The 115,343-nt window shown below is 51.0% G+C and carries 104 protein-coding genes and 1 riboswitch; of the genes, 21 read left to right on the forward strand and 83 right to left on the reverse strand.

Annotated elements, in window-relative coordinates; all coding sequences use genetic code 11:
- Positions 1-473: 473 nt before the first annotated feature.
- Positions 474-1,352, reverse strand: coding sequence for a nucleotidyltransferase-like protein (locus tag OHJ21_RS30765; protein ID WP_100541524.1), 879 nt, complete (start codon positions 1,350-1,352; stop codon positions 474-476).
- Between the two features lie 187 nt (positions 1,353-1,539).
- Here OHJ21_RS30765 and OHJ21_RS30770 point away from each other — a divergent pair, with 187 nt between their 5' ends.
- Positions 1,540-1,905: a YgzB family protein gene (locus OHJ21_RS30770; RefSeq protein WP_076325456.1), complete on the forward strand. Its 366-nt coding sequence runs from the start codon at positions 1,540-1,542 to the stop codon at positions 1,903-1,905.
- 126 nt (positions 1,906-2,031) lie between these two features.
- Here OHJ21_RS30770 and OHJ21_RS30775 read toward each other — a convergent pair whose 3' ends face one another.
- The 20 genes from OHJ21_RS30775 to uptA form a co-directional block, all read right to left on the reverse strand.
- Positions 2,032-3,747 (reverse strand): glycosyl hydrolase family 18 protein, encoded by a 1,716-nt coding sequence (locus OHJ21_RS30775; protein ID WP_486022139.1) that lies wholly within the window; start codon positions 3,745-3,747, stop codon positions 2,032-2,034.
- Positions 3,748-3,863: 116 nt separating this feature from the next.
- Positions 3,864-4,283, reverse strand: a complete 420-nt coding sequence (perR, locus tag OHJ21_RS30780; protein WP_071219580.1) for a peroxide-responsive transcriptional repressor PerR — start codon at positions 4,281-4,283, stop codon at positions 3,864-3,866.
- Positions 4,284-4,369: 86 nt separating this feature from the next.
- Positions 4,370-5,689, reverse strand: coding sequence for a DUF4097 family beta strand repeat-containing protein (locus OHJ21_RS30785; protein WP_326116226.1), 1,320 nt, complete (start codon positions 5,687-5,689; stop codon positions 4,370-4,372).
- 57 nt (positions 5,690-5,746) lie between these two features.
- On the reverse strand, positions 5,747-6,358 hold the full coding sequence (locus tag OHJ21_RS30790; protein ID WP_326118170.1) for a hypothetical protein: 612 nt from the start codon (positions 6,356-6,358) through the stop codon (positions 5,747-5,749).
- Positions 6,359-6,553: 195 nt separating this feature from the next.
- Complete coding sequence (locus OHJ21_RS30795; RefSeq protein WP_326118171.1) at positions 6,554-7,267, reverse strand: MgtC/SapB family protein; 714 nt, start codon at positions 7,265-7,267, stop codon at positions 6,554-6,556.
- A 50-nt stretch (positions 7,268-7,317) separates the two neighbouring features.
- Complete coding sequence (locus tag OHJ21_RS30800) at positions 7,318-7,776, reverse strand: GNAT family N-acetyltransferase (protein WP_100541519.1); 459 nt, start codon at positions 7,774-7,776, stop codon at positions 7,318-7,320.
- 216 nt (positions 7,777-7,992) lie between these two features.
- Positions 7,993-9,432, reverse strand: a complete 1,440-nt coding sequence (gatB, locus tag OHJ21_RS30805) for an Asp-tRNA(Asn)/Glu-tRNA(Gln) amidotransferase subunit GatB (protein ID WP_100541518.1) — start codon at positions 9,430-9,432, stop codon at positions 7,993-7,995.
- A gap of 30 nt (positions 9,433-9,462) precedes the next feature.
- The gene (gene gatA, locus OHJ21_RS30810) at positions 9,463-10,920 is read right to left on the reverse strand and encodes an Asp-tRNA(Asn)/Glu-tRNA(Gln) amidotransferase subunit GatA (RefSeq protein ID WP_100541517.1); all 1,458 of its coding nucleotides are present in this window, start codon (positions 10,918-10,920) and stop codon (positions 9,463-9,465) included.
- A 20-nt stretch (positions 10,921-10,940) separates the two neighbouring features.
- A complete protein-coding gene (gatC, locus tag OHJ21_RS30815; RefSeq protein WP_071219587.1) occupies positions 10,941-11,228 on the reverse strand; it encodes an Asp-tRNA(Asn)/Glu-tRNA(Gln) amidotransferase subunit GatC in 288 nt (95 codons plus the stop codon).
- A 173-nt stretch (positions 11,229-11,401) separates the two neighbouring features.
- Positions 11,402-11,782 (reverse strand): ATPase, encoded by a 381-nt coding sequence (locus OHJ21_RS30820; RefSeq protein WP_071219588.1) that lies wholly within the window; start codon positions 11,780-11,782, stop codon positions 11,402-11,404.
- Between the two features lie 211 nt (positions 11,783-11,993).
- Positions 11,994-12,770, reverse strand: a complete 777-nt coding sequence (locus OHJ21_RS30825; protein ID WP_100541516.1) for an ABC transporter permease — start codon at positions 12,768-12,770, stop codon at positions 11,994-11,996.
- Positions 12,767-13,690 (reverse strand): ABC transporter ATP-binding protein, encoded by a 924-nt coding sequence (locus tag OHJ21_RS30830; protein WP_326116228.1) that lies wholly within the window; start codon positions 13,688-13,690, stop codon positions 12,767-12,769. Before OHJ21_RS30830 ends, OHJ21_RS30825 begins: the two co-directional genes overlap by 4 nt.
- Positions 13,687-13,881 (reverse strand): PLDc N-terminal domain-containing protein, encoded by a 195-nt coding sequence (locus OHJ21_RS30835; protein WP_100541514.1) that lies wholly within the window; start codon positions 13,879-13,881, stop codon positions 13,687-13,689. Before OHJ21_RS30835 ends, OHJ21_RS30830 begins: the two co-directional genes overlap by 4 nt.
- Before the next feature lie 35 nt (positions 13,882-13,916).
- Positions 13,917-14,126: a hypothetical protein gene (locus OHJ21_RS30840; protein ID WP_071219592.1), complete on the reverse strand. Its 210-nt coding sequence runs from the start codon at positions 14,124-14,126 to the stop codon at positions 13,917-13,919.
- Positions 14,126-14,461, reverse strand: coding sequence for a YxlC family protein (locus OHJ21_RS30845; protein WP_071219593.1), 336 nt, complete (start codon positions 14,459-14,461; stop codon positions 14,126-14,128). The genes OHJ21_RS30840 and OHJ21_RS30845 overlap by 1 nt, the downstream gene beginning before the upstream one ends.
- Positions 14,445-14,990: an RNA polymerase sigma factor SigY gene (gene sigY / locus OHJ21_RS30850; RefSeq protein ID WP_326118174.1), complete on the reverse strand. Its 546-nt coding sequence runs from the start codon at positions 14,988-14,990 to the stop codon at positions 14,445-14,447. The genes OHJ21_RS30845 and sigY overlap by 17 nt, the downstream gene beginning before the upstream one ends.
- Before the next feature lie 251 nt (positions 14,991-15,241).
- Positions 15,242-15,433, reverse strand: coding sequence for a hypothetical protein (locus OHJ21_RS30855; protein WP_100541512.1), 192 nt, complete (start codon positions 15,431-15,433; stop codon positions 15,242-15,244).
- A 179-nt stretch (positions 15,434-15,612) separates the two neighbouring features.
- The gene (locus OHJ21_RS30860) at positions 15,613-16,251 is read right to left on the reverse strand and encodes an MBL fold metallo-hydrolase (protein WP_100541511.1); all 639 of its coding nucleotides are present in this window, start codon (positions 16,249-16,251) and stop codon (positions 15,613-15,615) included.
- Between the two features lie 2 nt (positions 16,252-16,253).
- Positions 16,254-16,820 carry a thioredoxin family protein gene (locus OHJ21_RS30865; protein ID WP_100541510.1) on the reverse strand — a complete coding sequence of 189 codons (567 nt, stop codon included), beginning with the start codon at positions 16,818-16,820 and terminating at the stop codon, positions 16,254-16,256.
- A 3-nt stretch (positions 16,821-16,823) separates the two neighbouring features.
- Positions 16,824-17,435, reverse strand: coding sequence for an undecaprenyl phosphate transporter UptA (gene uptA, locus OHJ21_RS30870; RefSeq protein ID WP_100541509.1), 612 nt, complete (start codon positions 17,433-17,435; stop codon positions 16,824-16,826).
- Between the two features lie 151 nt (positions 17,436-17,586).
- On the opposite strand from uptA, the gene OHJ21_RS30875 reads away from it, so the two are divergent.
- The gene (locus OHJ21_RS30875) at positions 17,587-17,901 is read left to right on the forward strand and encodes a hypothetical protein (RefSeq protein WP_326116231.1); all 315 of its coding nucleotides are present in this window, start codon (positions 17,587-17,589) and stop codon (positions 17,899-17,901) included.
- Positions 17,902-18,134: 233 nt separating this feature from the next.
- Here the strand turns inward: OHJ21_RS30875 and OHJ21_RS30880 are convergent, their stop codons facing one another.
- From OHJ21_RS30880 to yyaC, 5 genes are all read right to left on the reverse strand, one after another.
- Positions 18,135-20,348: an O-antigen ligase family protein gene (locus OHJ21_RS30880; RefSeq protein ID WP_486022146.1), complete on the reverse strand. Its 2,214-nt coding sequence runs from the start codon at positions 20,346-20,348 to the stop codon at positions 18,135-18,137.
- Positions 20,349-20,726: 378 nt separating this feature from the next.
- The gene (locus OHJ21_RS30885; protein WP_100541507.1) at positions 20,727-21,902 is read right to left on the reverse strand and encodes a class I SAM-dependent methyltransferase; all 1,176 of its coding nucleotides are present in this window, start codon (positions 21,900-21,902) and stop codon (positions 20,727-20,729) included.
- Positions 21,903-21,938: 36 nt separating this feature from the next.
- Positions 21,939-22,619, reverse strand: a complete 681-nt coding sequence (locus OHJ21_RS30890; protein ID WP_100541506.1) for a DUF6483 family protein — start codon at positions 22,617-22,619, stop codon at positions 21,939-21,941.
- A 343-nt stretch (positions 22,620-22,962) separates the two neighbouring features.
- On the reverse strand, positions 22,963-23,754 hold the full coding sequence (locus OHJ21_RS30895; RefSeq protein ID WP_326115676.1) for an alpha/beta fold hydrolase: 792 nt from the start codon (positions 23,752-23,754) through the stop codon (positions 22,963-22,965).
- A 108-nt stretch (positions 23,755-23,862) separates the two neighbouring features.
- On the reverse strand, positions 23,863-24,402 hold the full coding sequence (yyaC, locus tag OHJ21_RS30900) for a spore protease YyaC (protein ID WP_100541504.1): 540 nt from the start codon (positions 24,400-24,402) through the stop codon (positions 23,863-23,865).
- 180 nt (positions 24,403-24,582) lie between these two features.
- Here yyaC and OHJ21_RS30905 point away from each other — a divergent pair, with 180 nt between their 5' ends.
- A complete protein-coding gene (locus OHJ21_RS30905; protein ID WP_100541503.1) occupies positions 24,583-24,810 on the forward strand; it encodes a DUF1128 domain-containing protein in 228 nt (75 codons plus the stop codon).
- Positions 24,811-24,919: 109 nt separating this feature from the next.
- Here OHJ21_RS30905 and OHJ21_RS30910 read toward each other — a convergent pair whose 3' ends face one another.
- On the reverse strand, positions 24,920-25,639 hold the full coding sequence (locus OHJ21_RS30910; RefSeq protein WP_100541502.1) for a pirin family protein: 720 nt from the start codon (positions 25,637-25,639) through the stop codon (positions 24,920-24,922).
- Between the two features lie 65 nt (positions 25,640-25,704).
- A complete protein-coding gene (locus OHJ21_RS30915; protein ID WP_100541501.1) occupies positions 25,705-26,709 on the reverse strand; it encodes an asparaginase in 1,005 nt (334 codons plus the stop codon).
- Between the two features lie 278 nt (positions 26,710-26,987).
- On the opposite strand from OHJ21_RS30915, the gene OHJ21_RS30920 reads away from it, so the two are divergent.
- The 3 genes from OHJ21_RS30920 to OHJ21_RS30930 all read left to right on the forward strand — a co-directional run bounded on the left by OHJ21_RS30920 (position 26,988) and on the right by OHJ21_RS30930 (position 28,270).
- Positions 26,988-27,245, forward strand: a complete 258-nt coding sequence (locus tag OHJ21_RS30920; protein WP_015737475.1) for a GlsB/YeaQ/YmgE family stress response membrane protein — start codon at positions 26,988-26,990, stop codon at positions 27,243-27,245.
- A 48-nt stretch (positions 27,246-27,293) separates the two neighbouring features.
- Positions 27,294-27,704, forward strand: a complete 411-nt coding sequence (locus tag OHJ21_RS30925) for a YtxH domain-containing protein (protein WP_100541500.1) — start codon at positions 27,294-27,296, stop codon at positions 27,702-27,704.
- A gap of 134 nt (positions 27,705-27,838) precedes the next feature.
- Entirely contained in the window at positions 27,839-28,270 is a 432-nt protein-coding gene (locus tag OHJ21_RS30930; RefSeq protein WP_486022149.1) for a DUF5665 domain-containing protein, read from the forward strand.
- Between the two features lie 89 nt (positions 28,271-28,359).
- Here the strand turns inward: OHJ21_RS30930 and OHJ21_RS30935 are convergent, their stop codons facing one another.
- The 11 genes from OHJ21_RS30935 to OHJ21_RS30985 form a co-directional block, all read right to left on the reverse strand.
- Positions 28,360-29,337, reverse strand: a complete 978-nt coding sequence (locus OHJ21_RS30935) for a magnesium transporter CorA family protein (protein WP_100541498.1) — start codon at positions 29,335-29,337, stop codon at positions 28,360-28,362.
- A gap of 121 nt (positions 29,338-29,458) precedes the next feature.
- Positions 29,459-30,229, reverse strand: a complete 771-nt coding sequence (locus OHJ21_RS30940) for a sigma-70 family RNA polymerase sigma factor (RefSeq protein WP_009594120.1) — start codon at positions 30,227-30,229, stop codon at positions 29,459-29,461.
- Complete coding sequence (gene rsbW, locus OHJ21_RS30945) at positions 30,226-30,675, reverse strand: anti-sigma B factor RsbW (protein WP_100541497.1); 450 nt, start codon at positions 30,673-30,675, stop codon at positions 30,226-30,228. The genes OHJ21_RS30940 and rsbW overlap by 4 nt, the downstream gene beginning before the upstream one ends.
- 32 nt (positions 30,676-30,707) lie before the next feature.
- Complete coding sequence (locus OHJ21_RS30950) at positions 30,708-31,031, reverse strand: STAS domain-containing protein (RefSeq protein WP_009594079.1); 324 nt, start codon at positions 31,029-31,031, stop codon at positions 30,708-30,710.
- A 113-nt stretch (positions 31,032-31,144) separates the two neighbouring features.
- Positions 31,145-32,824 carry a response regulator gene (locus OHJ21_RS30955; RefSeq protein WP_100541496.1) on the reverse strand — a complete coding sequence of 560 codons (1,680 nt, stop codon included), beginning with the start codon at positions 32,822-32,824 and terminating at the stop codon, positions 31,145-31,147.
- A 20-nt stretch (positions 32,825-32,844) separates the two neighbouring features.
- Positions 32,845-33,699: a CheR family methyltransferase gene (locus OHJ21_RS30960; RefSeq protein WP_394059587.1), complete on the reverse strand. Its 855-nt coding sequence runs from the start codon at positions 33,697-33,699 to the stop codon at positions 32,845-32,847.
- Between the two features lie 78 nt (positions 33,700-33,777).
- Positions 33,778-37,437 carry a response regulator gene (locus tag OHJ21_RS30965; RefSeq protein ID WP_100541494.1) on the reverse strand — a complete coding sequence of 1,220 codons (3,660 nt, stop codon included), beginning with the start codon at positions 37,435-37,437 and terminating at the stop codon, positions 33,778-33,780.
- Complete coding sequence (locus tag OHJ21_RS30970) at positions 37,434-38,609, reverse strand: PP2C family protein-serine/threonine phosphatase (protein ID WP_100541493.1); 1,176 nt, start codon at positions 38,607-38,609, stop codon at positions 37,434-37,436. Before OHJ21_RS30970 ends, OHJ21_RS30965 begins: the two co-directional genes overlap by 4 nt.
- A gap of 259 nt (positions 38,610-38,868) precedes the next feature.
- A complete protein-coding gene (locus OHJ21_RS30975; RefSeq protein WP_100541492.1) occupies positions 38,869-39,213 on the reverse strand; it encodes a YflT domain-containing protein in 345 nt (114 codons plus the stop codon).
- Positions 39,214-39,300: 87 nt separating this feature from the next.
- Positions 39,301-39,834 carry a hypothetical protein gene (locus OHJ21_RS30980; RefSeq protein ID WP_486022153.1) on the reverse strand — a complete coding sequence of 178 codons (534 nt, stop codon included), beginning with the start codon at positions 39,832-39,834 and terminating at the stop codon, positions 39,301-39,303.
- 57 nt (positions 39,835-39,891) lie between these two features.
- Positions 39,892-40,404: a DUF948 domain-containing protein gene (locus tag OHJ21_RS30985; protein ID WP_486022155.1), complete on the reverse strand. Its 513-nt coding sequence runs from the start codon at positions 40,402-40,404 to the stop codon at positions 39,892-39,894.
- Between the two features lie 276 nt (positions 40,405-40,680).
- Between OHJ21_RS30985 and OHJ21_RS30990 the strand changes: the two genes are divergently transcribed.
- Entirely contained in the window at positions 40,681-40,845 is a 165-nt protein-coding gene (locus tag OHJ21_RS30990) for a DUF1328 domain-containing protein (protein WP_082341766.1), read from the forward strand.
- 120 nt (positions 40,846-40,965) lie between these two features.
- Here OHJ21_RS30990 and OHJ21_RS30995 read toward each other — a convergent pair whose 3' ends face one another.
- From OHJ21_RS30995 to OHJ21_RS31005, 3 genes are all read right to left on the reverse strand, one after another.
- The gene (locus OHJ21_RS30995; RefSeq protein WP_100541489.1) at positions 40,966-42,471 is read right to left on the reverse strand and encodes a DHA2 family efflux MFS transporter permease subunit; all 1,506 of its coding nucleotides are present in this window, start codon (positions 42,469-42,471) and stop codon (positions 40,966-40,968) included.
- A gap of 52 nt (positions 42,472-42,523) precedes the next feature.
- Positions 42,524-42,973 carry a MarR family transcriptional regulator gene (locus OHJ21_RS31000; protein WP_100541488.1) on the reverse strand — a complete coding sequence of 150 codons (450 nt, stop codon included), beginning with the start codon at positions 42,971-42,973 and terminating at the stop codon, positions 42,524-42,526.
- 253 nt (positions 42,974-43,226) lie between these two features.
- Positions 43,227-43,805: a hypothetical protein gene (locus OHJ21_RS31005; protein WP_100541487.1), complete on the reverse strand. Its 579-nt coding sequence runs from the start codon at positions 43,803-43,805 to the stop codon at positions 43,227-43,229.
- 187 nt (positions 43,806-43,992) lie between these two features.
- Here OHJ21_RS31005 and OHJ21_RS31010 point away from each other — a divergent pair, with 187 nt between their 5' ends.
- Positions 43,993-44,337 (forward strand): hypothetical protein, encoded by a 345-nt coding sequence (locus OHJ21_RS31010; RefSeq protein ID WP_100541486.1) that lies wholly within the window; start codon positions 43,993-43,995, stop codon positions 44,335-44,337.
- 107 nt (positions 44,338-44,444) lie between these two features.
- Here OHJ21_RS31010 and OHJ21_RS31015 read toward each other — a convergent pair whose 3' ends face one another.
- Complete coding sequence (locus OHJ21_RS31015; RefSeq protein ID WP_100541485.1) at positions 44,445-45,317, reverse strand: cation diffusion facilitator family transporter; 873 nt, start codon at positions 45,315-45,317, stop codon at positions 44,445-44,447.
- Positions 45,318-45,542: 225 nt separating this feature from the next.
- Between OHJ21_RS31015 and OHJ21_RS31020 the strand changes: the two genes are divergently transcribed.
- Complete coding sequence (locus OHJ21_RS31020; RefSeq protein WP_100541484.1) at positions 45,543-45,731, forward strand: hypothetical protein; 189 nt, start codon at positions 45,543-45,545, stop codon at positions 45,729-45,731.
- Positions 45,732-45,852: 121 nt separating this feature from the next.
- On the opposite strand, the gene OHJ21_RS31025 is transcribed toward OHJ21_RS31020, so the two are convergent.
- The 5 genes from OHJ21_RS31025 to OHJ21_RS31045 all read right to left on the reverse strand — a co-directional run bounded on the left by OHJ21_RS31025 (position 45,853) and on the right by OHJ21_RS31045 (position 51,482).
- On the reverse strand, positions 45,853-47,478 hold the full coding sequence (locus tag OHJ21_RS31025) for an ABC-F family ATP-binding cassette domain-containing protein (RefSeq protein ID WP_100541483.1): 1,626 nt from the start codon (positions 47,476-47,478) through the stop codon (positions 45,853-45,855).
- 358 nt (positions 47,479-47,836) lie between these two features.
- Complete coding sequence (locus tag OHJ21_RS31030) at positions 47,837-48,868, reverse strand: MBL fold metallo-hydrolase (protein WP_100541482.1); 1,032 nt, start codon at positions 48,866-48,868, stop codon at positions 47,837-47,839.
- A gap of 126 nt (positions 48,869-48,994) precedes the next feature.
- The gene (cydS, locus tag OHJ21_RS31035) at positions 48,995-49,096 is read right to left on the reverse strand and encodes a cytochrome bd oxidase small subunit CydS family protein (RefSeq protein WP_015737491.1); all 102 of its coding nucleotides are present in this window, start codon (positions 49,094-49,096) and stop codon (positions 48,995-48,997) included.
- Between the two features lie 5 nt (positions 49,097-49,101).
- Positions 49,102-50,133 carry a cytochrome d ubiquinol oxidase subunit II gene (locus OHJ21_RS31040; protein WP_100541481.1) on the reverse strand — a complete coding sequence of 344 codons (1,032 nt, stop codon included), beginning with the start codon at positions 50,131-50,133 and terminating at the stop codon, positions 49,102-49,104.
- Entirely contained in the window at positions 50,130-51,482 is a 1,353-nt protein-coding gene (locus OHJ21_RS31045; RefSeq protein WP_100541480.1) for a cytochrome ubiquinol oxidase subunit I, read from the reverse strand. Before OHJ21_RS31045 ends, OHJ21_RS31040 begins: the two co-directional genes overlap by 4 nt.
- A gap of 358 nt (positions 51,483-51,840) precedes the next feature.
- Between OHJ21_RS31045 and OHJ21_RS31050 the strand changes: the two genes are divergently transcribed.
- Positions 51,841-52,971: a virulence factor gene (locus OHJ21_RS31050; protein WP_100541479.1), complete on the forward strand. Its 1,131-nt coding sequence runs from the start codon at positions 51,841-51,843 to the stop codon at positions 52,969-52,971.
- Between the two features lie 117 nt (positions 52,972-53,088).
- Positions 53,089-53,268, forward strand: a riboswitch (Lysine riboswitch).
- Positions 53,269-53,437: 169 nt separating this feature from the next.
- On the forward strand, positions 53,438-54,829 hold the full coding sequence (locus tag OHJ21_RS31055) for an amino acid permease (RefSeq protein WP_243391015.1): 1,392 nt from the start codon (positions 53,438-53,440) through the stop codon (positions 54,827-54,829).
- A 76-nt stretch (positions 54,830-54,905) separates the two neighbouring features.
- Here the strand turns inward: OHJ21_RS31055 and OHJ21_RS31060 are convergent, their stop codons facing one another.
- The 5 genes from OHJ21_RS31060 to xylA all read right to left on the reverse strand — a co-directional run bounded on the left by OHJ21_RS31060 (position 54,906) and on the right by xylA (position 62,663).
- Positions 54,906-56,048, reverse strand: coding sequence for a transglutaminase domain-containing protein (locus OHJ21_RS31060; RefSeq protein WP_100541477.1), 1,143 nt, complete (start codon positions 56,046-56,048; stop codon positions 54,906-54,908).
- 98 nt (positions 56,049-56,146) lie between these two features.
- A complete protein-coding gene (locus OHJ21_RS31065) occupies positions 56,147-58,498 on the reverse strand; it encodes a YcdB/YcdC domain-containing protein (protein WP_100541476.1) in 2,352 nt (783 codons plus the stop codon).
- Positions 58,499-58,741: 243 nt separating this feature from the next.
- Positions 58,742-59,371 carry a bifunctional 4-hydroxy-2-oxoglutarate aldolase/2-dehydro-3-deoxy-phosphogluconate aldolase gene (locus OHJ21_RS31070; RefSeq protein WP_326119761.1) on the reverse strand — a complete coding sequence of 210 codons (630 nt, stop codon included), beginning with the start codon at positions 59,369-59,371 and terminating at the stop codon, positions 58,742-58,744.
- 269 nt (positions 59,372-59,640) lie between these two features.
- Positions 59,641-61,137: a xylulokinase gene (gene xylB, locus OHJ21_RS31075; protein ID WP_100541474.1), complete on the reverse strand. Its 1,497-nt coding sequence runs from the start codon at positions 61,135-61,137 to the stop codon at positions 59,641-59,643.
- Between the two features lie 209 nt (positions 61,138-61,346).
- The gene (xylA, locus tag OHJ21_RS31080; RefSeq protein ID WP_100541473.1) at positions 61,347-62,663 is read right to left on the reverse strand and encodes a xylose isomerase; all 1,317 of its coding nucleotides are present in this window, start codon (positions 62,661-62,663) and stop codon (positions 61,347-61,349) included.
- 366 nt (positions 62,664-63,029) lie between these two features.
- On the opposite strand from xylA, the gene OHJ21_RS31085 reads away from it, so the two are divergent.
- Together OHJ21_RS31085 and OHJ21_RS31090 are read left to right on the forward strand one after the other, a co-directional pair.
- Complete coding sequence (locus tag OHJ21_RS31085) at positions 63,030-64,202, forward strand: ROK family protein (protein WP_100541472.1); 1,173 nt, start codon at positions 63,030-63,032, stop codon at positions 64,200-64,202.
- A 151-nt stretch (positions 64,203-64,353) separates the two neighbouring features.
- The gene (locus OHJ21_RS31090; RefSeq protein ID WP_100541471.1) at positions 64,354-64,557 is read left to right on the forward strand and encodes a hypothetical protein; all 204 of its coding nucleotides are present in this window, start codon (positions 64,354-64,356) and stop codon (positions 64,555-64,557) included.
- Positions 64,558-64,677: 120 nt separating this feature from the next.
- Here the strand turns inward: OHJ21_RS31090 and OHJ21_RS31095 are convergent, their stop codons facing one another.
- The 4 genes from OHJ21_RS31095 to OHJ21_RS31110 form a co-directional block, all read right to left on the reverse strand.
- Positions 64,678-64,914, reverse strand: coding sequence for a glutaredoxin family protein (locus tag OHJ21_RS31095; RefSeq protein ID WP_006212730.1), 237 nt, complete (start codon positions 64,912-64,914; stop codon positions 64,678-64,680).
- A gap of 67 nt (positions 64,915-64,981) precedes the next feature.
- Positions 64,982-65,923 (reverse strand): thioredoxin-disulfide reductase, encoded by a 942-nt coding sequence (gene trxB / locus OHJ21_RS31100; RefSeq protein ID WP_127593930.1) that lies wholly within the window; start codon positions 65,921-65,923, stop codon positions 64,982-64,984.
- Between the two features lie 472 nt (positions 65,924-66,395).
- Complete coding sequence (locus OHJ21_RS31105) at positions 66,396-68,417, reverse strand: heavy metal translocating P-type ATPase (protein ID WP_100541469.1); 2,022 nt, start codon at positions 68,415-68,417, stop codon at positions 66,396-66,398.
- Positions 68,418-68,754: 337 nt separating this feature from the next.
- Entirely contained in the window at positions 68,755-69,864 is a 1,110-nt protein-coding gene (locus OHJ21_RS31110; protein ID WP_486022164.1) for a PEP-utilizing enzyme, TIM barrel domain protein, read from the reverse strand.
- Between the two features lie 266 nt (positions 69,865-70,130).
- Between OHJ21_RS31110 and OHJ21_RS31115 the strand changes: the two genes are divergently transcribed.
- The gene (locus OHJ21_RS31115) at positions 70,131-70,748 is read left to right on the forward strand and encodes a nucleotidyltransferase domain-containing protein (protein WP_486022166.1); all 618 of its coding nucleotides are present in this window, start codon (positions 70,131-70,133) and stop codon (positions 70,746-70,748) included.
- Between the two features lie 72 nt (positions 70,749-70,820).
- On the opposite strand, the gene OHJ21_RS31120 is transcribed toward OHJ21_RS31115, so the two are convergent.
- Positions 70,821-72,113 (reverse strand): homocysteine synthase, encoded by a 1,293-nt coding sequence (locus OHJ21_RS31120; protein WP_326115698.1) that lies wholly within the window; start codon positions 72,111-72,113, stop codon positions 70,821-70,823.
- A gap of 150 nt (positions 72,114-72,263) precedes the next feature.
- Entirely contained in the window at positions 72,264-73,091 is an 828-nt protein-coding gene (locus OHJ21_RS31125; RefSeq protein WP_326115700.1) for an SDR family NAD(P)-dependent oxidoreductase, read from the reverse strand.
- 236 nt (positions 73,092-73,327) lie between these two features.
- Between OHJ21_RS31125 and OHJ21_RS31130 the strand changes: the two genes are divergently transcribed.
- Positions 73,328-73,585, forward strand: coding sequence for a DUF3949 domain-containing protein (locus OHJ21_RS31130; protein ID WP_326115702.1), 258 nt, complete (start codon positions 73,328-73,330; stop codon positions 73,583-73,585).
- A gap of 75 nt (positions 73,586-73,660) precedes the next feature.
- Here OHJ21_RS31130 and OHJ21_RS31135 read toward each other — a convergent pair whose 3' ends face one another.
- The 7 genes from OHJ21_RS31135 to OHJ21_RS31165 form a co-directional block, all read right to left on the reverse strand.
- Positions 73,661-74,518: an ATP-binding cassette domain-containing protein gene (locus tag OHJ21_RS31135; protein WP_486022169.1), complete on the reverse strand. Its 858-nt coding sequence runs from the start codon at positions 74,516-74,518 to the stop codon at positions 73,661-73,663.
- On the reverse strand, positions 74,511-75,353 hold the full coding sequence (locus OHJ21_RS31140; protein ID WP_100541462.1) for a hypothetical protein: 843 nt from the start codon (positions 75,351-75,353) through the stop codon (positions 74,511-74,513). The genes OHJ21_RS31135 and OHJ21_RS31140 overlap by 8 nt, the downstream gene beginning before the upstream one ends.
- On the reverse strand, positions 75,331-76,023 hold the full coding sequence (locus OHJ21_RS31145) for an RNA polymerase sigma factor (protein WP_486022171.1): 693 nt from the start codon (positions 76,021-76,023) through the stop codon (positions 75,331-75,333). Before OHJ21_RS31145 ends, OHJ21_RS31140 begins: the two co-directional genes overlap by 23 nt.
- Positions 76,024-76,112: 89 nt before the next feature.
- Complete coding sequence (locus OHJ21_RS31150) at positions 76,113-78,314, reverse strand: ABC transporter permease (RefSeq protein ID WP_486022173.1); 2,202 nt, start codon at positions 78,312-78,314, stop codon at positions 76,113-76,115.
- Positions 78,307-79,176 carry an ABC transporter ATP-binding protein gene (locus OHJ21_RS31155; RefSeq protein ID WP_100541459.1) on the reverse strand — a complete coding sequence of 290 codons (870 nt, stop codon included), beginning with the start codon at positions 79,174-79,176 and terminating at the stop codon, positions 78,307-78,309. The genes OHJ21_RS31150 and OHJ21_RS31155 overlap by 8 nt, the downstream gene beginning before the upstream one ends.
- 307 nt (positions 79,177-79,483) lie before the next feature.
- Complete coding sequence (locus OHJ21_RS31160) at positions 79,484-80,389, reverse strand: aldo/keto reductase (protein WP_486022175.1); 906 nt, start codon at positions 80,387-80,389, stop codon at positions 79,484-79,486.
- A 49-nt stretch (positions 80,390-80,438) separates the two neighbouring features.
- On the reverse strand, positions 80,439-81,233 hold the full coding sequence (locus OHJ21_RS31165) for a sulfite exporter TauE/SafE family protein (RefSeq protein WP_100541457.1): 795 nt from the start codon (positions 81,231-81,233) through the stop codon (positions 80,439-80,441).
- A 122-nt stretch (positions 81,234-81,355) separates the two neighbouring features.
- On the opposite strand from OHJ21_RS31165, the gene OHJ21_RS31170 reads away from it, so the two are divergent.
- Positions 81,356-81,535, forward strand: coding sequence for a hypothetical protein (locus OHJ21_RS31170; RefSeq protein WP_071219655.1), 180 nt, complete (start codon positions 81,356-81,358; stop codon positions 81,533-81,535).
- Positions 81,536-81,575: 40 nt separating this feature from the next.
- On the opposite strand, the gene OHJ21_RS31175 is transcribed toward OHJ21_RS31170, so the two are convergent.
- Both OHJ21_RS31175 and OHJ21_RS31180 read right to left on the reverse strand, forming a co-directional pair.
- Positions 81,576-82,136 (reverse strand): hypothetical protein, encoded by a 561-nt coding sequence (locus OHJ21_RS31175; protein ID WP_100541456.1) that lies wholly within the window; start codon positions 82,134-82,136, stop codon positions 81,576-81,578.
- Entirely contained in the window at positions 82,133-83,041 is a 909-nt protein-coding gene (locus tag OHJ21_RS31180; RefSeq protein WP_486022178.1) for a hypothetical protein, read from the reverse strand. Before OHJ21_RS31180 ends, OHJ21_RS31175 begins: the two co-directional genes overlap by 4 nt.
- A 145-nt stretch (positions 83,042-83,186) precedes the next feature.
- On the opposite strand from OHJ21_RS31180, the gene ymzB reads away from it, so the two are divergent.
- Positions 83,187-83,573, forward strand: a complete 387-nt coding sequence (gene ymzB, locus OHJ21_RS31185; RefSeq protein ID WP_394059606.1) for a protein YmzB — start codon at positions 83,187-83,189, stop codon at positions 83,571-83,573.
- Between the two features lie 144 nt (positions 83,574-83,717).
- Here the strand turns inward: ymzB and OHJ21_RS31190 are convergent, their stop codons facing one another.
- From OHJ21_RS31190 to OHJ21_RS31210, 5 genes are all read right to left on the reverse strand, one after another.
- On the reverse strand, positions 83,718-85,907 hold the full coding sequence (locus OHJ21_RS31190; RefSeq protein ID WP_486022180.1) for an alpha-galactosidase: 2,190 nt from the start codon (positions 85,905-85,907) through the stop codon (positions 83,718-83,720).
- Positions 85,908-85,955: 48 nt separating this feature from the next.
- The gene (locus OHJ21_RS31195; protein WP_100541453.1) at positions 85,956-87,998 is read right to left on the reverse strand and encodes a beta-galactosidase; all 2,043 of its coding nucleotides are present in this window, start codon (positions 87,996-87,998) and stop codon (positions 85,956-85,958) included.
- 149 nt (positions 87,999-88,147) lie between these two features.
- Positions 88,148-89,434, reverse strand: a complete 1,287-nt coding sequence (locus OHJ21_RS31200; protein WP_486022182.1) for an ABC transporter substrate-binding protein — start codon at positions 89,432-89,434, stop codon at positions 88,148-88,150.
- 69 nt (positions 89,435-89,503) lie between these two features.
- Positions 89,504-90,343, reverse strand: a complete 840-nt coding sequence (locus OHJ21_RS31205) for a carbohydrate ABC transporter permease (RefSeq protein ID WP_100541451.1) — start codon at positions 90,341-90,343, stop codon at positions 89,504-89,506.
- Positions 90,344-91,225: a carbohydrate ABC transporter permease gene (locus OHJ21_RS31210; RefSeq protein ID WP_100541450.1), complete on the reverse strand. Its 882-nt coding sequence runs from the start codon at positions 91,223-91,225 to the stop codon at positions 90,344-90,346.
- 124 nt (positions 91,226-91,349) lie between these two features.
- Between OHJ21_RS31210 and OHJ21_RS31215 the strand changes: the two genes are divergently transcribed.
- Together OHJ21_RS31215 and OHJ21_RS31220 are read left to right on the forward strand one after the other, a co-directional pair.
- Positions 91,350-93,194, forward strand: coding sequence for a cache domain-containing sensor histidine kinase (locus tag OHJ21_RS31215; protein WP_326115709.1), 1,845 nt, complete (start codon positions 91,350-91,352; stop codon positions 93,192-93,194).
- Positions 93,172-94,809: a response regulator transcription factor gene (locus tag OHJ21_RS31220; RefSeq protein ID WP_326119746.1), complete on the forward strand. Its 1,638-nt coding sequence runs from the start codon at positions 93,172-93,174 to the stop codon at positions 94,807-94,809. The genes OHJ21_RS31215 and OHJ21_RS31220 overlap by 23 nt, the downstream gene beginning before the upstream one ends.
- Before the next feature lie 156 nt (positions 94,810-94,965).
- Here the strand turns inward: OHJ21_RS31220 and OHJ21_RS31225 are convergent, their stop codons facing one another.
- The 8 genes from OHJ21_RS31225 to yicI all read right to left on the reverse strand — a co-directional run bounded on the left by OHJ21_RS31225 (position 94,966) and on the right by yicI (position 109,806).
- Positions 94,966-96,999: a beta-galactosidase gene (locus OHJ21_RS31225; RefSeq protein ID WP_486022186.1), complete on the reverse strand. Its 2,034-nt coding sequence runs from the start codon at positions 96,997-96,999 to the stop codon at positions 94,966-94,968.
- Positions 97,000-97,057: 58 nt separating this feature from the next.
- Positions 97,058-99,457, reverse strand: a complete 2,400-nt coding sequence (locus tag OHJ21_RS31230) for a glycoside hydrolase family 95 protein (protein ID WP_486022188.1) — start codon at positions 99,455-99,457, stop codon at positions 97,058-97,060.
- Positions 99,458-99,659: 202 nt separating this feature from the next.
- Positions 99,660-101,372: an ABC transporter substrate-binding protein gene (locus tag OHJ21_RS31235; RefSeq protein WP_486022190.1), complete on the reverse strand. Its 1,713-nt coding sequence runs from the start codon at positions 101,370-101,372 to the stop codon at positions 99,660-99,662.
- A 76-nt stretch (positions 101,373-101,448) separates the two neighbouring features.
- The gene (locus OHJ21_RS31240; RefSeq protein ID WP_100541445.1) at positions 101,449-102,357 is read right to left on the reverse strand and encodes a carbohydrate ABC transporter permease; all 909 of its coding nucleotides are present in this window, start codon (positions 102,355-102,357) and stop codon (positions 101,449-101,451) included.
- 15 nt (positions 102,358-102,372) lie between these two features.
- Positions 102,373-103,335: an ABC transporter permease gene (locus tag OHJ21_RS31245; RefSeq protein WP_486022192.1), complete on the reverse strand. Its 963-nt coding sequence runs from the start codon at positions 103,333-103,335 to the stop codon at positions 102,373-102,375.
- 586 nt (positions 103,336-103,921) lie between these two features.
- The gene (locus OHJ21_RS31250) at positions 103,922-105,478 is read right to left on the reverse strand and encodes a response regulator transcription factor (RefSeq protein WP_326119741.1); all 1,557 of its coding nucleotides are present in this window, start codon (positions 105,476-105,478) and stop codon (positions 103,922-103,924) included.
- Positions 105,453-107,261, reverse strand: a complete 1,809-nt coding sequence (locus tag OHJ21_RS31255) for a cache domain-containing sensor histidine kinase (RefSeq protein WP_326115720.1) — start codon at positions 107,259-107,261, stop codon at positions 105,453-105,455. Before OHJ21_RS31255 ends, OHJ21_RS31250 begins: the two co-directional genes overlap by 26 nt.
- Before the next feature lie 217 nt (positions 107,262-107,478).
- Entirely contained in the window at positions 107,479-109,806 is a 2,328-nt protein-coding gene (gene yicI, locus OHJ21_RS31260; RefSeq protein ID WP_486022194.1) for an alpha-xylosidase, read from the reverse strand.
- A gap of 172 nt (positions 109,807-109,978) precedes the next feature.
- On the opposite strand from yicI, the gene OHJ21_RS31265 reads away from it, so the two are divergent.
- Complete coding sequence (locus OHJ21_RS31265; RefSeq protein ID WP_100541440.1) at positions 109,979-110,857, forward strand: helix-turn-helix transcriptional regulator; 879 nt, start codon at positions 109,979-109,981, stop codon at positions 110,855-110,857.
- Here the strand turns inward: OHJ21_RS31265 and OHJ21_RS31270 are convergent.
- Together OHJ21_RS31270 and OHJ21_RS31275 are read right to left on the reverse strand one after the other, a co-directional pair.
- Positions 110,852-112,234, reverse strand: a complete 1,383-nt coding sequence (locus OHJ21_RS31270) for a glycosyl hydrolase family 18 protein (protein WP_486022196.1) — start codon at positions 112,232-112,234, stop codon at positions 110,852-110,854. The genes OHJ21_RS31265 and OHJ21_RS31270 overlap by 6 nt on opposite strands.
- A gap of 340 nt (positions 112,235-112,574) precedes the next feature.
- Positions 112,575-113,330 carry a YqcI/YcgG family protein gene (locus OHJ21_RS31275; protein ID WP_100541438.1) on the reverse strand — a complete coding sequence of 252 codons (756 nt, stop codon included), beginning with the start codon at positions 113,328-113,330 and terminating at the stop codon, positions 112,575-112,577.
- A gap of 184 nt (positions 113,331-113,514) precedes the next feature.
- Here OHJ21_RS31275 and rnjA point away from each other — a divergent pair, with 184 nt between their 5' ends.
- Positions 113,515-115,233, forward strand: coding sequence for a ribonuclease J1 (gene rnjA / locus OHJ21_RS31280; protein WP_100541437.1), 1,719 nt, complete (start codon positions 113,515-113,517; stop codon positions 115,231-115,233).
- The last annotated feature ends 110 nt before the right edge of the window (positions 115,234-115,343 follow it).

Raw genomic sequence — 115,343 nt, forward strand, 5'->3', positions numbered from 1 at the left:
AATAAAGTTTGACTTGCTCATTTCTTAACTGACGAGAATTTGTTCAATTCTCTATTTCAACGTCCCACCAAAGTGGTTCGTTTTACTCACTCGTTGTTCAGTTTTCAAAGATCAACTTCGTTGTCTTTCGCCGAAAACTCATTTTCAGCGGCGACCTTTATAATATATCATGGCGCCCATCGTTTCGTCAAGAACTTTTTTTGAAAACTTTTTAATTCGACATTTTCTTAACCGAATTATCAAAGTCCCTTTCGAAGGGGCGAGTTATAATTTATCACAGAAACAGGTGGCTCGTCAACATGATTCGTCAAATTATTTTTACGACTTCTTGTAACAAACGTTCTGACGCATCTCAGCATGCCTTAGGACATCTTTTTATCTACCCTAACGTTAGATACTGTCTCCTAAAGGCGCTGTTTTATAACCGTATATCAAATACTTCGACACAAAAAAAGAAGGACTCGCGTCCTTCTTTAATCGGTATAGTACCGGATGGCTTCCGATCCATAGGATCGAACTCCTCTCCAAATCGGAACTTCCTTCACAAGTGATTGATAGACCAGCTTGCGCATCACGATCGGCAGCTCCTTGCCTACAGGTGCCAGCTCAGGGTGAAGAATAAGCTCCTGTATCGTCCAGGGATTCCGTCGGCTTCTTAATATGCGGAGCAACAGCGCTGATGAGCTCTCCAGCTTGGATATCATGGAGAATTCATATGCCAGCAGGGCCAGCTCCACTCGTTGCCCGAGCGTTTCCGTACTGACCGTAAGCTCTTCATATAATTTGCGGACGGGTGTATTCAATCCTGTAATCTGCTCCCAAACAGCCGACTCCGGATGAATCCCCCGTTCGATCAGCTCAAGCTGCCCCCAATAATGCAGACCTTCTAATAGAGTATGGTAAGCATCCAGAACCCGCTCTTCCTTCAAGAGCATCTTGGCATCTATATACTTTTGTAGGAAGTGGGCAAAACCAATAAACAATTTTTGCTCCCGGAACGGTTCAGCAAACCTAAGGAAATCACGGCGCAGATTGGACAGACGATCTTGATCGTCTTTTATGATATCTCCTTCTAGGAAGCATTTGATCAATACTTTGTATGTGCCGCTCAGGAGTTCCCGATGCAAATCGTCCAGCCCGATACTTACCACCTGGCAGCGTTCCCCGCCCACGATAGAATGCTGGATGGGAGGCTCGTCAGGTGTTCCGTCATACACGACAACAATATTGACCTCAAAATCATAAACAAGCAATCCTTGCTGCCTTTTGTCCGAATTACGGTATGCTATCGCCCCTACAGCTTCCTCATCAACCGTATTTCCATAATAAAAAGAAAAGTTGGTTAATTCCACGTTTCCCTCCATACATTCCTTGGCGAATTTCAGCCATTTCAGTTATAATGTAATTCTACATGTCCATGTAAGTTCCTTCTTTTAGGAGATAAGATCTTATGAAGACGATAAACGAAAATACAAGATTTCATTTCTCGGTTCACGTTATTTCATAAACAACTATTTGAATGACAGGAGTTTTCGAGCCATGATCTTTAAGAACGCAAAAATCAACGCCTTCCGCACATGGGGATTGCTGCTGACGATGCTGGGTATGGGCCTTATGGTGCTTGGCACAGCCGGAATCGTATTTTTCGGCCAAGCTGGCAAAATATTTGCCGGAATCGGATTGGTGTTTGGCCTGATTATGATGCTGGGGAGTCTCGGCATTTACTTCTGGGCAGGTATGTTATCCACGAGTGCCGTCCAAATTCAGTGTCCGGAATGCAATAAATTGACCAAGATGTTGGGAAAAACGGACCGCTGCATGTTCTGCCATACCATTCTGACACTGGATCCAGGCCAAGCCAACATCACAGCAGAAGAGCTTGAAGCCCAGCAAACCAAATCCTAAAGGGGTTTGAAGAACTAGCCTATTCAATAGGATTCGCAACTCGTAAGACGATTAAACATAAAGAACCCGGTTATCCTCGCGATAACCGGGTTCTTTATTATGATGTGAGATAAGTTCTGTTAATCCTTAATCATGTATCGTCTTTAGAACATGCCAGGTTTCCGGAATGGCAAAGCTCCGGTTCCATGAAGCAATGCCGCCAAGCTTCAGCTTTTTAGCCATATTCACACGAGATTGCAGAGAAGTATCGTCCTCCATCCATATTTTCATAATGGATTCTCCCTCCGTGAATTGAACATAGTTCTGCCCTGTACTGGCATCCAGCGAGCCTTTCACTTTCTTTTCCTTAAGGAGAGTCTGCAGCTTCTCCATCCCAATCGCTTTGGAGGACACCTTCGCCTCTCCCGCTTCGCTTGTTTCCGTCCAGACCCGTGTATATAACGGTACGCCCAACACCAGCTTGGATGACGGTACCGCGTCCTCTTCCATGATTCGCCTTACCGACTGCTCGGCCCATGGCAGCGAGGATACGGATCCCGCTTTCGGACTCGTGGCCCAGTGCTCGTCATAAGCCATTACCATCATGTAATCAATCGTCTCTCCGAGCCGTTTCCGATCGAGAAAGAGCGACCACATCTCGCTGTTCGATTTTGGCGTCACATCGATGGAAACGATAAGCCCTCTGGCTTTGGCCAGCGGCTTCATTTCCCTCACGAACTGAACGACATGATCTTTATCTTTGGTGTGGACATTTTCAAAGTCAATATTGATTCCGTCAAGTTTATATTGTTTGGCATAAGCCAGCATCTGCTTGATAATATGCGATCTTCTATCGAAAGTAGACAACGCTTCGGTTGTCATGTCCGGATCGAAGCTGTTGTCCATCAGACCCCAAACCTCCATGTTCCTGTTATGGGCCCAGCTTACATACTGCTTAACCGCTTTGGATTTGACCGTGCCTTCACCATCCACAATGCTGAACCAGGTCGGGCTGACCACATTGACACCGGGCAGTTCGCCAATGCTATCCGTGCTGGGATTTTTGTTATAAACAGCTTCCCATGCCAGATTGACCGACTTATCCTTCCATTCAAACTCTGCCCGAGAAGGAGTCTGCGCAAGCGTCGGAATTTCCTTTACGTCCCCAAGTTTAACCTGCTCTTTAGGAACATATCCCGTATATCCGTTATCCGCCTGGACGAATAACCGCCCCTCTTCTTCACGCCATACGCGAAGGCGCTCACCGGCCGGCATATCCAGTACAATTGGAGACTTCTTCTCCCCGCTCTCACGCAGAGCCACGGTTTCCTCAGGATTACCGGGTGCTGCTTCGGCAAGCTGAATCGAATCCCCTGCACGCATCAGAATGATGGCGCCTGTCGTCGTGTCCTCGTGAACGGTCACGCCATAATGCTGTTTGAGCGGCTTAATCGGAACATAGGCAATGCCGTCAATCAGCTTAGGTGCGTAGGCAATGGTAACCGCCTTGCCGTTCAGCTCGCCCTTCGTGCTGTCCATCTTCATGCGGAATACGGATTCCGAAGTCGTTACAAGGACGGATTTTGTTTCCTGCTCATAACGGATGTTGGCATCCACGCTCTCCTGAATAATCGTTATCGGCAGCAGCAGCTCTTCACCGGAGCCCTGGGCAGGCTGTTCCTGCAGTTCCCCCTGAACAAAAATCGGCTTGTCCATTCCACGCCAGTCCGGCACCGTATAGGTCTGGTTGGGAAATAATGTGGTGACAACCCACCAGACCCCAGCCGCGATCAGCAGTAACCCCAGAAAGAAAGAGCTTCCTCTCGTACGCCTCTTCTTTCCCCGATATCTTCTTCTTGCCAAACTACTCCCCCATTTCACTCTCGCTCATTACTAACCCCTTATCGTTGAATAACGCCCTTAAAAATAAAAACGTGTGGAATGGTTCATTCCGCACGTTTATCTATAACAACCGGCGTCTATTGGCAGGACTTGCAGAGCCCATACAGCTCCATTCGTAGTCCCTTTACTTCAAATCCGGTGCTCTTCTCAGCCTGTATTCCAACATCTTCAAGGGACGGATAGCTGAAATCTTCGATTTTACCGCAACTCTGACATATGACATGATGATGATCCGATACGTTGGCGTCGAAACGACTCGAGTTGTCCCCGTACGTCAGCTCACGCACCATGCCGGCTTCAATAAACATTTTTAGATTGTTGTATACTGTGGCTACGCTCATACTAGGAAAATTAGGTTCCAGAGCCCGATAAATATCATCCGCTGTCGGATGGCCCATAGATTCCACCAGATACGTTAAAATCGCATGACGTTGCGGCGTGATACGGACACCGGTCGTTTTCAGTTGTTCCAGCGCATGCTGTACGGACGTTCCCATGGTTGCCCACCGCCTTTAAGTTAACTGGTTTTTACCAAACCTATAACGTTCTTAGAATTCATTGTACGGCGTTTCTTGGAATGTTGTCAATCCGGCAGAGGCGTCCAGCCCCCGTTGTTCCGGCCTTCCTCCTGTTCCGGATAGCTTCGGAAGATGTTCAGATTACTGTTTCCCTCAATACGAATGGAATGTTCGCCTGTACCGGATTCGCCGGAGATGGTTTTCTGTTCGATCAGAAGATTGGGCAGCGTCGTCAGAATTCTTCCGTAGCTAATCGTCCCTTCAAGCTTGTAATCGCCCTCGAGTGGAACGTGAAGATTCATCTCGCCGACCGCACTATATACATTCCAATCGCCACCAATGCGGGATGAACGTATAGCCACTCCGCCATTGAGAGATTCAGCGCTTAATTGCGACTCTGCCCCGCTGATCAGAATGTTGCCGTTTCTCGTCTGAACCCGGATATGATCAGTCGTTCGCTTTACCGTCATATTCCCCACTTGCGTGGTCAAATCCGTTTCGCCCGTAATATCGACCGCCAGCATATTCCCGCGGTTGGTGGACATTTTAATATTACCGGTAACGCCGCGCGCCGTAATTTCGCCATTTAAGGTCTTACCCGTCACATTTCCGTAAATCCGATCCATCGTAATCGGCCCGTTACCACTCTCCAGCAAAATATTCTCAATCGCTTCCACGCGGTTTAAGGTAATGGCTCCGTTCATCGTCCGTATCTCAAAATTGAATCGCCGATCATCCGGAACCGCGATGTTCACGTTCATACGGGGCTGCCGTTTACCCGATTCACCATAGGCCTTCCCCTTGGATCGAATCGTGATCGTCTTGCCTTCCCCCACTTCGATCGTCGACTGCTCGGCGATCGCTTCAGCCAAACCGGGCTGCTCATGATCCACCCATACTTCCGTCTCCACCTTGATATCATCTACATCCTGCCGTGTGATGGAGATATCCCCGTTTAAGTGATCGACGATGATTTTCTCGGTTTCAAGCTCCACCGGAATCTCCAATATCGGCTTCTGAAACCGGTTATCTTCAGCTTCGCTATAATCCACTCCCGCTGCCGTCAAGTTCAGGCTCACCCGGTTCCAGAGATGGAGAAAATGCTCCTGCTGGGAAATGACGAATACGGAGGCCGTAACAGCCACTGCCAGCAGAATCCCCCTCATATCGGGCCGAAACCGAAGTTCTTTGCGTCTGCCCAAGACACGCGACAGCGTGTACCTGACTAAATATTCAACGCCGAGCAGGATAAACAACAGCGGCCACCAACGCCGGAGCATAAATATATAATCCGTGCCTCTCCACTCGTCAAGGAGCAACAACACGCCTGTACAGACAAGCAGTAAGGCGGCTGTATACCGTCCCACTCTAATTTTATGTTTCATCCGTCTCCTCCCCTCGTCTTATGACGCGGCCATGACCACCGTGCCGCTGTACGTGTACTATAGGGATTTGCCCTTGTCTCTTCGGTGCCGGAGAGCTTCCCGGATTCCCGCCCATATCCCGATAACAATCAGCATGATGGCAGAGGCTTCCGCACCATAGTCGCGGATTCCTGCCTGCAGCCAAGGCGGCTTCTGGTGAAACAAAATGAGCAGGGTCCCGGTAACAACCAACATGATGCCAAAAGCGATTCCCCGCTCACCCCGGAACGGATGGTTCCATCCTCTTCCGTCCTTGGAAGCAGCAGCGGCTGCCTCACCGCGTCTTTTTCGAGAGATGATATATTCCGCTGCCTGCAGCACGTCATACACGTTATAAAAATAACCTACCGGAATCAGAAGACCCAAAACGACAAGCAGCGGTACATTGATCTGCATACCGATGGAAGAGAAGTATAAAAGCGCCGATATATCCAGCAGCAGCAGCATCACAAATGTTATCCCCTTGCGGTACATACCGAGGTACACATGACCCAGACCCGGAATGAGAGCGGCTAATAGAAGTGCATATAATTTCCGCTTTTTTCGCTGCAGCCCCGGGTGACGCTTAACCTGAATCGAAAGCCGTTTCTTCTTGCTGACTTCGGTTTGTGGTTCGGGTGTTGGATTCATAACCTTCTCGCCTCCTTCCAAACATCCTGGGACAGGCGTTGTTTTACGATGTTTTTCTTTGATAGTACCCCAACGAGGTGCCGAAGTAACTGGCAAAAAACTGGATAGGCCGTCCGCAGAAAGCCGGCGAACCTACAAAAAAACGGCACCGCTGGTGGTTCAGCAGTTGCCGTTTGTTATGGTTCATTCCATATCCTATTCAGCCGTTACCATGGTAACATGGCCGATTCCCCGCAACTGCCGGGTGATCTCCATCGGTTCGAATTTGCGATCGGTCAAGACTTGCAGCGAGATCTCGAGCCCTAATACCGCAGGCTGCAGCTCCCCGTATGCCGCACTGCTTCGTTCGTTAACGATAAGCTTCTTGATCACGAATTCCTGTTCCTCCAAAACAACGGATATGTCATCCAAAATATTCGGCGTATTCGCTGCATGGATGGTGATCAGATGCAATTTACTGCCGCGGATGTAACGCTGCTCCAGCTTATTGAAGACAACCAGATTAAGAAGAATGAGCACCGTCGATACAATCGAGGCAAAATAAAACCCGGCCCCAACAGCCAACCCCACAGCTCCCACAACCCAGATGGACGCGGCGGTGGTTAATCCGGTAATGGATTTACCGGTAAACAGAATGGTACCGGCACCCAAGAAACCGATCCCCGTAATGACGGCCGTGGCCAAGCGCGCAGGGTCAATCCGAACGTTAATCTCGTCTACAAAATCGGAGAAACCGTAAATGGATAACAGCATAATAAGGGTTGAACCCAAGCATACCAATATATGCGTGCGCAGTCCTGCAGCATGGTTGGAGCGTTCCCGTTCAAAACCGATCAAGCCGCCAAGCAGCATAGCCAGCAGCAATCTTAATAAAATGGATACATTATCTATCACCCAAGGATTATTCAAAAGAACGATACTCCCCTCACGTCGGCTTCAATCGCTTATGCTTATATCATTCAGTGTATATGAAGATGGAACTCGGTCAATTCCACGCCCGGAGCAACCTCAAAAGCGTGATTCTTTACAAACCCGAATTTCTCATACAACGTTACCGCAGGCGTATTACGCGTCCCTGTCGAGACTACGAACATGGGCGCCTCCTTGTAGCATTCCAACACATGTCGAATTAAAGTCCCCGCGATTCCTTTGCGAAAATGACCGGGATGGACCATCATCCGTGATATGGTGACCTGCTCCTGTTCCGGCTCTACCGCAATAGCTCCGATAAGATCGCCTTCTTCATTTATATAACCAAAAAAGGTTTCCCCGCTCGCGCGGATCGTATCGAAGGTATCCTGCAGCGGAGGGATTTCCGAGAATCCGATTAATTCAGCTTCCAAAGGGTACGCCATATGCTGCAGACTCCATATCTGCTGGACGGTATCCCTATCCTCCAAAGATAAAGCTCTTATCATGTATTCATCCCCTAACCTAGTTATTATAAGAAAAACGTCTACGGCGTACTCTCCAAGAAGACAGACCGGGTTTAGTGTAGTTTTTCTTGCGATATCAGGCAGCAGCCTCTCCGAAGTTCATACTTTCTGATATCTTTTAAAAAGGAACTTGCCCCTAATACGGGACAAGCTCCCATTATCTAAATACATTTCGGGAACATGACGGATGAACGTTGATTATCCGTTCAGCACCTCAACCAGCAGTTTGTTGGCCAGCGCAGGATTGGCCTTTCCCTTGCTCTCTTTCATCACTTGACCAACCAGGAAGCCGATCGCTTTCTGTTTACCTGCCTTGTAGTCCTCCACGGATTGCGGATTGTTTGCAACCACCTGCTCGACGATGCTCTTGATCGCACCTTCATCGCTGATTTGGACGAGGCCCTTCTCCTCAACGATTTGCGCAGGCAGCTTGCCGCTCTCCAGCATCTCTTTGAAGACGGTTTTGGCGATTTTGCTGCTGATGGTTCCCTTCTCGATCAATCCGATCATTTCTCCGAGGCCTTGGCCCGTGATTTTCACTTCAGACAGTTCCAGATTGTTCGAGTTCAAATAACCCAGCAAATCCCCCATGATCCAGTTCGATACGGATTTGGCATCCTTCGTATAGTTCAGGCTGTCCTCAAAGAAGTCGGCGAGCAGCTTGGACGACGTGATAACCGCAGCGTCATAGTCCGGCAAACCATACTCTGAAGCATAGCGGGCCTTACGGGCATCCGGAAGCTCCGGAATCGTTGCACGAACCGACTCCTTCCACTCCTCACTAATATGCACCGATACGAGGTCCGGGTCCGGGAAATAACGGTAGTCGTGCGCCTGCTCCTTCCCGCGCATGGAGAAGGTTTTCGCCTGCGCTTCGTCCCAGCGGCGGGTTTCCTGTACAATCACGCCGCCCTCATCGAGAATTTCCGTCTGCCGGTACTGCTCATATTCCAAACCGCGCTGTACGCCGCGGAAAGAGTTCATATTCTTCAGCTCGGCCTTCGTGCCGAGTTCCTTCTGTCCCCAAGGACGAAGACTGATGTTAGCGTCGCAGCGAAGCGAGCCCTCTTCCATCTTCACATCCGAAACGTCGCAGTATTGCATAATCGCACGCATTTTCTCCAGATAAGCCTTGGCTTCCTCCGGCGTTGAGATCTCAGGTTCGGACACGATCTCAACAAGAGGCGTGCCTACGCGGTTAAAGTCAACCAGCGATGCATATCCGCCATCCACGTGCGTGAGTTTACCGGCATCCTCCTCCAGATGAAGCCGGGTAATCCCGATTCGCTTCGTCTTTCCGTCCACCTCAATATCGATCCAGCCGTTTTCACCGATCGGCTGATCGTACTGGGAAATCTGGTAGGCTTTCGGAGAATCCGGGTAGAAGTAGTTCTTGCGGTCAAATTTGCTGACATCGCCAATGGTGCAGTTCAGCGCCATCGCAGCCTTCATAGCATATTCCACAGCCTGGCGGTTTAATACGGGCAGCACGCCGGGATGACCAAGACAGATGGGACATGTATGTGTGTTCGGCGGGGCTCCAAACGCAGTGGAGCAGCCGCAAAATATTTTGGAATTCGTATGCAGCTCTACGTGCACTTCCAATCCGATAACCGTTTCATATTTTGATGTAGACATCGATTGTTTCCCTCCTTCTCTGCCGCCGGTTTACAGTTCAGGGCGCCGTTTGTGGTGTTCAGTATTTTGCTCGTAGGCATGCGCGACGCGCAGCACGGTCGACTCATCAAAGGCTTTGCCGATAATTTGCATGCCAACGGGTAGTCCGTCCGCAAATCCGCAAGGAACACTCACTGCCGGCACACCTGCCAGGCTGACAGGAATCGTCAGGATATCATTCAAATACATCGTCAGCGGATCGTCCACCTGAGCTCCCAGCTTGAAAGCCGTAGTCGGAGCTGTCGGTCCGATGATGACATCATATTGCTCGAATACTTTATCGAAGTCCTGCTTGATGAGCGTGCGGGCTTTCTGCGCCTTCAAATAATAGGCGTCGTAATAACCCGAGCTAAGCGCATAGGTACCCAGCATGATGCGGCGTTTCACCTCATCGCCGAAGCCTTGGCTGCGGGACTCATGATACAAGTCAATCAGGCTGCCTGCATTGTCGGAACGAACGCCATAGCGCACGCCGTCAAAGCGGGCCAGGTTCGAAGAGGCCTCCGAAGAAGCAAGCAAATAATACGTTGCTACCGCATAGTCGGTATGCGGCAGGGAAACTTCATCCCAGGTAGCGCCCAGCGCTTCGAGCACCTTCAGTGCGTTCAGGACGGTTTCCTTTACTTCAGCGTCTACGCCCTCGCCCAGGTATTCCTTAGGCACAGCAATGCGAAGACCGGTAACGTCTCCGGATAACGCGCTCAGATAGTCGGGCACGTCCACTTTTGCAGATGTCGAATCCATTGGATCATAACCGGCAATGGCTTGCAGGACGTAAGCGGAATCTTCCACATTTTTTGTCAAAGGTCCGATCTGATCCAGCGATGAGGCAAAGGCAACAAGACCGAACCGGGATACGAGGCCATAGGTTGGTTTCAGTCCCACGACACCGCAATAAGAGGCAGGCTGCCTGATGGAACCGCCTGTATCCGACCCCAGTGCAAAGTAAGCTTCGCCTGCAGCTACGGCCGCAGCCGAGCCGCCGCTGGATCCACCGGGTACCCGATCTAAATCCCATGGGTTTCGCACAGGGTAGAAGCTGGAGTTCTCATTGGAGCCCCCCATTGCAAATTCATCCATGTTCAGCTTGCCGATCGTCACCGTATCCGCTGCACGCAATTTATCGACAACCGTCGCATCATAAACCGGCGTGAAATTGGACAAAAACTGACTTGCGCATGTGGTGCGAAGCCCTTCTGTCACGATATTATCCTTGATTCCGACAGGAAGCCCGAACAACAGTCCGCGCGTCCCCTCTGAAGCCAGCTTCTCATCCAAAGCCTTGGCGGATGAACGAGCACCCTCTTCGTCCAAAGTAATAAATGCCTTCACCCGATCCTCACGTTCGGAAATACGAGTAAAGGCTTGGTCAACCAGATCGGTTACGGAAAGCTCCTTATTCTGCAGCTTATTATGTATCTCCGTTAACTTGTAATCAAACAGACTCAAGTGTGTATCCTCCCTTCAGGCTATTCCAAAACAGCAGGTACTTTAATTTGATCGTCTTCTTCATCCGGTGCGTTAAGCAGCACCTTCTCGATAGGTAAGCTCTCTCGCACCTCGTCTTCTCTCATGACATTGCTGAGATGAAGCACGTGTGTAGTCGGCTCAACACCTTCTGTATCCAATTCATTTAACTTCTCGGCATATTGTAAAATCGCGTTCAGTTGGCCGGTAAACATCTGCTCTTCTTCAGGCGTCAAATTCAAACGGGCCAGCTTCGCTACATGCTGAACATCCTTATCGGTAATGCTCATGGCTTTACATCCTCCTTCATGCCCCTATCCAGTTAAAGGGGTAAAGTCTGTCACGACAACTTTTCTCATTATATTGTAGAAGCATGCAAGATTCAATCCAAACAGCTTGAAGCTTGCCGCTTCGGAGTTACTTTTCCATTCCATCAAAAAAGAGTCGGCCTCAGCCGACTCTTCTAAATCCAAGCACGAAGATTCACTTGTTTGATGAAATCCGCCTGGGATATTGCTTCCTTGGTTTCTTCTTCCTCTTCAACACTTTCCAACTCGCCGTTCATCACTTGATGAAACAGCTTCTCATTATATGTCGACAGGGCGAAATCGATGAGCGCTTCCCGCTCGACCCGCTCAGCTTCCTGCTTCAACACGATTGATTCCAGCTCTACATCATCTGCCGGAACAAAAAAATTACGGTTGAGGCTCGGAATCCGAATGACGTAATCGAACGCATTGTCCGGATTTCGGTCATAAGCGATGATATAACCGTATTGACCGATTGGAAGATTCTGCTCAAAGGCGTCCGCAACGATTGTAATCTTTTCCCCTAAACGCAGCATCGTCTACCTCCTGAGTTGTCTATCCTTTTTTAAGAGATAAGAAAATATAAACTTCAGAGGCTTATCATCCTTATCTCGCAAGAAAAACTTCCGCTAAATACGGTCTCTTCTGATAACGTACGTCGATGACGTTTTTCTTGTCTTCATAGTCTACTAAAAAAAGATAGAGATGTCCATGTGATTCAGATAAAACCTGAATCTCCCATGAAAACTAGGATTGCGGGGACAGCGGACTCCTTCTAAGCAGCCTCGCGGCAACGATAATTGATACCGCCATAATCAGCATGGCAACGAGTATCGGTGACCACGCGCTGCTCCCTGCGCCAAGAATTCGCTCAGCGGCCATGCTGCTTAAACGGCCCGGACTCCATAGAACGCGGGAGGGCAGCAAACCGGATAAGAGCGAAAGTAAGCCGGCAACTGCCAAGCTGATGAAGGCCGCAGCCGGTCCGCGAAGGACGGCACCGAGCGGCAGCACAAGCGTTACGATCCAGGCCAGCCATACAGCATATAGGCCCCCGCCGCTGGTAACCGATCCCCATTCCAAAGGACCGATGAGCTGATACGTGTAATAGGCAGCACCGCCAAGTCCAATCGCAAAAGAAACGACCAGCAACGTCATCAAGGCGGCCCATTTAGCAGACATCATGGGAATCGTGGATACCGAACGGGCGAGAACAAGCTCAGCCGTGCCGGTTGCCCGCTCCCCGGCTACCGTGTTCATTCCCGCCAGCACAAGCACCAGCAGGCCGATGGTGCTGAATTGGCTCAAGGTTGATGCCATAACATTCTCGGCGGACGGGACGGTAAATAATGCCGCCGCTTCCGGGGGCAATTCCCCGGCCATGGTCAGAATATCCGGCAAATAATAGGTGGAGACCGGCTGCATAATGCCAAGAAGCAGGAAGACTGCAGGAACCCAAATCCATTTATAGGTCCGGCTTGCCTCGAGCATTTCTTTTTGATAATAAATCCAGAACGACTTCATGAGCCCACCACCTTCATAAACATATCCTCGAGCGAAGACGTGCCTGCTTCAAAACGAAGCAGCTCGATTTCGTCATCGGCAAGCTCCTTGATTAAAGCAGCCCGCGCAACATCCATATCCGTCACCATCAGCTTGGCGCCGCGTTTGCCGAGCTCGATCTCATGCACATAAGGACGGTTCGCAAGACTGTCGAGCCAAGCAACCTCCCGCTCCCCCGGTTCCACCTCAATGGATAGAACCGGCTGGCGATATTTCGTGCGAAGTTCGTTAAGCGCGCCTTTCTCCGCAATTTCCCCGTCTACCATCAGTACCATGTCATCGCAGATTTCCTCCGCATCGTGAAGCACATGGGTTGAGAACAGAACGGTGACTTCCCCGCGCAAGCGACCCAAAAGGTCCATAACCTCACGACGTCCGATCGGATCAAGCGCCGATACCGGCTCGTCCAGCATGATCAGCTCAGGCTTATGCACAAGCGCCTGAGCAATGCCAAGCCGCTGCTTCATTCCGCCGGAGTAACCGGATATTCGGCGTTTGGCCGCCTGCTGCAGGCCAACCATTTCGATGACTTCCCGACTTCGCTTAGTAGCCTCTCGTCCGGATAATCCCGACAGCTTGGCGCTGAAAGACAAGTACTCCATGCCCGACATCCAGCTGTAAAACTTCGGGTACTGAGGCAAGTAACCGATCCGGTGACGCCAGCCATTCGTTTGCGTATCGGCTGATCCATATCGGATCTCACCCCGGGTTGGAGGTATTAATCCGGCCAGCATCCGCAGTGTAGTTGTTTTGCCGGCACCATTAGGACCAAGCAGGGCAGTACAGCTCCCTCGCTGCAATTCAAATGAAATGCCCTTAACCGGCGTGATGCTTCCTATGCTTTTCGTCAATTCATGAATGCTTAAAAGTTTTTCCGTCAAGCTTCTCGCCTCCCCGCAACGAAATAAGCAACGCTGCCAAGAAGGTTACCCAGCAGTATAATCAACACCCACATCCATCTCGGCCCACGTATGCTTGCTGGCTCTGCACGAAACAAAGATATCAGCCCCGTTACCGCGAGAATGGCTTGCAGTGCAAGAATCGGCCAGATCAATCCCCAGTTAATTTCCATAATAATCCCCCATCTTCCGTATATAATGAAGAAACTTAAGACTTGCGGTCATCTTTGTGGATGACGAATATCCAGTAAAAGAGCAGCGGCATTGGCATTGTCGTAGACCCCCATATCCCCCAGAACCAAGCCATTTTGCCAAGCCCCCGCTTCCTCGCATCCAAGAAAAGCCATGTCCCTTGAATCAGCACAAGCACAACGGCAAGGATGATCACTCCCAGCGGGCTCTCGTTAACTTCATTCATCAGATCCCCTTCTTTCCGGCAGATCTCAGACTCTTGGAAAATACAAGAACGGAAATCCCGGCAACCATGCCGAACCCGTGAATAAACAGCAGGATCTTCGGCGCCGCCAAGGCAGCCATCAATCCGCCACCAACGATAAAGAGTGAAATCAGAAGAAAAAGCAGCAATTCATATTTCATCCGTCGCCGCTTCCGCTCCAAGGTATGAACGGCCAGCGTATGCAATCCTTCCAGGGATGGGGATGGCGCATCCTCAAACAATTGATCCACCCGCTCCATTTCTTTGGTAAATCCTTCAATCCATATTTCGTCCTCATGCTCAGGTCCTTTGACCATCGTCACCCATCTCCTTTCGCAGCTGTTTGATACCGTAGGCTGTTCGTGATTTCACCGTTCCTTCGGGAATACCGAGCATCGTTCCGATTTCATCATAGCTATAGCCGTAATAATGCTTAAGCAGGATGGCAATCCGGTGATCCTCAGATAAGCGGGATAATCCATTCAGCATATCCGTCCACTCTTCTCCCCGCCGCTCCATCTGCCAGCGCATCCGCCTTGCCGACTGAACCGCTTCCTGCTCCAGCCATTTCTTCTCCCGCTTCTTGCGCCGGGTACTATCGATGAACAACCGGGTAGCAATGGTAATCATCCAGGAGGAGAAGGACGAAGTCCCGTTGTAGCGGGTCATATTCTCCATGCATCGAACAATGGTATCCTGTGCAGTATCCTCTGCAACCATCGGGTCCATCGTCACTTTTAGCAAATATTTATAAAGAAAGGAATAATGCTGCTTGAACAGCAGCGCCATAGCCGCCGCATCTCCTAATTTCGCTTGTTGTATCAAGCCCTCTTCATCTGGGATCATGAAAAAATCATCACCTTCTTTCGCATTCCACCCGTAATACGATTAACAACAGCCAATCGTTCAAACAGATATTTATTTTTATCGTGTACGGAATGATATCTTTTATATCATCCAAATAGGTTCGGAAGAAATTCATCGGTATTTATTTGTTAAAAAACTCAAAAAAAAGCAGCCGGCAAAAAACCGGCTGCCCTCTCCAATAGAAAAAACACATTCAGTTCATGATGAGGGTGTCATGTTCGTATGTCGATCTATTGATTAAATCGTATAACCTGCAGCCGATGATGCCATGGCTGCTGCGCTATCCCTTCATCCTTCACCAGCCTGTCCCAGACAACAGAAGATATTTCGGTCTGGGTCTGCCGGTGGAACTCCGGTTGTCGATCAATCGCTTCGCTCCTTGTAACACTCCCGTTCAACAGCGATAGATGATCTTTCCTCACTGGCGCTTCCCCCTCATCACGTCCATGCCAAAAAAACTCCCCATAAAATAAAAGAACGCAAACCGGGATGAATTCCACAGTCTGCGTGCTTCGCAAGGGTAACATTTAATTAACCGTATTGTATCAATGTTGTCTATGTTTGTCCAGACAAATATTCCCGATTTATGTCGGAAGCTATCTTATCGGCTGGCAGGGACGTAAGGATTCCGCTGTTTTTCATAGCCTATGGTTGTCCGAGGTCCATGGCCGGAGTACACAACGACCTCATCAGGGAAGGTATACAGCGTATTTTGAATGGAATCAATCAAATCACGTTCACGACCTCCAGGAAGGTCCGTTCGCCCAACGCCTAGACGGAACAGCACATCGCCGGAAAACAGATCATGTCCACACTTGAAGCTCACACTTCCCGGTGAATGGCCCGGTGTATGAAAGACGCTGAAGGTATGTCCAATCAGCTGCAGCTCAAGACCATCCGCCAAATCGTACTCAGCCGGCCCGGTAGACAGCGGTTCCGTTACCTGTGGCCACATCATCGATCCGTTAAGCTTCGGACTGGACAGCCATTCACTCTCCAAGGTGTGCAGGTAAACGGGACAGCCCTTCAGCTTGCGGATTTCCTCGACACCCCCCATATGATCAAAATGCGCATGGGTCAACAGGATCGCTTCAATCTCCAAATCGGCTATTCGCTTCAGCAGCGGCCCCGGGTTCATGCCGGGATCGATAATGACTGCTTTGCCTTCTACAGGCCCTGTCAGTAAATACGCATTCGTCTGAAGCGGCCCTAAATTAAAGGTCTCAATATGAAGTGTCATGATTAGAACCCTGACATAAGTTCACGCAATTCCTTAATGATGGCAGCGTGGAACTCATACCCTTCCCCGTAGGCTTGAATAATGCTTTGTCGTGTGGCGGCAAGGTTGTCCTGATAGTCCGATGCTTCACGATCCGGATTGTTCTGTTTAAACTCAATCATAAACTTCTGAACATGCGCCGGACGCGGCCCCCATGTACCGAGAACATGTCCTCCGGTATCCGAAATGATAACAACCGGAATGGAACGGGCGCCCATGGTCAGGAACTGATCCATGACGTCCAGATTCTCTTCCATAATCAGCACTTCCGTCTCAATCCCCGCAGTCTCCATCGCACGAAAAACGACAGGTATATTGCGTGCAACATCACCGCACCAGTCCGCTGCCAGAATGAGGACCCGCAGGTCATCCCGGAAATTCAGGCTTTCGAAGAACTCCTTATCCTCTTCATTCCCCCAGACAAACTGTTCATACCCTGCCTTGAACGTCTCCTGGTTCTTCTGCATGCCGTCCATAAATTGCTGTGGAGATATGCCTGTCCCCAAATGATTTGCCATATTCATACTCATTCGTTATTTCGACCTCGCCTTCGATGATTTTATCCATTTTATCAAAAAATAAAGAATCATGACGGCCAATGCGCCCAGCAGAATTTCCTGCACGTACGGCCCTGCCTTCTCGTCGATATGCTCCCATTGATCACCCAGAAGCAATCCGAGGTATAAGAATAATGCCGTCCATGGAATAACCGCAAGGGTGGTCAGCAGCGTAAACCTTCCCACATGCATCTTGGATATGCCGGCCGGGATGGAAATCGCATGCCGTACCACCGGTACAAACCGTGCCGTAAAAATAACGCCGGTACCGTACTTTCCGAACCATTCCTCGGCGTAATCGATGTGCTTCTTCTTAATCAGTATGTACTTCCCGTACTTCTCCAGGAAGGGCCTGCCTCCGTAACGGCCGATCCAATAAATAAACAATTGTGCGAGCACACCGCCAACGGTACCAAAAATCATGGCTCCGATAAAATGAACCTCACCCATGGAAACCAGATAACCGCCATAGGCAAGTACGATCTCGCTTGGGATGACCTCCACCATTAATCCGAGCATGATTCCGAAATAGCCCAGCTGCTGGATCCATTCAAACAGTCGGCCTACGGCCTCGTAAAAGAATTCCACGCTTGTCCCCCGCTTTCTTCCTGCGTTGATTTCTTATACTAGCCTATTCTAACACAGGCCGGGACATGCCTTCTACTGCGCCCAATTACGGGCGGCGCTGTGACTTTCGCCGGTTTCGGGACATATGGTGGAGCAAAGGAGTGAGTTACGCATGCATTCTCCCCATGCCAAACAACCGGGCAGCAAGCCCCCCTCCCCGCGGGGGATACGGCGGGCCTGCAGCAAAGAATTGTACCGTACGACCAAACGCCTCAAACTGTACCTTCCTCCGGAAACCTTGAAGCAAGGTGAAGAATTGTATTACCGGAAGGTTATCGGCAATTTGATCTGGATCCACGAAAACTACAGCAACAAGAAACTTTTGTGCGACTGGTGGGAAAAGGACGTCTGCGGCGAACTGGCCGAGCTGTGGCAGGTTCCGGAACGTCAGTTGGCCTCGGCCTTCCGGGATGCTTTCGGCGGATAACGCTGCTCTTCCTTGTTCCGTTCTCTGCTGTGGAATGGACAGTAAGCAAAAACTTCGATGGCATAAGCAGCAATCAAACGACAGCTCGGTGCTTCCATCACCGTTCGTATGGACAAACGAACCGCCGCGTGTCGTCAGAGCGTGGACTCCGCAACGATTGAAACAACCACATCCTGAAACACGCGCAGGCACGCGGTAAGCCGCTCTGGGTTACGATACAAGCACGATTCGCGTTAGCGCTGGGCGGGGATATCTGCTTTCATGGGCTGCCTTGCGGCATGCTTCCGTGTTCCCCCATTCAGTATTTTTTCCAAACGGTTGGCCTGCCGCGCTGCAAGCAAAGACAGATCGAATTCCCGGTCATTTCGATGATCATCCATCTCACGAAAATCGACCGCAAGGGCACGATAGCGCATCAGGATATCCATACCGGCCCGGGCCGCCTTAACCGATCTGGCGGGATCCCCTGCCGTCCGGTGCCAATCTGCAAGGGCGGCCAGTTTCAGCACGGCTCGGGTTTGTTTGACCTCATTGAACCGATCCCGATCGATGGCCGCTATATACCAGGCTGCCGCCTCTTCCGATTCGCCTCTTAGCGAGTAAGCCTCTGCCAGCTTCCAGCTTAGCCCCGGGTGATTCGGTGCATACACCAAACTTCGCTTCAGCAGCGGGATTCGCTGACTGGGGGAAAGCCAATCCGCCAGGTTCAGTGCCGCCTCCGTGTTGGCGGGGTTCCACTTTAACGAGGATTGGAGAAGCGCTATCTGCGGTCCGGACGGTTCCGAGGCGGCCCATCGCTCTTTGACCTCGCTGATGCCCAGCGCAGCAGCGAGAAGAAACCAGCCCCCAAGCAGAACGATCGCCGTAACCCTGAGCAGTGGCAGCGATAATAACGGCCGATATCCCCGGTTCCCTCCATAAACGGCTAGCAGCTTCGTCCCTATTTTGAAGGGTTTGCGTCTTTGTGCCGCGTTAGGTCCATCCTGCACTTCCGGACCAGATGAGGCCACAGCGAAGCCCATTACCGTAAGCCACAACAGTAGCAGCCATAACAGCCCAAAGCTCCAGTCAAAGTCCACGGCCGCGTGTCCGATCAGTACGAGGGCAGCGGGCATGAGTCGGGAGCCCACAGCAATGAGCCCCGCAGCCATAGAGCTAACCAGAACAAGGACAAGCAGCAGCCCGATCACTCCCGTATTCAGCAGGATATCCATATATCCGCTGTGCACCTCGGCACCTACGTAGGGCTGGGACTGAATGGCAAGGTAGGATTGCCGCCACGTCTCCCCGCCACGTCCCAGCCACAGCGACGACCGGGCAAGCTGCCACGCGTCGCTGTACATGAGGCGGCGCGCGCTCAGCGTAGCCGCGCCGCCCAGGGTCCGATCCTGCACCTGATGCAGGATCACCGCTCCGGCTGCCGCAGCCAGCAGCGCCGCAGCCCCCAGGGCCCCTGGCGCGGCAACCCGCCGCAACGGGCCCCCGCTGTGCCGCCAGCGGCACAGCAGCAGGCCGGCGAGGACGCCGCCGGCCCAAAGCCCGGCCAGCCATAGCAGGCCGGGCAGTACCGCCGGAGCCAGCTTGGCCTCCGCCAGCTGGCGGTACAGCAGCGCCGCGCTCGCCATTGGCGCGGCGGCCGCCACCAGGAGCGGCGTGAAGGCACGCCGCTCCTTGGCGAAGCCGGCCGCGCACGCGAGTGCGGCCGCGAGCCAAGCGCCGCGCGACTCCGTCAGGAGCAGCGCGGCGGTGTAGGGCAGCAGCGGCAGCAGGGCAGCCGCTGCGCGGAGCGGGCCCGTCCGGGTCCGCAGGACGGACGGTAGCGCGAACAGCCGCTCCAGCAGGAATGCGGCCATCACGGCCCCGAACGTGTTCGGGTACTGAAGCAGGCCGCCAAGCCTCGCGCCGGTCGCACTGATGTCCGCATCCGCCGTATGATAGATCCCATACGGCAGCTGCAAAAGCCCATATACGGCAAGCAAAGCGCTGCCACACAGCACAGCGCCCATCAGATGCCAACCCGCCTGCATCATAAGCAGGCCATCACTTGTACGGCATATGCGCCAGGCGACGGCTGCAAAGGAGCCGTAGGTCCCCCACAAGATAATCTCCTTCATCGTGCCTTCCAGAGTGAGAGCGCGCCCTATTCCCATCCCTATCCCTATCCCATGAAGCACATAAATGAGAATCATTCCGCAGATACAACCGAGAAGCACCCGTAATCCTCTATCCGCAGGAGCCGCGCCCGACAGCACGCCAACGCCATGTATCTTCCGGCTTTGGACGGCACCATTCCATTTGGCTCCCATCATCAGCAGCAGAAGCACACCGAAACCTGCCCCGACCCCATAGATATCTCCATCAAAAAACATCCCGCTCCGGATACCTGCCACAAAGACAAGTACCATCAGCAACATCCCGCAATGACGATGCAGGGTCTTCCATGCCATGAACCAACGCCCCCGTTCCAATGCATAACCATTTATCCCCGGCTGTTCCTTACACGGCATTCGTCTTTCGCAGCCAAACCATCTATTAGCCATTGTGGACAAGGACATACTTCGTTATTCTCGATGCGGCGTTGGTGATCGGCGGTGATCTTTCTAGTGCGCAATAAGGCGGCCTGATCTCTAGGGCAAACTTCGAATACAGATATAGAAAAAACGTCTCTCGACGAACATTCTCAGAAGAAAAACCGCGTTTAGATAGTAATTGTCTGGCAATATCCGGAAGGCCCAGCTTCATAGTTTATGCTTTCTGTTAACTAAAAAAGCGATGAAAGTGCGCGCTCGCACGTTCATCGCCAATCCGGTTCAACGCGATTCCATTTATTTATCCGGCAGCAAGTCCTTGCACGCCCGTTCAAGATATGGCGAGGCGCTTAAAAAATCACGGAACGCGGTATATTCCTGCCACAGCTTATCCCGATCTCCGGCAGAACCGCTAACCGCCCGGATCAATATATTCTTCGGGGTATGTTCCATATCAATAAACTCCAGCAGCTGCGTCTTGTAGCCCATCAGATCGAGGAGCTTGGCTCGAATGGCGTCCGTGGCAAGCGCCGAGAATCGTTCTTTCAGAATACCGTGGGACAGCAGCGGCTCCATAACAGGGCTTTGGACTTGGGAGAACAGCTCATGCTGGCAGCAAGGCACCGACAGAATAACCGAGGCCCCCCAACGGACCGCTTTTTCCAGCGCAGCGTCTGTTGCCGTATCGCATGCATGCAGCGTGACCACCATATCCACCTGCTCCAGTTCGTCATATTCCGCAATGTCACCAACAAGAAACTGCAATTGGGTGTAGTTCAGTTTTTTCGCCAGCATACTGCAGTGTTCGATGACATCTGCCTTGAGATCCAATCCGACAATATTCAGCTTTCTGCGCGCGGTTACCGCCAAATAGTGATATAAAGCGAAGGTCAGATAGGATTTGCCGCAGCCAAAATCAACGATGGTCAGCGGACGGTCCTCCGGCAGGTGGGGAAGCACATCCTCAACCATCTCCAAAAACCGGTTGATCTGTTTGAACTTATCGTACCGGCGAGCAAATACTTTGCCGTCCTCACTCATGATGCCGAGTTCCACCAGAAACGGAACGGGCTCCCCCTCTTCAAGGATATACGTCTTTTTCCGGTTATGGGACAAATCCGTCTTGGTCTTGGAGGCGGATTTGGTCAGAATCGAAACCTTGTATTTCTTCGAGATCAGCACCTGATAATCCGCTTCCGGCGTATACATCATCGCTTGCCGGAATACATTCTCGAACATGTCAACCAGCACCGCCTCGGCCTCATCCGCCGGCACGTTCTGATGGGTGACTTTGGTTCCGGAATAATACGCGAACTGGTAGTGCAGCTTGTTCTTGAGCTCTACAGGTTTAACCGTTACTTTGCTGTACGTCATGCCTTCCCGCTTGCGAAGCTGGCTTAGCGTAGCCGTGATTAACGATCCTTCTTCCATGATGTTATGAATCAATTTTCTTAATGCATCCAAAGGGTACATCTCGCTTTCTTTATGTTATAGACCGGTTAATCCCGCTTAGGTAAACGACTTGTCGCCATTCACCGCATGCGGAAAACGACGGTTAAGTTCATCCATTCCTTCGTGGACTTCCTCCAGCGGAAGACCGCCCTTCGCCAAATCCTCGGGCAGCTTCAGCTGCAATCTTTGATAGAACTGTACGGCTTCGGTATATTCCATCTTGCCGTTATCCAGCAGTTGGTAGAGGGTGTTCTCCGCTTCCGCGTACATCCCTTGCTGCTCCGTATACGCATAGTAATCCCGCATCGCCGTCTCTGGCAATGCGTATGCCCTTAATCGCTCTTTAACCATGCCGATCCGTTCCGTTAACCCGATCAGTTTCGGATCCGCCCCCTGCAGGGCCGACTTCAAATATAATTGTAAAACCTTGGTGTAGAGCATAACGGCCTCTTCTTCACGCTCCATCTCAAGCAGCAGCGATGCTTCTTCTTCCATAAGTCTTGCTGCACTCTGCAGCTTGTCCGCTTCCAGATAACCATGACTGCGAAATAGCTGTTCAATGTCGGCAGCGGACAATGAGCGAAGCAGCTCTGAATTCAACCGGAACTGCCGTTTGAACAGCTCATCGAGCTCCCATAAGGCTTCTGTGTGCTTGCGCTCCTGCTTCAGTGAAAACACCTTGGCAATCATCTGTGTCATATCCTCAATCAACCGCACGAGATAATCCCTGCGAAACATACCCTCGCCCCCAACCTGCATCCATGCCGAATGCAGCGTATTGATGACCTGCTCTTTACTTTCCGGTGAGTCCTGCTGCTAAGGACCTGGATGAATGCCGGGCAGCTTCAGCGAGTCACCTTTGCAGTGCAATCATGTTGGGTCAAAACCCAAGCCGGATCACGATTAAATTGTAGGCTATTCGGGGCCAGAATTCCAGTATCCGGCCCTTCCCTCCCATTTCTTGGCTCTATCGGCCGGCCAAGCAACGACGGAGAGTAGTGCCTAGGCACAATAATAAATAAACGGATATCCCGTTCAAGGATATCCGTTCATTATAAACTATTGAAAGATCTTCATGCGTTTATTCATGCTCAAGCCGTCCCATGAAAGATGTGATGACTTCCCCCAGCTTCTCCGGCGTCTCCATCATACTCATATGCCCTGCGCCCTCGATTACGATTTGGGTCACGTTGTCATGGTCTGTCGTAAAGGTACGCTCTGCCGGAATCAATCCGTCCTTCTCCCCTGCTACCAGCAGGGTAGGCAGCGTGGACGCCGAGAGCACATCGCGTCGGTCCGGACGCTCACGCATCGCCAGCGCCGCTCCGATTGCTCCCTGAGGTGGCGTTAGATAGCCTATCTCCTTTGCCCGCTGAATACATTCCGGCTTGCTCTCCTTCGTATCCGGCGCGAATAAGCCAGGCACCAATCCGTCAACAAAAGCGGTAATGCCTTCCCCTTGGATGGTGCTGACCGCCTTCACCCGCTTCTCCTTCGCTTCGTCCGAATCCGGGTAGCCTGTGGAATGAATCAGGCCGAAGGCGTTCAAACGAGAAGCGTAACGCTGGACGAAGGAGAGCGTGATATATCCTCCGAGGGAATGACCGAATAAGGCTGCCTTCGGAATATCGAGCTCATCCATCAATAGCAGTACATCGTCTGCCATCTGTTCAATGGTATACGATCCCATCGGTGCATCAGACCGCCCGTGACCACGGAGATCCGGTACAATGACTCTGAAGCCTTGAAGAAATGGCAGTACCTGTTCCCAGTAGGCAGAGCTTCCGCAGAAACCATGAAGCAGAATGATTGGCTCACCTTGTCCCTGATCAACATAACAAATCGTGCTGCCGTTGCATTGTACTTTTTCCATAGCGATACCCTTCTTTCTATTCAGCGGATGCCACGTGATAGACACCCATTATTTTATAAAGAATGATCTATTATTAAACAAAAACACCCCCGGCTGAAACGCCGTGTCTTACGGCCTAAGGCCAAAGGCTATAGCGGCTTGCTGCGCTATCTGCTCCGCCATCCCCATGACTTGGTACAGGGACGTCACTTGGAGAGTCCAATACGGCTTCGGTCCATGGACGTTCACAACCGCTGCCACGCTGTAATCTCCCACTGCCGGAAGCCTCCCGCCGACGGACTGGGCAGGCGTCAGCGGACCCTCGCATGTAAAGAAATATCCGACTGACGAGGATTGCCCCAGGCATGCATCAATAGCAATTATCGCCTTATCCTCAGGTATACCTTGAAGCCTTGCCTCAAGATTAAAAGCGTCGCACGGTTCAGGCAGCGTCCCGATTACATGCGGAAAACCGTATTCTATGAGCCGGCTTCCTGTCAGCGGTCCGAGTGCATCTCCCGTGGAACGGTCGGTGCCAATACATAAAAATACGATGCTGTCCAGCTCATGCCGCTGCGAAATCGTCCGAAAAAAATCCGTCAGCTCATGCCCCGACATTTTAGCTTTTACAGCATGTACGCCTGGCGTCTTGCCGGCTTGTTCGCTCATGACGGCCCTCCTTGATCTCATCGCTTGAAGCCTTGCTCCCGCAGCCTGAAAAACCTTTTTTTCCTGATTTTAACCTATCTCTGTCTCCGATGGCAAAAACATTGGTCGAGCCGCACGGTAACATGTTACAATACAGGGATGAAAATCGTAAATCCCCCTATGAGAGGATGGTGTTAATCCATGGATTTGAGTGAAAAATCCCAAGCCAATGTCGAGTATATGATTGAACAGATTAAAAACAAGCTTCGGATGGCTACAGGAGCTGCTATGCAAGCCTCCGCCTTCTCGGTTAACCAATATGATGATATTTATGATTTGTACGATATGGTCATGAATAAACAAAACCTGAGTATATCGGAAGTGGAAGCTGTTGTATCGGAGCTCGGGCAGCTTCGCGGGAACCAGTAAATCATCGTTACCCGAGAACCTTGAATATCTAAAAGAAGAACCCTTTTTATAGCAAAGCCCCCGGAACTTCGCTAATCTAAGCGAAGTTCCGGGGGCTTTCTGTCCTTCTCTACGGCATATCGATCATCACCACTTCCGAGTTCCCCTCACTTGAGTTCCCCCGGAATGTCAGCTCATGACGACGCTGGATCCTTGCCGCGTCACCCGCTTTCATATCGAATACGCCGTCTTCCGATGATATTTCGACATGACCGCTTATGACGTACACATGCATTCTCCGGTTCCCGGCCAGGCTGTACGTCAGTTCTTGTCCCGTCTCGAGTATGCTGCTGTACATCACAACATCCAGCGATGGATGCAAGCTTGATTCACCATTACCTGACCCGATGATCGGAAGCATCTGGTTCAATTGCTGTTCCTTTGTAAAATTGCTTTGGTGATGTATCGTCTCAAGGCCCGGTTCCGCAGGGAGAAACCACATTTCCAGATAGCGTACGTCTTCTGAAGAGGAGGCATTCCTCTCGGCATGATACACGCCGGAGCCTGTATTCACGACATGAATCGAACCGGGTACAAGCTCCAATAACTTCCCTGTATCATCTTCATACGTTAACGTGCCTTCCAGCACCAAATGAACAATCACCAAGTCATGATGAAACCTTCGATCAAATCCCTCCATCGGTTGGAGCACATATTCATTATGCGCCAGCAGGCTTCCAAAATGCTCGTTATGCGGATCTGTATAATCACCAAAAGAAAAGCTGAATTCACTATGAATACCGTCTTCATGGGTAGTATGTCTTTCCGCTGCCGTCATGATCTTAATCATGGCCGGTCACCTCCGCCGTTTTTACTATTCAATACCCCGGCGGTTTCCGGTCTAATCAGTCGTCCTTAAGCGCGGAGCAGCTTAAATCCGGTTTCTACCCTGCCTACTTGAAGACCTTCATCATTGTATAAATCCTTAGGGTATGCGGCTTTCAGACGCTCGATGGTCGGTTTGTTGCTATAGCCGATTTGCTCCAATATGGACTCCGTGATCCAGCCCCACTCCTCTTCGGAGCCATCTGAAATTTTAAAAGAAATGCCGAGCCGCTCCTTCTTAAGACCAAAACAGTACACGCCCTTGAAGCCGCCCTTGGCCACAATATTATGATCCTCCAGGAGAAGGGTATCCACTTTGTGTTTACCCGCTACCATATAAGGAGCAGCATGCATGGCCTTCGTGATTCGGATGACTGCCTTCTGCGTCGGCCCATCCTCTATGAGGTCCGGGGAAGCGAGCTTCATATAGGCTGTTGCCAGAGCGCGGAGCGGCATGGCAAATACCGGCAGTCCGCAACCGTCGGTTCCCAATTTGACATCGCCAGGAGCCAATCCCGCCAAATAGGCAACCGTCCGAAGGATCTCCTGCTGCAGCGGATGTTCCGGCTGATCGTATCCCGTCAGCGAATACCCTGCCATCTGGCAGTAGGCCAGCATCCCATAATGCTTGCCGGAGCAATTATGGTACCATTTACTCTTATCGCCGCCCCCTCGCAGAAGAGCCTCTTTGCTTCCTTCGTCCAGCGGCCAGCTGGATGCACAAACCATGTAAGCTTCGCTGATGTCCGCCTTGCGCGCAAAACGTTCCAATACTTCTACATGAGCCGGCTCGGCTCGATGCGAAGCGGTCATGATCGCTATTTCCTCATCGGTCAGTCCATAATGGTCGGCCAGCCCGCCTCGAATGGAGGGAATTGCCTGTAGGGGCTTGGCCGAAGAACGCGTAAATGCGACGTAATCCGGATCTCCTGCAAAAGCCTCAACGTTTCCTTGCTCATTCACAATACATATATGTCCATTGTGGACGCACTCCAGTATGTCCGCCCGATATTCCTTCACCAGTACAGTATCCATGTTGTCTAACTCCTTCTCTAACCGTCTCTTACGCGTTGAGCCCTGAAAAACCTGTATGTTTGCATCTCCCCGTCATCACGCGCATCCGAGAATGATTGCAAATCTGTATTCAGTATAGTACAAAAAACCGCAAATAACAGCAGGCTTCGTTCCATTCAGGACGGACATTTCATTTATCTCCCGTTTTCCACTGTCCTGTTTCATGGTGTGGCCTTACGTTTAATTACGAGATAAGCAAGCCCACTCGAAACACATTGCTCTGAAAAGGAGGCGATCGTATGTGGGGAATCATCATCAGCATCGTGATGGCAATCATCATCGGGATTATCGGGGATGCGCTGGTTGGTCATGAAATGCCGGGCGGAATTATCGGTTCCATGATCGCAGGTTTCATAGGCGCATGGCTCGGACCGTGGCTCTTCGGAGCATGGGGTCCTGTCATAGGCGGATTTGCTATTGTGCCCGCTATCATCGGTACAGCCATCTTTGTATTCCTGCTCGGTCTTGTTGCCAAGTTGTTTAGACGCACAGCCTGACTCTCGTGTTTATATTCTTTCTTATATTAACTAAAAGGAGTGAAAGTTATGAATAACACAGAACAAGAATATCCAGTACAAAGCGGTTCGACATTCTTCAAAGGTGCTTTCATCGGCGCCTTGGTCGGAGCGGCGGCAGCTCTGTTGTTCGCTCCAAAGCCAGGCCGCGAGCTTCGCGGGGATTTGTCCGAGAAGCTGAGCATGGTGTCGGATAAAACCAAGGAAGTTGCTTACACGGTAGGCGATAAAGCTTCTGAACTGGCCAAAACCGTGGGCAGCAAAGCCTCCGATGTCATGGCCACCGTGAATGAAGGCCGCCAGAGCATTATGTCCAGCGTCAAGGAAGCATCGGCTGACGTGTCGAGCGAGGTTTCGAGTGCTTCCAAAGATGTGAAGGATCAAGCGATGGACACTTCTTCCGAAGTCAGCCGTGAAATGAAATCGACAACGAATTATTAATTCGTATAGTCACGAATAGCCAGCTGACACAGCTGGCTATTTTTGTGCCAGAGCGTGAACGTCTTCTTATACACATTGTAGTAATTCCTAAGTGAAATGAAACGGCGCATCTGCCTGGAAAGCGGGGATATCTCATGAGTAAAGCAAACCCATATCGTACCGGCTCCAGCTTCTCGACCCGAAGCGGCAGTCGTTCGACACGAAACGAGGAACAACGAGTACAATCCGAATCAAAGCAGGAAAGGCACTCCAAAGAGGCGGATGATGTCCAGGACCATCCCTTTGAGCTAAGGCACGAAGTGAAGAAATTGAACACGCGACTGGACAAAATCGCGGCCACGCTGGAGAAATCCGAAATGAAGGACATGATCGATAATTACATGAATCCCAAGAAACGCATCATTGCCAACCTCACTGCCGGCCTAGCCCGTGGGTTGGGCTTAACCCTTGGTACGGCTCTCGTACTGGGTCTTCTGGGTTACATCCTCAGCTTCTTTGTCAACGTTCCGATGATTGGGGATTTCATCTCCGATTTGCAAGGATATATTGATCAATCCAGATCCTAGCGTGTCTTCAATACATGAAAACGCCCGGTGCCTACAGAGGTCACCGGGCGTTGTGATCATTCTCGCTGCCATTCATGCATATTCGTGCCTCAAAGATTTTTGTTGTTGGACTTCACTTGAAGCAGGTCTCCCGTCCATCCCTTCGCACGCATCCAAAGGTACATGCCTCCGGTCCACAGCAAAGTGAAGCCGATGACTACTGTAAATCCCCAGAACGTCTTAATGGCGGGCAAATTTTCAAAGTTCATCCCCCATATGGCTCCGACCACGGTTGCCGGTGTGAGCACGACCGTAAAAATCGTCAGTGTCTTCATAATTTCATTACCGCGGAACGCAGAGATTGCATCGTCTATCGATACCAGCGTATCGATTTCGCGCTCATAATGATGAATCAGCTTTTCCATTCTTTCCACTCGATGCAGGAGCTGTTGAAACGAGCGGCTGCTATCCAGCTCGCCATGATATCCTTCCTTTGCTGCGGCAATCAGTTCCTGAAAAGGAATAAACAGATTGCTCCACTCCAACAACTCAAACCGGGACGACAGAATGCTATCCATTAAGGATCTCCGGTTGTGCGTACGCATATCACTTTCGACAAGACGCAGGTTATGCTCGAATTGATCCATTCCCGCATGGTAATAATGCAGAATGGCCCGAGCCAGCACAAACATGCCGTCGACGGGCTTTTGGCATTGATGAAGCATGGAAGCTCTTTCGGACTTAGCCATCACGCTTCGGGTATGGTCATCCAAATTGATGGTAATCAGCACTTGATCGTCCGTATAGAAATAGAACTGTTCCGACTTGTAATGATCGGCATCATCCGTGACCTTATAAAGCATGGTTCCCATAATGACCGGCTCCACCCCATCCTTGAATCGGACGGATAAGTAGTTTCGTTTCTTTAACGTCGAAGCTAGATCAAACCATTCGGCTGTATAAGGATAGCGCGTCCGAAGTTCGCCGATCCAGGAGGATTGCCAGTTATCCGTTCGAACATCGTACCACTTCCATCCCCCTGCAAAAGTATAAATATCCTGACCTTCCATCCCATCTGGCCCCAGCATGTTTTCTTTGCCACTCCCTTCTATAAATACGAATCGTAGGTTCCAAAAAGGCACGCTTTCCTGTAATGGAGGAAGCGTGCCTTATGTTGCTATACGTCTGTTTCTACGAGGCTTGTCCATATCAGTAAGAAGAATTGGACATGATCTGCTTCAGTTTTTCCGTTGCCCGCTTCTGGATACGTGAGACACTCATTTGCGACACGCCTAACCTCTGCGCGATAGCTCTCTGGGACTGTCCCTCCTGAAATGCCAGCAATAGCACCTTCTGCTCTTGCTCCTTCAACTGACTCATCGCCTGCTGAAGATCCATGCGCTTCTCAACGGAATCAAAATCATTCACATCCGAACTGATCAGCTCTCCAAGCGTCGCTCCGGTTTCTTCCTGAGATAAAGGGGAATCCAATGATACATAATGATAGCATTCACGTCCGGCTAACACTTCAACCGTTTCCTCAACGGAAAGATCCAGGTAGGATGCGATCTCATTCACATCGGGAGATCTCTCCAGCTTCACCATTAGTTCATCAATCGCTTGCTGAACCAAGGCACCCTTTTCCTTGATTCGTCTTGGTACTTGAATGTACCATGATTTATCGCGGAGGAAATTCTTCATATGCCCGATCATGCTCTTCATGGCATAGGGTTCAAACGGAATCCCCAGGCTGATGTCATATTGCTGCAGAAGACGAATTAATGCCATTTGGCCAACCTGATACAAATCCTCATACAGGTCGGGCCGATTTCGGGCAATCTTGCCTGCCGCCATTTTGACCATCGGTTCATATTTCTTAATCAGCACCGTCGCGATATCGTTATCCTTCGTTTGCTGATACTGTTCAATTAAATGAACGGCTTCATCTCTGGACTCTTGGGGAGTCGCCTTATCACTCATACGGGCTCCTCGCTTCTTGCGAGACGCTTTGTCAGCGTAACCTCGGTTCCCTTTCCAGCCTGGTTTGTCACGCTTACCTCATCCATAAGCGCCTCCATCAGGTAGAAGCCTAGTCCTCCGATTTGGACCTCGCTGAGATCTTTATCATGAAGTGTACGGTTGCCAACCGCTCCCACACTGTCGAAACTCTCCCCTTCGTCTCTGACCGTAATGGATAGCGACTCGCTGGTCACTTGAAATAAAACCTCTACCATGCCGCCTTCCTGACTATAAGCATACAAGACCGAGTTATTACAGGCCTCCGACACCGCAACCTTCATATCTTCGATCTCTTCATAGGAAAAGCCCATCTTGGAAGCTATTCCATAGAGATTCAGTCTTACAATATCCACGTATTCAGCACTGGCAGGCAAATTAAGCGTTACTCTTTGTACATCTGAATTCATTCTTTTCGATCCTTTCCTATTGGGAATTCTTCTTACGACTGAAAGAACTTCGCAATACCCGTCATATCGAACAGCTTTTGAATTTGCGGCGGAACTTCCTCGACTGCAAAGCGTGCTTCCATGCCATGTCTGGCTTTCAGTATCGACAGAAGAATACCAATACCCGTACTATCAATATATGTCATGTCCTTCATGTTGACGATCAAGTCTACTTCGGAATTGCCGACAAGAGGCTCCATCACTAATCGAAAATCCGGAGCGACGGACAGATCAAGTTCACCGCTCAAAAACACCGTGCATACGCCCTCGTTCATTTGGGTCTTAGCATTGAACTTATCATTCGTTTTTGTATTCATAGACACTCTCTCCCAATCATTTGTTTTCCCTTTACATAACCCGTTATCTAGCTTGTTGAAACAGGTTAAAGAGGGTTATGGACACGCTAATATATGGAAAACGATTGCTGCAGCTAACCGTTGATGATGCGAACAGGGCTTGGCGGGATATCCCATCCTTCCGGTTCTACCGGTACATACCGGGATATCAGGTGCTTCACACAGCTGATTTTGACCGGCTTGCTGATATATTCATTCATGCCCGCGTCAAAACAGCGCTTCTGAATCCCGTCCATTACATTAGCCGTCATCGCAACCAGAACGGGAGCCTCAGCATCCGGCTTCATCTGGCGGATCAGACGCGCTGCCTCCAGACCATCCATTATCGGCATCTGCAAATCCATGAAGATCATGTCGTAGACTTTGGGACCGGCAACCATCTCAACCGCCTGCCTGCCGTCCTCCGCCATATCCGCCTTCATCCCCATCTTTTCCAGCATGCTGTCCATCAGTTTTCGATTAATCGGATGATCGTCCACAATCAGGATGTTCGGCTGCCTCTCCCCATGCACACGATATTTTGCCGAACGCTCCTCTACCCGGAGTCGGTGATACTCTTCCTCATGCGTATGAACGCAGATCGTAAATACGAAAGTGGCTCCCTTGCCTTCCTTGGAGTCAACCGCGATCTCTCCGCCCATCATCTGTACGAGCGATTTACAGATAGCAAGCCCAAGTCCTGTTCCGCCGTAGCGCCTTGTCATCGAGGAGTCCAACTGAGAGAACGGCTTGAACAACCGATCGATTTTCTCGGATGAGATGCCAATTCCCGTATCCTTCACCGTGAATTCAAGGGTTAATCGGTCCTCTTTTGTTTGAGTAAGCGAAACAACCAAATACACGCCGCCCTCATTCGTAAACTTCACGGCATTGGATACCAGATTCACCAATACTTGACGAAGGCGTCCCATGTCACCGAATACGATCGCAGGAATTTGATCCTCAATGTAATACGTAAGCTCCAGATTCTTCTTGGAGGCTTCTCCGGAGAACAAACCAAACACTTCCTGAACGCAGGACTTGAGATCAAACGGATATTCCTCCAGCTCCATTTTGCCTGATTCCATCTTGGAGAAATCCAGAATGTCATTAATGATGTTAACCAAAGCATCCGCGCTGTTGCGGATAATCGTTGCGTATTCCCGCTGCTCATCCTGAAGATCGCTGTCCATCAGCAAGTCAATCATACCGATGACGCCATTCATCGGCGTTCGGATCTCGTGACTCATCATCGCCAGAAATTCCGTTTTGGCTTTGGCGGCAATCTCCGCTTCTTCCTTGGCCAGCACAAGTTCTTGATTAATTTTTTCAAGCTCCTGGGTCTTCTGGTGCAATTGCATGGATTGAATCTTCAACCTGTTATTGGTCCGGTACATATCGACAAAACCCTCGATCTTGGATTTCAAGATTTGAGGGATAAAGGGTTTAACCATATAGTCGATTGCCCCCGCGGAATATCCTGCAAAAAGATGCTCCGCGTCCTTGCTGTTCGCGGAAATGAATATGATCGGAATATCCTTTGTCTTGTCTCTCGCCTTGATCAGCCTCGCTGTTTCGATACCGTCCATGCCGGGCATTTGTACATCGAGAACAATCACGGCAAAATCATACTTCAAGAGATATCGCAGAGCCTCTTCTCCCGAAGTAGCTTTAATAAGTGTGTATTGTTCGCTGTCCAGAACAGCTTCGAGTGCAAGTAAGTTTTCAGGGCGGTCATCTACCAACAGAATATGAATCGGTTCGTGAATCCCCATGAGATCCTCCTACAAAACTTCTATTTAATCTTCCGGTATATTTTCTCCACCCGGTCCAGCGTCTCATAAGCTTCACTATAATTCGTAAAGTGTATGGACTCTTTAGAACCCAGTACGAGAATACCAAAATGGCTTAGACTCTCGTGAAATAATCCGTGTACGTGATCCCGCAGCTGGTCATTAAAATAAATCATGACATTCCGGCAAAAGATCACATTAAACTCGTTAAAGGAACGGTCTGTTGCCAAATTATGCTCGGCAAATATCATATTTTTCTTCAAAAACGGTTGGAAAATAACCGAATTGTACTTCGCCGTATAGTATTCGGAGAACGAGCGGGTACCGCCCGCCTCCAAATAATTCTTGGTATACTGCTTCATGCGTTTGATGTCGAATACGCCTTCCTTGGCCTGCTGGAGAGAACGTGAATTCATGTCTGTCGCATAAATCCGGGATTTCTCATACAATCCCTCTTCATGAAGCAAAATGGCCATGGAATACACTTCTTCTCCGGTCGAACAGCCGGCATGCCAAATCCGTATATAAGGATACGTACGAAGCAATGGAACTACCGACTGCCTGAATGTCAGGAACAGCTTCGGATCCCTGAACATTTCCGTAACCGGAATCGATAAATTATATATGAGACGTTCAAAACAAGAACGGTCGTGAAGTACTTTATCCTGAAGGGCTGAGATTGTGGATACGCCCTCGGCATGAACATGGTGCCAGATTCTCCGCCTTAATGAGGGAATAGCGTAATTGCGAAAATCGTAACCATAGAATCGATGAATACCTTCCAAAAGAAGCTCAATCTCGATCTGTTCCAGCTCACGTTCGCTTTCCTCTGTTAACAACAGTTGTTCTGATTCCATATGGTCACTAGATGACATTACGCTTGCACCGCTTTCCCCGTGTTTATTTGCTACTTGTACTTTACCCACAAAAGCGGCTTACGAATACAACCAAACCCTCATAAGCGAAAGAAGTTGCTCCGTTTGTATCGGCTTCTTCATATAATCGGAAGCTCCCGCTTCAATACACTTCGCCCGATCCTCTTTCATGGCTTTGGCTGTCAGGGCAATAATCGGCAGTTTCTCGAATTCCGGCATTTCGCGTAAACGTCGCATCGCCTCATACCCGTCCATCTCCGGCATCATCATATCCATTAACACCAGATCGAAATCGGGATTATCCTGAAGCAGCTCAATGGCTTCCCGGCCGTTCTCGGCAAAGGTAACTTCCATATGGTATCCCTCCAGCACGCTGGAGAGAGCAAACACGTTGCGGATATCATCGTCCACCAGCAGAATCTTCTTGCCTTCAAACAGCTCTTCCTTGTTGTGCAGCTTCTGCAGGATTTTACGTTTATCTTCCGGCAAATCAGCCTCGACCCGATGGAGGAACAGCGTCGTTTCATCCAGAAGCCGCTCTGGTGATTTCACGTCTTTGATGATGATCGACTCCGCATATTTACGAAGCTGCATCTCTTCCTTCGAATCCAAGTCCTTGCCTGTATAAATAATGATCGGCAGATCCACCAGATTCTCGTCATCGCGGATCTGATCTAGCAGCTCAAAGCCTGTCATGTCCGTCAGCATCAGATCAAGCACCATACAATCATAGCGCTGTTTACGCAGCTCACTGAGCGCTTCGGCGCCTGTGGATGCCGCCGTAATCGATACATCGTCATGACCAATCAATTCAATAATGGAATTCCGCTGAATGTCGTCATCCTCGACAATCAGAAGATGCTTCATCGATTTTTCCGCATAGGATTCGATATGCGTAAACGCGTCCTCCAGCGCTTCTCTGGATGACGGCTTCTTCAAGTAAGCGATCGCTCCCATCATTAATCCTTGCTTCACTTCATCCACGACCGAAATGACATGCACTGGAATGTGGCGGGTAACCGCGGAGCTCTTCAGCTCGCCCATGACAGACCAGCCGTCAATGACCGGAAGCTGGATATCCAGGATGATGGCATCCGGTTTGTACGACTTGGCCATCTCCAGACCGATATCCCCCTGCAATGCAACCAAGGCCTTGAAGCCGCGTCCTCTGGCCATATCCAGAAGGATTCTAGCAAACTTCACGTCATCCTCAATAATAAGCAATACTTTATCTGTCGGTCCGAGCTGGTTGCGATCGTCATCCACCTGTACGGATGGCTGAGCCTCTTTCGTAATCATCTTTGCCTTCGGTACGATCAGATTACGCTCCGGTGGTGCCTCAATTGCTGCGGCAGCTTCCTGTGTACCTTCTACCAAATCCGGACGACTGGCTGGCAGGAAGAGCGTGAAGCAGCTTCCCCTGCCCTCTTCCGATTCAACCAGAATGCCCCCGCCCAGCAGACGGGAAAGCTCGCGGCTGATGGATAAACCAAGCCCGGTTCCCCCGTATTTACGGCTGGTTGTGCCGTCTACCTGCTGGAAGGCTTCAAAGATCAGGTCCGTTTTATCAGCCGGGATACCGATTCCGGTATCTCTGACAGCAAAGGCCACATAATCCGCTTCGGCATTCAGGTAAAGCGGAAGCTTCTCCTTGTCGGCCTTCTCCACATGCAGCTCGACTGAGCCGCTATTGGTAAACTTGAAGGCATTCGATAACAGATTACGAAGAATTTGTTTCACGCGATGGCTGTCCGTAACGATGCTCTGCGGAATATCTTCACTAATGTGCACACCGAGGTCGATATGCTTGCGTGATGCCACGGCGGCAAAATTCTGCTCCACGAAGGCTTCAATATCCGGAAGCTGAACATCCTCATAATGAATCTCCATTTTCCCTGCATCCACTTTAGACAAATCGAGAATCTCATCAATCATTTTGAGCAGATCGGAGCCTGACATATATATGGTCTGTGCATATTCAATCTGCTTGGTGCTCAGATTTCCATCCTTATTCTCCGACAACAGCTGTGATAAAATCAGCAGGCTGTTTAGCGGAGTTCGCAGCTCGTGAGACATATTGGCCATGAACTCCGACTTATATTTGGTTGTAATCGACAGCTGCTTCGCTTGCTGCTCAAGCTGCATTCTTGCCTTCTCGATTTCATCGTTCTTCTCTTCCACTTCCTGCACCTGTTCCTCAAGCGCACGCGTCTTGGCAACAAGCTCGGTATTGTAATGCTCCAACTCTTCCTGCTGGCGCTGCAGCAAGTCCTCGGAGCGCTTGAGGGCATTGGTTTGCTCCTCCAGATTTTCGTTGGTGCGGCGAAGCTCTTCTTGCTGGGTCTGCAGCTCTTCCGATTGAACCTGAAGTTCTTCGGTCATGGCCTGCGATTCGCGCAGCAGCTGCTCCACCCGTAGACGGCCAATAATATTGTTCAGAATGATGCCAAGAGATTGGCTCAGCTGAGATATTAGCTGCTCCTGTAGTGATGTTGTTTCCTCAAAAGCTGCCAACTCAATAACACCCATCACTTCATTCTCAAACAGAATCGGATAAATTATGACGGATACCGGCTTCGATGATCCCCATGCGGATTCCACCTTCATGTAATCCTCCGGTGCGCTTTTCAGTACGATCGGTTTCTTGTCGAGCGCAACTTGACCTACAAGCCCTTCCCCGATCATGAAGGAAATCTTCGGCTCTTCGCCGCCTTCATGGGCGTAGGAACCTTTCATCTCCAACTTATTCGGATGTTTGTCTTCTTGACGGATATAGATAGCTCCATAATGAGCACCCAAAATCGGCGTGAATTCGCTGATGAACCGCTGACCGACTTCCTCCAGGGAATTGATCCCCTCCAGCAGCTCCGTGACTCTGGCCATGTTCGAGTTCAGCCAGGACTGATCACGCTGCGCCTGGAGATAGGTTTCCTCGATGCGCTGCTTCTCGATAATGTCTTCAGACAGGTCTTTAAATACCCGAGCGACATCGCCAAACTCATCCTTGGACGTCACTTTAATACGACGGATCGCCTTCAATCTGCCTTCTCCAAAGCTCTTCAACATCATGGAGACCACGTTGATGCCTCGGGTAATGCTTGGAAGAATCCATAGAATGACCAGCATCCCTATTAACAATCCGCCAGCCATGATATAGATGAACATTTGGACAGAGCGGTCATATGCCGCTTTCGCTGCTGTTATATCATCATTGATCTTCTGGTTCTCGTAGCTGCTAAGCTCGTTCAAACTCGTCAGCATCTCTTCCTGGACAGATTGTCCTGTCGAATTGCGAAGCAAATTGGCCTCTGTTGCGTTGCTCTTCGCCAACAGCTCCAGTGTCTTGTTTTGATAAACGATATATTGATTCACCGCACGCTCAATCCGGACTAACAATTGCTGCTCTTCTGCGGTATTTGCACTTTCCTGGATCGCTTTAAAATACGACTGAGCTCGTGCTGTCATCGCTTCCAGTTCCTGTTCGGACACAGCATACGTGGACTGGTCATTGCTCAATATCATATTCGTAAGCTCTCGTGCCATGTCGTTGACTTCTCCGCGCATTGCGCTGGAGTTTCGTACCTTTTGATAGCGCTCCTGATAGATCTGGTCCATCTGGTCGTTCATATAACTGATTCGGTCATAACCAATCAAGGTCAGAACCAGCATGAGCGCGAGCAAAGTCGTAAAACCAATGACTAACTTGCTCCTAAGCTTCATTGATTGGTTTCCTCTCCTTTTTTAAGAGATATCCAAACCAGGCATTTATCGTCCTCTCGCTCCTGCGATGGATCATCCACAAAATATTGCTCCTTCATTTCATCTTCTCTCCAATGATGAGGGCCGCCCAAATGCTCCTTCAGATAATCCAGCTTCTCGTCATGACCACCCTCTACCAGTTCGAGTAGGCCATCCGTATACATGACCAAATGTCCTTCACCTTCATATTGAAAGCTTCTTGGCTCCATGTCTTCGATCCGGTCGAATAACCCAACTGGGCAGCAGCCTTGATCCAAAGTCATCACATCCCCGCTTTCCTGAAAGAAGAGAGCCGGAGGATGCCCTGCGTTGACGTAATCCACCCGCTTCAAACGGGTGTCTACAACAAGATAGATCGCTGTAAAATAGTACTGTATCAGCTGTTCGCCGAGGTTTAACTGATTGAACCTGCGGTTCAATTCCTGAACCACCTTCTCCGGTTCGACATAAGTCGTCACCGTGTCCTTCAGAACCGAAGCGATGAACATGCAAAATAAGGACGAAGTAATCCCGTGTCCCATCATATCCAGCAGAATCACGCCATAACGGCCATCGCCAAGCGGGTACCATGCATACAAATCTCCCGCAAGCTCCGCCGAAGGCTGGTACAGCGCATGAATCTCAAGCTGATCATCTTCAATTGGTGAGCTCAATACGGCATTCTGAACCATGGCCGCAAGCTTCAATTCAGCCTGGACCCGCTGTTCCCTCTCAATATGCCAGTCTTTCTCATGCTTCAAACGGAGCGCCAAGCGAATCCGCGCCATAAGCTCCACCTTGTTGATCGGCTTCGTCACATAATCGACGGCTCCGGCATCGAGCGCTTCCGCCAGCTTCTTGGAATCCCCGACGGCAGTGACCATAATGATCGGTATATCTTTCAAATGCTCATATTGCTGTACAATACGGCAAGCTTCTATTCCATCCATCTCAGGCATCATCATGTCGAGCAGAATCAGATCGATATCCGCTCTCCGGGGCTGCAGCTCACGGCTGCGATCGCCAATCCCCAGATGTTCCAGCATTTCCAGTGCTGAAGATGCAGATAGAGTATTCTGATAATTTTCCTTTTTCAAGATTTCTCGAATAATAATGACGTTAGTCGGATTGTCATCTACGATTAATATTCTCATTGCCCTCTCCCTTAACGTTACGGATTATACGATAGAAATCCTTTTCCTACTATTATACTATAATAACCCTCTGATCTATTGCTATAGAAAAAGGCTCTACCTCTTGAATCTTCCACTTTTATAGGATTTATGGAACATTCTTTTAAAACATAGATAAGGAATGAGACGTCAAAGGTCTCATTCCTTATCTATGTTTTAAGTCCTATAACGCTAATGCCTACCCGCGATGCTGCCATAAAGCTGTGCTTTCAATGCTATATCATTCATCTTTTTTAGCGATGACAAGTACTTTGCCTAGATCCAGCTGTTTCTCATAGAATCCAGCCTCGGCCTCCGTAAATCCAAGCGATACGATTTTGGCGCGAAGCTCATCGCCGCGGGACCGGAACAAATTCGCAAAGGCGTCAAACACGCCTTCTTCCTTGATGCCTACGTTATTGGCATCGGATGCATCCACGATCCGGCTTGTCTTGTCCGAATCATGAGCCAATACATAAATCCGATCATGATCGTAACCGGACTGTCGCAGATTCTGAACCTCCTGAACCGCTTGAGTACCGTTCTCAACGACTTTGGCATATGACTTCGTATTGGTAAATTCCATTGTGAAAACCTCCCCTAATAGTGTAAAACCTTAATTTAGGTTATAGTCCATTTGTTATTAACCTTATTTCTTAAGGTTGAAACAAATTTACTCGCAATAATCAAAAAATAAATCAATTCCTGCAATTTCACCGGAGCTCCGGTCAATAAATACTTTAAGCGCATGATGGTTCTCAAGGTACACATCCCCGTCCTCCGCTTTAAAATACGGCTTACCCAGAGATGCCCGAATTTGATTGGTTGTCATACCTATACGCTGGCCTTCAACCTGAAAGGATACGGCAGAGGGCTTCACATGAACATATTCCGTATAGCCGTTGCGGACCCCAACCTCCATATCTTTGTAATCCAGCTTGGTCATTCCGGTCAGCTCCTCATGCTCAATTCGAGCCGGTGCTCCCAGCTTGCGAATGACATCGCCCTTGTTATCCGTTAGCGAAATCCCGTTTAAAGTTCCATAGCTCTCTGTAGCGTTGTCGCTGGTCTGTGCTTGTCCAGCATCCGAAGCGGCATGAATCATAGGCGGTGGCGACATCCCGGCGGAAGACTGCGGCTCTGCCACAGCACCTCCACCTCCGGAGTAAATCAAGAGCCCTACCATCAACAGTGCGACATTCCACATGCGACCTCCTCCTTTCTTCAGCTTGCAGAGCTATACCCGGGTTTTGCTTTTTTACTTTTATCTGGCTTTTTGACGACGGAAGCTGTTCCACAGACCAACCGCTGTATCCACATAAGCTAACCAGTTCCGACCGCGTGACTTTTCTTCTGCTTCCGTATTCTGATATACCGCGTCATAAGACTGGAACGTACGATCCTGGGCCGTCAAAGGCACTTCCGTACGGGCATTCTTCTGCTCCATCCGGGATTGCTTAAAGCGGCTAACCATGCCGGAGGATACCTGCTTTACCGCATAGGTGACTTCGCTTAAAGCTTCTCCCAGATTCTTGACGGTATCCAGTACCGGATCAATCTGTCTCATCTTATGCTGAACATCCACCGTAATATCGTTCGTATTTCGAATCGTCTGCTTCACTTCATAACTCAATTCGTCCACCGTCTTTTGGACATCCTGAAGGGTTTCTGTTACCTTTTCGAGCGATTGTGTCGCAGCCTTTAGTGTCTTAATTAAAAAGAAAACCAGAACCGCAAATGCTACGGCAATAATGGCAACACTGATTTGGGTTAGCATACGTTGTCCCTCACTTTCAAGTATGTTGGTTTCGGATACGCAATAGTTACCCTATCCCCCAGCCCACGAAACAAAGGGATCCTTGCCAATAATGCCATTGTTCTGCAGCTTGTTTCATCCCTTGCCGCCCCGGTTAAAGAACACTACGAAGGGCGCTGTTGGCAACGGCCGATGGCTCTCTACCAAGCTTCAAATTGGATATGTGCCGCTTCGTGGAGCATCATGAGACTACATGCTATATCCAATAAAATCGATGAAGAAAGCAGGGTGAATAGGATGTTAAAATGGTCCGTAATTTTTCTAGTTGTTGCACTGATTGCAGGGATCTTTGGCTTCTTCGGCATCGTTGAGGCTGCAGCCGGTATCGCGAAGGTGCTGTTCTTCATCTTCGTTGTCCTGTTTGTGATCTCTCTCTTTACCGGACGCAGACGAAGTATGTGACGCTGTCACATACTAAAGCCCATGCATTGTATATACACAAAAGGAATAAAAAAAAGGGTGTCCTCCGTTTGATAAACGGATAGGACACCCTTTTTTTGCGCTGCGAAAAATGGGATCGGGTTATACGTTCGTTGCTGCAGCCTCCTGATTTCCTGAGGCTTTCGGCTCTTCCGCCGGCTTAGTCTTCTTGATAAAGAACGCCAGGATCAACGAAGCGACGCTGATCCACGTGGCAATAACAAAGGCATAGTTAATGCCATAAATGGTTGCTTCATTACCCAGCTTAAGCAGGTCGGCCTGATTCTTCGGATCAAATAGTCCCGATTGCATCAGGGCTTCCCCTTTGCTCTCTGCCTGGGTGGACATGACGGTAACAAGAATTGCCGTTCCGATCGAGCCGGAAACCATGCGGAGTGTATTCGACATGGCCGTACCGTGGGCGTTCAAACTTCGCGGCAGCTGATTTAGTCCGGCCGTTTGGATCGGCATCATGAGCATCGACATCCCGAACATGCGAGCCGTATATATGATCATCATCTGGCTGTAAGATATGGTTTCGGTCAGATTACTGAACTCCCACGTCGTAATGACCGTAATCGCCAGACCGATAACAGCCAGCCATCTTGCGCCAACCTTATCGAAGATCGCTCCCGTAATCGGTGACATGATCCCCATCAGAATAGCGCCGGGAAGCATGAGAAGTCCTGATTCCACCGGTGTGAATCCACGAATCTGCTGCAGATAAATGGGCAGCAGGATCATCCCGGCATACATCGCCATCGTAACAATGACATTGATAAGGGTCGTCAACGTAAACATGTTGTATTTGAATATCCGGAATTCCAGCATCGGATTGTCGGCCTTCATCTCCCGCCATACAAACAGGATGAGAGCAATCGCGCCGACCGCTAGGGTCGTAACAACCGGGGTGCTGGACCAACCGTCATTCCCGGCATCACTGAAGCCGTACAGCAAACCGCCAAAGCCCAGGGTGGACAAAATGATGGCGATCATGTCCAGCTTCGGCCGGCTGACCTCGGTAACATTTTTCAGGAAGAAAACCCCGATTAGTGTAGCAATGATTGAGAAAGGCAAGATCATGTAGAATAACACACGCCAATCATAGTGCTCCACAATATAGCCTGAAAGCGTGGGTCCGATAGCAGGAGCAAATATCATGGCGATCCCCATCATCCCCATCGCCTTGCCGCGGTTCTCAATAGGGAAAATGTTCAGAAATACAACGGTCATAAGCGGCATCAAAATGCCTGCACCAGCAGCCTGAACGAGGCGTCCGGTAAGCAGAAACGCGAAATTGGGGCTGATGGCACACAGCAAGGTGCCAATCGTAAACAGCGTCATCGCACTGATGAACAGCTGCCTTGTCGAGAAACGCGCGATCAGATAAGCGGTAACGGGGATCAAGACCCCGTTTACCAGCATAAAGCCTGTGGTCAGCCACTGGGCTACGGTCGGTTTAATGCTCAAATTTTCCATGATGCTCGGCAGAGCAACATTCATCAATGTCTGATTAAGAATGGCGACAAAAGCGCCAATCATAAGTGCAGCAATGATAGGGCCTTTCTTAACAGGCTCGCCGTGGCGAGCAATGGTATGGGTACTCATGTGCAGCCTTCACTCTCTTTCTAAGTAAAATCATACATATAGCATGTTTGTTCTATGTGGACATCTGACCTTGGATAAATTCAACATTGGTCATAATTTTGCGGTACAGGACACTCAACTGCTTAACCTCTTCGTCCGTTAGAAAACCGTATAACAAATGGCTCAACTCCGCGCGTTTATTGGCCAGCTGCTCGATCAGATCACGCCCAAGCGGCGTAATCTCCAGATGGATGACCCTGCGGTCGGCTGTATCCCTTATTCGGCGAGCGAATCCGCCCTCGATCAATTTATCGGATATGCCCGTCACCGCCCCGCATGTTACATGAATGGAATCAGCCAAGTCCGATAATCTCAAAGCTCCCTGTTCATGAAGCATCTCCAAGGCGGTATACTGGGTTCTGCCTAGTTTAGGAAACCCCTCCTTCTGCCACTCATGATGCACTGTCCGAACCATCTTCTTAAATAGCATCTCCAACTCCAGAATTTCATTCCGCATGGACATGTATTTTTTACACTCCTTTAAAAGGTCCAGCACTCCTTCAATAGAGACAACCTACTGGCGCCTCTATATACTTTAGTACTAAAACATTTATTTCTAAACAATTACTGATTATAGTGGGGGACGATTTTAGTGTCAATGTTTACATATATATTTTTTTCATAGTTTTTTTCTGAAAATAATGACATCTCTGTGAAAATACAAAAAAGACCCAGACATTCGTTCCTTGTCTGAGTCTTTAGCCGTTTCTCTTGCTTTACTTAAATAGCGACGGAATGGACATCCAATCCATCGTGAAGTTCAATTCCAAGCCATCGGACAGAAACTTCACATCTTTCACAGTTACCAGATCCGGTAAATAGTCCTTGAGCGAAATTTGGATCGGCTCCAGTCGAAACATATTCAAAGGGATCTCAACCCCCCGGATCGTTGTCGATTCATGCGTCAAGTGAAGATGGCTTCCCTCGGCCGACATTTGAAAGCGCAGCACAGCGCCAAAGGGAAGGATCCCCCATTGCCCATTCATATGGGCTGTCATCGTGGTGCCATTCATCAAAAAATCGGCGCCTGTAATATCGACGCCCAGGTCATGGGTGCTCATATATTTTACCATGTTCTTCTTGCTGAGTTCCCCGACTTCTTCTGTGCTCAGCAGCATACGGGTATCCCGGTTTGACACCATGGTCATCAACTTGTCCTTGAAATCAACGGAACGGTAGCGCATGTCCAGAGATTGCGTAGGATAAACAAACCAGACTAACGCACCGATAATCACAAGCAGAAGGACAAATATACCCAACAGGAAACGTCCGGCTCTTTTTTTTCGACGCACCATTCAAAGTCCCTCCTCCCATAGGATATCCTTACAACAACAAGGCTTTTCCCATCTCCAAAGTATATAGGAATCCTTGAAGCTTGTCACGATTTGAGAAATGTACCCAACTTTCTTGGTTCAAAACATCCAAATCGTGGTTATTACGATAATGTCAAATCATACTTCGGTCCCAAGGAGGAATTATTCCATGAAAAAAACACTGAGCATTACCGCAGCCCTAGCACTCACCCTGTCCCTGACCGCCGTAGCAAGCGCAGATCCGATTAACGGGACGGTATCCGACACTTCAGGGCCGGCTCCCATCTCGGCGGAAGAGCCTATTATTAAACCGGAAGAAGTAGTGCTGGTGCCTACACCTATGATCGATATTACGGAAAGAACCTACTTTTATAACTCACCAAACGGCGAAAAGCTTGGTGCCTTGGCTCCGCAAAAAATCGACACGACCGGTAATCGAACAGGTGTCGTCCTTGGCGGGGAATGGGTTGAAGTTTATACATGGCTCGGTAAAGCTTGGATTTATGTAGAGTAATTGTATATGACTGCCGGACTTCATGATCCTTCATGTATCCTTGCAGATTAAATGGCAGGTCAAGATTACCTTGGCCTGCCATTTGTATTCGTATCCATCAGTATCTCCTAGGACGTTTCCTTAGGCTCCACGTGTATGTGGACGCTCATAATATTGTGAATCTTCTCCATCTGTTCTTCGATACGGTCACTGATCTGATGACCCTCCAAAACGCTGATATCCGGGTCTACCTCGATGACAACATCCACCAGCACATGATTGCCGTGAATTCGGGCCTTCATGTCCTTAATTCCCTCGACACCGGGCGTACGGGCAATCGTACTACGCAAGTCCGACAAACGATTTTCATCAAAACCGTCCGTCAGGCTATAGGTGCAATCTCTGAATATTTCCCAAGCCGTTTTGCAAATAATGACGCCAACCGCAACCGCTGCGACGGTATCCAGCCAGGGCAGACCGAATTGTGCGCCGATAATACCAACAGCTGCCCCCACACTGACAAGTGCATCCGATAAATTATCCTTGGCCGCTGCCATGAGTGCCTGGTTATCGATGCGCCGTGCGAGGTTCCGATTGTACCGGTATACGCCAAGCATGGCAACGGCACAGATGCCGGCCACGCCGGCAGACCATAAATTTGGTATTTCCTTAGAGCCTTCAAAAAATGAACGAACGGCTTCAACCAGCACTTGGATACCCACGACCGCCATGATAAATGAAGCAACCAGAGCCGCAATCGTCTCCGCCCTTAAATGCCCATACGCATGATCGGAATCCGGCGGTTTCTGGGAAATTCGCAGTCCGATCAATACGGCGAGTGATGCCACAATATCCGTCAGGTTGTTAAAACCGTCGGCAAGCAAAGCACTGGATGCGAATAAGTATCCACAGAATATTTTAAACGATGACAACACGAGGTAAGCGGCAATGCTGATCCAGGCCCCGCGCTCCCCTTGTTTGATGTTATCATAGGCATTCACTTTACACGTCTCTCCTTTGCTTGCTCTTTGGCAGCCCTCAAGCGATATCCATCATTATCCATATTTAATCCTAGCAAAGGTCATTCGTGTGGGTCTAGAGAAACATAATTGCTTCGGTCAAAGAACCATGGACGTAGAAAATGGTATTAATCATTGTTACCCTTGCCGCGCGATTTAAAAACGAATAAAATGAGGACAAGCGAACACAAAGAGGAGGGTGATACTATGCCCGAGAATAATGAGTCACGTAAAGTGAATTTGGCTGATGCGATCCGACAAAAGCTGGAACAGAAGAAACAGCAACATTCGTCCGCGAACAAGCCCGGACAATTTCAGGCCGGTTCAGCGCAAAAAATGAAAAGCCAAAACAATAAAAAACCAAACAACCAGCGTCGTCGTACCGGCGGTTCGTAGAAGAGCCAGTCCGTGCATAACGCAAAAAATGCTGCACCTCCCATAATTGGAAGGTGCAGCATTTTTATAATGGATCGAGAAGATGAAAGCTTACGCCCTCAACTTCGCCGCATCCTATTTCTTAAGCTTCAACCGGATACATGCTTTCGCGAAGTCCCTTGATCTCTTCACTCTCTAGATACTCATCATAACTCATGCTGCGGTCGATGATACCATTTGGCGTAATCTCGATAATTCGGTTGGCAATCGTCTGAATGAACTGATGGTCATGCGAGGTGAACAGAATCGTTCCGTCGAAATCGATCAGACCATTGTTGAGTGCCGTGATGGATTCGAGGTCCAAGTGGTTCGTCGGCTCATCGAAGATGAGCACGTTCGCGCCGTTCAGCATCATTTTTGCCAGCATGCAGCGAACCTTCTCGCCCCCGGACAATACGCTTGCTTTCTTCAGCGCTTCCTCACCCGAGAACAGCATGCGGCCAAGGAATCCGCGCAAGAATGTCTCATCTTGATCCTTGGAATATTGGCGCAGCCATTCCACAAGATTGATATCTACACCGTCAAAATAAGCAGAGTTGTCTTTCGGGAAATACGCCTGGGTGGTTGTTACCCCCCAGCTGTATTCACCGGCATCCGCTTCGGTTTCACCGGTTATGATCTGGAACAGCGTCGTTTTCGGCATACCGTTCGGTCCAACAAACGCGATTTTGTCGCCTTTATTTACAACAAAGCTGATTTGATCCAGAACCTTTTCTCCATCCATCGATTTGGTAATGCCATCAACCGTAAGCAGCTGCTTGCCCGCTTCGCGTTCAGGCTTAAAGTGGAGAAACGGATATTTACGGTTCGAAGGACGAAGATCCTCCAACGTAATTTTATCGAGCTGTTTCTTACGGGAAGTCGCCTGCTTCGATTTGGAAGCATTCGCCGAGAAGCGTTGAATAAATGCCTGCAATTCCTTGATCTTCTCTTCCTTTTTCTTGTTGGCATCCCGTTGAAGTTCAAGCGCCAGCTTACTGGATTCATACCAGAAGTCGTAGTTGCCGACATACAGCTGGATTTTACCGAAGTCGATATCCGCAATATGCGTACACACCTTGTTCAGGAAGTGACGGTCATGGGATACCACGATAACGGTGCCTTCATAATCCATGAGGAAGTTCTCGAGCCACTGAATCGATTCCAGGTCCAAGTGGTTGGTAGGCTCATCGAGCAGCAGGTTATGCGGCCGGCCGAACAATGCTTGCGCCAAGAGAACGCGTACCTTCTCGTTGCCGCTCAGCTCCGACATTTTCTTATCGTGCAGCTCGCGTGGAATGCCCAGACCGATCAGGAGTGCTGCCGCATCCGGTTCTGCATCCCATCCGTTCAGTTCTGCGAATTCGCCTTCCAGCTCACCCGCACGCATACCGTCTTCTTCGGAGAAATCGGACTTCGCATACAGCGCATCCTTCTCCTTCATTATGGTATACAGCCGGGAATGACCCATAATTACCGTCTCCAGGACTGGATACTGGTCGTATTCATAGTGGTTCTGCTTCAGAACCGCCATCCGTTCATTCGGTGTCATATGGACCTCGCCTTGGTTCGGTTCAATCTCACCAGAGAGGATTTTTAGAAATGTAGACTTACCCGCCCCGTTGGCGCCGATGAGGCCGTAGCAGTTGCCCGGGGTGAATTTTATATTGACATCTTCAAATAGTGCTCGTTTGCCATAGCGGAGCGTTACGCCGCTTGTACTGATCATTAAGCATTACCATCCTTTATCACTATTGGTTTCAGCACATTATAGCATAAGTACGACGGTTATCGAAGCTTCTGGACGATATAAAACGGTTTTAAACAAATATAACCTCCTTCGTGCCCCCCAATTTTCAAGCAATTGCGCAGGAGGCCGACGATCTGAAGCTACTTTTTCAGATTTAATAGAAAAAGAAGCTTTTCTATTAATGAAAGAAACCAATCGAATGGCGCATGGGTCGTTCAGACGTTTCGGAGGCTGAACGTGAAAGAAACTGAAAATGGGCCCGAAAGGTTATATGACCTTTCGGGCCTCTTTTGGCAGTCTATGGTGTATAGTGTTCGGAATCGTTTGTACGTTTCGGTTACGATGTCACGCTTCTCCGCTCAGGCTGAACCTTGAAGGTCTCTCCGTATTTTAATACGCGAATCCGCTCCTTGGCGATCCCCAGCCGCTCGCGTTCCGCTTCCATCCGGTCCAGCGCTTCTCTGGCCGTATCGTCTGCCAGCTTGAAGGTGCCGTAATGCATCGGAATCATCGTCTCGGCCTTCACATCCTGGAATGCCTGCAGCGCCTCTTCCGGATTGACGTGCTGCGACGTCATGAACCATTCCGGTTCATATGCACCGATGGGCATCAGTGCAAGGTGAATATTGAAGCGTTCTCCGATCAGCTTAAAGCCCTCGAAATATCCGCTGTCTCCGGCAAAATACAAATTCGGCGGAAGCAGGCGGGTCCCATCCTCCGCGACAGGTTCGTTAATGCATGGCGATTCCTCGGAAGAATCCGAATCCGTCTTCGCATCCTGCAGCACGGGCTCCATTACGAATCCTCCCCAATGGGATGTATTCGTGTCAAACGGCGTACGCCGAGTCCAATGCTGTGTCGGCACGAAGGAGAATTTCACGCCCTTGATGGTTGCGGATTCCCACCACTGCAGTTCGATCACGCGGCGAAAGCCTTTGTTGATCATTTTGCGACGCAGACCAACCGGTACGAGGATCGTGGTGTCCGCACGGTACAGCCTACGGATCGAGGCAACATGCATATGGTCATAGTGGGAATGCGAAATCAAAATGACATCGATCGGGGGAATCTCATGAATGGGAAGTCCAGGCTCTCCAAGGCGCTTATTAAACCCCATTCTCCGCGCCCATACGGGATCAGTCACGATGTTCAAGCCTTCATATTGGATGAAGAACGTAGCGTGCCCGATCCAGGTAACGGAGGTTTCGTGCCGGTTGCTATGCAAATACTGAAGATCCGGCGTCAGGTTCGGAATGCAGTAGGAATAATCCTTCTTCTTCTGACGACGTTCGTCGCGCCACTGCTTGAATTGTTTAAGTGTTTTATCCGTGCTGACGTTATCGATATTGTTATAGCGAATTTTTGGCATGCAGCCTCCTCCTTCCATTACCCTGTATTTTACCCCGTATTGACCTCTCCGCTCAACTTTGCGTTTGTTGTTCTTTTTACACCGAATGATTCTTGGCGAAACAATTCGTATTGCCTTTGTCCAGACTCAATCCGATGGATCTTTATACTTGACGACGTAGATCGCCATAAAGGCTACGGCAGCCAGTACGGTGAGCAGCGGTGCTATGAAAATACCGAAGTCCTCCACTTGCCTCACCCCTTCTTCGCGGATTTACCGCGAATATAGTTCGCATCGAACAGAAACAATCGCATCAGCAGGATCAGGGAAGGAACCAATACGCAGAATCCCAGGATAAATGCGGTAATCAAAGCGATCGCCATCGTATCGTTGGTAATACTCTCGTGAATGTGGATGTAATCATAGAGAATATACGGCAGATGTGAGCGTCCATACCCATACCAGGCAAAGGCAAATTGGAGCATGACCATGATAAAAGCGATGCCGAGCCGGATTCGTTTCCATACGAGGTACACCGCAATGACAAAGCAGATGAACGACGCGATAAACATCCATGCGATATCCAGCATCTGCTGAAAATGCACCGGATTCTGATGGTTGATCTGGAAAAACGCGAAAACCGAAGCCAGGATCGTCGGTCCGCTCCACCCCAGCGCATAACCCCGGACCACGCCGAACGCGACCTCATCCCCGGCACGCTGCGCGTAATAGGACAGGAACATCGCCGAGATGTACAGAACGCTCACAAGCGCAAGCAGGATGACCGACCACGTGTACGGGTTCGTGAAGAACGTATACCAATGAAGCTCCACCTTGCCGTTGTCCATATAGATAATGCCGCCTTCCGAGATGGCCAATATCGTCGACAACGCGGCAGGGATGAGCAGCCCCGTGGCCCCGTAGAGCCCCATATACACAATATTGTTCCCGGTCTGGCTGCCATACGTGTGATAGGCGTAGTAAGCGCCGCGGATCGCCAGCAGCACAAGGGCCAAGCTCCCCGGCACAAGCAGAGCGGTGCCATAATAATACGCAGCATCGGGAAAGAATCCGACAAGTCCGACCACAAAAAAGATCAGGAATACGTTGGTCACTTCCCAGACGGGAGATAAATATCGCTGGATGATGTTATGAATCTTGTTCTCGTGTCCGGTGAGCACGCTGTAATAGCTGAAAAATCCGGCACCAAAATCAATCGAGGCCACCAGCAAATAGCCAAATAGAAATGTCCACAGCACGGTTATTGCCACCATTGCATAGCTCATTTGCGGTCTCCCCCTTCGATTTCGAGTCCCAGCAGCCGGATTTCCTCTTCGGCGCTTTTATTCCGGAACAATTGGCTCAGCACGCGGATCGCGGATACGGATAGCACCAGATACAGGATAATAAACAACACCAGCATCCAGCCGACGCTTGATGAAGTGGTTGCCGCATCCGATACCTTCATGTATCCCCGCACGATCCATGGCTGCCTTCCGATCTCGGCAAGGAACCAGCCCAGCCATATGGCTGACATCGATAGAGGCCCTAAAGCCAATATACTGAGCAGCAGCCATTTTGGATAAGGCCTTTTGCCAGGAAGTTTCTTGCGAAACATATATAAAAGCGGAATCAGAACGATCACGGCGCCGCTGGTCACCTTCAAATCGAAAAAATAATGCACCGACATCGGCGGCCTCTCATTCTCCGGAAATTCATTCAGGCCAACGACCTCCGTGCTGGGGCTGTTCCCTGCCAATATGCTAAGCGCATAGGGAATCTTCAATGCATACTTAATCTCGTTGTTCTCATCCAGGAAGCCGCCGTAAATGAGCGGGGCTTGTGTCATCGTCTCAAAATGCCACTCGGCCGCCGCCAGCTTCTCGGGCTGGTATTTGGCCAGAAATTTGCCGGAAAAATCCCCGATCATCACGGTGGCCACAGCAAAAACAAAGGTGGACACAACAGTGAGCTTCAGCGCTTTTTTAAAGTAAATGTGCCTGCTTCCCCGCAATATACTGAAAGCGGCTATGCTGGCCAGCGCGGCGGCACTGGTCGTAAACGCTGACGCCAGCACATGGCTTACCTTGGTCGGCGTCGCCGGATTGAACATGGCCACGAACGGATCCACATTCGTAAATACCCCATCCACCAGCTCGAAGCCCTGGGGCTGATTCATAAAAGCATTCATGCTCGTGATAAAGAACGCTGACGCGGAGGAGCCGATCGCTACGGGGATCAGCAGCAGTAAATGGGTCCATTTATTTTTGAATCGATCCCATGTATAGAGATAAATGCCAAGAAAGATCGCCTCCACAAAAAAAGCAAAGGTTTCCATGAACAGCGGCAGCGCAATCGCTTTGCCGGCTACGCGCATAAAGGTGGGCCATAACAAGCTGAGCTGCAAACCGATGGCGGTACCTGTCACGACGCCGACGGCCACCGTAATCACGTATCCACGCGCCCAGCGCCTGGCGAGCAAGGTATAATGGTTGTCTCCTGTCCGAATCCCCCTCCATTCCGCCAGAGCCAGCATAATCGGGATCCCAACGCCGATGGTTGCCAGAACAATATGTACAAACAGGGTCAAACCGGTCAGTATCCGGCTCATCAGTACGGGGTCCAATGAAGACATCAGATTCACTCCTCGGTTTCTTTATCCAAAATATTTCATATAGCGCAGATACCCTTTCACGGCGCCATATAGCATAATGGCCGCAACAACAAAGCATAGAATCGCAAGCTTTCGCTCCTGCTTCCTGTGCATCCGTTAGTCAAGCCTCCTTTATATATTTCAGCCCTTCTGCAGGGGAGCGGCCCTTCGACACTAACTCTTTGAAGAACATAAATGGCCTATATCCAATCATTATCAGTTTTACAAACCTTTCCTCTTTTTATCCAAAGTCCGGTCATTTTGTTTGAATCCTTGCCATGATGTTTTTTCCTGCATGGAAAAGAGGTACAATAAGAGGATAAGGAGGCGAGATAAACCCATGAAAATTACATTTATTGAACCAACCCCGAGCCCGAACTCCATGATGCTTCACCTTGACGAAACCCTGGAGTCCGGGATTCGCAGAACATATACACTAGACAACGAACGGTCGGCTCCCCCCTGGATCAGGCAGCTGCTCCATATCCCGGGCGTAAAGAGCGTCTTTCATACCCTTGATTTCATCGCGCTCGACCGTAAAGGTAACGCCGATTGGCCTTCCATCCTGGGTGCCGTTCAGGAAATATTCGGTCAGGAGGGGCTGGCCGCCGGGCTCCAAGAAGGTGCGGATGACATCGCTTTTGGAGAGGCTCAAGTGTTCGTGCAATATTTCAGGAATATTCCGATGCAAATTCGTGTCAAAAGCGGGAATCAGGAAGAACGCATCGGTCTGTCGGAGCGCTTCGCCAAAGCGGTAGCCGCGGTGGGAACCACGACGCTCATCAAGGAGCGCAAGCTCAAGGAGTACGGCGTGCGATACGGCCAGCTGGAAGACATCGCCCGTGACGTAGAGCAGGAGCTTGAAGCTGCCTTCCCGCAGGAGCGCCTCGATAAGGTTGTTGCCCAGGCGATTGCCCACGGTGCCAGCGACGAGGATTTCGTTGAGCAGCGCCGGAAGCTGACCGACGAGGAAACCGAAGCCGCGCTGCAGGATGAGGACTGGCGCGTCCGTTATGCCGCGCTGGATGCACTGGAGCCATCGGAGAAACATATTCCGCTTCTCCGCAAAGCGCTTCGGGATCCGAAGATGCAGATCCGCCGGCTCGTCGTCGTGTACTTGGGCGATCTTCGCACCCCTGAAGCGATGGAGCTCCTATATGAGGCCATGCGTGACGAAACACCGGCCGTTCGCCGTACCGCAGGCGATACGCTGTCCGATATCGGCGATGCTGCCGCTACCCCGGTCATGATCGAATCGCTCAAAGACAGCAGCAAGATCGTACGCTGGCGTGCAGCACGTTTCCTGTATGAAGTAGGTACCGAGGAAGCCCGCTCCGCCCTGGAGGAAGCTGCCAATGATCCGGAATTCGAGGTTAGTCTGCAGGCACGAATGGCACTGGAGCGCATCGAATCCGGCGAAGAAGCGGCCGGAACCGTCTGGCAGCAAATGGCCAAACGGAATCAATCGTAATCGCATCAGCGGGACTACTTAGAACCGTTAAATTTAACCATTGCTTCTGACATGGGATGTGATTTATACTAGGACTCTCTTGTTAGAATTGAATATACAGATAGCCTCATCATTCCAAGATGAGGTAGAGGTTGCAGACATGATCAGTAGTTGTGCCGAGGCGAAGAGAAGCCGGTGAAGCACAGTGAAAGGCATGAATGCCGAAGTGCAGGGTATACTCTTGTATCCTGTGCTGGGGCCGTTGTCGAAAGAGACGGAACTGTCACGGGGATTCCCCCGTGTTGTGCTATCTTCATGGAGGGTATGATGCGGATACGATAAAGACCGCAGGTATAGACCTGCGGTCTTTTTGTTCTAACAGGGTATATTTTAAATATCATTTCTTAATGCATAGAAGGAGTGTTCGATCTTGAATCGCAAAAAAGCACCAGCTGCTTCGCTGAAGCAGAGCTTTAAAGCTCGTCATATGACCATGATCGCCCTTGGCGGATCGATCGGTACCGGCCTGTTCCTGGCAAGCGGAACGGCCATCGCCTCCGCCGGCCCAGGCGGAGCGCTTATCGCCTATGCCGCGGTTGGCCTCATGGTTTACTTTCTGATGACCAGCCTGGGCGAGCTCGCTACGTATCTTCCGGACTCCGGCTCATTCAGCACCTACGCCTCCCGGTTTGTCAGCCCTGCCTTCGGATTTGCCGTCGGCTGGAACTTCTGGTACAACTGGGCCGTTACCATCGCCGCCGAGCTCGCGGCAGCGACGGTTATTATTAAATTCTGGTTCCCGGACAGCCCGTCATTCCTGTGGAGTCTTCTGTTCCTGGCGATTATGTTCGGCTTAAACGTTCTCTCCGCCAAAGGATACGGCGAATCGGAATATTGGTTTGCTATCATTAAGGTGGCAACCGTCATTATCTTCCTTATCATCGGTGTCATGATGATATTCGGTATTCTTGGCGGTGAAGCCGTTGGATTCAGCAACTTTAGCCTAGGCGACGGGCCGGTACACGGCGGATTCTTCGCACTGGTCGGCGTGTTTATGGCTGCAGGCTTCTCCTTCCAGGGAACCGAGCTGATCGGTGTCGCGGCCGGCGAGAGCGAAAATCCGAGAAAACATGTCCCTAAAGCCATCCGTCAGGTGTTCTGGCGCATTCTGATCTTCTATATTTTTGCTATTTTTGTCATCGGCATGCTGATCCCTTACACTCACCCCAGCTTGCTTCAATCCGGGGTCGATAATATCGGAGTCAGCCCCTTCACGCTGGTGTTTGAGAAGGCCGGGCTTGCCTTTGCCGCTTCCGTTATGAATGCCGTAATTCTAAGCTCCGTGCTGTCGGCAGGCAACTCGGGGATGTATGCCTCAACCCGTGTCCTGTATGCCATGGCGAAGCAGGGCATGGCACCAAAATGGCTCAGCCGCCTGAACAGCCGCGGCGTACCGGTTGCGGCTCTGATCGTAACCTCCGCCGTAGGTATGCTGGCCTTCCTGGCCTCTTTCTTCGGCGATGGGGTCGTGTACGTGTGGCTCCTGAACGCCTCCGGGATGTGCGGATTCATTAACTGGCTGGCAATTGCGGTGAGTCATTACCGCTTCCGCAAAGCCTACGTTGCTCAAGGCAAGGACCTGAAGGATCTTCCGTTCCGTGCACGCTGGTTCCCCTTCGGTCCCATCTTCGCCTTCCTGCTCTGTCTTGTTGCTATTATCGGTCAAGGCAATTTCAGCGGGGAGATCGATTGGTTAACGATCATTGCCACGTATGTCAGCATTCCGTTGTTCCTCTCCATCTGGTTCGGCTACCGCTTGATGAAGAAGAGCCGCATCGTGCCGTTGGACGAATGCGATTTGAGCACAAACGTCAAATAATAATAACCAGTCATGCCAAAAGCAGCTTCCCTCCCATACTTGGGAACGGAAGCTGCTTTTTTGTGATGCGGACATATTACCAGATGATCTGCACTCTGAGATCATCGGTGTTCTCAAACGCATGGTGATAGTATTTGATGGAGCCGAGATTGCTCTTCATCTGTAATTGCTGGAGCACATTTACAAGCTCTCGCTCACTGCCGTCAAACCGGAACACCAGCTTCTGGCTCCCTTCAGCCTTTGCAGCTTTCACCAATGGTTGGAGCTGTTTGTAGGAGCTGACGATGGAACGGGCATCATAAAGCTGATATTCCAGATCCCGTTTTAATTGTTCGTATACTCCGGCTCTCGAACGATCCTTCACGGCTAGCCCTGCCAGCGTGTTGCGGTAAAGGGTGCTCGCCTTCGGATAGGATTTCACCCAGGTATGATCCCGGCCCATCTGTTCATCCGTCCGGAGGTAGTACGTATAGGATACCTCGTTGTCGCGATCCGGCACGGGATCGTTCCACGTCGTGTCCAGATGATACCATTTGCCGTCCAGAAGGACCAGATTCCAGGCATGGAGCTGGCCTTTCGGATTGTCGGAGGCATAAGCCGTGCCCTCCACAATTTTGTTCTGGATCCCGGCTTCCTTCAGCAGTTTATGCGTTAACAGAGAATAGCCCTGGCATACCGTGCTTCCGGTGTAAAGCCCGTCATAGGCCGTATATTTCGTAAGCGTGGTATCGTATTTCAAGTTCCGGACAACCCAATCGTGGATGGCTTTCACCTTCTCATGATCATTCATGCCCGGCTTGATGATCTGCTTCAAAATGCTGTCGGCATTCTGGTTCACATAGTTCGTCTGTTCCGCGGTCTCGCGGTAACTCAACCGAACGGTGACATTGGCGGAACTGGAAGTCCCACGATAGTCGTAGCTATAACTAGCGATGGTGTAGTGAATATAGGGGTCACTGGCCATCGCCTGATCAAGTGCATCTTTAAGCTGCGATTTCAGCGATTGGGTCTCGCCCTGATAAACAAAACGCACCGTCGATTGCCTGTCGCTCATCGCTGTCAGCAGTTTCTGCTGAATCCCATTGACCGACTTCACGACCGCTTTGTTGGAGGTGGCATAGACATCACTGAGATTAGCTGGTTCAGGTACTGCTGCAACGGTTACCGCCAAAGACCCTATGAACAGTAATTTAACGATCGTTCCTCGGCTTCGTTTCATCGGTACACCCGCCCTTCATCTTCCTCATCCGTATTGTAACACATAACATCAGGGCTTAAGGGTTCTAGTTTTGTCGACCGGGCACGAATATCAAATACCTACCAATAAAATGAGGACAGGAAGGAATCGCTGCGTCCCGCCAGCTTCGACATGCGGACCAGAACCTCGGCAGCTTCCGCTCGCGTCACCTCACGTTCCGGCAGGAACTTGCCATCGACTGCCGGGAGAAGACCCAGCTTGAGGGCGATCAGGGCTGCGCCTTTGTTAGTTACGGCGTCGGCATCCGATATCCCCTGAACGTCGGTTGGAAGGATAAAGGCTTTGGACAGCTTCTCGTAATTCAGAATACGGGTCAGCGAGCTGGCCAATTCATCCCTTGTCAGCTTGCGGTCCAGCTGCAGCGGGCTGTCCGGATCATAAGGTATCCAGTTCTGCCCGATCAGCACCTGAATGGCCTGGTAATACGGATGGTCCGGCTGCAAGCCTGCGTATGGATCCATGGTAGATCTTCCATACACCTGCTCGTAAGACGGGCTCACCGAAGCAGCCACCAGCTGATACCATTCGCCAAGGGTAATCTGGCGATCCGGGTATACCTTTCCGTCTTTGTCCGGAACCAGCACCCGATATTTCACCAGCTCCTTCAGAGACGCTTCCGCATCATGCCCCGCCGCATCGGTAACCGCAGGAATATCCTTGCGGCTCATTTCAGGCATGATATCGCGCCATTCCCCGCTCTTGGCATCTAGCGGTACCGCAATGCCGCCATAACCCGCCTTTTTGTGTGTCGGATAATAAATCAGCTTAATGAAAGGCTTCATAATCTCATTACCGGTCGTTGCGTAACCTCCGTAGTAACCGTATTTCAGCTTTAGATCGATTTCTTCCAAATATTTAGCTCTTGCCTGCTCCGCACTGATAGCCGGTTTTACATCCGTTGGCAGCTTGGACAGGACAGCGTCGGAATTCACGCTAAAGCCCTGGATTTGTCCGTCGCCCTCCATGGTGAGGTTCAAGGAATCGCCCATGATGCGAATATCACCGATATAACGCTGGAATGAAAATTGATAATGGAGCGTTTGATTGTCCTTGCCCAGTTTATCAACCGATGTCAGCTTCCATTCTTCGGCCGCATTCGGCACCAGCTTGCTTACCGTCTCGAATGCCAGGTCCTGCGCCGCCTGCTGCGAAATCGGGCTCTTCACTTCCGGAGCACCGGTCCGGTCAAAACGGTATCGGTTGTACGAGTAGATCTGTCCGGTCTTGGCGTCCACCTCTGCGGATACCATCTCTCCTCCGCCCATGGCAGAGAGCTTATTTTCGCCCCAGCTTATGTTCCACGTCTTGATCTCGCTGTTGTTCCACCTCGTACCCAGTCTCTTGGATTCTGTCTTTAAACCAGACGGAAGCTTGATCTGCGATTCCACCCATCTGGCCGCTGCCTCTCCGCCAGCGAATGGAGCCGTGATTGGCTTAAAGGTTTCTTTGGATGTCGGAATCGCGCCGTTCTCAACCGAGGTAAGCCCGCTCTCTTCCCCTGAGAAACTAATGAACTTGCCTGTATTGGCATCCAGTGAATTGCCTGATTGATCATTAGGTATGTAACCTAAGAAATAATTGCCTTTGGCATTGTTATATAAATGATCCGGTACATAAGCCAAGGATACTTGGAATTGATCCTCAAACAATTTACGGATGGAAGCCTCGTTCAATTTCGGTGTGGATGAAGGAAACTCCTCATTGATTTGATTGCGGGAATAGTTAATGGTATTACCCTGCCCGTCAAGCGTGATTGAGATGCTGTTCACATCCGATTCAATCCCGTTCACCGAGGTTTGGAAATAAAACTCGAACCGCGGCGGACTGAACAATGCCGCCTGCATCCCGAGATAAGCCTCATTCTCCTTAAGCTCGCTGGCCTTCACATCCGATACATGGCTGCCGATCCATTTCAGCGCCTTCTCCTTGGCTGCTTCCCGGGTTAACACCGGTTTGTCGCTACCATGGTTCACCAAAGAATTAGGAATATAAATGTTGAGAAGTTCACCTGTAACCGCATTGACCTGGGCATTAAAGCCGGAGCTCGAGTTCCCTTTGGTCAGTACCATTTGCAGATCCCAAGCAAGCGCGCTCGATCTCATGCCATCATTCTCCAGGAACTGCACGTTCGTTACCTTCACGTTCTTGAGCTCCGGGAAAGCCTTCTTAATGATGTCTTCCGCCTGCTTGGATGAAATTTTTGCGCCCTTCGGTATTTCGTTATCCGTTACGCTTTCGGAACCGGCTTGACCGCTGCTGTCCACGGCAGTTACCGTTTCGGATACAGCGACTCCGCCGCCCGGAACCGAATTGTCACCCCATACCGGCTGCGCCAAACACAGCATGGCTGTAGCCGTAACCGCGCACACGGTCTTTTTTACCCTTACCTTCTTCTTACCTGATGGATTCACTTGATTCGCTCCCTTCCATTACTTGAACCTAACCATGTCTTACTTACACATGATGATATCCCTAACAAGTGCCTGTACACGGCAGCAATGACATAACCAAGCTACCTAAATAATACCATAACTTGTCTATATATTCCTTATGTAGTAAGCTTCCAAAACATAACCTGCATGGTTAAGGATGAACAAAGTGTAACTATTTCGATCCCGCTTCTTGTGAATGGGAGAATTCCCTTCGAACACATCTTAACCAAGCCGCGCCGCTTCAACAAAAGCCGCAGTGCGTCGCTTGATCTCCTCCATATTGCCGGACATAAGCGCATCCTTCGGAAGCAGCGCGCTGCCCAAACCGACCGCTGCCGCGCCTGCATTAAAATAATCCGGAAGATTATCCAGCGTAACTCCACCCGTTGCAAGCAGCGGAATGTGATTCAGCGGGCCCTGAAGCTCCCGGATAAATGACAAGCCCAGACTGGCCATGGGAAACAGCTTCACAATCTCTGCCCCGGCTGCGTACGCCGCAACGATCTCCGTTGGCGTCATGGCCCCGGGCCATACATCAATTCCCTGCTCTAGGGCAAATTCGATGACAGTAAGATCCGTGTTCGGCGAAATCAGGAATTGGGCCCCGGCAGAGACCGCTTCCTTCGCCATCTCCACATCAAGGACGGTACCCGCGCCAACATACACGTCACCGTCATAGCGGGCGCGCCAATCCTGTATCATATGTAAAGCACCCTTCGTATTCATCGTCACTTCCATGAACCGGATTCCGCCCTGGCTCAATCCCTCTCCTACGAAGCCCGCCTGTTCTTTCGTAATGCCCCGTACGATGGCAACGATTTTCTCGCGTTTGAGTTCAGCTGTCAGTTTCAATGTCTTCCCCCCATTTCTATTTACACTTCCCGCACCACCCTTAATCGAATTGGCCGCGGATGTTACACAAATGATCACAGGCTATCCAATGAAAGGAACCTGAAAAAACCTATATCCAAACCGGTCCCCACGAAGAGGGTTGACGCTCATTCCCTGACGTAACCTGCTTGACTTCAACCTGCCTCAAGTATATGCGGTCCGAAGCGTTCACGCAAAAAAAGCAGGCCGGGAAAAATGTCTTCCCGACCTGCTCTTTAACATCTATAGGATTATCCGCGGAATTCGGACAGCTCTGCGCCGAGTTCACGCGTGGCTCCGTATACGCTTTGATAGAGTCCAAACAATTTGTCATAGGCCAAAACCGCCTGCGGATTCGGAGAATACGAGCGTGCCGGCCGCAAAAACGCCTTTGCGCAGTCCTGAAGGCTTGCAAACCAGCCGCAGCCGTAGGCTGCCAGCATCGCTGCGCCCATAGCCGGCCCTTGCTCGCTTTCCAGCTTCACAATTTCAGCGTTGAACACGTCCGCCTGCATTTGCAGCCAGATCTCGTTCTTGGCGCCGCCCCCGATGGAAATGACGCGGTCGATCCGCTTGCCGGATGCGCGGAGGATATCGATGGATTCGCGGAGAGAGAACGTGATCCCTTCGAGTACCGAACGTGCAAAGTGGGGCAGCTTATGACCGGCGTCCATTCCGATGAAGCTGCCGCGAATGGTTGCATCCGGATGCGGGGTGCGTTCACCGACGATATACGGCGTGAACAGCAGCCCGCCGCTGCCAGCCGGGATGCTTCCGATATCGCTCAACAGCGCGTCAAAGGAGACATCCGGTGCAAAGGTATCCTTGAACCAGGTCAGGCTGTATCCCGCTGCCAGGGTCACACCCATGATATAGTAAGCATCTTTCTCGCTATGATTAAAGAAATGGACCTTCCCTTCAAAATCCACCTCGCGACGCTCCTCATAGGAGAGTACCACGCCCGATGTACCAATACTGCACATCGTCTGCCCTTCTTCGAGAATGCCGGCGCCGATGGCACCGCAGGCATTGTCCGCCCCGCCGGCAAATACCTTCGTCCCCGGCAGCAGAGCCGATTGCTCGGCGATCTCGGGCAGCAAGGTGCCGCACTCGTCGAAGGATTCGACCAGGGGAGGGCATAAGGTGTGCGGCAGCTGGAAGGCATCCAGAATTTCGGTGCTCCAAGACTTGCCCGCCACATCCAGCAGCAGCGTTCCGGCTGCATCGGAATAGTCCATCGCGTATTGCCCGGTCAGGCGGAAACGCACATAATCCTTAGGCAGCAGGAACAGGGCAGCCTGTTCGAGCAGCTCCGGTTCAAACTCCTGCACCCACAGAATCTTGGGCAGGGTGAAACCTTCCAGCGCGCGGTTGCGTGCAATGCCAAGCAGCTTCTCCTGCAGAGTCTCCTCGATGCGACGGCATTGTGCCGTTGTGCGCGTGTCATTCCACAGGATGGCTGGTCGCAGCACTGCACCTTCACCGTCTACCAAGACTAAACCGTGCATCTGGCCGGAGAAGCTTAAACCCTCAACCTCGGATGGGTCGATGTTGTTTCCTTTCATCAATTGCCGTAACGACAATACCGTTTTGTCCACCCAATCCTCCGGTCGCTGCTCGCTGTAACCCGGCTTCGGCTGGCTCAGCGGATACGACTCCGAATGCTCGGCGACAACCTTGCCGCTGCGGTCCACCAGCACGGTCTTCACAGCACTGGTCCCCAAATCAACTCCGATAACGTAACTCATCTATATCCTCCTTCGTCTCCTCATGAACCGAACATGAAAACATCGTTGGCACTTCCCCCGGGCGCACGGTGCGTGATCCACGGCGTGCCTTGGATGGCTGTCGACCATAGCTCGCTATTGTTTCCTGTTTGAAATAAGTACACCGGCTTCCCTGGAGGGAGCCGGTGAAGGTTTGGATTTCATGGTACAAGCGCTAAAGAGTGTATCGATTAATTTGCAAGAATGTACTGATTCAGAATGGCTTTCAGCATTTCTTGACGTCCGGATTCGTTTTTGCGCGGTGACTCGTTGTTCAGCGCGTATTCTGCAAGGGAAGCCAGTGTTGCCTTGCCGGATACGACGTCTGCGCCGATGCCTTCATTAAAGCTGCTGTAGCGCTTCGCGATGAAGTCCTCGAATACGCGGTCTTCAATCAGCTTCGCTGCCACTTTCAATCCTTTTGCGTAAGTATCCATACCGGCGATGTGCGCATGGAACAGATCTTCCGGCTCGAAGGATGGACGACGAACCTTCGCATCGAAGTTCACGCCGCCGCGGCCGAGACCGCCGTTCATCAGCACTTCGTACAGCGTCAATGTCGCGTCATAGATGTTTACCGGGAACTCGTCCGTATCCCATCCGATCAGCATATCGCCTTGGTTCGCGTCGAGGGAACCGAGCATGCCGTTGATGCGTGCTACGCGAAGCTCGTGTTCGAAGGTATGACCGGCGAGCGTGGCGTGGTTGGCTTCGAGATTCAATTTAAAGTGCTTGTCGAGACCGTATTTCTGCAGGAACGCAATCGTTGTAGCCGCATCAAAATCATATTGGTGCTTGGTTGGCTCCTTCGGTTTAGGCTCGATCAAGAATTGGGCATCAAAGCCGATTTCCTTCGCATAATCAACCGCCATATGGAACAGGCGAGCCAGGTTATCCAGTTCAAGACCCATATCCGTGTTGAGCAGGGTCTCATATCCTTCGCGGCCTCCCCAGAACACATAGTTCTCGGCGCCGAGGCGTTTGCCGACCTCAAGTCCTTTTTTCACTTGTGCTGCCGCATGAGCGTATACATCCGCGTTGCATGTTGTGCCCGCACCATGCATGAAGCGAGGGTTCGTGAACATGTTTGCTGTGTTCCAGAGCAGTTTTTTGCCGGTGGACTTCATGTGGTCTTCAATCGAATCCACGATCGTATCAATGTTGCTGTAGAACTCGCGCAGGCTGCTGCCTTCCGGCGCAATGTCCACATCGTGGAAGCAGAAATACGGAAGATTCATTTTCTCCATGAACTCAAAGCCTGCCTCAACGCGTGCTTTCGCAAGATCCATGCCGGAGTAGTTGCCCCAAGGACGAACCGCAGTGTCGGCGCCGAACGGATCCGAACCGCCTGCAGTCAATGTATGCCAGTAAGCCATGGCGAAACGGAGATGCTCTTCCATCGTTTTGCCGGCTACAACTTCTGTCGGATTATAAAATTTAAAAGCATAAGGGTTGGTTGATTTGCTGCCTTCGTACTCGACTTTGCTAATGTTGTTAAAATAGGCCATGTATAAATCCTCCTATACCTTGTTAAGGTGTGGTTAACGCTTACAAGGTTATCCTAACACAGGATTTCTACTTTGTCTATTGGTTAAACAAAGTTATTGTTTTACAACTTTTTCAAAACCGATGCCACCGCTGTTAGGATGATTATCTGCTAAGATTCAGGACATCTCCGTTTGGCTCACTGCCTATGATTCCTGTAAATCCATATTCAAATGTTACGACGATAGAAACCACGGGACACAGGATTGCGTGCACCCGGGCAGCGTTACGGGCTGTTGCAATTTCCGGACTTTGCCCCTAGACTATGAGCATATCAAGTCTCAAGAGCCTAACAGGATTAGGAAGCAAGACTAAAAGGATGAATACACATGACGAATATTACCGGTGACCAGGCTCTGGTCAAGAAAATAAATACCTCGATTATTCTCGATACGATACGTCAACACGCCCCGGTCTCCCGGGCGAAGGTGTCCAAGCTCACAGGTCTGAACAAGGCTACCGTTTCCAATCTCGTACAGGAGCTGTGCAGCAACCATCTGGTCCAGGAAATCGGACCCGGTGAATCCAGCGGCGGCCGAAAGCCGCAGCTGCTGCTGTTTAACGGACAAGCCGGTTATGCCGTCGGCGTGGAGCTGCGCGTGAAGCAAATGACCGCCGTACTTACGGATCTGGAAGGCCGGATTCTTGCCGAAGAAGATACCGCCCTTGAAGGGCATGATGTGGAATCGGTGACGCGGCTGATGGTTGGCCTGATTCATGGCCTGATGCGGCAGGCCCCTCCCTCCCCATACGGCATCATCGGGATCGGCGTAGGCGTCCCGGGGATGGTCGACGGCGACGGCACCGTCCTCTTCGCCCCCAACCTGGGATGGGACATGGTGCCGCTGCAAAAGCAGCTTGAGCACGAGCTCGGACTTCCCGTTACTATCGACAATGAAGCAAACGCGGGCGCCCAAGGCGAGCTGCGCTTCGGGGCCGGCCGGGACGCCCGCCATCTCCTCTATATCAGTGCGGGCAGCGGTATCGGCTCCGGCATTATCATCAATGGCGAGCTCTATAAGGGCGCCCGCGGGTATGCCGGCGAAAGCGGCCATATGTCCATCGAAGCCGATGGTCGGGAATGCACCTGCGGCAACCGCGGCTGTTGGGAGCTGTACGCCTCGGAGAAATCCTACGACGGCAAAGATGCCCTTCTTCCATCCAGACGGACGTCCGAGCTTGTTCATCATGCCGAGCTCGGTCATAAGGAGACCATCCGGCATTTCGAGGAGCTGGGACGCTATCTTGGCATTGGCATAACTAATCTTGTCAACGGATTCAATCCGCAATCGGTCATCATCGGCGGTCCGCTGTCCGACGCCCGGGCTTGGATCGAAGAAACGCTCCAGCAGGTCGTTGCCCAGCGCACGCTTCCCTATCACCGAGAGTTGATGGAGATCCGGTTTGCCGAGCTGGGCAGCCGCTCTACCCTGATCGGCGCGGCCTATTCTGCCATCTCGCAGTTTCTTGGTCCGGTGCGGGTCTCCATGCCGATTCATTAAAATTGACGATATTTTGTCGTAATTAACACCCTGCATATTAAGGAAAATCCAGCGATTTTCCGCTATAATTAATCTCGTCCTATAATTTAAATCACGATTCTCCTCGTGAGAAACGTGTGATCGTTATACAAAAGGGAGAGGAAACGCTCAAATGACCTATGTAAGCACTGCGGAAATATCGGCACAAATGTTTGTGACCGTATTGCTGTTTCTCCTAGTTATCGCACCTTTGTTCAGTCTCGCCATCATGCGTTTTTTTCAAGGCAAGAAAAAAGCCGGCTTCATCCTCCTCGGCTCCGGCGTGGTCGCATACGTCGTATTCCAAATCATCATGAGTCTGTTTTTCAACAAGTGAACATGATTTGTGCGAACGTTTGGCAGCATTGCTCGGCAACAAAAAAAGCTCCTTCCCGAACCTCGGGAAGGAGCTTTTTATCATAAGCAAGCGATTGGCCTGCCATCATGCCTGATTAGATTAAGCTTCCGGGTTCAATGCTTTGTTGAACTGGAGCTTGTTCATGCCAAGAATACGGTGCTCACCGATGATGGTGAGGGGTACTGCGCGAACGCCCATATCCCATACTTGCTGCGCGAATTCGTCGTTCTGCTCGATGTTGCGCTCTTCAAATTCGATGCCTTGATCGGACAAGAAGCCTTTTACTTGTTTGCAGTGCGGGCAGTTGTTCGAAGTGTATACAATCACATTTTCCACGGTTGGTCAGTCTCCTCTACTCATGATTTGGGCTGCTTATAGCCCGTTCGTCCCTATATCTATCAGTTTACAACACGACAGCGTTGTGTTCCAAGCTCTCGATGTATTTCTCTGCATCCATAGCTGCCATACAGCCGCTTCCTGCTGCCGTGATCGCTTGTCTGTAACGGGTATCCTGCACGTCGCCGCATGCAAATACGCCCTGGATATTCGTCTCGGATGTTCCCGGAGTCGTTACGATGTAACCGTTCGGGTCCGTTGTAATGTTTCCGCCGAGGAAACCGGTGTTCGGATGATGACCGATCGCCACGAACACGCCGCTGACCGCAATCGTCTCTTCTTCGCCAGTCTCATTGTTGAGCACTTTGATGCCTTTTACGCCTGTCTCGTCCGCAATGACTTCCTGCGGCGTGCGGTTCAGTGCCCATTCGATTTTCTCGTTAGCACGGGCGCGATCCTGCATGATTTTCGATGCACGAAGCTCCTCCCGACGGTGAACGAGTGTCACTTTGGATGCAAAGCGAGTCAGGAAGTTGGCTTCTTCCAGCGCGGAATCGCCGCCGCCGACAACAACGATCTCTTTGCCGCGGAAGAAAAATCCGTCGCATGTGGCGCAAGTACTTACACCGCGTCCTACATTATCCTGTTCTCCCGGAATGCCGAGATATTTGGCCGTTGCGCCCGTAGAGATGATCAACGTTTCGGCAACTACCTCGCCCATACCGTCTACGTCCAGCTTGAACGGACGCTCTCCGAATTCCACGCTGTTCACCCAGCCTGTACGAAATTCCGCGCCAAAACGTTCAGCCTGTTGACGCATATTGTCCATCAGCTCAGGACCCATGATGCCTTCGGGAAAACCCGGGAAATTCTCAACTTCGGTTGTGGTGGTCAGCTGCCCGCCAGGTTGCGGACCTTCAATGACGAGCGGGCTCAGGTTCGCGCGAGCCAGATAGATTGCAGCCGTAAGGCCGGCAGGGCCTGTGCCTATAATAACGGATTTGTACATATCGTTTCCCTCCTATATATGGAACACTTAATTATAATCATTATAAATTAATATTAATTATGGTTATATCGGAGCCGTCTGTCAATATGCCACATCACACCCCATCTGAAAATATTGTTAATCCATTCTTCATAAAACGGAGGGGACTTTACTATTTTGAAAAAACGAACCTCGTTTACGAAAGAGTACCTCATTTTAAAACGTTTACTTCGAGGTCATGGGTGCGCTCCGTTTGGGTTAGAAGAAATCAGGGGCACGAAAAGGCCACCACCATCCTTTTGACGGCAGGAAGATGAATGTTTGATGAAGACATAAGGATGGTCTTGAAGGGATCTACTGCATGCGAATCGCAGCAGTTTGAATCTTGAAGATATTCTAGATCATTTCCGCTGCCCATAAAAAATCCCCTTCTTCTCCACCAAGGAAAAGAAGGGGACGCTTTGTCATTGCAGGCGATACTCGGTCCATTAACTTAATGGCTGCTGCGGAGCAGACGAAGCCCGTTCAGTATAACCAGAATGGTGCTTCCTTCGTGACCGATGACGCCCAACGGCAGCGCAACGCCTTGAATGAAATTGGCTGCAATCAGCGTCAAAATCACGGTGATGGCAAATATCATATTTTGCTTCACGATGCGCTGAACGCGGCGTGCCACTTTGACGGTGCCGGCAATTTCGTCGATGTTGTCATTCATCAGCACCGCGTCCGCTACCTCCAGCGCCGTTCCGCTTCCCGAAACGCCCATGCCGATGCCTACGGTCGCGGTAGCCAGTGCCGGTGCATCGTTCACACCATCCCCAACCATGACCACATGGCCGTAACGGGCCCGTAACTCCTTAATATGTGTAACTTTATCTTCCGGCAGTAAATCGGAGAACACCATGTCTACACCGCTTTGCTTCGCAATCACGTCCGCCGTCGCCTTGCGGTCCCCCGTCAGCATCGCTACCTTGATGCCCAACTGCTGCAGCCGCTTAACAGCCATTGCCGCTTGAGGCCGAACCGCATCCTGCAGAGCGATCATGCCCGCGATACGGTCTCCCTTCAGGATCACGGAAACCGTCTTGCCTTCGGATTCCAGCATGTTCCGGATGGACAGCCAGTGCAGGCGATTCTCTTCAAGCGCGCTCAACTCCTTTTGCGCGGTAGCTGCACCTGAATGCTGATCTATAGTCGGATGATCCAAAACATCGCTTTTTCCTATTTTCCAAGTGATTCCTTCCACTTCCGCCTGCATACCCCATCCAGTTATGGACTGTCCGTTCTCTACCTGCTGCAGCTCGGCCCCCTCTTTCTCAGCCGATTGGACAATCGCCAAGGCCAGAGGATGCTTCGACATTCTTTCGATAGAAGCACTGATGCCAAGCAGTTCATGCCGATCCCAGCCTTCGCCTGCGATAAAATCCGTGACCACTGGCGTACCGAGCGTCAAGGTACCGGTCTTATCAAAAGCGACAACCGCCGTGCGCGCCATATTCTCAATATGGGCGCCGCCTTTGAACAATACGCCTTTTCTGGCGCGATTGGAAATCGCCGACAGCATCGCAGGCATGATGGAAGATACCAGCGCACAAGGGGATGCTACTACGAGAAACACCATCGCTTTATAGAAGGTGGTATCCCAATCCCATCCCAGGACGGGAGTAGCCAAAACAATCAGAGCCGCGGTCGCAATGACAACGACACGGGCATATATCGATTCGAACCGCTTGATGAACCGCTGCGATTCCGGAACTTCGTTCTCCGCTTCTTCCACCAGCTTGATAATCTTGGCGAACAACGTAGATTCCGCCGATTGAGTAACCTCAATGTACAATACGCCTTCCCCGTTCAAGGTTCCGGTGAACACTTCATCCCCAATGGCCTTATCGACCGGTACGGATTCGCCGGTAATCGAAGCCTGGTTGACGGAGGAGCTGCCGCGATAAATTTTGCCGTCTGCAGGAATAAGCTCGCCCGGCTTTACCAGAATCAGATCGCCGATCTCCAGCTTGTTGATGGATACCGATACCATCTCCCCCTTCTCGATGCGCAGGGCCGTCTCCGGCTGCAGTTCCATCAAGGACGAGATATCCTTGCGGCTTCTCTCCATGGTATAACTCTCAAGCGCCCCGCTGAGGGCAAAGATGAAGATCAGCATCGCACCTTCATTCCAGTATCCGATCGCCGCAGCTCCCATAGCGGCAGCAATCATCAGCAGATTCACATCCAGATCGCGCTCCTTCAGAAGGGTCTCGACACCTTCTTTCGCTTTCACCCATCCACCGACGGCGTAGGATATCACGTACAGCACAACGGAGAGCGGCTCGGACCATTGGCTGGTCAGCCAAGCCACCAGCATCAGCAGGCCGCTGCCCAGCGCAGCCACGACCTCCGCGTTGCTCAGCAGGCTGCGTATATCCCACTTTCCAGGCTGCCGCGGCTCACGCGGATCCGCTCCGTTTTCTATTGTCGATATGCGTCCAGTCGTCGTTTGACTTTGTATCCATTGCATAACCAATCACCTTCCTAGTTGAGAATGAGATCCATTATTACTACCCTTAAAATGACACATGCTGCCCCGGCTTCGCCGGAGCAGCATGCTAAATGAGAATGAGAATCATTTTTGAACTTATACAATTTATTTTCCTTCGTACAACTTTATATGTATCATACTCACTTCACCCTCATTTGTAAACCATATTTTTCACATTTTTTAAATGCAGAAGCGTACCTATTGGCGTTCCTGATGATGAAGACGAATCTTCTGCACGTAAAAAAGCCCTTGCGATCTCTGTCCGCAAGGACTTCTTTCTAATCACTCACCTATTTTGTAAAGCGCTCACATTCCATCAATCGACAATCGTCGAACATCTGCGGCGCATCTCCAGCCTTGCACCGGTTATTCGAATGGCTGCAATCTCTGAGGGCTGACAGCACACCTCGTGTATGCCCTGCCGGTAAACCATACGTAAATCCGTGGTAGCCACCCCATTAATCCGGAGCGTTAATTGTGGCTTCGTTCGCCTAATACGATGGATCATCTCTGAGAATGCCGAGACCTTGTGTCCTGCCACATCCGACGACACGGAATTCTCCGTCCCCTCCGAATCGAATACAATCACATCGGCCAAACGGGCAATCTCCGCTGCCGCCGCTGGGTTCATTCCTTCTCCGAACAGCGCTCCATAGCGAATACGCACAAAACGCCTCTGATCCATAAGGGTCTGCTCTGCCACTTCTTCGATAAAATTATGGATCGATATAAAGTCATCCGCGTGTGCCGGGCGTACAGCCAGGAGCTCTAATTGGCAATCTACGCCTTCCTCGCTGCACTGCTCCATAGCCCGGAACAAGGACTCAAGCTGAGCATCCTGCGCTTCACGCAACTCCATCGTGTTGAAAAGCCGGGCATCGTGCAGCAAGCTGACCGCACATCGGGCTCCATCCGCCGCCTGAAACACCGACACCCAATAGGTCTTCCATAGCATAATAAGTCTCCGCCTTAATAGGGCGCTCTTCTCTGCACTCCGCGAATTCAACCACGCTGTGTAAACCTCCTGCAGCAGGCCATGCTGCAAAGCATCCTCCCCGCGTATCAGCCCGATTCCCTGAGCACCTTGCCTGATATCTCGTGCAATGGATTCAGGGTCTGCGGATCGGCTCATGACTTTCAGTCTTCGGTTCCTGTCACTCCACCCCAGCAGTCGGGTCAAGGACGGTCTGTCTGTGCCGTTATGCCGAATCCCTGAAACCCTGAGGGCTTCTTCAATATCGTCAGGCGACGCCAGTAACAGCAATACCTCCTCATGGGTGACTCCTCCTGCCATTGCAAAATGCTTCAGCAGATCTGTCTCGGGAGAAATCTCGTTTGCCGTAATCTCCTCTGCTCCGATAAACTCTTCATCTTCAAATCGACGCTCTCCCAATTCACTGCCTGCTCCCCATTGCCTTTCCGTCATGGTTATCCTTCTACTCCCTTTCACCTTGAATTGGATAAACGCCTCCTTACAGATTATTATGAAACAATTGGAAATATACAGCGCACGGGATAAACACCGGCTGAAAAATATCGGGACGGTACGAACCAAGCGCCCTGCTCTCCTTGTACCTGATGCCTGCACGAAGGTGCGGACGCCTGACCCTATCTATTTATCATCATTTCAGGGGCAGGATAAAACCTTTACAATGGAGGATAGATCAATGCTGGAAAAAAGGAGAGTAGAACATGAGAACCGATTATGATCATTGGGAACCGATCAGCGTATCGGATGCCGTCAAAATTTTTGCTAAAATCCCTGCTCGTTGGTATATCGCCGGAGGTTGGGCTTTGGATTTATATTTGGGAGAACAGACTAGAGAACACGGCGATATCGATATCCTGATCCTTCGCGAAGAGCAAGCCGCCATTTACGCTGCATTAGCCAACGAATGGACGCTGTACAAAGCGGATCAAGGAACCTTATCGCTCTGGGAGGAAGGCGAATATTTGCATTCGGTTGGCGATGTATGGGTAAGCCGGAATGAGGAAGCCCCATTTTCATTCCAGATCATGCTGGTGGAGACCGAACAGGACAGCTGGGTTTATCGCAGAGAACCGTCCATTCGAAGACCGCTCCAAGATATATCCTTAAAAACAGACCAAGGAATTCCTTATCTGAAACCGGAGATACAACTCCTATATAAAGGAGGGAGCAAGAACATCCGCGAAAAAGACGAACGGGATTTCAGGAAGGTTCTGCCCTTCCTCGATCGGCAGGCTGCAGGATGGCTTGCCCAAGCGCTGCGGACGCAGTTTCCGGACGGGCATCCCTGGATCGATTACATGAATCGTCCTAGCGATTGAAATTAACGAAAAGGCACCTTCCCCTAAAGAGGAAAGTGCCTTGATATTCCAATTCAAATGATAAAGGTTGCCTTACTTCTGGCTGGCTTCAATAGCTTGTCCCAGATCGTACAAGATATCATCGATAGACTCGGTCCCGATCGACAAACGCAGCAATTCCGGATTTACGCCAGCCGTAAGCTGCTCGTCTTCCGTCAACTGCTGATGCGTCGTGCTCGCCGGATGAATGATAAGCGACTTGGAATCGCCGACGTTGGCCAAGTGGGAGAACAGCTTCACATTCTCGATCACCTTCTGACCTGCTGCTGCCCCGCCTTTGATACCGAAGGTCAGGATAGCGCCTTGGCCCTTGGGCAGGTACTTCTTCGCCAGCTCATGCGAAGGGTGACTCGGCAGCCCTGCATAGCTCACCCATTCCACCGCCTCGTGACTCTCCAAATACTGGGCAACCTTCAGCGCATTCTCGCTATGACGCTCAACGCGAAGATGCAGCGTTTCCAGCCCTTGCAGCAGCAGCCAGGAATTGAATGGGGACAGGGACGCGCCGATATCCCGCAGCAGCTGCACGCGCGCTTTGATAATGTATGCGATCGGACCTACTGCCTCCGTATACACAACGCCATGATAGCTTGGATCCGGCTGGGTCAATCCCGGGAACTTGTCGTTTGCCGTCCAATCGAATTTACCGCTATCCACAATAACCCCTCCGATGGAGGTCCCGTGACCGCCGATGAATTTGGTCGCAGAATGAACGACGATATCTGCCCCATATTCAATCGGACGCAGCAAGTACGGACTTGGGAAGGTGTTATCTACGATAAGCGGAATGCCATTCTCGTGCGCGATGGCCGCAACCGCTTCCACATCCAGCACATTGCCCTGCGGATTGCCGATCGTTTCGGCAAACACTGCCTTTGTTTTGTCATTGATCGCTTTGCGGAAATTTTCCGGGTCCGTGGAATCCACGAAATGCACCTTGATGCCCAGCTTCGCAAGCGTATTGGAAAATAAATTATAAGTGCCGCCATACAAGCTAGAGGAAGAAACAATTTCATCACCTGCGCCAGCGATGTTTAGAATGGAGAAGGTGATGGCTGCCTGCCCGGAAGATGTCGCCAGTGCACCGGCACCGCCTTCGAGCGCTGCAATCCGCTTCTCAAACACATCCGTGGTCGGGTTCATAATACGCGTGTAGATGTTACCGAATTCTTTGAGCGCAAACAGATTCGCCGCATGCTCACTGTCTTTAAACCCGTAGGAAGTCGTCTGATACAGAGGGACAGCGCGGGATAATGTGGTCGGATCAAGCTCCTGACCGGCGTGAACCGCTAAGGTTTCAATCGAAAATTGGCGTTCTTCTGACATGGGTGTTTCCTCCCTTTTCTTCATATGGAAAGTATTATGGTTTCATAATTTCTCCCATTCTCTCATACTTTCCTTTGTTTGAAAAGAGTGATAACCAACTAATTTCATCGGAATATATTAATTTATGCTGTATGCAGTCTGAAAACAGCTTTATTCCTTCTCCTCTTTATAAACTTTACCCCATCCATAACCGGCTTCCGGGGATGTATCCTCGGGCATGCCCGGCAAGATCAGACCGCCGTCAATGCGGAGGTTAATGCCGGTAATGTAGGATGCCGCATCCGAGCAGAGCCAAGCAATCGCTTCCCCGATATCCGATGGCGTACCTAAGCGTCCCAGCGGAATTTTTCTGCCGAGCGGCTCGTCCTCTGCCGATTGGTCCGGCTTGTGAACGGTCGCCCCCGGAGCGACGCAGTTTACGCGGATGCCATGCGGCGCCCACTCGAGCGCCAGCGATTGTGCGGCACGTATAAGCGCTGCCTTCATACCCCCGTATATGCTGTCCTTGGGATAAGCCCTCTCTCCTCGGGAGGACGTGATGAAAATGATATTTCCCGGTATTCCCTGGGCGATCATCTCCCGGACGGCATATTTGCTAAGCAGCATCGGCGCTCGAAAATCGAGATGAACCGTCATGTCCAGCGCGTCCTCTTCAAGCTCCGTGAGCTCGTCATATAGGCCGATCCCCGCATTGTTCACCAACAGATCGATCCGGCCAAATTCCTCTATCGTCTTTCGTATCGTATTCTCCGCTTCACTGCGAACGGTCAAATCGCTTTGAATAATAAGAGGCGTCTTGCCATAGGTATGGCGAATATCCTCTGCTATGTCCGATATTCCATCCTTGCTCGAATTGTAGGTCATCGCCAGCCGGTATCCTTTTTCAGCCAAAACCTTGGCAATCCCTCGTCCGATTCCGGCGCCAGCGCCCGTTACCAGCGCCACCTTCTCCGTTCCTAAATTACTTACGGTTCCCATTACATCTCGCTCCCTTCTCCATCATCCATTCATACACGATTGCGCCGCTGTTCAGCGTATACGCGCACCATGCCTACCCTTCCTTACCCTGTTCTGAATAAGATGATTGGCTTTCTTTTGACAAAGTCAGCATGACGGGCATTCGTTATTGTAAATAGATGAATCCATACCAAGGTTAAATACGTATTGAATATTTATGATTTTCCATAAACGATAATCTTTAGGAGGGTGTACTTATGAATTCTGAGTGGTGGATTGTTGGAAGTGTTCTAGTCGCCGGATTCCTGTTTATGATTCCCGTGCAGTACCGCTATATTGCAGCGTTAAAGAAGGATCGCCGGAGGCGAGGGGTCGATCAGGAAACGTATTACAACAAGATGTCGTTTCAAGAAGAACAGCTACACTACAACACGCAAATTATGTTTTTGCCTTCCACCATGGTTGCCTCGTGGATCTATAATTGGAGGCATAAGGGCGGGAAAACGACCAAGTAGGCGACTTCCACCGGATGAAAACGCAAAAATCATCGCCCAAAATAAGGCGATGATTTTTCATGATCCAAGCTATACTCAGCCGCGTCTGGCTAAGGCGTTCATATGTAGGAAAAAGGTATCCTCCAGCGTAGGCGCCTTCTCCACAAATTCGGGGCCCGGCTGCTTTTTCCCCATCAGCCTTACTCTCATGTGATGTTCCGTCATTTGAAAATGAATCAGGAGCTCCTGCGGTATCCGCTCGAAGGCTTCCAGATCGATCTCGCCTTCCCAGACGCTGGAGGCCACATTCAGTTTCCACTGGGTCGGTGAACCGATAAACCGGATGCGTCCGCGGTGTATCCATATCACGGTATCTGCCGCTTCTTCCCATTCGTTCAGCTCGTGGGCGGCCACGATCACCATTCGGCCCCTGGCGTATTTGGTCAGGTACGTGATCAGGAATTTGCGTTCCTCGGCGTCCATGCCGTTTAAAGGCTCATCGAGGAATAGAAAAGAAGGTGAGGCCAGCAGCGCCTGCACGACGGCAATGCGCCGCTGCACCCCTTGTGATAAATTCTTGACCTTGCTCTTGCGGAAGGGCTCCAGTCGAAAGTCCATCATCAACCTGTCAATGGCCTCCGGGTTATAGACGCCCTTTAATTCGGCCATATAGGTCAGCAGCTTGCCGACCTTCATATCTCCATATAGCTCGATATCTGCCGGGACATAACCGATTTGACTGCGGATCAGCGGCAAATGATCTCCTGCCCTGCGCCCGCTGTACAGAATTTCGCCTGCATCGGGCGCCTGCAGCGTGGTCAGCAGCTCAATCAAGGTGGTTTTCCCGGCCCCGTTCGCTCCGACGATAAGGTTCAGGCCGGAGTGAATCTCCGCTTTGTCGATTTCAAGCCGGTACGTACCCGCCTGGCGTTCCAGTCCTTCCAGCCTAATCATTCGCCATTCTCCAGGCTCCGTTCAGTTTCAAGCTGCGTCCGTAAGAAGAGACGAGCAGAATCACTCCGATAACAAGCAGGGCCATGTCCGTCATCATTTTGCCGCTCATGGAAACGCCGTGATCCACGATTTGTCCCTGAATCACAATCCACATTCCATAGACCAGGATGGCCGAGATCAGTGAGACGACCATGCCTTTGCGAAACAGCATATACATCGCAGCGCCTCCCGTCACCAGCAGAATGCCCATCCACTCCAGAATAAAGGGGCCGAATAAAAAGCGGGAGGTTTCCGCCTGGATGGATCGCAGCCCGAGCGCGAGGGTACTCAGCAAGGCCATTCCGACAACGATGCCGGTCACAAGCAGCAGGCGGGTATACAACACCAGCGCAGGCGGGTATGGGGTCAGGGTCTCCACGGCCCGCATCCCTTTATCCCAGGTTCGGCTGCTGAACAGCATCGATACAATCAGCAGCAGAGGGGTAATCAACGGAAAAATGCCGCCGGGCAATCCGGCAAACTGATCCAGCGGATACTCCGGATCGATCAGCAGAACCAACATGCAGAATACAGCGCCTGCTGTGAGCAGAATGGATCTTTGGTTCAATCGGATCTGGCTCCGAAGAATCTGTTTTAATGAGGGTGGGTCGACCTGCGGATTAAAATCCAGCTTGGGGGACTCGGGCTCAATCCTAAGCAAATTGAACTCTCCCTGAAGAGACGCAATGAGCTGCGCCGTCTCATCCGGTGACGGCGATGGAAGAGCAGCGCGTCTAAGCGGGCCGCGAAGCTCGTCTTCAAGTCTTCTCAATTCATGATCGAATGGATGATCCATGGAGATACACCTCACTTTCTTTTACTTTGCACTGCGAATCCGGCTCTTCCGGCTTGGAGCGGTTCCGAACCTGTTCCTGAGGACTCTTCTCCCGCGTCCTTCGGGATGTATGGACGGGAACCAAATCGGAATGCTCCATGGACAATGTTTTTTTCAGCTTTCTCAAGCCGTTATATAAATGCGTTTTCACCGTACTTAAGGGGAGGTCGACCAGGTCGGCGATTTCCTGCAGCTTCAAATCATGGAAGAATCGAAGAGATATGACTTCCTGTTGTATATCGGGCAGGTTCTCCAGCGATGCTGCAATTTCCAGCGAGGTTTCCTGCCTCTCCACGAGTTCCTCCGCGCCGGGTGCAGGGTCGTATGCATCCGGCATCTCCTCACCCGCAAGACCTTCAGACCTGTATGATGCGCTTTTCCAATAATCCTTGCACATATTCAGAGCCACGCGATAAAGCCAGGAGCGAACATGTTCCAGCGTGCCGTGCTGCTTCAGATGCCGAATGAGCCGGATAAACGTTTCCTGAACGATATCCTGGGCTTTTTGCCTATCGGCCAGCCTCTGGGTCGTATAACTGAGCAGCGGACCATGGTACCTCGTCACCAACATTTCAAACGCTTCCTGGTCGCCGGCAGCCATGCGTTCGGACAGCTGCTGATCGGAAATCATGCCTTCCCCCCCTTTCTATGTGCATTCTAATCTTCCCATTATATCTATTTCTCAATTATAACCGACCGTGTGCATGTGCATAGTCGTCATTATTTGACATTCATCATGGCATCCCATTTCTGCTGCCATTCTTTGTACGTAATCGAACTCTCCGGGCTTACGTACGAATTCCGTTCGGTGCTCGGAAGCATCAGCCCTTGCTGGTAAAAATGAACCAGCAGCTCTTTGACCTGATCTCCTCTGCCTTCTTCCAATGCTCTTCTGACTTGCTGAGCCATACTTATCCCTATTTTGTTTTGAGGATCATCACCGTCTCCATTTTTGAACAACAGTTGCTGTACCGACCGGAGATTTCCGTAAGCGGATCTCAGTTGTTTATCGCTAAGCCCTTTCTCTTCCACGTAATACACATACCAGAACAGACTGCTGATCTTTCCGCGCACATCTCGTTCCGGATGTTCAAAATAATAATTCAGCCCATCCTGGTTGCCGAACAGAACCGAGTTCATCCATTCGCCGGGCAGGTTTGAGTGGTTGTATGTGTACTGGTTCGAGGACAGAATCAGACGATGGTCCACCCGGGGATAGTCAAAACCTTGACCTAAATATAAGATCTTGTCGACGTTGCTGTTGAACGCAGGTACCCACTTGGAAAAATAGTCATACTTCTTTCTCATATCCCGCAGCATCAACACGGATGCCTTCTCCATATATGGCGTTGTCACGATGGTAATCGGCAGATCACTCTGGTGGATTTCTTTCCAGAACTGACCTCCGTACAGAGAGACATTCTGCTCGATCTCCCTATCCTCAAACCGCTGGTAGCCGGGCCTTCGTTCCAGCTCCCGCATCCCCGTGTACAAGGGTACCGGATAACCTTCGACCTCCAGCTTCATCTCCCCGAAAGAATAACGCATCCGGCCAAATTCCCAGCCCAGATACACATATTTCGGCGGACGGTCTCCGTTATCACTCTTTAAATATACATGCTGATGACCGGGAAGCGGATACCACGCGATATAACCATCCAGCTTCACTTCGGGTCCCACGCTGTAAACCGAAAATTCCTCACGGGAATACCCGGCCATAAAGTCCATGACCTTGCCTCTATATTCCAGCTCGGCTTGAATCTCTCCGTCCTTGGCATGGCCAATCATCCTTACCGATAGCCAATCTCCCTGTCTGCGATAGGGAGCGTCAACACCCTGGAATTGGACACGCTCAAGCTTGAACATCCGGTTCAGGGTTAACGGAAGCTGCCTCGTGCCTGATAATTCGGAGGCGGGTATCGTTAGCTTCGCCATCACGCGAAGTTCATCGTTTGGCAGCCGCTTCAGCTTGAGATCATAAGAAGAAACATGATAGAAAGATCCATCTTCAGGATCATCAATATAAGAAACCGTGGGGTCTCCAATCTTCGCATCAATTTGGGCATATCGTTCCGCCCATAGCGTGCCGTAGGGTACCGCGGCAGCTGCCGTCAATACGACAGCCCCCAGTACTGCGAGCCATCCCGCTTTCAAGAGCATCGTAGGGCGCTTGCGGTTTAACAGGAACAAACACACCGTTAGCAGCAGGAAAGTGAAGGCCAGCACGAACCACCGGGAACTCATTAAATCTTCGCTAAACAGACCGTACCCCCAATTCTCATATTCAAACCGATTGGATTGAAGGAAGAATTGGTTGAGGTGAAACACTTGGGCCGGCAGCCATCTTAATTCGCTGATAATGTAAATTTCCATGAAAAACGTTCCGAACATCCATGCACAGAAACCGATCAAATAAACGATCCGATTCGGAATGCTTGCCCCAAGGAGCATGGCGAGCGCGATTGTCACCATATAGGAAACCTCGTACTGCACCGCAAATTGCATGGTATGCATCATCGCAATATGACCGGCGATCCCCTGGCTAATCGACAGGATATAGAATATAACCGACGTCGACAACGTGAACAGGGAAAAGTACAATAAACTGACCACATATTTCGACGATAACAAGGTAAAGAAAGACACGGGCAAGCTGTGATTCCATTCAAAGGATCGACGGCGGACATCCCGGCGAATGGACAAGATGCCAATTAACATAGCCGGACCCAGGGTCATCGTATGACCCAGCATGTGGAATGAATAAGCCGCCGAGTATAAATTATGATTCGGTCCGTTGCCGCTTGCCGCCTGCAGCATCATAATGATGAACAGAATCGCATAGAGGATTGGAAGAGAGGCAAACAAGGGATTGCCGAACAAAAGCCGAAGCTCAAGAAGACTATGTCTCCACCATTTATGCATGGCGATCCCTCCGCAGCAGGCTCAGATATCCATCCTCCAGGGTTGGATCCGCGGGAAACGCCCCTGCAACCGGGGCCGCTTGGCCGATAAACCTGCACAGGACGCCTTCCGGAACGGTACGGGTAGACACGACGGACATGGGATCAATCAAGGCAAATTCATCCGGACTCATGACCGCTTCCCATACTTGTCCCTTCCCGCAAGCCTGCAGTTCAGCCAGACTGCCGTTCATGGCCAATCTCCCCTTGTTCATGACTGCGATACGACGGCAGTTGCTCTCGATATCGGCAACGATATGGGTGGATAGCAGGACCGTCCGGTCGATGCTAAAGCGGGTTAACACATTACGAAACCGGACACGCTCCTGAGGATCCAGCCCGGATGTCGGTTCGTCAACGATCAAAATATCAGGCGATCCCAATAACGCTTGGGCAATCCCCAGCCGCTGCTTCATTCCTCCGGAGTAAGTACGCACTTTTTTATCTGCCTTCCCCTGGAGATTAACCATCTCGAGCAGCCTGGAGATTTCCTTCTGTCTGGCACCCCGTTCCGTGATCCCTTTCATGGCTGCCACATAATCCAGATAATCTCGGCCGGTCAGCTGCGGGTAAATGTGAAAATGCTGCGGCAAATACCCGATCATCTGCCGGATCTCCTCCGGCCGTCCAATCGATATCCCGTTCACTCTCACCTGTCCGGAGGTCGGCGTCAATAAGGTCGCCAGAATCCGCATCAGCGTTGTTTTGCCGGCGCCATTGGGTCCTAGCAGACCTGTCATGCCTTTATCCAATTGTAGAGAAACATCCAAGAGCGCCCAAGCGCCCTTGCGATAGGTTTTTGATAAATGCTCAATGGTAATCATTCTAGAATCCTTTCACCATTAACGATTATGGCATAAGCCGCGCGGTTTACGTTACTTGGAACGAACCATCGTCTCAAAAAGTTTGGCATTCGAGGCGTTTTGACGCCAATTAATTTATAAGGTACAAAAAAGCCCGTGATCCTTAAAGCGGATTGCGGGCATGTTCTATATTCACCTGACATCAGGCTCTTATTCAGTTATTATAACATGCGAAGATGCGGTTCATCCTTAAACCTTCAGGACATAAACATTTCATGTCCCAAAAGATTAACGGGATGGATCATTCACATGCTTATCGCACCCATCATTACCGGTGAGCCTCATATTGGTTGGCGCGACTGATCGCCTGGATCGATTGGATGTCCTGCGGCGATAACTCTTCCTTATTTCCCGCCGCCAAGTTATGCAGCAGCTGTTCGAGCGAGCTTGCTCCAGGGATGGTGCAGGCAACAGCGGAATGGGCCAAAGCATAACGAATGGCCAGATGGGACAGATCTGTGCCACGGCCAACCTCTTCAAGCCCCTTGAGAACATCAAGCAGCTCATTTTTGCTGTAATCCAGATACCCCTTCTCGGCTTTGGCTTGTCCGCGTTCGGACAAGATGCCGCGGGCAACGGGCCCCCGTGCAATGGCGGATATTCCGTTCTCAGCAAGCAGATCGAGCACTGCTTCCTCCGGTCTCCGGTCCAAGATGCTGTACTGGCTCATGGCGCTGACGATATTGGATTTCGCGACATACTCGCGAATGACGTTCGGCCGGATGGACGAGATGCCGTAGTATCGAATCCACCCTTCCCGCTTCAGCTCTTCAAAAGCTTCAATCGTTTCGTCAATCGGATCATCAAGCGTCCCCCCATGAAGCTGATAGAGATCGATATAATCCGTACCGAGTCTGCGAAGACTGTCCTTGACGGCGGATTTGATGTAGTCCTTGGAAGGATCCCAAACCCATCCATCCTGCCCGGGTACACGACGGTTGCCGACTTTGGTGGCAATGATCACATCCTTGCGCCGACCTTCAACCGCTTTGCCTACCAGTTCCTCGTTACGACCTTCGTCGTACAGATCCGCCGTGTCCAGAAAATTCACGCCCCGGTCCAGCGCTTCATGGATAAGCTTCACGGCTTGTCCCTCATCCGTCCCCAGTGACATACAGCCCAGCCCGATTTCGCTTACATACAATTCCGAAGATCCTAGCGGATTGGTTCTCATGCTTGATCTCCTCCTCTTTCCTATGATGAATAAGGTTCTACTTCTTTACTTACCCTAAAATATCGATCCAGATCTTCACGGCCGTAACTGCAATGAGAATCGCCAAGGCATACCGCAGCAGTCGGACGTTCAGCTTGCGACTGATGATGGCGCCGATGGGGGCACCCATCAAGCTTCCGGCAACCGCGAACAAGGACGGCCAGATCGGGATGTCGCCCGAGGCGATTTTGCCGATGACGCCCCCGACCGCGGACAGAAAGACGATCGCGAGTGAGGATGCGATGGTTATCCGAGTCGGTATCTTAAGAATCGTCAGCATGATGGGGATCAGGATAAAGGCGCCGCCAGCGCCGACAATCCCGGCTATGCCGCCGACAATAAAAGCGGCTCCCATCGCAATCCCTGAATGATAAGTTACCTCGGTAACCGACCTGTTTTCCATGGTTGCCCGGGTCGGCACAATCATCAATAACACGGCGATAACCGCCAGAAAACCGTAAATCACGTTAATTGTACCGCTCGTCATCAGCATGGAGGACAAACTCCCGATCAGACTGCCAACCAGGGTGCTGATCCCCATCTGAATGACCAATGGCTTGTGAAAGTACGACTCACCGCCGCGCGAACTCATCCGGTTGGTGATCATGCCTGACAATGAGGCGAAAAATACCTGCAGCATGCTGATAGACGCCACCTCCTTGGAGGTAAAGGCCTCCAATCCAAACCAGGAAGGAACGTATAGCAGCAAAGGAAAGTTAATGATCGCCCCGCCGATTCCCAGCAATCCTGAGAAAAAAGAACCGATGATACCTATAAAGATCATGACTACAAGCTGCACTATCAAGGTGATCGATCTCCGTTCAATTTAATTTCGTGACCGCGCACATTGCTATTGAATGTACCCCGTTGTTGATTTATAATAAACCCAAGTATTTGTATCGGAAATCAGGGAGGTGTGTGGTGATCATGTTGAATAAGCTGAAATTCCTTTTCCAGGACCGTTGCCCTGATTGCGAGCAGAAGCTGATTTCCAGGCAGGAAGACATGGCTACGATCAAGCATTGCCCGGATCACCACTACACCGAAGAAATATATAACCAGCTGGGCGTTACGATTGTTTATCATCCCAGCAAAGATAACAGTTAAACTAAACTCCGTTAGCCATTACGGACTGAGGTCTTGCACTTTATTCCGTTTCCTCTGTCCATTCCCGTCCGGCAAGCCTGACGAGAAGCAGAACCGCGATCTCGGCAGCCATCACAGCGAGCGAGCATATAAAAATGACAGGGATCATATCGCCCGAATCCAAATTTAGCATGAACGGATAGGCAATAAGCCATAGCAGCTGCGCGGCCATAAACAAGTGCCCCCGGAAGCGGGCTTTATGATCCAGTCCGGATTCGGCACCTGCGGAATTGGCTTGAATGCCTCGGCAGATTCCGAATATCAATCCCATATGCAAGCAGACGGAAGGCAGTTGAATCAGCAGCTCCTTCACAGATTGCATAGGCACGCCGCCTGTCCCCACCTCAGGAAACCAGAATAATGAAAGAACCGACCAGATCAGCAGCAGCCAGGCTGACAGATGCCCTGCCCTAAAATATCCGTTCAACGCCTGAAGCCGCCATAATCCCGAAGCAATCAGCAGGTATCCCAGCATGTCCGGCAATACATCCACAACTTCGATCTTCAGATCGACCAGTACAAAGAGCAGGCCCCACACAATGCGATAATAAGCGCTTCTCATGGTTTCCTCCTGCTTTCCCGAACAAATTCCGTCATTTCCTGATCCGTCGGCCTTGGATGATAAGGAATCATCGTATCTCCATTCCGATAGCGATGGCCTTCCTCCATAAAGGCGGTTCTCAATATCAGCTGATATACCTTCATGCTCTTCTCAAGCGATGGCATATCAAATTGGTGGCTGATTCTTATGGAATCCCCTTTATTCATCTGGAGTGGAAGCTGAATCTCGTCGATAGGTTTACCTCTTAACTCGATGTGGGCTTCCGAAGGCTGAGACCGGTAACTAGTACCCGGTATTTGTCTGGAAATGTCGACATGGATTCGGAGATCTCCTTCCTCTGCGATATCCAGCCATTTCGAGGAGAACGCCGTTAACTGAAGGGACCGCTTCACGACGGCAGATTCGTAACCCGAGTTATCGGAAGAGGATCCGCCGGACGTCCACGATATCGGATCTTGATCTTCCTGATCATATACGCCAGGCCATATGTAAATCTCCCCGATATCCACTCGTTCCGAGGTTCCATCGGAGTATAGGGCAGTAATCTCTCGAACGAGAACCGGCTCCTTCAGCTGCTCTCCTGTCCCTTCTTCCTCGGGGGCGGGTTTATTTAAGTTCACCATTATTTTTCCCAGGTCCTGCCTCTGATACTCTGCATATTGGGGGTATGGCGTTATGATCTGTTCGGGATAACCTTCGATCCGGATGGAGCTTAGCGTCTTGTCTGCTCGTTTGTCCTCTACATAATACAAGTCAAATACACGGCCTCCCCCTTCCCTTGTTTCCACATGATGCTCAAGGAATACGGTTCTTCCCAGTTGGTTGGATTCATAATACCAGACATTCCCGACCCAGCTGCAGGCTACGAACAGGATGGCGAGAACATAATACCATTTCTTGCTCATGGCCCCTCCTTATGTATCATGCGATTGTTCCATATTATTAAACTATCTTAACACGTAAATAGATGAAGAGGGTTGGATCCGCGTTAATTTTTCATATGCTTTCTGACGAAGGAACCCCTTGTAATTGAAATAAGGTTGCGGTTTCATGGACAGACTATTTGAAGCCACCCTAAAATCAAGGAAGGTGTTCATGATGAATCCATCGATCGAAGAGGTCACCCAATGGCTTCAATCCAAAAGCAATCACACTCTGCACATATCCAAGCAAGAAGAGAAGGATCAGGACCAAATTGAAATACAGCTGGAACGATTTGAACACCAGCAGCATCAAGAGCAGTCCATCGACGGTTACGGAGACCGCCATGCCCTGCTGCTGCACGGCCCCGGCGTTGTCATCACGGCCGGCCATGAAGCGCCGCTGCCAAGCAATGCCTTTGTCATTGGACTGGACGGGTTAACGGCTGCGGACATCCAAGACCGTCAAGTGGTGCTCACAACGGACCGGGGCACCTATTCCATTACGGCAACCTAAGGGCAGCCGGAATGAAACAGCAACAACCGCCAGAGCTGTTACATCTCTGGCGGTTCTTTTTTGGCATGATTCAGCTATATGTTGGATCGTTGTTATAAATAACGCTGCGCTCAGGCGCAGATCGTAAAGCTTGAGTATGGCAACTTACACTCGTTTGAACCTCCAAATAAAGCTCTGGAAATCGCCATGCATCGCGGGAATGGCCAATCCGGCGTTCATCAGTCGGTCTCCGCCGTAGATGTTCCCATCGTCAATGCACCGATAATCCCCTTCCGGATCCAGCCCCGCCGTACGCAGCCACACTATCGGCTCATTCGCCTCGCTTAAGATGCGGAAGTAATACAGTACCGCTTCAGATCGATCCTCGGAGACGATGGTCCAGGCTGCTTCGTTCCCTTCGAACGGATTCCGAAGGCGGTAGAAATCCCCGAACTGCACCAGATGGCGAATCTCCTTATACAGTTTCACCTGCTCGCGGACCTCTTCCTTTTCCTGTTCACTGAAGACCGTCAGATCCAGCTCATATCCGAAATTGCCCGACATCGCCGCATGGCCTCTCGTACGGAGTGAAGTATTCCTGTGCACCTGATGATTCGGAACAGCGGATACATGGGCTCCCATGGAGCTAAGAGGATACACAAGGCTCGTTCCGTATTGAATCTTCAATCGGCTGACGGCATCGGAGTTATCGCTTGTCCACGTCTGCGGCATGTAATACAGCATCCCCGGATCATAGCGTCCTCCACCGCCGGAGCAGCTCTCAAACAAAATATGCGGGAACTCGGTCGTCAGCTGCTCCATCACCCGATACAACCCGAGCATATAACGGTGGGCCGTTTCCCGCTGGCGCTCAGGCGGCAGCGCGGCCGACCCGATCTCCGTCATATTTCGGTTCATGTCCCATTTCACATAGGTGATCGGCGCGCTTCTCAGGATGCTACGAACCATATCGGCCACCGCATCGCCTACTTCCTGGCGGGAGAAGTCCAGGATCAGCTGCTGTCTCCCTTCCGTTCGCCGGCGTCCTTCTACATGTAGGCACCAGTCCGGATGCTGACGGTACAGATCGCTGTCCGGCGAAACCATCTCCGGCTCAAACCACAAACCGAACTGCATATCCAGATCGCGAACCCGCTTCACGAGATCCTCAAGGCCTTCCGGCAGCTTGTTCTTGTCAACGACCCAATCCCCGAGGGAAGTCGTATCATCATTTCGCTTGCCGAACCAGCCGTCATCCAGCACAAACAACTCGATGCCGAGATCCCGACCGGCGCTGGCGATTTGCTCGATTTTATCCGCATTAAAGTTAAAGTAGGTCGCTTCCCAGTTGTTAACCAATACTGGGCGAGTGGCATCCCGGAATTGCCCCCGGCTCAGCCTTGTACGGTACATCTTATGATAGCGTCTGGACATGCCGCCCAAGCCCTCCGCCGAGAAAACCATCACCGCTTCCGGCGTCTGGAACGATTGTCCCGGCTCCAGCAGCCAGGAAAAATCGAATGGATTCAATCCCATCGTAACCCGGGCTGTTTCGTATTGATCCACCTCAACCTGTGCAGAGAAGCTGCCGCTGTATACAAGGCTGAAGCCGTACACCTCACCGTGCTCTTCGCCGGCGCCTTCGGACAGCAGCGCAAGGAACGGATTATGGTTATGGCTGCTTGAACCCCTGCGGCTCTCAATTCCCTGCATGCCGGGGGATAACCTTCTGCGCTGCACATGGCGCTCTCTCGCCCATGCCCCATGGAGATGCAGAAGGTCATAACGGCTATGATTCATATCCACGCTGGCGCTCATGGCCTTCAGCAGGGTAATGTTCTCCTTGCTGTCATTACGGAAGGACACGGAACGCGTAATGGCATCGAATGCATTCATGACCGTATAAGACAAATAAATCGTCAAGCCGCTTACCCGATCAAGCAGTTCCAGCTCCAGCGTATCCGCCTCAGCATCCTGTTCCGCGTATACGGCAGGCAAGCCTTCCAGCTTCGGTTTGCCGCTGTATATCCGGTGACGGACATATTCCGCTTCGGTGACGGTGGTCCCGTTAGCCAGCTGTACCTGGTACGCAGGCTGCCGGAAATCGCCGCTGCCATAGCCCGGGTATTCCTGAGGCAAACTGTCCAGGGAAAAGGAAGCATCTTCGCGAAACGGCGACGGCGAAAAGGATGCTCTTCCCCTGCGTTCCAGCAATCCTAAGACGCGGTTATCGCGAATACGACGCCCCCAATAGGCATGCGCCGGATAAACGCCCCGCACAAGCTCAATCACATAGCTTGATCGATCGCTTTGTAGATGGAATACCCCCAGATCTTCATGAAAATGTATACTCACTGCTTTTGCCCCCTAACCAAGGTCCGAGTTAAATCTCCATGGTCCTCTTTAAGACCTTACGGCGGCCGTCCGTTCCAGAATCATGACGTCCCTTCCCGGAATCGTAACATGGCCCGAAATTTGTCGGCTGCCCAGGAGATCGAATTGATTGGCAGAACCTGCATCAAACGTCATCTCTTCGGCATTGTGGTTCATGATGAACAAATAGGAGTTCCCATCCTTCACCCGTTCCACCACCTCTACCCCGGCTGGTGTTTCCAGCAGCGGCTTCACACCCTGTTCTTCGCACAGATTGGCAAGAAACCCCTGCAGGAACTGCGAATCCGGACTGCTCGCCACATAATAGGCCTGACCTTCGCCAAACGCATTCTTCGTCAGAACAGGCGTGCCTTTATAGAAGTCGGATCCGTACTCAGCCAGAACCTCCGCCGTCTCCGCATGGATGACGTCGCACAAAATTCCACATGGATAACTTCCACGCAGTGATCCCCAATCCTGCTTCATGTTGATCTGATTTTGCTGCCCGGGAAGCAGGGCATCGATCTCCTCGGCCCAGATACCAGTTACCTTGCGCAGTTCGCCGGGATGACCTCCCAGGGTCACCAGATCGTTCTCGTTGACGATGCCGCTGAAGAAGGTCGTCACAAAGGTTCCGCCCCTGGATACAAACTGCTCCACGCGCTGGGCAACGCCAGGCTTCACCATATACATCACGGGGGCAATTACCACATCGTACTTGCTCAGGTCTTCCTCAACGCTGATGATATCCGTCTGGATATTCAGCTGATACAGCGCATCATAATACTTATGAACCTCGTCCACGTAGTTCAAGGCTTTGGAAGGTCCGCTTGACAGCGCCAGCGCCCAACGATTCTCCCAATCGTACATGATCGCTACCTTGGCGTCCGAACGGGAGTCGAGCAGCTTGTCTCCGAGCTGCTGCAGCTCTTGCCCCAGCTCCGCGCATTCCCGGAAGACCCGGGTATGCTCATGTCCCACATGCTCAATCAATGCGCCGTGGAACTTCTCGCATGCCCCCACGGAACGGCGGAGCTGGAAGAACATGATCGTATCGGCCCCATGGGCTACGGCCTGATAACTCCATAATCTCATCACGCCTGGACGCTTAGCGGAATTGTACGGCGACCAGTTTTGAACGCTCGGGGTCTGCTCCATCAGCATGAACGGCTGCCCGCTTTTCAGCCCGCGCATCAGATTATGCGACATCGCCGTAAAGCTTACCGGCGTATCAAGCGCGGGATAGTTGTCCCAGGATACCACATCCATATGCTTCGCCCACTCGAAGTAATCCAGCTCCGGATAAAATCCCATCAGGTTGGTGGTGACCGGTATGTGCGGCGTAACCTTCTTCAATTCTTCCTTCTCCAACCGGTAACATGCCAGCAGGCTGTCGGATTGGAATCGGCGATAGTCCAGCGATATCCCTTGGAAGAACGTCCGGTTCCCGTTGAACTCTTCGCTGAGCGCGTTCGGTACCACAATCTCGTCCCACTCGTAAAAGGTATGGCCCCAGAATCCGGTATTCCATGCGGCATTCAGCTTATCGAGCGTCCCGTAACGCTCTTTCAGCCAGACGCGGAACTGCTGCTCGCAATTGTCGCAATAGCAATACCCCCCGTACTCATTGGAGACGTGCCAGATGACCAATGCCGGATGATCCTTGTACCGTTCAGCCAGCTTGCGCGCCATCAGCACCGAATATTTGCGATACGTCGGGCTGTTCGGACATGAATTATGACGACCGCCGAATTTGCGTTTGCGCCCATCGTAATCAACGCGCAGGATGTCCGGGTATTTCTTGGCCATCCAGGCCGGATGCGCCCCCGTGCTTGTTGCCAAGCAGACATGGACCTGCTCCTCTGCCAATCGATCCATAATTTCATCTAGCCATGTGAAATCATAGCTGTCCTCATCGCGCTGCGTTTTGGCCCAGGAGAATACATTGAGGGTCGCCACGTCAACGCCGGCCAGCTCAAACATCCGCAGGTCCTCTTCCATCGTTGCCTTATCCCATTGCTCGGGGTTGTAGTCCCCGCCATACCATATCTTAGGAAAATGTTCATTAATCATCGAATTGCCTCCTTCATCGTTCTTTAGCTGAGCAAACCTCTATCAACGAACTATGAATCTTAAAGAAAAGAGGTACCATCCCATGTCATGTCGGACAGGGATCATACCTCTTATGAACGATTAGCTAACTTGAATTAGAGCGTTGCTCCTTACTTTTTCAGGTTATCCCAGGATGTCTGCATATCCTCAAGCATCTTGTTCGCATCGGATTTGCCTGCGAAGAAGGCCTGCATCGCACCGGAGAATTCCTGTGCTACACCGTCAGGGAACTTCGCGGATTGTCTTGGCAGTACCTTTCCAGCTTGTACATACTCCCACACAGACGAACCCAGGTCGCCCATATCCTCAGGCGTTGCTTCAATTGTCTTTAAGGCCGGAATGAATTTGAATTTTTTGACGATGTACTCTTTACCGATATCGGATGTGACAAACCAGTTCAGGAAGATCTTCGCTTCTTCCTTCGACGCGGAATCCTTGTTAATGACCAGGTTCGCAGGTACGCCAACGTTCAGCTTGTCATTTAGCTCCGCATTGTCGCCAAGCGGCATCGGCAGGTAGCCAAGATTCAGGTCCGGATTAATGGCATCAATCTCGGTTTGGGCCCAGTTGCCGTTTTGCATCATGGCTGTTTTGCCCGTAGCCAGGAGGGAAATGGCCGTATTATAATCAGTGGTCAGCGGGTTTTTGTTCCCGTGATCCAATGTCAGCTGCATCAGCTTGGCCCACTCTTTGAACTTCGCATTGCCTGCGAATTTTTGAGTACCGTCGTTCAAGCCCTGGATAAAGGCATTCGGATCATCCTGCTGGGCAAACGCCGGGTTAATGCCTTGGTTACCGATCAGCCACCATTCCTGGTAAGCGTTCGCAAAAGGAGTTATGCCTGCCGCTTCCAGCTTCTTCGCAGCATCTTCCAATTGGGCATAGGTTTTAGGAAGCTCGGTAATGCCTGCTTGCTCAAACAAATCTTTATTGTAGATGTAACCCCATCCTTCAAGGTTCATTGGCATGCCGTATACTTTACCGTCTTTGGTCATCGGCTCTTTTGCCATGTCCACCAGATCGTTCACCCAAGGCTGATCGGACAGATCCTCCAGACGGTCGATCCACATCTCCATCTCGGCGTCGCCGCCGTTGGAGAAAATATCAGGCGCATCGTTGGATGCGAATTTCGTTTTCAGTGCAGCACCGTAATCAGCACCGCCGCCCACGGTTTGAATATCAAGCTTGATGTTTGGATATTCCTTCTCGAATTCAACCTTGAGTTCATTCAGGCCGTCCACGATCTCGGTTTTGAATTGGAAAATCTTAACCGTCTTAACTTCGCCGGCAGCTCCGTTCGAGCTTCCGCCCTGGCCTTCCTCCGACTTGCCGCCGCAAGCCGCAAGCAGCAGCGAGAAAGCCAGCAGCATCACGAGTGATAATTTCATTTTGTTCATCTTTACTACCCCCTAGTATTGTTTATATATAAAGATGGAAAAACCGATTTGGAAGAAGCCAGGCTGCCGTTACCCCTTAACGGAGCCGGCAGCGACGCCTTCAACAATATACTTCTGTAGTGACAGGAAGAAGATGATAATCGGCGTAATGCCCAGCACCAGAGCCGGCAGCGCCATATCCCACTGCTTCGAATACTGTCCGAAGAAAGCAAAGGTCGCGAGCGGAATCGTCCGCAGTTCCGGACTTTGCAGGATCAAGGACGGCAGCAGGTAGTCGTTCCAAACCCACAGACAGTTCAGGATGATGACCGTAACCATCATAGGTTTCAGCATCGGCATAACGATACGGGCAAATACTCGGAACGGAGAAGCTCCGTCGACCGTGGCGGCCTCTTCGATTTCAAGCGGAATGCCTTTCACGAACCCGTGGAACAGGAAGACCGACAACGGGATGCCGAGTCCCAGATAACTGAGAATCAATCCTACGATACTGTTGTTAACGCCCAGGAAGTTAATGACCTGCAGCAATGGAATCATAATGGATTGGAACGGAATGACCATGGCCGATACGAACAGCATGAACACGATTTGATTGAATCTCGTATTGGACCGAACCATCCGGTAAGCCGCCATCGCGCTCAACAGGGCGATGATTAGGTTACTGATGACCGTAATGATGACGGAATTGACGAACGCTTCCGGGAAGCGGGTCATTTCCCAAGCCTTGCTGTAGTTGTCAAAGTGAAAGGCGGTTGGCCAGTTGGCCGCGTCGACCATAATATCGCCCAGCGATTTGACCGAGTTCACCAGCAGGAAGTAAAAGGGCGCCAGGAAGATCAGCGCAATAATGACCATCACAATCTGCAATACGATCGTGGAAGCCGACATAGGAGGTTTCTTCGATCTCATTTAAGCTTCGACCTCCTTCTGCTTCGTTAAACGGACTTGAATGAGCGTGATGACGGCAACGACCAGGAAGAAGATCAGGGACTTGGCCGTCCCGAGTCCATACCGGTTGTTCAGGAATGCCTCATTGTACACGTTCATGGCCAGCGACTCCGTGGAGCGGTAGGGTCCGCCCTTCGTGAGCGACAGGTTCAGGTCGAACATTTTGAAGGACCAGGATATCGCCAGGAATAAACATACGGTGACCGCCGGCATGATAAGCGGAACGATGATGCTCTTGAGCACTTGAAACCGGTTCGCACCATCAATCTCGGCAGCTTCCATGACTTCCTTGGACACATTCGTAATGGACGCGATGTAGATGACCATCAGATAGCCTGATGATTGCCATACAAAGACCATGATAATGCCCCAGAAGCCGGTTACTTCATCTCCCAGCCACGGAAGATTAAAGAACGGAATCCCCGTTGCCTCGCCAACGGTGGCAAAGCCCTTTATGAAGATGAACTGCCAGATGAAACCGAGCAGCAATCCGCCGATCACGTTCGGCATGAAGAAGATCGTCCGCAGCCAGTTGCGCGCCCTAATATTTTTCGTTAAGAAGTAGGCCAGGAAAAAACCGACCAGATTCGTTAGAAGCACGCCAACGATCGTAAACTTGGTGGTGAACCAAAAGGACTGTGCGAATGCGCTGTCATTTGTGAAAATCTGTTTGAAATTGTCCAGTCCTACCCATTCGACATTCCCCGATACACCATTCCAGTTGGTAAACGAGTAATACATCCCCATCACAAATGGGATAATGATCGTAATACCGAAAAACAGCAGCGCGGGTCCGATATAAACCAACTGCTGCGTCAAGGCAGCCGTTCTCTTGCTGTTCATGTAAATCCCCCTCCGCTTGTCCTATCGTTTCTCTATCCATTTCTCTATGATTTAATTATGCTAAGATGAAGACCTTGGGACTACCACAGGATGTGAACTAAATGGTATAGAAAATTGATCGGCGGTGAATTTATTGAACTGGAATTGGAACAGCATTCGCACCAAATTGATTACCTTTATGATCATGGCTACCATCATTCCGACCACCATCTCCATGATCATCAGCTATGTGATGACCACCAACTCGCTCAAGGAACGGGCCGTTGTTGAGAATATGAACCTTCTCTATCAGGGACGGTTGAACTTGGAGAGCTATTTGGAAGACATGAACCGGAATTCCCTTACGGTTTATTCGGATCCGGATTTTTTCCGCAGCCTTTATTATAGTCATGAGAACATCAATGCCAGCGGCAGGCAGTCCGCCACGCTGCAGTCCATTCAAAAAGCCATTAGCGGCTCCAGACAGGTCTATCTCTATGTCGACGGCAAAAGAGAGGCCACGTTATTCGCCCAGGATATCGCCAGAAAAACGAGTGATGTCAACCTCTATCCCGAAATTCCCGATCTCGGTAACGATACGGTGGTCTTACAGCCGCCCCATCCCCTTCACACGTATGGCTTTCAGTTAGCTTATCCCTATGAGGCCAATAAACAAGTATTCACGATGTACCGGGTCATTGAACGCGTCCCTTCGACCGAGCGATTGGGCATTCTCGCCATCGATATGGACATGAATTTCCTGAGCCGGATCAGCAATCAGCTGTTCCAGCCCGAACATGAGCAGCTGTATATTACGAATGAAGCCGGGTATATCATGTATGCCGGCCATGGCGAGATGCTGGGACAGCAGATTCAAACGGAATGGTACGACAGCATCAAGCAGTCCGGCAAGAAGGAAGGCCATTTCGAGTATAACAACAAAATCTATTTATATAACAATATCAAGACGTCGATCAGCGACTGGACGATGATTAAGGAGATCCCTTCCTCCTATATTCTAAGCAGCGCGGACAAAGCAGCCTTCGTCAATATTTTGCTGATAGCCGTGTCCCTTATTCTCATCATCGCCGCCACGATCTGGATTTCGGTCTATATTACTGCGCCGATCCGAGAATTGGTAGGCCTCATGAGCCAAGTCAAAAGCGGACGAATGGCCGTGGATATCTCCTCCAACCGCAAAGACGAAATCGGAACCCTACACCGCAGGTTCGGCAGCATGATGGATACGATCAACAACCTTATCTTGCAGGAATACAAGCTGAAGCTGGCGAACCGGACCAACCAGCTCCGGGCGCTGCAGGCGCAGGTGAACCCGCATTTTATGAACAATGCGCTGCAAACGATCGGCACCCTTGCGCTGGAGCATGGAATGAAGCGAATCTACTCCCTGATCTCCGCCCTTGCCCGGATGATGAGATACAGCATGTACAACACCGATAAACCGGTCACGCTGGCTACAGAGATCGATCATATCAAGGATTACGTGGAGCTGCAGAAGGAACGATTTGAGAATCAGTTCGACTTCCGTTACGATGTGGATGAGTCGACTTTGCAGGTGTTGATCCCGAAAATGCTGGTTCAGCCGCTGATCGAGAACTTTTTCAAGCATGGCATGAACCCCTTGGCGGAAAACAATTACATCGCGTTAAAAAGTAAGCGCCTGTCGGCCTCCATCGTGCAGATCACGGTCGAGGATAACGGTAACGGAATGCAGGATGAGCCGTTCCAAACCCTTCAGGAGCACTTGCTTCGGATGGAAGAAATGGATCTGGAACAGCTTCAGGTTCTTTCCGAAATGGAAACGGAAGACAGCAGCGGGATCGGACTCATCAACATCATGACAAGGCTGAGACTGTATTATCGCGGAAAATCCAAGTTCAGCATCGAAAACAACCAGCCGCATGGCTTTCGTGTTGTACTGACTATAAATGTGGAAGGTGAAACGGATGAAGGCATTGATCGTGGATGACGAGTCTCGCGTGCGTAAAGCCATCCGACTGCTCGTCCAGTGGGAGACGCACGGGATTACCGATATTGAGGAAGCCGCCAATGGTCTTGAGGCAATGAAGTTGATTCCGGAATTCCGGCCCAACCTCGTGCTGATGGACATGCTGATGCCGCTCAAAAACGGCGTAGATCTCATGGAATGGATTCACAAAAATTACCCGGATATCAAATTCATTGTCATCAGCGGGCATGACGACTTCGAATTCGTTCGCAACACCATCTGGTACAGCGGCACGGATTATATCCTGAAGCCCATCGAGGAAGACGTGATCAACCAAGCAGTCGCCAAGGCGACTGCCGCCTGGAAAGCCGAGGAACGGGAGCGCCTTGCGGCGCGGCAGCAGCATGTTCAGGTGAACGAGTACCGTCCGGTCTACTCGGAGAAGCTGTTATCCAGTCTTATTGATGACAAAAGCGCCCATGTCCAGGTGGTCAATCGCCTCAAGGATGAAGGCATCGTACCGGAGCAAACGCAGACGATACGCCTGGCCGTCATGCAAATGGACAAGTCAGATCACGCGCTTTATAGCCGCTTCGGCCATCATCAGGATTTGCTCATGTTTGCCCTGCTTAATATTTGTAATGAATTTCTGCAAAAGGACCGGATCGGGATTGCCTTCCGTCACTTCGGTTCACCTCACCAACTGGTTATATTGCTGTGGGATCAGCTTGCAACGCTTGCAACGCTGCTTCAAGAGATCAATAACGGGATGCATCGCACCTTGTCGCGCCACATGCATTTTGGCGTTAGTCCTGACGGCCAATACCCGGCAGACATACCGGATTTGTATGCCCGAAGCTCGTCCGCCCTGCATCAGCGCGATTTAACGGTCCTAAATCACTTTATCCATGATACGGAGGAACAGCGCCGATCCGGCGTTGACCATCATAAAGGCGTACAGTTCAGCGGGTTTGAGGATACCTGGAAGCTCGCCATACTTAGCGGCCAACCCGCTCCCATAACCGAAGCTGTTGAATCATTCATTGCGGCTATTCGAAAAAGCGGCGTTCTCACGCCGGAGCTTCTCGAGCGTTGGGACCGCGATATCGAAAGATTTGCCAATCACGTCATTCATGAAACCGCTAACCCGTCGTCTGAACCTTTGTTGAAATTGTACAAAGAGGAAAGCGCCGCCATCGAGCGGCCAAGCCCGGACAAATATGTATGCTCCCTGGCAGAATGGCAGCAGTATTGGATGGATGTAATGAGCCTGCTGGCCTCGGCGCTGCAGTCCCAGAAGCAAACGGGACAGGACCTGATCCATGACATTACGGCGTTTATCGAGCAAAATTATCAGAACGACGTGTCGCTGTATGATATTGCAAACCGATTTCATGTAAGCCGTGAGTACATTTCCCGCAAATTCAAGCAAAAGCACGGCATTAACATCCCGGAACATCTGAACCGGATCCGCATCTCCAAGGCCAAAATCCTGCTGCAAAATCCGGGCCTGAAAATGGCAGCGATTTCCGAAATGGTCGGCTTCAAGAACGAGAAGTATTTCAGTCTTGTCTTTAAGAAGCAAGAGGGCATTTCGCCCAAGGAATTCCGTAAGCTGCATGAGAAGGAAGTGTAGACTGGGCAGCGATTAACCTCTTTTAGGCATGAAGCCTGTGTTGGGTTTGGGCATATAAAATAAAGCAGAGAGAGCATGGGATCCCCTGCTTTCTCTGCTTTTTTATGCAAACCCTTTACGTGATGGATGCCTTCGCAAAAAACCTCACGCGATCCTCTATTTCTGCCGTTTCTCCAATATCATGACTCCGCGGGCCGGCACCTCGCAGGAATCCCGATGCTCCTCACCCGTCAGCAGGTCAACATAGGTTTCCCCTTCCAATGGCACGGGTTTGCTCTCCGGCATGTGATTAAGTACAAAGATGAACTCCGCGCCCTCCTTCACGCGCCTTGTCACCTCAACGCCTTCCGGAGCCTTCAGGACGGGCTTAATGCCATGGTCGTTGCATATGGTTTGCATCAGGTCCTTCAGGAATTTAGGTTCCGGACTTGTGGCCACATACCATGCCTTCCCTTGCCCGAAGGAATTCACGGTTAACGATGGCGTGCCCTGATAATAATCGGAGCCATATTCGGCAACGACTTCCGCGCCTTCTGCATGGATCACGTCGCACAGAATTCCGCAGTCGTAGGTGCCCTCCAGTTGTCCCTTCCGGCCTCGCATCACCACCTGATTCTGCTGACCCGGAAGCAGCGCATCAATCTCCTCGGCCCAAATTCCCATGACCTTGCGCAGCTCGCCCGGATAACCGCCCAGCGTCACAAGATCATATTCATTGACGATACCGCTGAAGAAGGTCGTCACAAAGGTGCCGCCTTGCGATACAAAGGCCTCCACGCGCTCCGCGAATCCCGGCTTTACCATATACATCACCGGCGCAATGACAACGTCATACTTCCGGAAGTCCTCTTCCACGCTGACCATATCGGTCTGAATATGCAGCTGGTGCAGGGCATCGTAATATTTATGGACCTCATTCACGTAATTGAGGGCAACGGTCGGACCGCTCGACAGGTCAATGCCCCACCGGTTCTCCCAGTCGTAGATGATCGCGACTTTGGCGTCGGAACGGGCATCCAGGATTCGGTCCCCCAGCTGCTGCAGCTCCTTGCCCAGCTCGGCGCACTCGCGGAATACGCGAGTATGTTCATGTCCCACATGTTCGATGACCGCACCATGATATTTCTCGCAGGCTCCGATCGAACGGCGCAGCTGGAAGAACATCACCGTATCCGCGCCGTGGGCGACCGCTTGGTAGCTCCACAATCGCATAACCCCCGGACGCTTGGCCGAGTTGTACGGCTGCCAGTTCTGAACGCTCGGCGTCTGCTCCATCAGCATAAAGGGCTGACCGCCCTTAAGCCCCCGCATCAGGGCATGTGCCATGGCGGTATAGCTGTACGGGGTATCCAGCGACGGATAGTTGTCCCAGGAGACGACATCCATCTCCTTGGCCCATTTGAAATAGTCCAGCTCCGGGTAAAAACCCATCAGATTCGTGGTCACCGGAATATCCGGCGTGATCCGCTTCAATTCATCCCGCTCCAGCTTGTAGCAGTCCAGCAGGCTGTCCGATTGGAAACGGCGGTAATCCAGGGATATGCCTTGAAAATTGGTCCGGTTGCCGGACCATTCTTCGCTTAAAGCGTTAGGTACAACGATGTCCTCCCAATCATAGAAGGTATGGCCCCAGAAGCGGGTATTCCATGCCTTGTTCACGGCATCCAGTGTGCCGTAGCGCTGCTTCAGCCAAGTCCGGAATGCCGCGGCGCAATGATCGCAGTAACAGTACCCGCCATATTCGTTCGATACGTGCCAGATCAGGACGGCCGGATGATCCTTGTAGCGTTCCGCCAGCTTGCCGGCCATCATTGTGGCGTATTTACGGTAGGTGGGACTGTTCGGGCAGGAGTTATGGCGGCCGCCGAATTTGCGTTTGCGGCCCTCGTAGTCAACGCGCAGCACATCCGGGTATTTACGCGCCATCCAAGCCGGATGTGCCCCTGTGCTGGTTGCCAGACAGATATATACCCCGTTCCGGTACAGCCGATAGATCGTCTCGTCCAGCCATGCAAAATCGTACGTGTCCTCGTTCGGCTGGCTCAATGCCCAAGAGAATACATTAATGGTGGCAACATCGATACCCGCCAGTTTAAACATGCGGTCATCTTCCTTCCACGCTTCCGCATCCCATTGCTCGGGATTATAGTCGCCGCCATACCACATTTTGGGTAACTTTTCGTTAATCATCTAGGGTTCAGCTCCTTTAGCTTCATAAATTCCATATCTGGTTTAGTTCAAATCTCGTTCACTTCAAGAAAGCCTTGTTCAATCCATTCGTGTTCACGCTGTCTTCATCGGTGGCTGGCGTGATCCGATACGTCGCTCCGCTCACCGTTTCAAACGAGCCATGGTCATCCGTCGTCACTACACTTCCGTCTTCCCTTCTAACGGCGAAAGGCACGGAATAGCTAATTCTACAGGTTCGGCCATGCGTAGAGGTTACGCTCGCAGACGTTAAGAGGCATTCACTCCATTCCATGTCCACAATAAACCCGCCGCGAGCCTTTAATCCTCTTACGGAGCCTTCTGCCCACGCTTTCGGCAGCGCCGGCAGCAGCTGAATGGCGCCCAAATGACTCTGAAGCAGCATTTCCGCAAGTCCGGCGGTGCCTCCAAAATTCGCATCGATCTGGAACGGAGGATGGTCTCCGAGCAGATTAGGATGCATGGAACGGGAAATCAGCGTCCGGACATAATCATACGCCTTGTCCGGCTGCTGCAGTCGGGCAAACAGGTTGATCAGCCATACGCAGCTCCATCCCGTGTGCCCCCCACCATGGTCGATGCGCGACATCAGCGTACGATAAGCGGCTTCCGCAAGCTGCGGCGTATCCTGCAGGGTAATATCGGAGCCGGGGTACAATCCGTACAAATGGGATACGTGCCGATGTCCGGGCTCCGCTTCCGGGTAAGGCTCGCTCCATTCCATGAGCCTGCCCTCGGCATCGATGGCGTAAGGCAGCAGCCGCGCTGCCGCTGCCCTCCATTCCTCCCGCAGTTCATCATCCTGCTCCAGCAGCTGTGATGCTTCGATACAGTGATGAAATATATCCCGAATGATGGCCATATCCATGGTGGAGCCTGCCGACACGCTGCAAGGCAAGCCTTCTTCGGTAAGGAACTGATTCTCCGGCGATGTCGACGGGCTGGTCACCAGATGCCCTTTCCCGTCTTCAATAAGCCAATCCAGGCAAAACAAAGCGGCTCCACGCATCAGCGGATACGCGGTTTCCCGCAAGTATTCGAGGTCCGGGTGGAATTGATAACGCTCCCATAGATGCCGGCACAGCCATGCGCCACCCATTGGCCAGAAGGCCCACATGGCTCTGCCATCGCTCGGGCTGGCCATTCGCCATAGATCCACGTTATGATGGGCGACCCAGCCACGGGCGCCATAGTGAATCTTAGCCGTCCGGGCACCGCTTACGCTAAGCTCCCGAATCATTTGGATGAGCGGCTCGTGGCACTCGCCCAGATGCGTCGTTTCCGCCGGCCAATAATTCATCTCGGTATTGATGTTCGTTGTGTAATCGCTGTTCCACGGCGGCTGGACATGGGGATTCCATATGCCCTGCAGATGGGCGGGCTGTGTACCCTGCCGGGAGCTGGCAATGAGCAAATATCTTCCGAATTGAAACATCAGTGCCTCAAGAGCAGCATCCTCCCGTCCCTCCCGGTACGCTTGCATCCGCTCGTCGGTGGCCAATGCTTGTGTAGAACCCTCAGCCTCTGGACGGCCAAGCTGAAGCTCGACCCGTCTGAACAAGGCTTGATGGTCCTTGACATGCCGTGAGCGCAATTCTGCAAAACCATGCCGCATCGCGTCCTGAAGTCTCCCCCTGCATATCCCGGACGGATCGGTTCCTCCAGAACCTGGAGAACGATCGAAGCCTTCAAAATTCGTGGCTGCCGCAATCAGCAGCGTGACCGAACCTGCGCCGTTGATGCGTATGCCGCTGTCATCCACCGTTACCTGTCCACTATCCGTCAGGGCCAGCAGCCTCATTTCATACTGTATCCCAAGCCCGTCTTCATAGAGTACCGACCCGGGGTGATCGCCCCTGTAATTATCAGCAATATGGGTTGGAGCATGTCCATACAATACCAGGGTTCCGTCTTCCTCTGCGCGTGTACGATGCTGCAGCGGTGAACTTAACCCAATCTCCAATTGGATGGGTGCGCCGCCCGTGCTCGCATAACCGATAACCGCGACCTGGTCAACCGCACTGATGAACATGTCCCTGCTGAAAATATCATCGGAGCCGCCTGCTCGAAAGTGAGTGGATGCAATCCCTGTATCCAAATCCAGTTCGCGCCTATAGTCCGTCCAATGATCCGCTATTCCCGACTGTCTGATGACCAGATCACCTAAAGGCAAAAAGGACTCCGTGCTTCTGCCGACCATCTTGCCCTCAATCAACTGTTCGGCTTCGGCATACTTTCCAGACGCAATCAGCTCTCTTGCCGCTGCCAAATGCCGGCGAGCTTCGTAATTATTCGTATCCCGGGGAAATCCCGACCAAAGCGTATCTTCATTCCATTGAATGCGTTCTTCCTGTACGCCTCCGAACACCATGGCGCCAAGACGGCCGTTTCCGAGCGGTAGCGCTTCTTCCCACTTGGCCGCGGGCTCCCGATACCACAATGTTGAGATCTGCTGCTTTGCTGAATTCAGTGTAATCCCCCCTTATTCCAGTTGATAAAGGTCTTCTCGAAGAACACCTTAAATCCTTCATCTATTGTTGTATTTCTTGTAAGTAAAATAAGTTCCGCCGCTATAGCAGTAACAACCTTGAATAGCGGCAAAAGGGGCCGCATATAGCCGGCCCCTTCTATTCACCTATAGCTTAATTATTCCAGAGCTCCACACGGTCGCGTACCAATTGGGTGTATTCCTGCTCCATTTTCTCGGCGCCGGCATCATTCAGTTCTTTGAGGAACTGATCATACAGTGCATCAAATTTCGCCGGATCGGCAAGAATGATTTCCGGAATACGTTTACGGGTAATCTCTTCCACCTTTTTGTACGTGATATTGATATTCGAGTCGCTCGGTACCGGAATGTTGTAAGCAACGCCCCACGGCTTCACTTCAAATTCCTCTTGCTTCGGCCACAGGTCTTTCCACATTTCGACGCCGTATGCTTTCAGCGTCTCCTTTGCGGATGGCGTATAGTTCTCTATGATCGTCTCCGGGAAGTTCGTTGTGTAATAGTTGTCCGTCGAATCTTTCACGCCGTCGCCGTAACGAGGGAACATCGCATTGTACAAGCCGATTCCTGTCTCCTTTGTGAAGTTGGCGTTGTCATAGGTTTTGCGCTCTTGGACGTCCGCCGGAATAACGCGCTTGCCGTCCACCACGTTGTAATGCTCGCCTTCAATACCCCAATTCATCAAAACTTGCCCTTCTTCGGAAGCCAGATAATCCAGGAATTTGATGATTCGAACCGGATCCTTGGCGGATGTTGTAATGCCTACGCCCCATCCGGCGACGTAACCCGTGTCTTGGAACGTTGCATCCTTCGTCGACTCATCCAGCTGGATTGGGAATCTTGCATAGGTGCGGTTTTCCTTGCCAGAAGTTCTCAGCGCGTTCGTTGCATTGCCGAAGCCCCACTCCTGATCAATGACGCCAAGGACGCGGCCGGAGGAAATTTTGGCTTCGTATTGGTCCGTCTTCTGCACAAACGTTTCTTTATCCAACAAGCCCTCGGCGTTCATATGATTCAGCCAGCGGAAGTATTCCTTCTCTTCCGGCCGCTTGTAATGAAGCTTCGCCTCGGTTGTTTCCGGGTCGATATAGTACTCGCCGTCATCCGATACGCCTGTCGCGATAAACGCCGGGTTCGTTACCGAGATCATGATTCTCCATCCGTCCGCATTCAGCGTCAGCGGAATCGTCGGCTGGCCGTCAATCGTCGGGTTTTTCTCGGCATAGTCTTTCAGCGCTTTCTCATAGTCCTTCACCGTTTTCAGTTCAGGGTATCCGAGCTCTTTCAGCACTTCATGCTGGATCTGGAACGTGCCGCCGGCATCGAGTGCTTGATGGTCCACCGCTGCAAGCGTCGGAAGGACATAGATGGCCTCATCGTCGTTGCTCCATTTCAGGCGGCTCATATATTCTCCGTACACTTTCTTGATGTTTGGCGCATGCTCTTCGATCAGATCCGTCAGATCAATAAACGCTCCGGAATCCACAAACAGATTGGCGTCACCCTTGGCAAATACCAAGTCCGGATATTCCCCGCTCGCCACCATCAGCGGGAGCTTCTGATTGGAGCCGTCCACCGCGTATTCGGCCTGGATCGTAATGCCGGTCTTCTCGGTCAACTTCTTCCCGACCGCATCCTGCATGTTGGCCCAGTTGGCATTGGAATCCGCGCTGTAATACGTCATGGTCATCGGCTCCAGCTTCTCTTCCTGCTGCGTATCGCTGCCGCCGTTACCTTCTTCACCGCCATTTGCGCTATTGTTGCTGTCGCTGTTGCCGCACGCTGCAAGAACGAATGTAGCCATCATCATGATCGCAAGCAGCAGCGACAATCTCTTCTTATGTTTCATTGCTATACCCCCTAAATCGATTTTTAATCATTTATCGTATAACAGGACGCAATGCCTGCTGATACCGTACATATGCTTAGCTTTTTACCGCTCCAAGCGTCATGCCCTTCACAAAATACCGCTGCAGGAACGGATAGACGAGCAATATTGGAACCGTTACCACAATCGTGATTGCCATTTTGATCGACTCCGGCGACACCTGCTTCACGATCTCGGCCATATTCTGGCCGGACATCATGCCGCTGGTTTGTCCCTGGGTGCTCTGCAGCACCTTCATCAGCTCGAATTGGAGCGTGGTGAGATGGGGGGCGTTACCGTTGTAGAGATACGTATCAAGCCAAGAGTTCCATTGCCCGACGGCCAGGAACAAGGCGATGGTAGCCAAGACGGGCTTACAGAGCGGAAGAATGATTTTGTAATAGATCGTAAAATCGTTGGCCCCGTCAAGCTTTGCCGATTCCTGCAGCGAGTACGGCAGGCCGTCGATGAAAGACCGGATGACGAATACGTTAAACGCGCTCACCATGCCCGGAATGATGTAGACCAGAAACGAATTCATCATGTTCAGGTCGCGGATCAGGATGAACACCGGAATCATTCCGCCGGAGAAATACATCGTCAGCGCAAGAAAGGTCGACATGAACTTTCTTCCCTGAAAGTCTACCCTGCTGAGGACGTAGCCCAGCATCGTGCCGCTTAGCAAGCCCAGAAAGGTCCCTGCAAGCGTACGGAGAATCGTGTTTTTGGCCCCGGTGACCAAGCCGTCGTATTTAAAAATCTGCACATAGTTCTCCAGCGTGAACTCCCGCGGCCAGATGTAAATTCCCCCGCGCACCGTATCGACGGAATCGTTCAGCGATATCGCCAGAACGTTCAGGAACGGGTAGAGTGTGACAATCATGACCAGTGCCATGATGGTAAAATTCGCGATATCAAACACCCGATCGGAGAGCGAGGGCTTGAATGCTGCTTTGGTTCGTGCCATGCTGTTTCCCTCCCCTTACATAATCGATTGCTTCGTGAATTTTTTGAACAAGCCGTTGGCAAGCAGCAGCAGGATGATGCTCACGACGGAGTTGAACATTCCGATGGCCGTACCGAATGAGAAACGTCCCATGCCAAGACCATAATTCAGTGCATACAGGTCCAGCACCTCGGAATAATCCACCACCAGCGGATTCCCCAGCAGGAACTGCTTCTCGAAACCGATGCTGATCAGATGACCGATGGACATGATCAGCAGGATAGCAATCGTAGGGGCGATGCTCGGCAGCGTAATATGCCATATTTGGCGAATCCGGCTTGCGCCGTCAACCTTGGCCGCTTCGAATTGCTCCTGATCAATCCCTGAGATCGCTGCCAAATAAATGATCGCGCTCCAGCCCATTTCCTTCCATATATCGGAGCCCGTTACGATGTACCAGAACAGGTTCCCCTGAGCCATAAACTGTATCGGCTGATCAATGAACCCCAGCCACATCAGCAGCTGATTGACAGCGCCTCCATCTGTAGACAGCATTTTGGTCACAATACCGGCAACCACGACCCAGGACACAAAATGCGGCAGATAAGATATCGTCTGTACGGTCTTCTTGAATACGCTTCCACGAAGCTCATTCAACAAGACTGCGAATAGGATCGGAATCGTGAATCCAACGATCAATCCCATGAAACTCATGGCGAGTGTATTTCGCAACACCAGATAAAACTTATCGTCCGCGAAAAGTGCTGCGAAATGGTCCAGGCCCACCCATTTTTGCTCGAATATTCCTTTGCCCGGCTTGTAATTCTGGAATGCCATCAGCCAGCCCCACACCGGCAAATAACTGAAGATGAATACAATGACGATGAATGGTAGCGACATTCCGTACAGTACTTTCTGCTCTTTGAAAGTGGTCCAAAAGCCTTTCTTTTTCTTTGCGGCAGGTTGGATGCTGCTTTCCGTCTTTGTTACCGCTTTCAAACCAACCCCTCCTCTCTTGTATATCCTGATGATAAACCAAGCTGCGGCGGGGAAGTACCCGAAGGATTGGCTTAAAAATCATATAAAAATTAGACATTAACTGCGGGAGAGAAAATGCAGAAGACCTTTATGCCGCTCTGTGTCCGGATCGTATCTCCGATCGCTGTTAAACCCGGGAAACTTCGGATGATATGGTGAGGTGGTTTCCCGGCTTTAAAGGCCACCGCTGTCGCTTCTCCGATACGATTCCGGCCCCTCCGCTCTATGCTTCGCAGCATTTGGCTCCCCCGATAATGCCTTGGGGGAGGACAGGGAAAACAAAAAGACGCGTACCTTAGTCGCGTCTGAAAGGGCACGATATGAAAGTACTTATGCTTAGTCTGGTTGTAGGTGAGAGTGATGAGGCGTGCAAATATTAACCATTTAGAATACGGCATCAGACGGCGCGGAGCTGCTTGAAGCCTATTTGTCGTGCGCCATCTCCCGCGGTTCCTCATGCAATGCTCTGGTCACAATGGGCTGTATAACCTCGGTGCCGCATCCGGGCTCGGTCTCGTTGTGCGAATCAGCGTTACGGTATGGCCTGTTACAGGTCCAGCTCCTTGCGGAAATTGGATGGTGAGGTACCGACGTACTTTTTGAATTTGCTATGAAAATAGTCGACGTTCGTATAACCGACCTTCTCCGCGACCTGATACACCTTCATGCCCTGCTTCAGAAAATCCTTGGCTTTGTTGATCCGGACCTTGTCGAGGTACGTATTGAAGTATTCTCCGGTTGTATTCTTGAACATCTTCCCCAGGTAGGCACTGTTGTAATTAAATACGGAGGCCAGTGTTTCCAGTTTAAGATTCTCATTGTAATTGCGCTGAATCAGATCCATGATCCGCTTCATCTCCTGATCCCGTCCGCCATTGCCCGCCTGCCAGATGAGCTCCTCCAGGAATTGGGACGAATGGCGGCACAGATCATGGGCCGTGCGCTGGCGAAATATCGCGGCAATCCGATCCGAATATTCCTTCGTGCGGGACTGCAGCTCCGGTTGATGTTGTATCAGCTTGTTGTGCACGCCAGTGAGAAGTTCCACGAACGCACCCTTCATTCTCTCCTCCGTATACTCCTCATTCACCATGGCATACGCAGCAGCATGCAGCAGCTTCCGCTGCACCTCGACATTACCTACATCCACGGCGTAATAGAGCTGCTCCATCAGCTGCTCCGGATCATAAGGCTGCCGATCTTCATCCGCGATGTCACCGGCAAACCGCTTGGATTCAGGGAATAACAACTCACCGGGAGCATAGAAGAAGCGTTCGCGAATCCGTTCCTTCGCACAACGGTACGAATCGGCTACATCCTCCAGACGGTGAACCTGACGTCCCAATGAGGCCGTAATTGCCGTGCCAGCCTGACTTGCGGCTTCCTCCACCGTCTGCAGCAATTCCTTTCGTCCTCCTGCCGTCAATACCGGCGTCGGCATTAGAACGCCGAGTAGTCCATGCATGGAAAAGACCGTGCCGCGCCCGTTCTCTTCAAAAGCTTCGATCAGCTGGTTTTTCAACCGGTCGTCGGCTCCTTCACCGGATTCATCGTAGCCGTTATTATGAATAATCAGCACTTGGTAATGGTTCCATAACAGTCCTGACCGCTCGGCGATATGCCGTAAAGCCGCTGGATCGAGCTTACTCTCCGGATTGAACCATGTCTGAATGAACTGCTCGCGGCTCATATCGGAAGCTGCCCTATTCAATGCCTTCCTTTCCTGTTCCTGCTCGATGGCATCTTTAATCTGAAGCAAATACTTGCTCAGCTCGTCCTCATCCACCGGTTTCAAAAGGTATCCGTCCACGCGATGCGAAATCGCCCGCTTGGCATAATCAAAATCGGCATATCCGCTCAGGATCAGCAGATGAATCTCAGAATCCAGGTTCCGAATGGCTTCGATCAGCTGCAATCCGTCCATTCCTGGCATCCGAATATCAATCAGCATCAAGTCAGGGGCGTACATCCCGTGCTTCTCCAACGCTTCGCTCCCGTTGGCTGCGGTGCCTACAACCTGAAACCCAAGCTCAGTCCATGGCACGATGCTCTTCAGTCCTTCGCGCAGCTTGGGTTCGTCATCCACGATTAACACTTTCATCATCGCTCTCTCCTCCTGTCGGAATACTGAATTCAATGCGCGTTCCAATCCCCGGTTCGCTATAAATGATCAGACCCGCTTCAGGGCCGTAGGTAAGCTGCAGACGGACATGAACATTCCGGAGCCCGATCCGTCCTCCGTCCTTCTCGTCGGTATCGTTCAAATAACCATAGATCATCCGCAGCCGCTCCAAGGTTATACCCGCTCCATTATCCTCGGTTATGACGTGCAGTTTCCCTTCGCTGGCCGTGACCCTCACCCTGATGAAAGTTCCCTCTTCCTTGTGATCCATCCCATGTATGACCGCATTCTCCACAAGCGGCTGTATGATCAGCGGCGGGATTCTTACCCGATCGGCTTCGGGCTCGACCAGAAGCTCATATTTCAGACGATCCTCATAGCGGAACTTTTGAATATCCAGATAACACTGCACCATCTCGATCTCGTCTTTTATCGTTGTTTTTCCGCTGCCTATCTCGAGATTGCTTCGCATCATTTTACCGAGCAGCCGTACAATCCGGGCAATTTCATCCTCACCCTTGAGATGCGCCTCCATACGAATAGACTCTAAGGCATTAAATAAAAAGTGCGGATTGATCTGACTGGCCATCATTTTGAATTTAATTTCATTCTGCTTCTGCTCCATTAACCGTTTCTGTTCATTGGACTCCTGCACTTCGTTCATTAGGTCGTTAATATTACCCACCATGGAGTTAAATTGGCGGGATAGCTGCCCGATCTCATCCTTGCCGTCAATTTCCATGGCAACCCCGAGGTTGCCTGTACCAACCTTCGTAATATGCTTGCTAAGGCGCAGCAGCCGGTTCGAAATCAATGAAGAAAAGCTGTAGATCAGAAGAACGGCCAGCAGCAGACTAATGATGATGACCGTCATCGCCAGTTTGCTGATCCGGTTGGCGTCCGCCACGATGCTATCAATCGAAAATATGGAAATAATGCGCAGGCCGTTAACCCCGGATTCCGTATTCAACGGTTCAATCAGCACCTTGGAGGCTTCATCATGGATGACCGATTCATAACTTCCGCTCGCATGGTATACAACCCCGCTGGTATCTTGAATCTCGGCTAGCGTTTTCCCGTACAACTCCGGACGGTTAGCGGCAACAATATTGTTATTGCTGTCCACAATAATGGTGTCGAACATTTCTTGGCTGAGAATCGTGTTCAGCATGCCCGTATTGACATTGATGACAAGTACGCCGCGGTTGTCCTTGCTTCCAAGATCAACCCCCTTGATTAAGCTGAGGTACACCTTCTGATCACGTTCATCCGTAATATAGTCCCAGTAGATGACGCCGATATCATCCTCGGCTCGCTGATACCATTCCGTTTTCTTAATCTCATCCTCGGGATAAAGGAACTCCCAATTGTTCAGCATGGTGGGGTTATCGCTGTAGAAACGGATATTCGATATTTCCTTATACATCCGTATCGCCTGCTGTAAGTCGGGGTACTCCCTGTAAGCCACAAACACGTCGTATACGCTTTCATATTGCTGGCTAGCAAGATTTCTCAGACGCTCGTCGTAGGATAGCCGGTAGGATAAATCGTCTGCCACGTTGATGACTTCGGTTGACCTTTTCTTGACCCGGTCCACGTTCTGGTAAGCCTGCTCCAACGCATTGTTGAAAGCAAATTTGCGGAGCTCGCCCGTAAGGAATATCCCCACGATGGCTACCGGCACAAAGACCACGACCACAAAAGACAATATCAATTTGTTGCGGATTTTCATGTCATTCACAAGTTGAATGAAATAAGATAACATCGGACCGTCTTCGCTCCTGTCCTTTAATCTTCGGCAGTCTTTAAAAGAAAACGGTTACAACCATTCGTGAATAAACCTGCCGCAGGCCTATTATATCAGCATTGCCGTTTGTTCAAGGCCAGCTAAAATATGGAAGAAGCCCGATTCCAGCATAAGGCTGGTCCGGGCTCATCTTCGCTATGCTTTTTTCCTTTTATCCAACAGGCTTTTCCAGGGCTTACCCTTCCAGAGTTGCCGTGAAGGTCACCGCTTGTTGTCCGGCCTCCACTTGAACGCTACCTTCTTGCAGGCTCGCTCCCGAGCCCTCCACAGATGAAATGACTCCCGTGTCATAGAGCTTCACGGAAAATGGCTTGCCGCTGCCTTCCACCGTAAAGTCGATCCGGCTGCCTGCACGTACAGCCCGCACAACCAGCTCGCTCTCCCCGTTCATGTTGCGAACGGTGACCGTAGCCGCGCTGCCGTCTTCCAATGCATACAAGCCAAGCTCAACCCCGTCTGCATAGTCATATTCCGGACGGGTGTCGTTTGCGCCCATGGCGAGGAACGAGTTGCTGCGTACAAACAACGGCAGCCCGAGGAAATCGTACGTTTCCTTGCGCCAGGTTCCGCCATCCACCGTTTCTCCGGTTAACAGATGCGTCCAGCGGCCCTTCGGCAGATAGTACTTCACGTCGCCGTTCTCGCTGAACACCGGTGCCACAAGCAGGGAATCTCCCAGCATGTACTGACGATCCAGCATTTCGACGGCCGGGTCTTCCGGGAATTCCAGGAACATGGCGCGCATGCTTGGCACCCCTTGCTCCGATGCCTGTACAGCGGTATGGAACAGATATGGCATCAGACGGCTCTTCAGCTTCGTGAAGAAGCGCGTAACGTCTACAGCCTCCTCGTCATAGGACCACGGCACCCGGTAAGAGCTGCTGCCGTGCAGACGGCTGTGGCTGGACAGCAAGCCAAATGCCAGCCAGCGTTTGAATACATGCGCCGGAGCCGTATTTTCGAAGCCGCCGATGTCATGGCTCCAGAAGCCGAATCCGCCGAGACCGAGGGACAAGCCGCCGCGCAGGCTCTCCGCCATCGATTCATAATCCGCATAGCAATCGCCGCCCCAGTGAACAGGGAACTGCTGCCCGCCTACGGTTGCAGAGCGTGCAAATACTGCCGCCTGATTCTTGCCGAATTTCTCCACCAGCACATCAAAGACCACTTTGTTATAGAGCTGAGTGTAATAATTGTGCATTTTATGCGGATCGGAGCCGTCAAAATAAACAACATCCGTCGGAATGCGTTCGCCGAAATCCGTCTTGAAGCTGTCGACGCCCATATCTGCCAGCTCGCGCAGGTACCCTGCATACCATTCGCACGCGTCCGGATTCGTGAAGTCCACCAGCGCCATACCCGGCTGCCACAGATTCCACTGCCACACATCGCCATTCGCTTTTTTCACCAGATAGCCCTTCTCACGGCCTTCCTCAAAGAGACGCGAGCGCTGCGCGATATACGGGTTGATCCACACGCAGATTTTCAAGCCTTTTTCTTTCAAACGCTTCAGCATGCCTTCAGGATCCGGGAACACCTCTTCATCCCATTGGAAGTCCGTCCAGTTGAGACCCTTCATCCAGAAGCAGTCAAAGTGGAACACTTCCAGCGGGATATCGCGTTCCAGCATGCCGTCAACAAAGGAGTTTACGGTTGCTTCGTCATACTGGGTTGTAAAAGAGGTCGAAAGCCACAATCCGAAGGTCCAAGCCGGCGGTAATGCCGGTTTGCCTGTCAGATTCGTGTATTTGTCCAGCACGCCTTTCGGATCAGGCCCATCAATAACAAAGTACTCCAGTGACTCGCCTGGCACGCTGAACTGCACCTTCTTCACTTTCTCCGAAGCCACTTCAAAGGATACGAGGTCCGGTTGGTTGACAAACACGCCATAGCCCTTGTTCGTCAGATAGAACGGAATATTTTTATAGGCTTGCTCGGAGCTTGTACCGCCATCCTGGTTCCAAATATCCACGACCTGGCCATTCTTCACAAACGAAGTGAACCGCTCGCCAAGACCGTATACCCACTCGCCTACGCCCAGATCCAGCTCTTCGCGCATGTAGGTCTGTCCGCCATCTTCCACGATATGCGCCATGGATTTAGCTCGGCTGCCGGTAATGCGTTCTTCTCCTCTATAGAAGTGAACCGACCATTCCGGACCTTTCTTGATCACAACGCTCAAATTGCCGCTGCGAAGAACCGCTTCCTGATCATTCTCTTCAATGACCGTATGGTCGCCTTCCTGTTTGTACAACTCGAATGCAGGTCCGCGATCTCTTACGCCCGCATAGTGAACCAGCTTTACGCCGATGACGCCGGGTGCCGGAGAATGAAATTGCACGGTGATCAGCTGTGCATTAATGGTTGCTCCTCTGCCCGGAATCGGGGCTGTGGAGGCGTAAGCTGTCAACGTATCTTCTTTTACCGCAAAATCATAAGCCTGAACCGCTCCCGAAACGGAATATCCTTCCCGGATAAGCCAGTTGCCGTCTGTAAATTTCATTTTTTAATCCGCCTTTCTATATTATGAAAATTGAACTTTAAGATGTAAGCGTTATAATATCATTATACTGATCTGTTTTAAGCTGATCTAACAGTATTCCATTGTTTTATAGCACAATTTTGATATATGACGACATCATTCAAGCGGTTATTCATTTCCCAGGAGGTACATCATGGATCAATCCTTTCGCCAGTCGTTAAAAGAAAGCACCGTCCACGGGAATGAACGCTTCCCGTTTGGTGCCTACTGGTATCAATTTGCCCCCGGTGCCCATGTGGTAGACTCCCATTGGCATAAGGAAGCGGAAATTTTCTATGTGATGGAAGGCGAGGTTCTGTTTCAGATCGACTCGGAATATATCCCTGTCCGGGCGGGTGAAGCCATATTTATCGATGGAGGAGATCTTCACACCGGTCACGCCCGGGGCGATCAAGGCTGCAGTTTCTGTGCGATGGTGTTCGATTTCGGCATGCTTGCAAGCAGCAGCTATGATCTTGTACAGGAAGGAATGATTGTTCCCTTTCAGGAGCGGAGAGCCACCTTTCCAAGATGGATGACGTTCGAGACCGATGAGCAGCTGCTTCAGCATATAAAGGAAATGACGCTGCTGTCGAAGCACAAACCTGCCGGTTATGAGGTCGCTATTAAGGGACATCTGTTCCTTATGTTGTTTCAGGCCGCATCCTCTGGCCGACTGGTCAACCGGAGCCGGAGCGAAGCAGCGGATATGGTGAAAACGGAGCGTTTGAAGAAAGTCATTCTCTACATTCAGAATCATTATCACCATCCCATCCGGCTGAGTGAGCTGGCTGATCTGATCCCGATGAGCGAAGGCCAGTTCTGCCGCTTCTTCAAATCGATGACCGGGCAAACGCCCGTGGACTATATAAATTCCTATCGCGTTCGCCAGGCGGCTGAGCTCCTTCGTCAGCCGGATAATAAAATATCCGACATCGCTCTCGATGTCGGATTTGGGCACATCAGTTATTTTGTTCGGGTCTTCCGTAAGATCATGGACTGCACGCCTTCGGAATATCGGAAAAAATTATAATTTCGGCAGACTTGGTATGGTCTGATTGCAATCTCCAGGAAGCGGCAGGTTTCGGCATACGTACTGGCCCGCGCTGTTCTCATTCGCTGCACCTGACGGGGCCGGCTGATGAACCCGTTGTTTCCAGAGCTGCCACAGCATGAATCCATCCTTAGCCCTTCCCTTATTCTTAATATAGTTCACCATCGTTTCTACATTATAATAGGGCGTTGCGATATTATTCTGACCGTTCATCATGTCGGCATCGTAGACCGTGCCCGGTGCGGCATTCAGCTGCAGGACCGCACCGCCGGATCCCTCCGGCGCAATCTGCATGCCCATGTTGATAGGTCCGTTGTATATCGCCTTATACGATTCATAGCCTTCACGCGGATCGTAATAAATACCGCCATCGTAGGACATCAGATTGATGAAGTTGATCTTGCTGCCAAGGTCCTTGACTACGCGGTACATGGTACCTCCGAAAGGTGATCCCCATTGGACCTTGCCCTCCTCAAACGGCGTTCCTTTCACGTAATAAGCGCCCGTGGACCAGCCGGCGATGGAAATCTGCAGATTCGCGTTTCTTGCATGGATTTCATTATAGAGACTCGTAATAATCCCGGCGATCTCTCCATCCTTGGTGCAGCTGAACTGGGCGGCTGTCCCTTTGTTGCAGCTGCTGCCGCTGGATTCCCAGTCAATGTCGACTCCGGCAGCGCCTAGATCAAGAGCCAAATCCACAATGTTCTTGGCATTGAATCTGGACCACTGTGAACCTTGACTGTATGACCAGCCTCCTACCGATAGGAACGCTTTCGTTCCGCGGGCTCTGAGAGATGCGATGTGGTTACGCAGATCCTGAGACTGCTGAGCTGTAAATGTACGCTGCCCGTTCGGTGTCGTCGCCCCTTCCACAAATTCCAAGCCCGCAACGGCTTGATCAAACGCATAGGACCCTTGGGTATAGGTGGTGTCCGGCCTTACGAATGCAAGATTGAGATGGGTGATGTAATTGGGAATGTTGGCGGTAGTCAGATCGTAAATACTGGTGTTCCAAGAGCTCGCGTAAGCGACATACATACGGTCACCAGGCAGCGGAGGGTCTACAGGAGGGTCTACTGGTGGATCCACCGGGGGATCGACGGGCGGTGTCCCGGGATTGCATGCTCCAAGGTCCTCCCATACCCCCCATTGTCCTGTCGTTCCAGGCTCCTCGCCCTGCGTCCACCATTTCGCTTTCCAGGCATGACCGTTATGGGATACCATATTGCCCCCGCCATATACGGCGGAACTGCTCCAAGCGGGTTCCGCACAAACCTCAGCGGCTTGAGACTTGTACACAGGGAACATACTAAGCACCAGCACGGCGATGAATCCGAGAATCCATCCTCTCATCGTTCTGGACAACCTTGTCATTCATCAAACAACTCCTTCGCCAATTAATTTCGTTTATTAAAGCGGTTTCAAAGCTGGTGAAAGCTCCTTACCTTACACACCTCCTAACGCATACAGATGAAATGATATGACGTACTTTAAGTGTAACTTGGTAATTTTTTGTACAACAAGGATAAGATTTACTAATTCAGGGGCAAAATCCTATACCCTGGCCTATCCACGCTTCCACGCAAAAAAGGCTGCCACACTGCGGATTACCGCATTTGAGACAGCTCTTTAATAGAAAGCATGTTTAACCCTGACTCCGATTTAGGGTATGATGATAGCAACGTGTTATTTCTTATGATGGATTGATCTCTTTGTGCCGCCTTGCAAACGGACATTTCGATAGTGACTCCGTGTTATCCCGCAAAAAATATTGCTTCCATTCATAGTTATCCTCCGCCCCGTAGAACTTCAAGTCAGGGTGTGGTGGTACGGGATCATATTGGGCCAACCGCTGACGAATCAATCCCTTGGTGTGTTCTGCTTGCCTTGTTCGGGCATTGAACTGCTTCAGAACCCAACGAGGCGTAAAAGCAAGCATCATGTAGGGAAAGTATCTGCTCTGGCGAAGCTCATGTGCCGGTGTGCCGCAATAAACAAAATAAGGCTCGCCTGCAAAACAAAATTCCCACAGATGATCCGTCGGCTCCTCCGGCAGATCCGCCGGCCAAGGCTCCGTATCGTATTCGGTTGTCCGGCTTAACAGCTGCCAGAACAAACGCTCATAATACTCAACGCCTGCCAGGTTATCTCTGCTCGGCTCCGTATAGATCATGACGACAAGTGAAGTATAGGGCCCGAAGTTCCTGGAGCCGAGTCCGAACTCGCGCAGCAGAGCAGCCAGCTGTTCTGCCGCGGCCTGTGATTCGCCTTGATGGATAAAGCCGTATCTAAAATGATTCAGTGCATGTCCTTGCACTGCCGGAATACAGGGGAATTTGGCGTCACGGTCCGTCATTTTCTCGGTCAGCTTGGTTATCGCTTTCCGCTGCCATTCCGCCTGCAATCCATGGACAGCATCCATATCGTCCAACCTTAATAAACCGCTCATTACCAGTCCTCCTCTTCTACAGCATATAAGAGTGGGTAAAAATAGGTGACTGTCACGGGCGAAATGCACATGAATTTCGAAAAGCGTTTCCCAAAAGCTTGAACTTTCTGATATCTTAAGTAGAGAAGAAATTAAAATGACCAGGCTTATGCCTTAATTACCATAGAGAGGATTCTTTCACATTATGTCTAAACCCCTGCTAACAGATCAGATTCAAACGGCCAAACCCGCCAAAAAACCGAGGCCTTCCGCTCCACCCGTGCGCATTTTTGCGCTTGGGGGGCTTGGCGAGATCGGCAAGAACATGTACGGCGTGGAATTCAAAAATGAGATCATTATCATCGATGCCGGGCTGAAATTCCCGGATGCCGAAATGAGTGGCGTCGATTACATTATTCCGGACATTCGTTATTTACTGGATAACAAACATAAAGTAAAAGGTATGTTCCTGACCCATGGTCATGAAGATCATATTGGGGCTATTCCCTATGTGCTTCGTCAAATCCAGATGCCGATCTATGGCGGGGCGCTAACCATCGGTCTGGTTCGTGCGAAGCTGGAAGAGCACCGGCTGCTGGATCAGAGTGATCTGCGCGTATTCCATGAAGACGAAACGATTTCATTCCGTCATCTTTCCGTTCATTTCTTCAGAACCACCCACAGCATTCCGGATGCCTTCGGGGTCGTTGTGGAAACCCCGTACGGGCCGATCGTACATACCGGAGACTTTAAATTTGATTTTACGCCGGAGGACAAGCCCGCCAATTTGCATAAAATTCTGCATATCGGCGCCCGTGGCGTCCTGGCCTTGATGGCTGACAGCACCAATAGCGAGCGGGACGGGTTTACCCCTTCGGAACGTACCGTCGGCGATTCCATCCTGCGTCTGTTCCGGGAATGTCCCGGACGGATCCTGTTTGCCACCTTTGCATCGAATGTTCATCGTCTGCAGCAGGTTGTTGAAGCTGCCATCCGAACAGGCCGCAAAATCGCCATCGTCGGCCGCAGCATGGAGAAGGTGTTTGTGATCGGTCAGGAGCTTGGTTATATTCGCGTACCGGACGGCATGATGATTGATGTGAAAGCCGTTAACCGTTATCGCGACGACCAGGTTCTGATTATTTGTACAGGCAGCCAGGGTGAACCCAATGCAGCGCTGACACGCATCGCTTCGGGTGCCCATCGTTCGATCCAGATTCATCCGGAGGACACCGTTATTTTCTCGTCTTCGCCGATTCCTGGGAATACCCAGAACGTTAATCGCAGCATCGATCTCTTGATGCGGGCAGGAGCTGAAGTTAAATACGGTTCCATTCTCGATATCCATACGTCGGGACACGGCTGCCGCGAAGATTTGAAGCTTATGATCAGCAGTTTGCGTCCCAAATATTTTGTGCCGATCCACGGGGAATACCGAATGATGCTTAATCATCGTCACCTCGCCGTGCAGGTTGGGGTTTCCGACAGCAACGTTTATTTGATGAACATTGGGAATACGCTGTCCCTATTCCGCAACTATGCCCGTAAAGGGCGGAATATCCCCTCCGGAGACGTCTACATCAACAATGGAGAGCTGCGCACCCACGAGAAGGAATTGCTCGAGGAACGAGTACAGCTCGCTCACGATGGCGTTGTCATCGTTGCCATTACCATCAATCGCGAGACGCGCAAGCTGCTCTCAGGGCCGGAGCTGATTACCCGCGGATTTGTATATATGCAGGACTCCAAGCCTCTTCTACGCCGAGCTGAAGCGATGCTGCGCAAACAGCTGAACAAAGCCGGTGAACAGCGTGAATACAACCGCGCTGCCTGGGAACAGATGACAAACAACACACTCAACCGTTATTTTAAAAGGGAACTGGGCCGAAGCCCGTACATTATGCCTTCCATCATGGAAGTATAAGGCTTCGGTCACTTGAGCCTTAACTGTATCTCAACATAAAAAGGGTGGATCCAAGGTAATTTGAACCTTCGGATCCACCCTTTCTTCAGATATCAGAAAGTATACACTTC

This window comes from Virgibacillus sp. LDC1 (assembly GCF_025792345.1).
In the GTDB taxonomy this organism is placed as follows: Bacteria; Bacillota; Bacilli; order Paenibacillales; family Paenibacillaceae; genus Paenibacillus_AQ; species Paenibacillus_AQ lautus.

Coding starts and splice junctions, on each gene's coding strand:
- OHJ21_RS30925 (WP_100541500.1), top strand. CDS start 27,294: ATGAATAACACAGAACAAGAATATCCAGTACAAAGCGGTTCGACATTC.
- OHJ21_RS30980 (WP_486022153.1), bottom strand. CDS start 39,834: ATGTGGAATGTCGCACTGTTGATGGTAGGGCTCTTGATTTACTCCGGA.
- OHJ21_RS30970 (WP_100541493.1), bottom strand. CDS start 38,609: ATGAGAATATTAATCGTAGATGACAATCCGACTAACGTCATTATTATT.
- OHJ21_RS31045 (WP_100541480.1), bottom strand. CDS start 51,482: ATGTCTTCATTGGACCCCGTACTGATGAGCCGGATACTGACCGGTTTG.
- OHJ21_RS31010 (WP_100541486.1), top strand. CDS start 43,993: ATGAAAAAAACACTGAGCATTACCGCAGCCCTAGCACTCACCCTGTCC.
- gatB (WP_100541518.1), bottom strand. CDS start 9,432: ATGTCTACATCAAAATATGAAACGGTTATCGGATTGGAAGTGCACGTA.
- OHJ21_RS31025 (WP_100541483.1), bottom strand. CDS start 47,478: ATGATCAGTACAAGCGGCGTAACGCTCCGCTATGGCAAACGAGCACTA.
- OHJ21_RS30915 (WP_100541501.1), bottom strand. CDS start 26,709: ATGGATACTGTACTGGTGAAGGAATATCGGGCGGACATACTGGAGTGC.
- xylA (WP_100541473.1), bottom strand. CDS start 62,663: ATGGCCTATTTTAACAACATTAGCAAAGTCGAGTACGAAGGCAGCAAA.
- OHJ21_RS30895 (WP_326115676.1), bottom strand. CDS start 23,754: ATGGAAAAAGTACAATGCAACGGCAGCACGATTTGTTATGTTGATCAG.
- OHJ21_RS30800 (WP_100541519.1), bottom strand. CDS start 7,776: ATGATAAGAGCTTTATCTTTGGAGGATAGGGATACCGTCCAGCAGATA.
- OHJ21_RS31145 (WP_486022171.1), bottom strand. CDS start 76,023: ATGATTTCCGATCAGCAGCTGTCCGAACGCATGGCTGCCGGCGACCAG.
- OHJ21_RS30940 (WP_009594120.1), bottom strand. CDS start 30,229: ATGAGTGATAAGGCGACTCCCCAAGAGTCCAGAGATGAAGCCGTTCAT.
- OHJ21_RS30995 (WP_100541489.1), bottom strand. CDS start 42,471: ATGAGTACCCATACCATTGCTCGCCACGGCGAGCCTGTTAAGAAAGGC.
- OHJ21_RS31135 (WP_486022169.1), bottom strand. CDS start 74,518: ATGATTAGGCTGGAAGGACTGGAACGCCAGGCGGGTACGTACCGGCTT.
- OHJ21_RS31195 (WP_100541453.1), bottom strand. CDS start 87,998: ATGATTAATGAACATTTTCCTAAGATATGGTATGGCGGGGACTACAAC.
- OHJ21_RS31180 (WP_486022178.1), bottom strand. CDS start 83,041: ATGAGCAAGAAATGGTATTATGTTCTCGCCATCCTGTTCGTAGCCTGC.
- OHJ21_RS30820 (WP_071219588.1), bottom strand. CDS start 11,782: ATGCTGCGTTTAGGGGAAAAGATTACAATCGTTGCGGACGCCTTTGAG.
- rsbW (WP_100541497.1), bottom strand. CDS start 30,675: ATGAATTCAGATGTACAAAGAGTAACGCTTAATTTGCCTGCCAGTGCT.
- OHJ21_RS31105 (WP_100541469.1), bottom strand. CDS start 68,417: ATGCAATGGATACAAAGTCAAACGACGACTGGACGCATATCGACAATA.
- OHJ21_RS31275 (WP_100541438.1), bottom strand. CDS start 113,330: ATGAGCGGTTTATTAAGGTTGGACGATATGGATGCTGTCCATGGATTG.
- OHJ21_RS30950 (WP_009594079.1), bottom strand. CDS start 31,031: ATGAATACAAAAACGAATGATAAGTTCAATGCTAAGACCCAAATGAAC.
- yicI (WP_486022194.1), bottom strand. CDS start 109,806: ATGAAATTTACAGACGGCAACTGGCTTATCCGGGAAGGATATTCCGTT.
- OHJ21_RS30905 (WP_100541503.1), top strand. CDS start 24,583: ATGGATTTGAGTGAAAAATCCCAAGCCAATGTCGAGTATATGATTGAA.
- OHJ21_RS31225 (WP_486022186.1), bottom strand. CDS start 96,999: ATGATTAACGAAAAGTTACCCAAAATGTGGTATGGCGGCGACTATAAT.
- OHJ21_RS31270 (WP_486022196.1), bottom strand. CDS start 112,234: ATGAGAGGATGGATTCTCGGATTCATCGCCGTGCTGGTGCTTAGTATG.
- OHJ21_RS30955 (WP_100541496.1), bottom strand. CDS start 32,824: ATGGGGATTCACGAACCGATTCATATTCTGTTGGTAGATGACCGCCCT.
- OHJ21_RS30845 (WP_071219593.1), bottom strand. CDS start 14,461: ATGGTCAAAGGACCTGAGCATGAGGACGAAATATGGATTGAAGGATTT.
- OHJ21_RS30770 (WP_076325456.1), top strand. CDS start 1,540: ATGATCTTTAAGAACGCAAAAATCAACGCCTTCCGCACATGGGGATTG.
- OHJ21_RS31090 (WP_100541471.1), top strand. CDS start 64,354: ATGACCTATGTAAGCACTGCGGAAATATCGGCACAAATGTTTGTGACC.
- OHJ21_RS30990 (WP_082341766.1), top strand. CDS start 40,681: ATGTTAAAATGGTCCGTAATTTTTCTAGTTGTTGCACTGATTGCAGGG.
- OHJ21_RS30890 (WP_100541506.1), bottom strand. CDS start 22,619: ATGTTTCGCAGGGATTATCTCGTGCGGTTGATTGAGGATATGACACAG.
- OHJ21_RS30960 (WP_394059587.1), bottom strand. CDS start 33,699: ATGGAATCAGAACAACTGTTGTTAACAGAGGAAAGCGAACGTGAGCTG.
- OHJ21_RS30975 (WP_100541492.1), bottom strand. CDS start 39,213: ATGGAATTTACCAATACGAAGTCATATGCCAAAGTCGTTGAGAACGGT.
- OHJ21_RS31170 (WP_071219655.1), top strand. CDS start 81,356: ATGTTGAATAAGCTGAAATTCCTTTTCCAGGACCGTTGCCCTGATTGC.
- OHJ21_RS31150 (WP_486022173.1), bottom strand. CDS start 78,314: ATGCATAAATGGTGGAGACATAGTCTTCTTGAGCTTCGGCTTTTGTTC.
- yyaC (WP_100541504.1), bottom strand. CDS start 24,402: ATGAGCGAACAAGCCGGCAAGACGCCAGGCGTACATGCTGTAAAAGCT.
- xylB (WP_100541474.1), bottom strand. CDS start 61,137: ATGAGTTACGTTATCGGAGTTGATTTGGGGACCAGTGCTGTGAAGACC.
- OHJ21_RS31110 (WP_486022164.1), bottom strand. CDS start 69,864: ATGACGGAAAGGCAATGGGGAGCAGGCAGTGAATTGGGAGAGCGTCGA.
- OHJ21_RS31160 (WP_486022175.1), bottom strand. CDS start 80,389: ATGAGAACCAATCCGCTAGGATCTTCGGAATTGTATGTAAGCGAAATC.
- OHJ21_RS31050 (WP_100541479.1), top strand. CDS start 51,841: ATGAAAATTACATTTATTGAACCAACCCCGAGCCCGAACTCCATGATG.
- OHJ21_RS31125 (WP_326115700.1), bottom strand. CDS start 73,091: ATGGGAACCGTAAGTAATTTAGGAACGGAGAAGGTGGCGCTGGTAACG.
- OHJ21_RS31005 (WP_100541487.1), bottom strand. CDS start 43,805: ATGGTGCGTCGAAAAAAAAGAGCCGGACGTTTCCTGTTGGGTATATTT.
- OHJ21_RS30835 (WP_100541514.1), bottom strand. CDS start 13,881: ATGGAAATTAACTGGGGATTGATCTGGCCGATTCTTGCACTGCAAGCC.
- sigY (WP_326118174.1), bottom strand. CDS start 14,990: ATGATCCCAGATGAAGAGGGCTTGATACAACAAGCGAAATTAGGAGAT.
- OHJ21_RS31200 (WP_486022182.1), bottom strand. CDS start 89,434: ATGAACAAAATGAAATTATCACTCGTGATGCTGCTGGCTTTCTCGCTG.
- OHJ21_RS30935 (WP_100541498.1), bottom strand. CDS start 29,337: ATGCTGGGGCCAGATGGGATGGAAGGTCAGGATATTTATACTTTTGCA.
- OHJ21_RS30910 (WP_100541502.1), bottom strand. CDS start 25,639: ATGATTAAGATCATGACGGCAGCGGAAAGACATACTACCCATGAAGAC.
- OHJ21_RS31265 (WP_100541440.1), top strand. CDS start 109,979: ATGGATCAATCCTTTCGCCAGTCGTTAAAAGAAAGCACCGTCCACGGG.
- OHJ21_RS30840 (WP_071219592.1), bottom strand. CDS start 14,126: ATGAATGAAGTTAACGAGAGCCCGCTGGGAGTGATCATCCTTGCCGTT.
- OHJ21_RS30885 (WP_100541507.1), bottom strand. CDS start 21,902: ATGTACCCTTTGGATGCATTAAGAAAATTGATTCATAACATCATGGAA.
- OHJ21_RS31235 (WP_486022190.1), bottom strand. CDS start 101,372: ATGAAACATAAGAAGAGATTGTCGCTGCTGCTTGCGATCATGATGATG.
- rnjA (WP_100541437.1), top strand. CDS start 113,515: ATGTCTAAACCCCTGCTAACAGATCAGATTCAAACGGCCAAACCCGCC.
- OHJ21_RS31120 (WP_326115698.1), bottom strand. CDS start 72,113: ATGTCAGAAGAACGCCAATTTTCGATTGAAACCTTAGCGGTTCACGCC.
- OHJ21_RS30930 (WP_486022149.1), top strand. CDS start 27,839: ATGAGTAAAGCAAACCCATATCGTACCGGCTCCAGCTTCTCGACCCGA.
- OHJ21_RS30790 (WP_326118170.1), bottom strand. CDS start 6,358: ATGAATCCAACACCCGAACCACAAACCGAAGTCAGCAAGAAGAAACGG.
- OHJ21_RS31040 (WP_100541481.1), bottom strand. CDS start 50,133: ATGAGCTATGCAATGGTGGCAATAACCGTGCTGTGGACATTTCTATTT.
- OHJ21_RS30880 (WP_486022146.1), bottom strand. CDS start 20,348: ATGGCATGGAAGACCCTGCATCGTCATTGCGGGATGTTGCTGATGGTA.
- OHJ21_RS31210 (WP_100541450.1), bottom strand. CDS start 91,225: ATGAACAGCAAGAGAACGGCTGCCTTGACGCAGCAGTTGGTTTATATC.
- OHJ21_RS31205 (WP_100541451.1), bottom strand. CDS start 90,343: ATGAGATCGAAGAAACCTCCTATGTCGGCTTCCACGATCGTATTGCAG.
- OHJ21_RS31175 (WP_100541456.1), bottom strand. CDS start 82,136: ATGAGAAGCGCTTATTATCGCATTGTGTGGGGCCTGCTCTTTGTACTG.
- gatC (WP_071219587.1), bottom strand. CDS start 11,228: ATGAGCATTACCGATAAGGATGTTCAGCATGTAGCGAAGCTGGCCCGT.
- ymzB (WP_394059606.1), top strand. CDS start 83,187: ATGGACAGACTATTTGAAGCCACCCTAAAATCAAGGAAGGTGTTCATG.
- OHJ21_RS31020 (WP_100541484.1), top strand. CDS start 45,543: ATGCCCGAGAATAATGAGTCACGTAAAGTGAATTTGGCTGATGCGATC.
- OHJ21_RS30860 (WP_100541511.1), bottom strand. CDS start 16,251: ATGACACTTCATATTGAGACCTTTAATTTAGGGCCGCTTCAGACGAAT.
- OHJ21_RS31055 (WP_243391015.1), top strand. CDS start 53,438: ATGACCATGATCGCCCTTGGCGGATCGATCGGTACCGGCCTGTTCCTG.
- OHJ21_RS31240 (WP_100541445.1), bottom strand. CDS start 102,357: ATGGCACGAACCAAAGCAGCATTCAAGCCCTCGCTCTCCGATCGGGTG.
- OHJ21_RS31115 (WP_486022166.1), top strand. CDS start 70,131: ATGAGAACCGATTATGATCATTGGGAACCGATCAGCGTATCGGATGCC.
- OHJ21_RS31140 (WP_100541462.1), bottom strand. CDS start 75,353: ATGGATCATCCATTCGATCATGAATTGAGAAGACTTGAAGACGAGCTT.
- perR (WP_071219580.1), bottom strand. CDS start 4,283: ATGGGAACGTCCGTACAGCATGCGCTGGAACAACTGAAAACGACCGGT.
- OHJ21_RS30875 (WP_326116231.1), top strand. CDS start 17,587: ATGCATTCTCCCCATGCCAAACAACCGGGCAGCAAGCCCCCCTCCCCG.
- OHJ21_RS31085 (WP_100541472.1), top strand. CDS start 63,030: ATGACGAATATTACCGGTGACCAGGCTCTGGTCAAGAAAATAAATACC.
- OHJ21_RS31255 (WP_326115720.1), bottom strand. CDS start 107,261: ATGTTATCTTATTTCATTCAACTTGTGAATGACATGAAAATCCGCAAC.
- OHJ21_RS30785 (WP_326116226.1), bottom strand. CDS start 5,689: ATGAAACATAAAATTAGAGTGGGACGGTATACAGCCGCCTTACTGCTT.
- OHJ21_RS31060 (WP_100541477.1), bottom strand. CDS start 56,048: ATGAAACGAAGCCGAGGAACGATCGTTAAATTACTGTTCATAGGGTCT.
- OHJ21_RS30965 (WP_100541494.1), bottom strand. CDS start 37,437: ATGAAGCTTAGGAGCAAGTTAGTCATTGGTTTTACGACTTTGCTCGCG.
- OHJ21_RS30920 (WP_015737475.1), top strand. CDS start 26,988: ATGTGGGGAATCATCATCAGCATCGTGATGGCAATCATCATCGGGATT.
- OHJ21_RS30985 (WP_486022155.1), bottom strand. CDS start 40,404: ATGCTAACCCAAATCAGTGTTGCCATTATTGCCGTAGCATTTGCGGTT.
- OHJ21_RS31030 (WP_100541482.1), bottom strand. CDS start 48,868: ATGCCAAAAATTCGCTATAACAATATCGATAACGTCAGCACGGATAAA.
- OHJ21_RS31155 (WP_100541459.1), bottom strand. CDS start 79,176: ATGATTACCATTGAGCATTTATCAAAAACCTATCGCAAGGGCGCTTGG.
- OHJ21_RS31220 (WP_326119746.1), top strand. CDS start 93,172: ATGAAGGCATTGATCGTGGATGACGAGTCTCGCGTGCGTAAAGCCATC.
- OHJ21_RS31250 (WP_326119741.1), bottom strand. CDS start 105,478: ATGATGAAAGTGTTAATCGTGGATGACGAACCCAAGCTGCGCGAAGGA.
- OHJ21_RS30865 (WP_100541510.1), bottom strand. CDS start 16,820: ATGAGTATGAATATGGCAAATCATTTGGGGACAGGCATATCTCCACAG.
- trxB (WP_127593930.1), bottom strand. CDS start 65,923: ATGTACAAATCCGTTATTATAGGCACAGGCCCTGCCGGCCTTACGGCT.
- OHJ21_RS31130 (WP_326115702.1), top strand. CDS start 73,328: ATGAATTCTGAGTGGTGGATTGTTGGAAGTGTTCTAGTCGCCGGATTC.
- OHJ21_RS30825 (WP_100541516.1), bottom strand. CDS start 12,770: ATGAAGTCGTTCTGGATTTATTATCAAAAAGAAATGCTCGAGGCAAGC.
- OHJ21_RS31000 (WP_100541488.1), bottom strand. CDS start 42,973: ATGTCCATGCGGAATGAAATTCTGGAGTTGGAGATGCTATTTAAGAAG.